The 115343-nt window shown below is 45.1% G+C and carries 129 protein-coding genes, 1 tRNA gene, 1 riboswitch and 1 other annotated feature (1 of these 132 cut by a window edge); of the genes, 15 read left to right on the forward strand and 115 right to left on the reverse strand.

The genetic code is table 11. From position 1 onward, the window contains the following. From BP97_RS0108155 to BP97_RS0108385, 46 genes are all read right to left on the reverse strand, one after another. Positions 1–222, reverse strand: partial view of a phosphoribosylanthranilate isomerase gene (locus tag BP97_RS0108155; protein ID WP_028548657.1) — the beginning only. 486 nt of this gene lie to the left of the window's left edge; 222 of the gene's 708 nt are visible here — the first part of the coding sequence; it begins with the start codon at positions 220–222; its stop codon lies off the left edge, out of view. Between the two features lie 7 nt (positions 223–229). Next, the gene (gene trpC, locus BP97_RS0108160; RefSeq protein ID WP_028548658.1) at positions 230–1027 is read right to left on the reverse strand and encodes an indole-3-glycerol phosphate synthase TrpC; all 798 of its coding nucleotides are present in this window, start codon (positions 1025–1027) and stop codon (positions 230–232) included. Next, complete coding sequence (gene trpD / locus BP97_RS0108165) at positions 1017–2057, reverse strand: anthranilate phosphoribosyltransferase (protein ID WP_028548659.1); 1041 nt, start codon at positions 2055–2057, stop codon at positions 1017–1019. Before trpD ends, trpC begins: the two co-directional genes overlap by 11 nt. 74 nt (positions 2058–2131) lie before the next feature. Beyond that, positions 2132–3670 carry an anthranilate synthase component I gene (trpE, locus tag BP97_RS0108170; protein ID WP_028548660.1) on the reverse strand — a complete coding sequence of 513 codons (1539 nt, stop codon included), beginning with the start codon at positions 3668–3670 and terminating at the stop codon, positions 2132–2134. Positions 3671–3927: 257 nt separating this feature from the next. After that, positions 3928–4305: a chorismate mutase gene (gene aroH / locus BP97_RS0108175; protein WP_028548661.1), complete on the reverse strand. Its 378-nt coding sequence runs from the start codon at positions 4303–4305 to the stop codon at positions 3928–3930. 3 nt (positions 4306–4308) lie between these two features. Further along, positions 4309–5403: a 3-dehydroquinate synthase gene (aroB, locus tag BP97_RS0108180; RefSeq protein WP_028548662.1), complete on the reverse strand. Its 1095-nt coding sequence runs from the start codon at positions 5401–5403 to the stop codon at positions 4309–4311. 18 nt (positions 5404–5421) lie between these two features. Further along, on the reverse strand, positions 5422–6585 hold the full coding sequence (gene aroC, locus BP97_RS0108185; protein WP_028548663.1) for a chorismate synthase: 1164 nt from the start codon (positions 6583–6585) through the stop codon (positions 5422–5424). Between the two features lie 254 nt (positions 6586–6839). Beyond that, the gene (locus tag BP97_RS40650; protein ID WP_197035428.1) at positions 6840–7004 is read right to left on the reverse strand and encodes a hypothetical protein; all 165 of its coding nucleotides are present in this window, start codon (positions 7002–7004) and stop codon (positions 6840–6842) included. 78 nt (positions 7005–7082) lie between these two features. Next, a complete protein-coding gene (locus BP97_RS0108195; RefSeq protein WP_028548664.1) occupies positions 7083–7862 on the reverse strand; it encodes a CheR family methyltransferase in 780 nt (259 codons plus the stop codon). Between the two features lie 15 nt (positions 7863–7877). After that, the gene (ndk, locus tag BP97_RS0108200) at positions 7878–8321 is read right to left on the reverse strand and encodes a nucleoside-diphosphate kinase (protein WP_028548665.1); all 444 of its coding nucleotides are present in this window, start codon (positions 8319–8321) and stop codon (positions 7878–7880) included. 58 nt (positions 8322–8379) lie between these two features. Next, positions 8380–9354, reverse strand: a complete 975-nt coding sequence (gene hepT, locus BP97_RS0108205; protein ID WP_028548666.1) for a heptaprenyl diphosphate synthase component II — start codon at positions 9352–9354, stop codon at positions 8380–8382. After that, complete coding sequence (locus BP97_RS0108210) at positions 9351–10214, reverse strand: menaquinone biosynthesis protein (protein WP_028548667.1); 864 nt, start codon at positions 10212–10214, stop codon at positions 9351–9353. The genes hepT and BP97_RS0108210 overlap by 4 nt, the downstream gene beginning before the upstream one ends. Then, the gene (locus tag BP97_RS0108215) at positions 10174–10806 is read right to left on the reverse strand and encodes a UbiX family flavin prenyltransferase (RefSeq protein WP_028548668.1); all 633 of its coding nucleotides are present in this window, start codon (positions 10804–10806) and stop codon (positions 10174–10176) included. Before BP97_RS0108215 ends, BP97_RS0108210 begins: the two co-directional genes overlap by 41 nt. Beyond that, a complete protein-coding gene (locus tag BP97_RS0108220; protein ID WP_028548669.1) occupies positions 10803–11675 on the reverse strand; it encodes a UbiA-like polyprenyltransferase in 873 nt (290 codons plus the stop codon). The genes BP97_RS0108215 and BP97_RS0108220 overlap by 4 nt, the downstream gene beginning before the upstream one ends. Positions 11676–11699: 24 nt before the next feature. Then, positions 11700–12422: a demethylmenaquinone methyltransferase gene (locus tag BP97_RS0108225; RefSeq protein ID WP_028548670.1), complete on the reverse strand. Its 723-nt coding sequence runs from the start codon at positions 12420–12422 to the stop codon at positions 11700–11702. Positions 12423–12432: 10 nt separating this feature from the next. Continuing rightward, positions 12433–13296, reverse strand: a complete 864-nt coding sequence (locus BP97_RS0108230; protein WP_028548671.1) for a heptaprenyl diphosphate synthase component 1 — start codon at positions 13294–13296, stop codon at positions 12433–12435. 89 nt (positions 13297–13385) lie between these two features. After that, complete coding sequence (locus tag BP97_RS0108235; protein WP_028548672.1) at positions 13386–13913, reverse strand: hypothetical protein; 528 nt, start codon at positions 13911–13913, stop codon at positions 13386–13388. A 103-nt stretch (positions 13914–14016) separates the two neighbouring features. Then, positions 14017–14244, reverse strand: a complete 228-nt coding sequence (mtrB, locus tag BP97_RS0108240) for a trp RNA-binding attenuation protein MtrB (protein WP_028548673.1) — start codon at positions 14242–14244, stop codon at positions 14017–14019. A 102-nt stretch (positions 14245–14346) separates the two neighbouring features. Next, a complete protein-coding gene (locus BP97_RS38745; protein WP_051620453.1) occupies positions 14347–15273 on the reverse strand; it encodes a phosphatase PAP2 family protein in 927 nt (308 codons plus the stop codon). Positions 15274–15442: 169 nt separating this feature from the next. Continuing rightward, positions 15443–15519: transfer RNA gene (locus BP97_RS0108250), tRNA-Pro, on the reverse strand. Between the two features lie 166 nt (positions 15520–15685). After that, positions 15686–15958 (reverse strand): HU family DNA-binding protein, encoded by a 273-nt coding sequence (locus BP97_RS0108255; RefSeq protein ID WP_036745644.1) that lies wholly within the window; start codon positions 15956–15958, stop codon positions 15686–15688. Between the two features lie 287 nt (positions 15959–16245). Then, complete coding sequence (gene spoIVA, locus BP97_RS0108260; protein ID WP_028548675.1) at positions 16246–17724, reverse strand: stage IV sporulation protein A; 1479 nt, start codon at positions 17722–17724, stop codon at positions 16246–16248. Between the two features lie 256 nt (positions 17725–17980). Next, positions 17981–18721, reverse strand: a complete 741-nt coding sequence (locus tag BP97_RS0108265) for a hypothetical protein (RefSeq protein WP_231506250.1) — start codon at positions 18719–18721, stop codon at positions 17981–17983. Beyond that, positions 18722–19057, reverse strand: a complete 336-nt coding sequence (locus BP97_RS0108270; RefSeq protein ID WP_028548677.1) for a 2Fe-2S iron-sulfur cluster-binding protein — start codon at positions 19055–19057, stop codon at positions 18722–18724. Between the two features lie 35 nt (positions 19058–19092). Next, positions 19093–19683, reverse strand: a complete 591-nt coding sequence (locus tag BP97_RS35670) for a nucleotidyltransferase domain-containing protein (RefSeq protein ID WP_036745646.1) — start codon at positions 19681–19683, stop codon at positions 19093–19095. Positions 19684–19718: 35 nt separating this feature from the next. Beyond that, positions 19719–20012, reverse strand: a complete 294-nt coding sequence (locus tag BP97_RS0108280) for a 2Fe-2S iron-sulfur cluster-binding protein (RefSeq protein ID WP_028548678.1) — start codon at positions 20010–20012, stop codon at positions 19719–19721. 64 nt (positions 20013–20076) lie between these two features. Next, positions 20077–20256, reverse strand: coding sequence for a DUF2768 family protein (locus BP97_RS0108285; protein WP_028548679.1), 180 nt, complete (start codon positions 20254–20256; stop codon positions 20077–20079). A 123-nt stretch (positions 20257–20379) separates the two neighbouring features. Beyond that, the gene (locus BP97_RS0108290) at positions 20380–20679 is read right to left on the reverse strand and encodes a stage VI sporulation protein F (protein ID WP_036745647.1); all 300 of its coding nucleotides are present in this window, start codon (positions 20677–20679) and stop codon (positions 20380–20382) included. Between the two features lie 71 nt (positions 20680–20750). Next, positions 20751–21794, reverse strand: coding sequence for an NAD(P)H-dependent glycerol-3-phosphate dehydrogenase (locus BP97_RS0108295; protein ID WP_028548681.1), 1044 nt, complete (start codon positions 21792–21794; stop codon positions 20751–20753). Positions 21795–21812: 18 nt separating this feature from the next. Next, positions 21813–22406, reverse strand: coding sequence for a glycerol-3-phosphate 1-O-acyltransferase PlsY (gene plsY, locus BP97_RS0108300; protein WP_028548682.1), 594 nt, complete (start codon positions 22404–22406; stop codon positions 21813–21815). A 13-nt stretch (positions 22407–22419) separates the two neighbouring features. Then, positions 22420–23742: a ribosome biogenesis GTPase Der gene (der, locus tag BP97_RS0108305; protein WP_028548683.1), complete on the reverse strand. Its 1323-nt coding sequence runs from the start codon at positions 23740–23742 to the stop codon at positions 22420–22422. 108 nt (positions 23743–23850) lie between these two features. Further along, entirely contained in the window at positions 23851–24042 is a 192-nt protein-coding gene (locus BP97_RS0108310) for a capping complex subunit for YIEGIA (protein ID WP_028548684.1), read from the reverse strand. Beyond that, complete coding sequence (locus BP97_RS0108315; RefSeq protein WP_028548685.1) at positions 24043–24957, reverse strand: YIEGIA family protein; 915 nt, start codon at positions 24955–24957, stop codon at positions 24043–24045. A gap of 19 nt (positions 24958–24976) precedes the next feature. After that, positions 24977–25615 carry a hypothetical protein gene (locus tag BP97_RS0108320; RefSeq protein WP_028548686.1) on the reverse strand — a complete coding sequence of 213 codons (639 nt, stop codon included), beginning with the start codon at positions 25613–25615 and terminating at the stop codon, positions 24977–24979. Positions 25616–25699: 84 nt separating this feature from the next. Next, entirely contained in the window at positions 25700–26755 is a 1056-nt protein-coding gene (fni, locus tag BP97_RS0108325; protein ID WP_197035435.1) for a type 2 isopentenyl-diphosphate Delta-isomerase, read from the reverse strand. Between the two features lie 99 nt (positions 26756–26854). Continuing rightward, positions 26855–28096 (reverse strand): 30S ribosomal protein S1, encoded by a 1242-nt coding sequence (gene rpsA, locus BP97_RS0108330; RefSeq protein ID WP_028548688.1) that lies wholly within the window; start codon positions 28094–28096, stop codon positions 26855–26857. Between the two features lie 127 nt (positions 28097–28223). After that, the gene (locus BP97_RS0108335; RefSeq protein WP_028548689.1) at positions 28224–28808 is read right to left on the reverse strand and encodes a lysophospholipid acyltransferase family protein; all 585 of its coding nucleotides are present in this window, start codon (positions 28806–28808) and stop codon (positions 28224–28226) included. A 1-nt stretch (position 28809) separates the two neighbouring features. Then, the gene (gene cmk / locus BP97_RS0108340; protein ID WP_028548690.1) at positions 28810–29490 is read right to left on the reverse strand and encodes a (d)CMP kinase; all 681 of its coding nucleotides are present in this window, start codon (positions 29488–29490) and stop codon (positions 28810–28812) included. A 145-nt stretch (positions 29491–29635) separates the two neighbouring features. Then, on the reverse strand, positions 29636–29848 hold the full coding sequence (locus tag BP97_RS0108345) for a hypothetical protein (RefSeq protein WP_028548691.1): 213 nt from the start codon (positions 29846–29848) through the stop codon (positions 29636–29638). Positions 29849–29909: 61 nt separating this feature from the next. Next, positions 29910–30563 (reverse strand): flagellar brake protein, encoded by a 654-nt coding sequence (locus BP97_RS0108350; RefSeq protein ID WP_028548692.1) that lies wholly within the window; start codon positions 30561–30563, stop codon positions 29910–29912. A 134-nt stretch (positions 30564–30697) separates the two neighbouring features. After that, positions 30698–32056, reverse strand: coding sequence for a germination protein YpeB (ypeB, locus tag BP97_RS0108355; RefSeq protein WP_028548693.1), 1359 nt, complete (start codon positions 32054–32056; stop codon positions 30698–30700). Positions 32057–32181: 125 nt separating this feature from the next. Continuing rightward, a complete protein-coding gene (locus BP97_RS40655) occupies positions 32182–32343 on the reverse strand; it encodes a hypothetical protein (RefSeq protein ID WP_197035429.1) in 162 nt (53 codons plus the stop codon). Positions 32344–32393: 50 nt separating this feature from the next. After that, positions 32394–33086 carry a glutamic-type intramembrane protease PrsW gene (gene prsW / locus BP97_RS0108365; protein ID WP_028548694.1) on the reverse strand — a complete coding sequence of 231 codons (693 nt, stop codon included), beginning with the start codon at positions 33084–33086 and terminating at the stop codon, positions 32394–32396. A 24-nt stretch (positions 33087–33110) separates the two neighbouring features. Next, the gene (locus BP97_RS0108370) at positions 33111–34355 is read right to left on the reverse strand and encodes a Glu/Leu/Phe/Val family dehydrogenase (RefSeq protein ID WP_028548695.1); all 1245 of its coding nucleotides are present in this window, start codon (positions 34353–34355) and stop codon (positions 33111–33113) included. Positions 34356–34582: 227 nt separating this feature from the next. After that, a complete protein-coding gene (locus tag BP97_RS0108380; protein WP_028548696.1) occupies positions 34583–35185 on the reverse strand; it encodes a genetic competence negative regulator in 603 nt (200 codons plus the stop codon). A gap of 199 nt (positions 35186–35384) precedes the next feature. Beyond that, positions 35385–35723 carry a hypothetical protein gene (locus BP97_RS0108385; RefSeq protein WP_028548697.1) on the reverse strand — a complete coding sequence of 113 codons (339 nt, stop codon included), beginning with the start codon at positions 35721–35723 and terminating at the stop codon, positions 35385–35387. 105 nt (positions 35724–35828) lie between these two features. On the opposite strand from BP97_RS0108385, the gene BP97_RS0108390 reads away from it, so the two are divergent. Continuing rightward, a complete protein-coding gene (locus BP97_RS0108390; RefSeq protein ID WP_028548698.1) occupies positions 35829–36728 on the forward strand; it encodes a polysaccharide deacetylase family protein in 900 nt (299 codons plus the stop codon). 53 nt (positions 36729–36781) lie between these two features. On the opposite strand, the gene BP97_RS0108395 is transcribed toward BP97_RS0108390, so the two are convergent. Together BP97_RS0108395 and BP97_RS0108400 are read right to left on the reverse strand one after the other, a co-directional pair. Further along, the gene (locus tag BP97_RS0108395; protein WP_028548699.1) at positions 36782–36997 is read right to left on the reverse strand and encodes a hypothetical protein; all 216 of its coding nucleotides are present in this window, start codon (positions 36995–36997) and stop codon (positions 36782–36784) included. Next, entirely contained in the window at positions 36998–37591 is a 594-nt protein-coding gene (locus tag BP97_RS0108400; RefSeq protein ID WP_028548700.1) for a CPBP family intramembrane glutamic endopeptidase, read from the reverse strand. It lies immediately after the preceding gene. Positions 37592–37656: 65 nt separating this feature from the next. Here BP97_RS0108400 and BP97_RS0108405 point away from each other — a divergent pair, with 65 nt between their 5' ends. Beyond that, positions 37657–38574 (forward strand): hypothetical protein, encoded by a 918-nt coding sequence (locus tag BP97_RS0108405; RefSeq protein ID WP_028548701.1) that lies wholly within the window; start codon positions 37657–37659, stop codon positions 38572–38574. A gap of 69 nt (positions 38575–38643) precedes the next feature. Here BP97_RS0108405 and BP97_RS0108410 read toward each other — a convergent pair whose 3' ends face one another. After that, the gene (locus tag BP97_RS0108410) at positions 38644–38970 is read right to left on the reverse strand and encodes a rhodanese-like domain-containing protein (protein WP_028548702.1); all 327 of its coding nucleotides are present in this window, start codon (positions 38968–38970) and stop codon (positions 38644–38646) included. Between the two features lie 267 nt (positions 38971–39237). Beyond that, positions 39238–39491 (forward strand) — a binding site (T-box leader). Between the two features lie 135 nt (positions 39492–39626). Here BP97_RS0108410 and serA point away from each other — a divergent pair. After that, on the forward strand, positions 39627–41213 hold the full coding sequence (serA, locus tag BP97_RS0108415; RefSeq protein WP_028548703.1) for a phosphoglycerate dehydrogenase: 1587 nt from the start codon (positions 39627–39629) through the stop codon (positions 41211–41213). A gap of 129 nt (positions 41214–41342) precedes the next feature. On the opposite strand, the gene BP97_RS0108420 is transcribed toward serA, so the two are convergent. The 26 genes from BP97_RS0108420 to BP97_RS0108545 all read right to left on the reverse strand — a co-directional run bounded on the left by BP97_RS0108420 (position 41343) and on the right by BP97_RS0108545 (position 66536). After that, positions 41343–43190, reverse strand: a complete 1848-nt coding sequence (locus tag BP97_RS0108420) for a HAMP domain-containing sensor histidine kinase (protein ID WP_028548704.1) — start codon at positions 43188–43190, stop codon at positions 41343–41345. 1 nt (position 43191) lies between these two features. Next, positions 43192–43908 (reverse strand): response regulator transcription factor, encoded by a 717-nt coding sequence (locus BP97_RS0108425; protein ID WP_028548705.1) that lies wholly within the window; start codon positions 43906–43908, stop codon positions 43192–43194. A 35-nt stretch (positions 43909–43943) separates the two neighbouring features. Next, positions 43944–45119 carry a cytochrome c biogenesis protein CcsA gene (gene ccsA, locus BP97_RS0108430; protein WP_081823995.1) on the reverse strand — a complete coding sequence of 392 codons (1176 nt, stop codon included), beginning with the start codon at positions 45117–45119 and terminating at the stop codon, positions 43944–43946. A gap of 56 nt (positions 45120–45175) precedes the next feature. Further along, complete coding sequence (resB, locus tag BP97_RS0108435; RefSeq protein ID WP_028548707.1) at positions 45176–46849, reverse strand: cytochrome c biogenesis protein ResB; 1674 nt, start codon at positions 46847–46849, stop codon at positions 45176–45178. 222 nt (positions 46850–47071) lie between these two features. Continuing rightward, positions 47072–47602, reverse strand: coding sequence for a thiol-disulfide oxidoreductase ResA (gene resA, locus BP97_RS0108440; protein WP_028548708.1), 531 nt, complete (start codon positions 47600–47602; stop codon positions 47072–47074). Between the two features lie 64 nt (positions 47603–47666). Next, on the reverse strand, positions 47667–48413 hold the full coding sequence (locus BP97_RS0108445; RefSeq protein WP_028548709.1) for a pseudouridine synthase: 747 nt from the start codon (positions 48411–48413) through the stop codon (positions 47667–47669). A gap of 21 nt (positions 48414–48434) precedes the next feature. Beyond that, a complete protein-coding gene (locus BP97_RS39595) occupies positions 48435–48776 on the reverse strand; it encodes a hypothetical protein (RefSeq protein WP_081823982.1) in 342 nt (113 codons plus the stop codon). Positions 48777–48835: 59 nt separating this feature from the next. Continuing rightward, positions 48836–49369 carry a spore maturation protein gene (locus tag BP97_RS0108455; protein WP_028548710.1) on the reverse strand — a complete coding sequence of 178 codons (534 nt, stop codon included), beginning with the start codon at positions 49367–49369 and terminating at the stop codon, positions 48836–48838. Positions 49370–49375: 6 nt separating this feature from the next. Further along, entirely contained in the window at positions 49376–49996 is a 621-nt protein-coding gene (locus BP97_RS0108460; RefSeq protein WP_028548711.1) for a nucleoside recognition domain-containing protein, read from the reverse strand. Between the two features lie 26 nt (positions 49997–50022). Then, positions 50023–51195 carry a D-alanyl-D-alanine carboxypeptidase family protein gene (locus BP97_RS0108465; protein ID WP_028548712.1) on the reverse strand — a complete coding sequence of 391 codons (1173 nt, stop codon included), beginning with the start codon at positions 51193–51195 and terminating at the stop codon, positions 50023–50025. Between the two features lie 209 nt (positions 51196–51404). After that, complete coding sequence (locus tag BP97_RS0108470; RefSeq protein WP_028548713.1) at positions 51405–52094, reverse strand: SOS response-associated peptidase; 690 nt, start codon at positions 52092–52094, stop codon at positions 51405–51407. Further along, positions 52094–53188 (reverse strand): HD-GYP domain-containing protein, encoded by a 1095-nt coding sequence (locus BP97_RS0108475; protein ID WP_028548714.1) that lies wholly within the window; start codon positions 53186–53188, stop codon positions 52094–52096. Before BP97_RS0108475 ends, BP97_RS0108470 begins: the two co-directional genes overlap by 1 nt. A gap of 154 nt (positions 53189–53342) precedes the next feature. Then, positions 53343–53819, reverse strand: coding sequence for a GerW family sporulation protein (gene ytfJ, locus BP97_RS0108480; RefSeq protein ID WP_028548715.1), 477 nt, complete (start codon positions 53817–53819; stop codon positions 53343–53345). 117 nt (positions 53820–53936) lie between these two features. After that, positions 53937–54614 (reverse strand): DUF2953 domain-containing protein, encoded by a 678-nt coding sequence (locus BP97_RS0108485; protein ID WP_028548716.1) that lies wholly within the window; start codon positions 54612–54614, stop codon positions 53937–53939. 178 nt (positions 54615–54792) lie between these two features. Further along, positions 54793–55401, reverse strand: coding sequence for an SMC-Scp complex subunit ScpB (gene scpB, locus BP97_RS0108490; protein WP_028548717.1), 609 nt, complete (start codon positions 55399–55401; stop codon positions 54793–54795). Then, entirely contained in the window at positions 55370–56209 is an 840-nt protein-coding gene (locus tag BP97_RS0108495; RefSeq protein WP_051620455.1) for a segregation and condensation protein A, read from the reverse strand. Before BP97_RS0108495 ends, scpB begins: the two co-directional genes overlap by 32 nt. Positions 56210–56326: 117 nt before the next feature. Beyond that, positions 56327–56794 carry a 6,7-dimethyl-8-ribityllumazine synthase gene (gene ribH / locus BP97_RS0108500; RefSeq protein WP_028548719.1) on the reverse strand — a complete coding sequence of 156 codons (468 nt, stop codon included), beginning with the start codon at positions 56792–56794 and terminating at the stop codon, positions 56327–56329. A gap of 66 nt (positions 56795–56860) precedes the next feature. Next, the gene (locus tag BP97_RS0108505) at positions 56861–58069 is read right to left on the reverse strand and encodes a bifunctional 3,4-dihydroxy-2-butanone-4-phosphate synthase/GTP cyclohydrolase II (RefSeq protein WP_028548720.1); all 1209 of its coding nucleotides are present in this window, start codon (positions 58067–58069) and stop codon (positions 56861–56863) included. Positions 58070–58094: 25 nt separating this feature from the next. Then, the gene (ribE, locus tag BP97_RS0108510; RefSeq protein ID WP_028548721.1) at positions 58095–58763 is read right to left on the reverse strand and encodes a riboflavin synthase; all 669 of its coding nucleotides are present in this window, start codon (positions 58761–58763) and stop codon (positions 58095–58097) included. After that, complete coding sequence (gene ribD, locus BP97_RS0108515; protein ID WP_028548722.1) at positions 58744–59883, reverse strand: bifunctional diaminohydroxyphosphoribosylaminopyrimidine deaminase/5-amino-6-(5-phosphoribosylamino)uracil reductase RibD; 1140 nt, start codon at positions 59881–59883, stop codon at positions 58744–58746. The genes ribE and ribD overlap by 20 nt, the downstream gene beginning before the upstream one ends. A 284-nt stretch (positions 59884–60167) precedes the next feature. After that, a riboswitch (FMN riboswitch) is annotated at positions 60168–60325 on the reverse strand. A gap of 114 nt (positions 60326–60439) precedes the next feature. After that, positions 60440–61555 carry a phosphodiester glycosidase family protein gene (locus BP97_RS0108520; RefSeq protein ID WP_442952357.1) on the reverse strand — a complete coding sequence of 372 codons (1116 nt, stop codon included), beginning with the start codon at positions 61553–61555 and terminating at the stop codon, positions 60440–60442. A 157-nt stretch (positions 61556–61712) separates the two neighbouring features. After that, positions 61713–62144, reverse strand: a complete 432-nt coding sequence (locus BP97_RS0108525; RefSeq protein ID WP_028548724.1) for a peptidylprolyl isomerase — start codon at positions 62142–62144, stop codon at positions 61713–61715. Positions 62145–62274: 130 nt separating this feature from the next. Further along, entirely contained in the window at positions 62275–63606 is a 1332-nt protein-coding gene (gene lysA, locus BP97_RS0108530; protein WP_028548725.1) for a diaminopimelate decarboxylase, read from the reverse strand. A 125-nt stretch (positions 63607–63731) separates the two neighbouring features. Further along, entirely contained in the window at positions 63732–65423 is a 1692-nt protein-coding gene (locus tag BP97_RS0108535) for a spore germination protein (RefSeq protein WP_051620475.1), read from the reverse strand. 58 nt (positions 65424–65481) lie between these two features. Further along, positions 65482–65907 (reverse strand): stage V sporulation protein AB, encoded by a 426-nt coding sequence (locus BP97_RS0108540; RefSeq protein ID WP_028548727.1) that lies wholly within the window; start codon positions 65905–65907, stop codon positions 65482–65484. Beyond that, positions 65904–66536 (reverse strand): stage V sporulation protein AA, encoded by a 633-nt coding sequence (locus BP97_RS0108545; protein WP_028548728.1) that lies wholly within the window; start codon positions 66534–66536, stop codon positions 65904–65906. The genes BP97_RS0108540 and BP97_RS0108545 overlap by 4 nt, the downstream gene beginning before the upstream one ends. Positions 66537–66703: 167 nt before the next feature. Between BP97_RS0108545 and BP97_RS0108550 the strand changes: the two genes are divergently transcribed. After that, positions 66704–66913 carry a DUF378 domain-containing protein gene (locus BP97_RS0108550; RefSeq protein WP_028548729.1) on the forward strand — a complete coding sequence of 70 codons (210 nt, stop codon included), beginning with the start codon at positions 66704–66706 and terminating at the stop codon, positions 66911–66913. Positions 66914–67016: 103 nt separating this feature from the next. On the opposite strand, the gene sigF is transcribed toward BP97_RS0108550, so the two are convergent. The 9 genes from sigF to BP97_RS0108600 form a co-directional block, all read right to left on the reverse strand. Continuing rightward, positions 67017–67772, reverse strand: coding sequence for an RNA polymerase sporulation sigma factor SigF (sigF, locus tag BP97_RS0108555; protein WP_028548730.1), 756 nt, complete (start codon positions 67770–67772; stop codon positions 67017–67019). Between the two features lie 12 nt (positions 67773–67784). After that, positions 67785–68231 (reverse strand): anti-sigma F factor, encoded by a 447-nt coding sequence (gene spoIIAB, locus BP97_RS0108560; RefSeq protein WP_028548731.1) that lies wholly within the window; start codon positions 68229–68231, stop codon positions 67785–67787. Further along, a complete protein-coding gene (spoIIAA, locus tag BP97_RS0108565; protein WP_028548732.1) occupies positions 68228–68581 on the reverse strand; it encodes an anti-sigma F factor antagonist in 354 nt (117 codons plus the stop codon). The genes spoIIAB and spoIIAA overlap by 4 nt, the downstream gene beginning before the upstream one ends. Positions 68582–68730: 149 nt before the next feature. After that, entirely contained in the window at positions 68731–69912 is a 1182-nt protein-coding gene (locus BP97_RS0108570) for a D-alanyl-D-alanine carboxypeptidase family protein (RefSeq protein WP_028548733.1), read from the reverse strand. A 144-nt stretch (positions 69913–70056) separates the two neighbouring features. Next, a complete protein-coding gene (locus BP97_RS0108575) occupies positions 70057–71388 on the reverse strand; it encodes a pyrimidine-nucleoside phosphorylase (RefSeq protein WP_028548734.1) in 1332 nt (443 codons plus the stop codon). Positions 71389–71495: 107 nt separating this feature from the next. After that, positions 71496–71873 carry a cupredoxin domain-containing protein gene (locus BP97_RS0108580; protein WP_028548735.1) on the reverse strand — a complete coding sequence of 126 codons (378 nt, stop codon included), beginning with the start codon at positions 71871–71873 and terminating at the stop codon, positions 71496–71498. Between the two features lie 214 nt (positions 71874–72087). After that, on the reverse strand, positions 72088–72492 hold the full coding sequence (locus BP97_RS39600) for a flagellar protein (RefSeq protein ID WP_081823983.1): 405 nt from the start codon (positions 72490–72492) through the stop codon (positions 72088–72090). Between the two features lie 425 nt (positions 72493–72917). Next, positions 72918–74414, reverse strand: a complete 1497-nt coding sequence (locus tag BP97_RS0108595) for a sensor histidine kinase (protein ID WP_028548737.1) — start codon at positions 74412–74414, stop codon at positions 72918–72920. Then, a complete protein-coding gene (locus BP97_RS0108600; protein WP_028548738.1) occupies positions 74411–75094 on the reverse strand; it encodes a response regulator transcription factor in 684 nt (227 codons plus the stop codon). The genes BP97_RS0108595 and BP97_RS0108600 overlap by 4 nt, the downstream gene beginning before the upstream one ends. A 256-nt stretch (positions 75095–75350) precedes the next feature. Between BP97_RS0108600 and BP97_RS0108605 the strand changes: the two genes are divergently transcribed. From BP97_RS0108605 to galU, 4 genes are read left to right on the forward strand one after another with little or no spacing between them, the layout of a single operon-like run. After that, entirely contained in the window at positions 75351–77555 is a 2205-nt protein-coding gene (locus BP97_RS0108605) for an ArnT family glycosyltransferase (RefSeq protein ID WP_231506251.1), read from the forward strand. Between the two features lie 37 nt (positions 77556–77592). Then, positions 77593–78576, forward strand: coding sequence for a glycosyltransferase family 2 protein (locus BP97_RS0108610; protein ID WP_028548740.1), 984 nt, complete (start codon positions 77593–77595; stop codon positions 78574–78576). Next, complete coding sequence (locus BP97_RS0108615) at positions 78569–78976, forward strand: GtrA family protein (protein WP_028548741.1); 408 nt, start codon at positions 78569–78571, stop codon at positions 78974–78976. Before BP97_RS0108610 ends, BP97_RS0108615 begins: the two co-directional genes overlap by 8 nt. Beyond that, positions 78973–79896, forward strand: coding sequence for a UTP--glucose-1-phosphate uridylyltransferase GalU (gene galU, locus BP97_RS0108620; protein ID WP_028548742.1), 924 nt, complete (start codon positions 78973–78975; stop codon positions 79894–79896). The genes BP97_RS0108615 and galU overlap by 4 nt, the downstream gene beginning before the upstream one ends. 149 nt (positions 79897–80045) lie before the next feature. On the opposite strand, the gene BP97_RS0108625 is transcribed toward galU, so the two are convergent. The 5 genes from BP97_RS0108625 to ald form a co-directional block, all read right to left on the reverse strand. After that, on the reverse strand, positions 80046–80876 hold the full coding sequence (locus BP97_RS0108625; RefSeq protein WP_028548743.1) for a purine-nucleoside phosphorylase: 831 nt from the start codon (positions 80874–80876) through the stop codon (positions 80046–80048). 23 nt (positions 80877–80899) lie between these two features. Continuing rightward, a complete protein-coding gene (deoB, locus tag BP97_RS0108630) occupies positions 80900–82075 on the reverse strand; it encodes a phosphopentomutase (protein WP_028548744.1) in 1176 nt (391 codons plus the stop codon). Between the two features lie 102 nt (positions 82076–82177). Then, entirely contained in the window at positions 82178–83092 is a 915-nt protein-coding gene (gene xerD, locus BP97_RS0108635) for a site-specific tyrosine recombinase XerD (protein ID WP_028548745.1), read from the reverse strand. 102 nt (positions 83093–83194) lie between these two features. Continuing rightward, a complete protein-coding gene (locus tag BP97_RS0108640) occupies positions 83195–83425 on the reverse strand; it encodes a DUF4227 family protein (protein WP_028548746.1) in 231 nt (76 codons plus the stop codon). 47 nt (positions 83426–83472) lie between these two features. Then, positions 83473–84624, reverse strand: a complete 1152-nt coding sequence (gene ald / locus BP97_RS0108645; RefSeq protein ID WP_036745649.1) for an alanine dehydrogenase — start codon at positions 84622–84624, stop codon at positions 83473–83475. A 200-nt stretch (positions 84625–84824) separates the two neighbouring features. Between ald and lepB the strand changes: the two genes are divergently transcribed. Next, positions 84825–85376, forward strand: coding sequence for a signal peptidase I (gene lepB / locus BP97_RS0108650; protein WP_028548748.1), 552 nt, complete (start codon positions 84825–84827; stop codon positions 85374–85376). Between the two features lie 97 nt (positions 85377–85473). On the opposite strand, the gene fur is transcribed toward lepB, so the two are convergent. From fur to BP97_RS0108670, 4 genes are all read right to left on the reverse strand, one after another. Next, positions 85474–85932 carry a ferric iron uptake transcriptional regulator gene (gene fur / locus BP97_RS0108655; RefSeq protein WP_028548749.1) on the reverse strand — a complete coding sequence of 153 codons (459 nt, stop codon included), beginning with the start codon at positions 85930–85932 and terminating at the stop codon, positions 85474–85476. Positions 85933–86069: 137 nt separating this feature from the next. Then, positions 86070–86711, reverse strand: a complete 642-nt coding sequence (gene spoIIM, locus BP97_RS0108660) for a stage II sporulation protein M (RefSeq protein ID WP_028548750.1) — start codon at positions 86709–86711, stop codon at positions 86070–86072. Positions 86712–86820: 109 nt separating this feature from the next. Next, the gene (locus BP97_RS0108665) at positions 86821–88011 is read right to left on the reverse strand and encodes an endonuclease Q family protein (protein ID WP_028548751.1); all 1191 of its coding nucleotides are present in this window, start codon (positions 88009–88011) and stop codon (positions 86821–86823) included. After that, entirely contained in the window at positions 88011–88574 is a 564-nt protein-coding gene (locus tag BP97_RS0108670; protein WP_028548752.1) for an NUDIX hydrolase, read from the reverse strand. The genes BP97_RS0108665 and BP97_RS0108670 overlap by 1 nt, the downstream gene beginning before the upstream one ends. Positions 88575–88770: 196 nt before the next feature. On the opposite strand from BP97_RS0108670, the gene mciZ reads away from it, so the two are divergent. Then, a complete protein-coding gene (gene mciZ, locus BP97_RS41690; RefSeq protein ID WP_197035430.1) occupies positions 88771–89055 on the forward strand; it encodes a Z-ring formation inhibitor MciZ in 285 nt (94 codons plus the stop codon). Here mciZ and BP97_RS0108675 read toward each other — a convergent pair. After that, complete coding sequence (locus tag BP97_RS0108675) at positions 88958–90115, reverse strand: DUF3866 family protein (protein WP_028548753.1); 1158 nt, start codon at positions 90113–90115, stop codon at positions 88958–88960. The genes mciZ and BP97_RS0108675 overlap by 98 nt on opposite strands. Positions 90116–90259: 144 nt before the next feature. Then, positions 90260–91393, reverse strand: a complete 1134-nt coding sequence (locus tag BP97_RS0108680) for a M20/M25/M40 family metallo-hydrolase (protein ID WP_028548754.1) — start codon at positions 91391–91393, stop codon at positions 90260–90262. A 70-nt stretch (positions 91394–91463) separates the two neighbouring features. On the opposite strand from BP97_RS0108680, the gene prli42 reads away from it, so the two are divergent. Beyond that, entirely contained in the window at positions 91464–91559 is a 96-nt protein-coding gene (gene prli42 / locus BP97_RS41395) for a stressosome-associated protein Prli42 (RefSeq protein WP_156043176.1), read from the forward strand. A 33-nt stretch (positions 91560–91592) separates the two neighbouring features. On the opposite strand, the gene BP97_RS0108690 is transcribed toward prli42, so the two are convergent. From BP97_RS0108690 to lpdA, 4 genes are all read right to left on the reverse strand, one after another. Continuing rightward, positions 91593–92969 (reverse strand): dihydrolipoamide acetyltransferase family protein, encoded by a 1377-nt coding sequence (locus tag BP97_RS0108690; RefSeq protein ID WP_028548755.1) that lies wholly within the window; start codon positions 92967–92969, stop codon positions 91593–91595. A 253-nt stretch (positions 92970–93222) separates the two neighbouring features. After that, entirely contained in the window at positions 93223–94203 is a 981-nt protein-coding gene (locus tag BP97_RS0108695) for an alpha-ketoacid dehydrogenase subunit beta (protein ID WP_028548756.1), read from the reverse strand. 3 nt (positions 94204–94206) lie between these two features. After that, positions 94207–95217 carry a thiamine pyrophosphate-dependent dehydrogenase E1 component subunit alpha gene (locus BP97_RS0108700; protein WP_028548757.1) on the reverse strand — a complete coding sequence of 337 codons (1011 nt, stop codon included), beginning with the start codon at positions 95215–95217 and terminating at the stop codon, positions 94207–94209. A 147-nt stretch (positions 95218–95364) separates the two neighbouring features. Next, positions 95365–96786, reverse strand: coding sequence for a dihydrolipoyl dehydrogenase (gene lpdA, locus BP97_RS0108705; protein WP_028548758.1), 1422 nt, complete (start codon positions 96784–96786; stop codon positions 95365–95367). Positions 96787–96949: 163 nt separating this feature from the next. Here lpdA and BP97_RS0108710 point away from each other — a divergent pair, with 163 nt between their 5' ends. Then, entirely contained in the window at positions 96950–97219 is a 270-nt protein-coding gene (locus tag BP97_RS0108710; protein WP_028548759.1) for a DUF2627 domain-containing protein, read from the forward strand. Positions 97220–97249: 30 nt separating this feature from the next. Here the strand turns inward: BP97_RS0108710 and BP97_RS0108715 are convergent, their stop codons facing one another. From BP97_RS0108715 to BP97_RS35675, 4 genes are all read right to left on the reverse strand, one after another. Beyond that, entirely contained in the window at positions 97250–98221 is a 972-nt protein-coding gene (locus BP97_RS0108715; protein ID WP_197035431.1) for an MraY family glycosyltransferase, read from the reverse strand. Next, complete coding sequence (locus BP97_RS0108720) at positions 98146–98847, reverse strand: glycosyltransferase family 2 protein (RefSeq protein WP_028548761.1); 702 nt, start codon at positions 98845–98847, stop codon at positions 98146–98148. Before BP97_RS0108720 ends, BP97_RS0108715 begins: the two co-directional genes overlap by 76 nt. A 14-nt stretch (positions 98848–98861) precedes the next feature. Beyond that, positions 98862–99956, reverse strand: coding sequence for a putative cytokinetic ring protein SteA (steA, locus tag BP97_RS0108725; protein ID WP_197035432.1), 1095 nt, complete (start codon positions 99954–99956; stop codon positions 98862–98864). Between the two features lie 267 nt (positions 99957–100223). Further along, a complete protein-coding gene (locus tag BP97_RS35675) occupies positions 100224–100502 on the reverse strand; it encodes a hypothetical protein (protein WP_051620456.1) in 279 nt (92 codons plus the stop codon). Positions 100503–100613: 111 nt separating this feature from the next. Here BP97_RS35675 and BP97_RS35680 point away from each other — a divergent pair, with 111 nt between their 5' ends. From BP97_RS35680 to BP97_RS0108745, 3 genes are all read left to right on the forward strand, one after another. Beyond that, positions 100614–100958, forward strand: a complete 345-nt coding sequence (locus BP97_RS35680) for a hypothetical protein (RefSeq protein WP_051620457.1) — start codon at positions 100614–100616, stop codon at positions 100956–100958. A gap of 71 nt (positions 100959–101029) precedes the next feature. Continuing rightward, positions 101030–101212 carry a DUF2524 family protein gene (locus BP97_RS0108740; protein WP_028548763.1) on the forward strand — a complete coding sequence of 61 codons (183 nt, stop codon included), beginning with the start codon at positions 101030–101032 and terminating at the stop codon, positions 101210–101212. 296 nt (positions 101213–101508) lie between these two features. After that, entirely contained in the window at positions 101509–102876 is a 1368-nt protein-coding gene (locus tag BP97_RS0108745) for an MFS transporter (protein WP_028548764.1), read from the forward strand. A 190-nt stretch (positions 102877–103066) separates the two neighbouring features. Here the strand turns inward: BP97_RS0108745 and spo0A are convergent, their stop codons facing one another. The 12 genes from spo0A to nusB form a co-directional block, all read right to left on the reverse strand. After that, positions 103067–103867 (reverse strand): sporulation transcription factor Spo0A, encoded by an 801-nt coding sequence (gene spo0A / locus BP97_RS0108750; protein WP_028548765.1) that lies wholly within the window; start codon positions 103865–103867, stop codon positions 103067–103069. Positions 103868–104076: 209 nt separating this feature from the next. Beyond that, positions 104077–105405 carry a SpoIVB peptidase gene (gene spoIVB, locus BP97_RS0108755; RefSeq protein WP_028548766.1) on the reverse strand — a complete coding sequence of 443 codons (1329 nt, stop codon included), beginning with the start codon at positions 105403–105405 and terminating at the stop codon, positions 104077–104079. Positions 105406–105522: 117 nt separating this feature from the next. Next, a complete protein-coding gene (recN, locus tag BP97_RS0108760) occupies positions 105523–107217 on the reverse strand; it encodes a DNA repair protein RecN (protein ID WP_028548767.1) in 1695 nt (564 codons plus the stop codon). Between the two features lie 14 nt (positions 107218–107231). Then, positions 107232–107681: a transcriptional regulator AhrC/ArgR gene (gene ahrC / locus BP97_RS0108765; protein ID WP_028548768.1), complete on the reverse strand. Its 450-nt coding sequence runs from the start codon at positions 107679–107681 to the stop codon at positions 107232–107234. A 117-nt stretch (positions 107682–107798) separates the two neighbouring features. Next, the gene (locus BP97_RS0108770) at positions 107799–108278 is read right to left on the reverse strand and encodes a hypothetical protein (protein ID WP_028548769.1); all 480 of its coding nucleotides are present in this window, start codon (positions 108276–108278) and stop codon (positions 107799–107801) included. A 73-nt stretch (positions 108279–108351) separates the two neighbouring features. After that, positions 108352–109185 (reverse strand): TlyA family RNA methyltransferase, encoded by an 834-nt coding sequence (locus BP97_RS0108775; protein WP_028548770.1) that lies wholly within the window; start codon positions 109183–109185, stop codon positions 108352–108354. Positions 109186–109214: 29 nt separating this feature from the next. Beyond that, positions 109215–111101, reverse strand: a complete 1887-nt coding sequence (gene dxs / locus BP97_RS0108780) for a 1-deoxy-D-xylulose-5-phosphate synthase (protein ID WP_028548771.1) — start codon at positions 111099–111101, stop codon at positions 109215–109217. A 178-nt stretch (positions 111102–111279) separates the two neighbouring features. Next, positions 111280–112185, reverse strand: a complete 906-nt coding sequence (locus tag BP97_RS0108785) for a polyprenyl synthetase family protein (RefSeq protein WP_028548772.1) — start codon at positions 112183–112185, stop codon at positions 111280–111282. Continuing rightward, positions 112182–112439 (reverse strand): exodeoxyribonuclease VII small subunit, encoded by a 258-nt coding sequence (gene xseB / locus BP97_RS0108790; RefSeq protein ID WP_028548773.1) that lies wholly within the window; start codon positions 112437–112439, stop codon positions 112182–112184. The genes BP97_RS0108785 and xseB overlap by 4 nt, the downstream gene beginning before the upstream one ends. Beyond that, the gene (xseA, locus tag BP97_RS0108795) at positions 112414–113790 is read right to left on the reverse strand and encodes an exodeoxyribonuclease VII large subunit (RefSeq protein ID WP_028548774.1); all 1377 of its coding nucleotides are present in this window, start codon (positions 113788–113790) and stop codon (positions 112414–112416) included. The genes xseB and xseA overlap by 26 nt, the downstream gene beginning before the upstream one ends. Before the next feature lie 3 nt (positions 113791–113793). Beyond that, entirely contained in the window at positions 113794–114663 is an 870-nt protein-coding gene (folD, locus tag BP97_RS0108800) for a bifunctional methylenetetrahydrofolate dehydrogenase/methenyltetrahydrofolate cyclohydrolase FolD (protein WP_028548775.1), read from the reverse strand. A 47-nt stretch (positions 114664–114710) separates the two neighbouring features. Then, complete coding sequence (gene nusB, locus BP97_RS0108805) at positions 114711–115163, reverse strand: transcription antitermination factor NusB (RefSeq protein ID WP_028548776.1); 453 nt, start codon at positions 115161–115163, stop codon at positions 114711–114713. Positions 115164–115343: the final 180 nt, after the last annotated feature.

Raw genomic sequence — 115343 nt, forward strand, 5'->3', positions numbered from 1 at the left:
CAGCTCTTCCCGAGACGGGTTAACTAAAACTCCAACAGTTAATGGAGCAGCATTTCCCGCTGTTTTCCAGTCCCTAATAACACGAATCAACTCGCCCGCCTGCTGCGGTGTTACCTGACGCTTGCTTTTGGCAAATACAAAACCAATGTGATCGATAGGAAGGTGCAGAATGGATTGTACCGTTTCAGCATCCTTCAAACCGCATATCTTTACGCTGGTCATAGCTGACTTACCCCTTTACCGCAAGAGTTCCCATTAAATCTTGAACCGCTTGTTCAACAATCGGTTGACGCATGAAGTGTTCTCCGATAAGAACTGCTTTTGCTCCTATCGACTGCAAATAATCAATTTCTGAAGGCTGGGAAATCCCGCTTTCACTTACGATAGTAACCTCTTTAGGTATATAGGAGATCAACTCTTCCGTTGTCTTAAGATCAGTAACGAATGTTTTCAGATTGCGGTTATTGATCCCGATCAACGTTGCATCCAATGTCAAGACACGATCCAGCTCTTCTTTGTCATGTACTTCTACCAACACATCAAGACCGATGCTTTTCGCAACTTCCGAAAATTGTTTTAACTGTTCCGTAGTTAAGATAGCTGCAATTAACAGTATAGCATCTGCACCAATACAACGGGCTTCATAAATTTGATGAAGATCGATTGTAAAATCTTTTCGGAGCAGTGGAAGCTGAACCGACTGTCTTACTTGACTCAAATAATCATTTGCGCCTTGAAAATAATCTACATCGGTTAACACCGATAGGCAATCAGCCCCTGCTCTCTCATAGGCTTGAGCCAGCTGTACAGGCTCAAAATCATCACGAATTAGCCCTTTGGAGGGGGAAGCCTTCTTTACTTCAGCAATGAGCCCCATAGGGCGTTTACGACCCTTAGATAATGCTTGTTCAAAACCAAGACAAGGAGGCAGCGTCGCAATACGCTGCTCCATCTGGGCTATGGTCATAGTTTGCTTCAAAGCTGCAACTTCTTGCACTTTGGTTGCTACAATTTTATCAAGAAACATGTCTGATTTCTCCCGTGAATTGGACTAGTTCTTGCAATTTATTCAAGGCTTGTCGCGAATCGATCACATGCGCGGCGTACTTAACACCTTCTTGCAGCGTAGCACATTTGCCTGTCACATAGAAGCATGCACCGGCATTAGCAAGTACGATGTCGCGGCAAGCTCCGGTTTCACCATGGAATACGTTGCGGATGATTTCGGCATTCACTACTGCATCTCCACCAACTACTTCTTTAATGTTGTAGCTTCTTAAACCGAGTAAATCCGGTGTTACCTCATAAGTAACTATTTCTTCATCCTTTAACTCCGTTACTTGCGTAGCATCAGAGATACTAATTTCATCCAATCCGTCCAAACTGGCAACCACCAAAGAGCGCTTTACACCCAATGCGCGCATGACATGAGCCATTGTCTCTGTTTTTCCGCGGTCGAAAATACCTAACACTTGGCGGTCAGCACCAGCTGGATTCGTTAATGGCCCCAGCAGATTAAATACCGTACGGAAGCCCAGTTCTTTTCGAGGAAGCGCTGCGTGCTTCATGGATTGATGGTACTTCTGTGCGAACATAAAGCAGATGCCTACTTGCTCCAAACATTTTGCCGCAAAGTCTTGATCGAGATCAATATTCACACCCAATGCTTCCAGTACGTCTGCGCTTCCGCTTTTACTGGACATCGCACGATTGCCATGCTTGGCTACGCGTATTCCACCCGCAGCAGCAACGATTGCTGCTGTAGTTGAAATATTGAACGTATCAGCGCCATCCCCACCGGTGCCACAAGTATCGAGCAATTGATTCCGTTCGGTTTGCACAAGATTGGCCTTCATCCGCATGGCTTCAGCAAAACCGGTAATTTCCTCAATCGTCTCACCCTTCATCCGAAGCGAGGTGAGAAACCCTCCGATTTGTGCCGGAGTGGCCAAACCATCCATAATATCTGACATAACGTCTCTTGCTTCTGCGCGAGTCAGATGCTGAGCACCGATAATTTGTTGTATAGCTTGTTGAACCGTAACCTTTTTTTCCATGTAAACTGCCTCCCCATGATTTCATTAGCAGCCGACAATGAGCCCTAAGCCGCAGCGGCTGATAGAGTTATTGATTAATAATAGTCGTGGTTAATAACCGAGTGCGCATACGATTTTTGGGAGAAAACAACCTCCGCTGTACGAATGGATTTAAGCATCCCTTTGGCTTTGTTCACGGTCTCTTGGTACTCGCTTTCAGCAACGGAATCCCAAACGATACCCGCTCCAGCCTGAACGTAAGCTTTACCGTTTTTGAAAATAATCGTACGAATCGTGATGCAAGTGTCCATATTGCCGGAAAAGCCCAAATATCCTATGGCTCCGGCATAAGCGCCTCTCGCTTCATTTTCCACTTCTGCAATAATCTCCATCGCTCTTAGCTTAGGAGCTCCGGATACGGTTCCCGCGGGTAAACAAGAAATAAAAGCATCGAAGAAATCTTTATCCTTCGCGATCTTTCCAGTTACATTCGATACAATGTGCATAACGTGAGAATAGCGCTCTACCTGCATGAGAGTGTCGCAGTGTACGCTTCCGAACTCGGATACACGTCCGATATCGTTGCGTCCCAAATCAACCAGCATCAAGTGCTCGGCACGTTCCTTCTCATCTGCAAGCAGCTCGATTTCGTAGGCTTGGTCCTGCTCCGGCGTTGTTCCGCGCGGACGGGTTCCTGCGATAGGTCGTGTTTCCACCTTCTCATCTTCCACGCGAACCAGCAGTTCAGGAGAAGTACCTACGATGACCTCGTCATCCATTTTGAGACAGTACATGTAAGGTGAAGGATTCATTGTTCTCAAAATGCGATATACATGAAGTGGAGAAACGTCGGTCTCAATCTCAAACCGCTGTGAAAGTACCACTTGGAATATGTCTCCTGCCCGGATATATTCCTTAGCCTTCTCAACGTTGTCAATAAACTGTTCTTTCGTCAGGTTTGACTTCAGATCACCAAGTTCCACATCATCCGGAATTTGTTGTTGAGCCATTGACAGTACGGGCAGCGGGCGCTTCAAACGTTCGATCGTCTCATCGATTTTAGCGCAAGTTTTTTCATATTCAGCAACAATCTCCGCATCCGAACCATGCTGGGGTACATGAACATTAGCGATGACTTTGATCTGCTGCTTGAAATGATCGAACACGATCACTTGGTCACAAAACATAAACTGGATATCATTCATTTGCAAATCGTCAACTCGATGTGCAGGCAGTTTTTCATAGTATTGCAGTAAATCATATCCGAAAAATCCTACTGCACCGCCGGTAAACCGAGGTAATTCAGGAAGTGATGGACTCGAGTAAGCTCTTAGATATCCTTTTAATACATCAATAGGCTTTTCCGTCGAATGCTTCGTTTCCTTATGTCCTTCAATCTTCGTTACACCATTTTTTGCAGTAATCATAAGGAAAGGATCCGTCCCGATAAAAGAATATCGAGCCCATTTGACTCCGCCCTCTACACTTTCGAGCAGAAACGCGCGTTTTTCTTGATAAAATTGTTGAAATACGCGAATCGGTGTTTCTGTATCCGCCATTAGTGAACGGACGACAGGGATCAAATTATACTGCTTGGATAAACGGATAACTTCCTTAGCTTCTGGTGTATACATCCTTATCTCTCCTCTTCTCAACTCAAAATCAACTAAAGTCTATTAAAAACAAAAAAACCTCTACGTCAAAGTAGAGGTGGTCTTCGCAGATGATCATAACCGTAGTCCTGTGCCCTAAAAAGGCAACATTAAATAAGTGCAGTACAATGCACGGGACTAAGTATTACACTCGGCTCTTCTCAACTCTGCTCTCACTAAACTCGTCTCTACTCTTCTCACTGATCTTACAAATCACTACTGTAACTATACTATGCTCATTATGCTTTTGTCAATTTCGATAAATCAGGGCGAAGGCGCATAGCTTCTTTCAGGTATACATGGATGATTTCATCCTGCTTTTTCTCTGTATTAGCCATGACCATCAAACGAATACATTTTGGCAAGCTACCTTCAACAGGCACTTCCAAAGAGCACATCAAGGGAACAAGCTCCCAACCAGGATACTGACGAATAGCAACCGCTGGAAATGTCGTAGTCAAATCGTTGGTTACCGTTACAAACACACAAGCGATTTCCTCAGGGAGTATTCCGTTCTCTTGAATAATTTGATGCAGCAGTTCTCTAGTAGCTGTCAATACTTCATTCTTTTCATCATGTTCAACTGTAGTCGCACCGCGAATTCCCCGAACCAACATGGATTAAGCCTCCTGTTTCAATTGCTCTACGACTTCTCTTACTGCAGCCGCAGACACTGATTTATTGATCTCGACCTTACCGATCTCAGTAGGAATGATAAAGACCATCGTTCCTTCTTGAAATTTTTTATCATGCATCATAGCATTCATAATCTCATCTGTATCCAAATGCTCTGGGAGACGAGTCGGAAGCCCGAATTTTTGTAAAATACGTTTGGTCACTGTATAGATGTGCTCTGGATTACCCATCTTAACCGCAAGCTTTGCTGCTCCTACCATACCGATGGAAATGGCTTCTCCATGATGGAGCTCATTATAGCTTGCAACGGCTTCAAGTGCATGTCCGATTGTATGACCTAGATTGAGAATAGCCCGAAGACCGTTTTCCGTCTCATCTCTGGATACGACGTAGGATTTCACTTTGCAGCCCTCGTACAAGCCGTACTGCAGTGCCTCTTGGTCCAAGGAGACCAGCTTCTCGCTATTGTCTTCCAGCCAAGCCGTGAAGCCCGCATCCCAAATGAGACCATGCTTAATCATTTCCGACAAACCTTCTCTTACATCACGATCCGGTAAAGTCTTGAGTGTGGCCGTATCATAGATAACCATTTCAGGTTGATGGAATGCGCCAATAATGTTCTTTGCCAGCGGATGGTTGACGGCAACCTTCCCACCGACACTGCTGTCGTGAGCCAGTATTGTTGTAGGAATTTGTACGAAGCGCACACCGCGCATATAGCTTGCAGCTACGAATCCCGCAAGATCGCCAACAACTCCTCCGCCCAGGGCGATAACGGTCGACTTGCGGTCCAAGCCTGCTTCTAAAGCCGTTTGCACGACTTCTTCCAAAACCCTCAGGGACTTGGACTTTTCTCCAGCCGCTACAATATGGTTAGCAACCGTGTAGCCCGCTTCTTGAATCTTACTTACAACACTATCGAGATGAAACTTGGCCACATTCGTATCCGTAACGAGCAGCAGAGGAGAAACTTTACTGATTTGATGCTTGGTAAAAAAATGGCCTACTTGCTCCAATATCCCTTCCCCGATATAAATCGGGTACGAACGTTCCCCTAAGTCAACCGTAAGCTCCTTCACCGGTTCCACGCCCCACTTCTAATAACTTTTTACTTGCGCCAAAAAGCTATTGTAGTTATTACGAATCTCTTCAAGCGAGTCTCCGCCGAATTTATCCAAGAATGCGTTGGCAACTTCCCAAGCGACAATGTTCTCCATGATGACGCCCGCGGCTGCAACAGCACAAGTATCTGAGCGCTCCACCTGTGCAGTAAACGCTTCTTTGGTATCAATATCAACGCTTTGCAATGCTTTGTAAAGTGTCGAAATCGGCTTCATAACGCCACGAACTACGATAGGTTCACCCGTTGTCATACCACCTTCGAAGCCGCCTGCGCGGTTGGATGCACGATAAAAGCCATGCTCTTCATTATACATGATCTCGTCATGGACTTTGGACCCTCTTAGTTTAGCAGCCTCGAATCCGATACCGATTTCACAACCTTTGAAGGCTTGAATCGACAACACAGCTTGCGCGATGCGTCCATCCAACTTACGATCCCATTGAACGTGGCTTCCCAAGCCTACAGGTACACCCTCAATCACACATTCCACGATACCACCGAGCGTATCGCCTTCCTCTTTAGCCGCGTCAATAGCAGCGATCATAAGAGCTTCTGCCTCTTTGTCAACTACACGCAATGGCGATTCTTCCGTTATGCGAATCAACTCATCGATCGGTAGCTCTTGACGGTTTACTTCTACTTCACCGATTCTGATGACTTGGCTCGCTACTTTAATCCCGAATGCGGACAACAGCTGACGAGCAACAGCGCCTGTAGCAACACGCATCGTAGTTTCTCTAGCACTCGAACGCTCCAGAATATTGCGCAGATCCTTCTGGTTATATTTCAATCCGCCGTTCAAATCCGCATGACCAGGACGAGGACGATTAACACGGCGTTTCGTTTCGTCGTTTCCTTCGATAGGCTCAATATTCATAACAGAGGTCCAATGCTTCCAGTCGTTGTTTTCAACCACTAAAGCGATAGGTGCTCCTGTAGTTTTGCCATGTCTTACACCACCGACGATGTTGGCGGTATCCTTCTCAATTTGCATGCGACGTCCGCGTCCGTAACCCTTTTGACGTCGAGCCAGCTGAAAATTCACCTCTTCAAAGTCTATGGTCACATTGCTTGGAAATCCTTCAATAATCGCAGTAAGCTGCGGGCCATGGGTTTCCCCTGCCGTTAAATATCTCACACTCGTTTTCCCCTTTCATCCTATACCCCAAAAAAGCACCATAGTACCATTCAGCACGCTTTAGCGCTTTTATGTACTCCATTCATGTGCTAATTATAGTATAGGTGTCACCGTTTGACAAGAAAACGGCGTCAAAACGCCATATATCGCGTGCTTGGCATGTTCTGTATACATAAAAAGAAGCACTGCAGCAGCTTGTAAGCTGTGACAGTGCCTCCTTGACCATCTTAGACTCTAATAACTAAGGTAAAAGCCTAGCCGTTAACCGGCTGCCTTTTTAACGGGCTTGGCATCTCGTTTAGCTCAGGATCATCCACCATGCCCATGACCTGCAAAGAATCAATACCCAGGATTTGAGCGCATTCCTGCATGGTAATAAATCCTCTTCGGTATGCCATGATTACTTTTCTTTTGTCCATCGGGTCCCTCCTGCAAGTAGTTGTCCATGTTTCTCAGTATTGGAAGGGATGGAAAAAGATATACATCAGCCACAAGGTTTACCCCTTTTTCCGATAAAAAAACGTTTCTGCCGATTCCAGCTCATATTGGCCTGGAGAAAAAATTTGTTCCGTACTGCCGACGAACAAAATACCGCCAGGCTTCAGAGCATTTGCGAATTTTTGGTACAATAAGTGCTTGGCTTCCTCGGTAAAATAGATCATAACATTACGGCATATAATCAGATCGAACTGCGTATCGAACGTATCAATCAATAAATTTTGCTTTTGATAACGGATTTCACGCTTGAGCTCTTCCGATACGGAAAACGTTAAATTTTCCTGTTTATAATATTTTTTCAAATAGTGACTTGGAACATCTCGGATCGATCGATCCGAGTAGATCCCTTTTTTTGCTTTGGCCAACGCCCCATCATCGATGTCCGTTGCCAATAAATGTGCATCCTTCAATGCATTTAATTCAGCTAAAATCATCGCCAACGTATACGGCTCCTCGCCGGTCGAGCATGCAGCGCTCCAGCATTTTAGCTTGCGGCTTTTGCGCAGCATGTCCGGAAGGAAGGTTTTCTCAAGTACTTCCCATCGGTTCGGATTTCGCCAAAACTCCGAGACGTTTATCGTCATCCGGTCCAGGAACTCGTAAAAGAGTTCTTTATCCTTTGTCATCGCCTCAAAGAATGAAGCGAAGGTATTGTAGCCTTTTTTCGTTCTTAAGGTCGTCAAACGCCGCTTCATCTGGGCTTCTTTATACTGCGACAAATCTATGGATGTATAATCTTTAACCTTTTTTATAAATAAAAGAAAATCTTGATCCTCCATGCCGCTATCCCCATCCTAGATCCACTGTTGTATCACTTTGGTGTAATTCACCAATTCCTGATCTCCAAAGAAATTTGCAATTTCTCTCTTAGCGCTCTCTGGGGAATCAGAACCATGAATCAAATTATAGTTCGTATGTACCGCGTAGTCACTCCGAATCGTTCCAGGAGCCGCATCCAGCGCACTGGTCTTGCCAATCATAGCTCTGGACAAGGCAACGACTTGATCACCCTCCCACACCATGGCAAATACAGGACCAGATGTTATGAAGGTAACCAATCTATCATAAAAATCTTTACCCTTATGCTCTTCGTAATGAAGCTCCGCCAGGTCTACAGAAACTTGCATCAGCTTCGCACCTACCAATTGAAATCCCTTTTGTTCAAAACGTTTTACAATTTCTCCAATAAGTCCGCGTTGAATGCCATCAGGCTTTACCATCAAAAAGGTACGTTCCATCATCAAATTCCTCCTTTAAACCCAATATATCACAAATTTCGATATCTGATAAACTTTCCTAATAAGATCGGTTACCTATGAAGTGCGCTACACTGATTAGATCCTTTTTAGCTTGAATGTCCGGAAGATCCTTCAACTGCGCTATGGCTTTATCAATATAACGATTCGCAAGCTGTTCCGCCTGCTTGATTCCTTTGCTGTCCCGGATCATTTGGATAAAGTAACGGATATCCGTTTGACCGTCCGCTTCTTGTATTCGTTTCAGCTCGCTTAGTAGTGGCCCACGAAGCTCCGGCTCCTGCAAAGCGAAAATGACAGGAATCGTGATGTTCCCCTGCCGTATATCGCTGCCCGGGGGTTTGCCGATTTCCTTCTCCGTACCGATCAAATCAAGCAAATCATCTCGCACTTGAAATGCCATTCCCACATTATAACCGAATGAATACAAGCGATTGGACAGCTTTTCGCTCGCCCCCGCTGCAATAGCTCCCAACTGACAGCTAATTGCGATTAACAGCGCTGTTTTCCTGCGAATTCTCAGCATATAATCACGGACGGTCTGATCAGGATTGAAGAAAAAGCGAATTTGCTCCATTTCCCCAATACTCATCTCGAGAATCGCCTTAGACAATATTTGATGAATCCTTGGATTCTCAAGCTTAGTAGCTACTTCCAACGCTTTTGCAAATATGTAATCACCGGTATACATCGCTACCCGATTATCCCATTTGGACCTTACAGTTAACTGCCCCCGGCGAGTCAATGCATCGTCAATAACATCATCGTGAACGAGCGATGCCATATGTATTAGTTCTAGTGGAACCGCAACATGCTTTATGCGCTCCATATCGTATGTACCGAATTTCGCACCCAACAGAACAAAAATAGGCCGGATTCGTTTGCCGCCTGCCTTTAATAAATGTACCGATGCTTCCCTCAACAAAGCGTGGTCGGTATCAATATTTCGCTCGAGTTCTTTCTCTATGTACGAAATATCTCTTTTCATTTTTGCGTATAAATCTATCAGCTTCATTCCGTCACCTGTGTCAATAAATTATCGTTCCACAATTGAATCTGCACCTCTTTGTTCAGAAAGCCGAGTTCCCAAGCATAACGATAGTATAATTGCAGACCAGTCTGCTGCTCTGGGCCGAACTCATAGGTTAGTGTAGAGAAATATTGGTGCCAATACGCTTCCGTACCGCCGATTTGCTGTCGTGCCTCTTGAACCAGCGCAGTCAAATCATTCAATGACTTTCGTTTGCTCTCCATAAATGCTTGATAAATACTGCCTACCAGCTCCGGCTGCTCATCAACGACTTGCTTGCGAATCGCACAGACCGCGAATGACATCCATTGACCTGTCCACTTCATCCATTCCTCAGCCAAATCGGTTACCATCCAACCGTGTTCTTTCCAGCTTTCCCGAATCGCATGGTCTCCAATCAATAGAGCGGCATCAGCAGACTGCATCATCTCATCCAGTAAGGGAGGAGCATAATGATAATCAGGCTCAACCTCATAAAACCGTCGCAAAATAATCTTCAATAAATTGACAGACGATGCAGAAGTCGTAGGCAAGGCGACGGAAGACCCGCCAAGGTCGCTTAGCGGTTTGCGGTGGAACAGAAGAATCGATTTTACTTGTCCATAAGCACTTACAGACATATCAGGTAAAAGCATGTATTGTTCAAAGTTTTCACCGTAGGCGAATGACGAGATTGGACCGATATCAATAACACCTGCTGCCATAGCTGCATTTAGCTGAGTCGGTACCTGAGTGACAAACTCCACTTCTTTCTGGAGCCGCTCATAAGGGAAATAATAAAACAATGGCCACACATTCGTAAAATCAATCCGGCCGATGCGGATCATTTTGTTCACGCTGCTCATCCGTCATCCCCCATCTTCTATACAATTCATGCTCAATGTCCATGGTGTCCAGAACTTTCCCAACCATAAAGTCAACCATATCGTCCAAAGTCTGAGGCCCTTGATAAAAAGCAGGCATGGCCGGGATAATACGAACTCCCATACGAGAAAGCTTGAGCATATTCTCAAGGTGAATGGTATGCAGTGGCGTTTCCCTCGGAACGATGATCAGCTGTCTGCCTTCTTTCAGCATGACATCCGCCGTTCTTTCCAGCAAGTTATCGGATGCTCCGTGCGCAATTCCTGATAGAGTACCCATTGAACAGGGAATGATTACCATCCCGCTTGTCCTGAAAGAGCCGCTGGCGGTACTTGCCCCGATATCTTGGATGGGATTATAAGTACATTTACCCGGATAGTCACCGAAATAAGCTTCCAGCGTTTCCTTGCGCTTCGATGCATCCCATCCCAATTCCTCTTTAAGCACGCGCCACCCGGCATCCGTTATCAGCAGATGCAAATCATAGCCTCGTTCTAGTAAGAATCGGCAGATGCGTACTCCGTATGCAGCCCCGCTAGCCCCTGTGATACCTATAACCCAAGGCTTGCTCATCCGTGCAGCACCACCAAGTCAATTAGGGTGAATACGAATAACGACACGCTCAAGACACTGTTCAACGTAAAGAACGCCGTATTCAACCGGCTTAAATTTTGAGGGGTAACAATTTTATGTTCATAAAAGAGAAGTCCGTTGGCGATGATAAGCCCTGTTAAGTATACCCAGCTAAGATCGGTCAAAATAAACAAAGCTAACAATCCAAGAGCGGTAACAACGTGGAACCAGCGTGCAATTTTCAGTGCTTTGGCAACACCAAACCGGCTAGGGATCGAGTGAAGACCTTCTTCTTTGTCAAATTCGGAATCCTGACAAGCATATATAATATCAAATCCGGCAACCCAGAACGCGATTGCAATATAAAATATAAATGCCGATAGTGTTACTCCATTCGTTACTGCTACCCAACCGCCAAGAGGCGCCAAAGCAATCGTAAAGCCCAAAAACAGATGGCAAGCCCAAGTAAACCGTTTAGTATAAGAATAAAAAACCAGAAAAAAAACGGCAATGGGAAGCAGCTTCATTGATAAAGTACTCAAATTGGAAGTAGCCCAAAATAATAATGTGAATGAAATCACAATGAACAATATAGCTTCTTTGGATGATATGAGTCCAGCAGGAATGGCTCTTGCAGCGGTTCGAGGATTACGACCATCAAATACTTTGTCTATAACCCTATTCAACCCCATTGCCGCGCTTCGTGCGCCTACCATCGCTAGTATAATCCACCCGATCTGTCCCCAGTTGGGTAGTTTTTGAAAAATAACAATCGAACCGACCAAAGCCCCCATAAACGCAAAAGGCAACGCAAAAAGCGTATGCTCAATTTTAATCATTTCCATAAAAATCTTTGCTTTTTTCAACAACATCTTCGCCCCACTCCCATTTCCTTAGTCCGCTTCCTTCTTGATGCCGATATGAAGTGCCGCAATGCCTCCGGTAAGCGGATAAGCCTGTACATGGGTCAACCCTGTTTTTCTGAAAATATCAGCCAACTGTTTATGATCAGGAAAATGAATCAATGATTCCGGCAGCCACTTGTACTGCTCATAACGCTTTGCAATCAACTTACCGAGCATCGGTAAAATATTTTGAAAATAAAAATAATAAAGACCTTTGAAAGGCTGCCATGTCGGTTTGGAAAGCTCCAGGGATACAACCATTCCCCCAGGTTTAACGACTCTTTGCATTTCCTCAATGACTTTAACCAGATCAGGTACGTTCCTCAAAGCAAAGCCAATCGTGGCGTAATCGAATGAATTATCCTCGAACGGAAGCTGCATCGCGTTTCCTTGAACCAATGTAATCTGCTTATCCAAGCCTGCTTCACGTACTTTCATGCCGCCGTAATCGAGCATATTTTGACTGAAGTCAAGCCCCACCATATCGCCGGTACCGCTTGCTTGAGCAAGACTAATTGTCCAGTCACATGTACCGCAGCAAAGGTCTATAGCTTTGCTCCCTGGCTTTACGTTCATTTTCTTCATCGTAAAGTTCCTCCAGGCCTTGTGCCTGCGGAAACTTAGTATGTCGTTCATCAAATCATATTTGGGAGCTATGCTTTCAAATACGGAATGAACAAACTCCTCTTTGGATTGTGTTTTGGATTGCACAAATCTCACCTCATATTTCTTCCAGCGCTTTAGGCGTCGATAGGTATCGTATAAACGGTTCTCCAATAGACAGGAGCTCCTTGCCCAATTCCTTCGATTCCAGCGTCTGCAGCTTATCTTGCAGTTGTTTCATACACACGTTGAGCATTTGGTACAGCTGAGGTGTTACTTTATATTTTAACCATATGGATCGGAGCTTGGAATAATCCGGCTCATCCGCTTGAATATGCCTGCATTCTTCCTTCGTCGCCTGTTGAAGAATATGCCAAAACCCCCAGCTGTCACGGTATTGCTGCGCCGTTTCCGATCGGGAAATTTCCTGCAATATTACTTCACATTGAGTAAACAGCCTTAAAATCTCGGGCCATGCACTATGCAGCGATTCCTCCATAAAACCGGCAAAAGCCATGTATAACCTGGTTCTGACTTCAACCGTTTGTTTTATGTAATCATCCGCCGTCATCTTAAACTGCTTCATCAGTTGATATAAATTAATTTTTAACCGGTTTACCTCACAAATCGCATGTGAGAGTATTCCGATCAAGTCCACTTGTCCTGCATGGGAGAGCAAATAATAAAAACGGCTGCTGAAATAGTCTCCAGCCAGCACTTTAAGCTGCCTCGACCTTGCCGCTTTCATTTCCTTCACGTTATTCGTAATACTCACCAAATCGTGCGTATCCATCCCAATTTGAACTAATGATGTTACTAAGCTAAAAAGCTCACTATAACCCGACAAAGTACTGTGCCTGCTTAAAAACGCATACAACAAACGCGTACGAAATTCTGGAAAATGCGGCAAGTCCGTGTGGGCCTGGATCATGTCGTACTCCATATATTTTCGGGCCATTTCCGGGATCCGATAAGAATTCATAATTAGCCTCCGAACCAATGCAAAGAATCACAACAAAACAATCTAAATTATTATAGCACAATACGCATATTCACGCACAATATCCTGTCTCAACTTTTTACGTTGAAACGGTCCTGCCATTTGGTCGTGTACGTCACACGAAAGTGGGACTGCAAGTACTGCTCCATCTCCTCCGCACTTTGGGTGCTGAGAGAAGTTTCACTTGGAAGCCACTTCTCTCTTCGAGCTTCCTCTGCAATCAATAACGATGTACTTTGCTTACCGTCGTTTGATCCATCCAGTACGCGAACCAATACTTGATTAAGATTTGTGGAACTGCGGAACAAATGCCGCGGCAGCTCGTATAAATCCTGCACGATTTCTTTTTTATCAGTAGCCGGAGAAGCGAACAGGTCAATAGACACGATGGCATGCGTGACCTCGACTTTACGGATCCGTAGATGAAGCTGTGCCTTACTCAACACATCGACAATATTCAGTTCAGAGACGGGCTGCGCTTTAACCGTGTGAAACATAGGCAGGCTCCACTTGCTCTCCAGCTGCGGAAGAATAGACAGACCAGCCGCTAGGCCGACTGAAAGTACAATAGTGATTAGAAGTCGGGTAAACCATTTCATCGGACAATATCCTCCTTCGCATAATTGCGATTGCTTGGCCGAAATCCCTCTTCTATCATTGTACAACGAAAAAAAGCAGGCTATGCCTGCGGAAATTGAAAAATTATTCCTCCGTATCCATCACGCCATGTTTAGTCATTACAACGGCCTTACCCCGGATCTTAACTGCAGAGGTATGTGCTGTAAATTGAGCTATCATCACTTCACCTTTATCCAGCTTTTCCGTATGATGAAATTTAGTGTCTTGTCCACGGGTTAAACCAATGACCTGAACCCCGTTTTCCTTTGCTTTTATAATAAAATAATCCGCTTGATTCTGATTGGCTTCCATAATAATCTTCCTTCCTGTCCTATCTATCTTAATAGTATGATGCAAAAAAATGTGAACGATGTCAACTGCCTAGTGCTTAAACGCAAAAAAAGAGCCACCTTATTAGGCGGCAATAGTCTCTTTATTGTATGCTTTGTCTTTCTTGCCACTATAGAAGCTTTTGAAGCTGCTCGGTATCCACTTGCTTCCCAGATGGATCACAAGATCAGCCAGCTTGACAATCCCGTAAGCGAATGCCATCCCAGCAATAACATCCAGTACCCAGTGGATTTGCAAATACATTGTGGAGAAAATAATCGATGCGCAGTACGCAACCATCATATATTTGAAAATGCGGTCCTTCTCCCGAAGAGCCAGAAGCAACATCGCAAATGAAATCGACGTATGCATACTCGGGAAACAGTTCATGACATTGACAAGAAGATCGTTCTCGGTCGCAAAATTGCGTCCCAAAAGATCGGGCTGACCTTTAACCCACCACACTTCACGAAGCAGAATTAAGTTGTAGAACGGCAAAATAAGCGGGAACTGCATCAAGTGTCCCGACAACGCATAGGATAGCATTTTCTTGATGCTCCGGGTCCAGAAGCTGCGTACGATACAGATCCACAAGGAGAGCACGAAGCCATAGTTATAAATCCATACCATCATGTTATCGAGCTTCACTCGATGAAACGTTCTCGCCCAAGCGGCGTCATTATATGGAATACTTTTCATCATTTGATCCCAGTTCCAGGGATGACGATTATTCTCAAACATCCAGTTCGCAATTTTCCACCAGATGCCATTTCCTGAACCGTAAAAATAATAAAAAATGCCGAGTAAGGGCAAACCGAATATAAAAAAACGTTTCCAATCCACATCAATCTGGTCTTTACGGACGCCTAATAAGCATACGAGCAGTAGGACCCAACACGCCGTGCTCCAACCACCTTCAATTCCAATTCGCCAAATCAAAAAAATGGAAACGATAATACCGTACATTGTCCAGTCATTGGCTGCAAGCCAACTTTGTGCTCTTACCTTCACTCTAGCAATCCCCCTCTTGCAGTTTAAAGCTGCTAAATCAACATTTACTCAGTATAGCAAATCCATCGCCATATTGCTTCATGTAATTTTACCACAACTGCATAAAATAACGTGAATGGCTCAACGCTGCGCAAAAGAAAAAGACACCGATTTGACGATGTCTCTTTCATGGTCGGAGTAACACGATTCGAACGTGCGACCTCACCCACCCCAAGGGTGCGCGCTACCAGGCTGCGCCATACCCCGATTGTCGTTTAAACAATTCATATTATATGATGGGAAACCATTCCTGTAAAGTAGTTAAACACTAAAAAAACTAAGTTTCCTGCACCTATGAAAAAACACCTGAATCTCATCGATTCAGATGTTTGTATTTTCACCGAATGAAAGCTTATGTACTAGAACGCCATTCTTATTGAATACCGTCTTTCAAGGCTTTGCCCGGTTTGAAAGCTGGAATTTTGCTGGATGGAATTTCGATTTCTTCGCCAGTTTGTGGGTTACGTCCTTTACGAGCGGAACGTTCACGAACTTCGAAGTTTCCGAATCCTACCAGCTGCACTTTATCCCCGCTTTGCAAAGCTTCAGAGATTGCTTCAAAAACAGCCTCAACCGCTTTTGTTGCGTCTTTCTTGGAAAGCTCGCTGGTTTCTGCTACCTTGTTAATCAATTCAGATTTATTCATGCCATTCACCTCCCCCCAAATCATTGTTCAAAACGTACTTCACAAGAAGAACCAGTACCGTAAAAGATAACGGCAATTTCTGTCTTGGAGCCGCTAATCTCGAATTTACGCCATTAGCCGTTTGTCTTATTACTTCCTTTGTTAACCGAAAAGTCAGAAAATATACATAAAACAAGCGAAAACCTTGTAAATCAAGACTATAGTAATACACCCATGACACTTTTTCAAGTGAAAACAAAAAAATGCACCCATTGGAGTGCATTTTCGCCCCGCTTCTGTAATCTATATCACAATATGATGGCGATAAGTCCACCGGAGCCCTCGTTAATAATGCGTCCGAGTGTTTCCTGCAATTTATATCTTGCGTTGTCTGGCATCATAGACAGCTTGCCTTGAATCCCTTCGCGGACGATGGAGTGAAGGGATCTGCCGAAGATATCGGACTCCCACATTTTGAGCGGATTGTCCTCAAAGTCCTGCATCAGGTAGCGTACGAGCTCCTCGCTTTGCTTTTCCGTTCCGATGATTGGTGAAAATTCCGATTCTACATCTACTCGAATCATATGAATCGACGGAGCTGTTGCTTTCAAGCGTACACCGAACCGGGAGCCCTGACGGATAAGCTCGGGCTCTTCCAGAGCCATGTCAGCAAGCGTAGGAGGAGCGATGCCGTAACCCGTTGTCTTCACCATCTCCAATGCCTCTGCGAAGTGGTCGTATTCTCGCTTCGCATGGCTGAAATCCTGCATGAGCTGGAGCAGATGATCTTTGCCGCGGATCTCAACGCCCACCACTTCCATCAAGATTCGATCATACAGTTCATCAGGAGCATACAAGTCAATTTCGGCCACACCTTGACCCATATTCATTCCTGCCAAAGCGGCTTTATCGATGAATTCATATTCTTCAAAGTGGCTGACTACCCTGTCGACATCACGAAGTCTACGAATATCCTGTACGGTCTCCCTAACGGAATTTTCAAAGTGGGAGCGCAGCCAGTGGTTTTCTTCCAACACCATAACCCAGCTAGGCAGGTTGACATTGACTTCGTGTACGGGGAATTCATACAGCACTTCGCGGAGAACGGATATCATGTCATCTTCGTTCATATTCGCCACACTCATAGCTACGACAGGGATGTCGTGCTGCGTCTGCAGCTCGTTTCTTAACTCCTGGGCAATTTCGCCGTTCGGCTTGGTGGAGTTCACAATAACGATGAACGGCTTGCCGACTTCCTTAAGCTCGGAAATGATTCTTGCTTCTGCATCGACATATGACGACCGTGGGATTTCTGCTATGGTGCCGTCCGTCGTGATGACCACTCCTAATGTCGCATGCTCTTGAATGACTTTTCGGGTACCGATTTCAGCTGCTTCCTGGAACGGAATCGCTTCGTCGAACCAAGGTGTATTAATCATGCGAGGGCCATTTTCATCCTCATAGCCTTTGGCACCCTCGACCACATAACCGACGCAATCCACTAGACGAATATTAACATTCAGCCCTTCAGCAACGTGCAGCTGTACCGCATTATTCGGTACGAATTTCGGCTCCGTCGTCATAATGGTTCGGCCCGCTGCGCTTTGCGGTAATTCATCGGTCGCACGTATCCGATCGGCTTCATTTTGAATGTTCGGCAGTACGATCGATTCCATAAAGCGCTTGATGAACGTTGATTTTCCCGTACGGACCGCTCCAACGACCCCCAGGTAAATATCCCCGCCAGTACGCTCTGCAATGTCCTTAAAGATATCCACTTTTTCCAATGAGAATCCCTCCTACAGGTTGTTTAAGACGAAACTCGTACACATGCTTTTTGGACTATTAAAAATATATGTACTAGCTAACAAAATATGATGATTCAAAATCATATTTTATTTTGATCACTCCTTGTTAACCAACGGCGTTCTTACCGCAGCTTAATCTCTATGAGAATATATGAACGCATGGTTCGGGTTATTCTTTGGAAAACAAAAAAACCTCTATTTCCCTTTGAAGAGGTTAATAGAGGCTTACCGAATTTTATTCAAGCACAGGAACAGGACTTCCGTTCACCCAATGGTACGGACCACTGCGTGCCGGGACATAGAAAGACTCCTTTACTAGCAGCTCACGTAAATCCTGATCTGCTGTTAAGCTGCTTTGAAGCGTTTTTTTGTCGATAAGACGCATCATTTCCTCCGAATAATCGATGGAGACTCTTCCTGCGTCATCAAGCAAGAATGGAAGCATGACTTGACGGGTATACACACTGTTTACCTGCTCTGGTTTTTTGTTCATTTTGGCAAAATCGATTCGATAAAAGGAAGATGCCACCGCTTCACCTTTGGGAAGCTGCCCTTTATTCTTGGATTTATAATCATCCACGAGCTTCTGCACTTCTACCGTTTGCTGAAACGAGGATAAATCCATCATCTTGACCGTTGGCTTAGTCTCTACATCAACCAGAACGTAAATTGCCGAGCCCCCGTTCTCAAAAGCATTGGCCGGAATATTGCTAATCAGACCTCTTTCTTTCAGCTTTTTAAAATCAATGGGGTATTTCTCGTATAACGGCGTCATCTGATCGCTATTTTTAATGGGGAGCACACCGGTCTTCGTATGAAACTGATCGATTGCATTCTGTACAACTACCACGAATTCCCCAGACGCAATTTGATTCTCTTTACGCATCTCCTTCGGGTACATACATCCCGACAAAACCGTACATAAGATTACAATGCTAAGCATCATACTTATTTTTCGTATATTCAAAGATTTCATCTAATCTTCCTCCTGCTGCCGCTCCATCTGTTTCCTTATCGCTGCTTTTAACGGGTCTTCAGGGAGTGAAACGGTAACATCACCTGTAACCTTGGTTTGACATGCTAGTCGATAACCCTGTTCCAGCAAGCTGCCCAGCTTTAACCGCTCATTCTGATTTGGCGCCGCTAGACCTGAGCCGTCATCAGCAAGGACTTTACACATCAAACAGGCGGCTTTTCCGCCACAACGAGTACGAATACGGACTCTGGCTCTGCGTGAGGCGTCCAACAAGGTCGATCCTGGGCGAACGTCGATTGATTTGCCATCCGGTATAAACGTCACACGAGCTGTCATCCTCTTGTACTCCTTTAATGTCTTCTTTTGTTAGCTTACCGTTGAAGTAACTTACGCAGTTGCACTATAACGGCTTCATCAATACTATTTTGCTGAATAAGTTCTTCAAGGGCTTGATTTGTCCCTATATTTCGAATTGAAATCACTTTAGCAATGGCTTCATAACGGTCCGGTCGATTCCGAAGCAAGTTAAAAATAAGCTCATGCTCAAGTGGCATCAATTTGATCGGAGCAAGCTGCCCACCACTGTTCAAAGAATATTTCATCGCGAAACGGTCATTAAGGAGCGCCGCATTCACAATATAAACGCTGTTTCGCATCGTTACTTGGAATCCTCCAACCAATTCAACCTGGATTCCGTCTAGATTATAGTGACTTAACAAAGAATAGTAGATGGAAGAACGATCCTCTACTTGCTCGTCGATGGAATATTCCGATAACCGCGCATGGATAATCCTCGCACCTTCCGGGTCTGCATAGATGTCAAGATCCTTTGGCGCCTCTGCTATGGATACTCCTTGCATAAGCAATCCGCAGCTACCTCCGACTAACCAAGGCTGCTCTACGTCATGAAGCTGTGCTTGAAGTGTTCTGAGCGCATCCCCCAGTTTGTCAATATAAACCACTTATAATCCCCTTTTCACAAGCAATTGTTAATTCATTAAAAATAGGGTTTATAAACGATGGTTATCGGCCCGTCCTGCTTAACCATAGCTTGACATCCCAACCTAAACCCAGCTTCAATTTCCTCTGGCTCCAGTCGGTCCAGTTCTGCATCGTTCGGCTCGTTCATAAACTCTCTTCCTTCTTTAACCAAGCATCTGCATCGGGCACAGGTACCACGAGTGCAGGAGAAGGACCAGTCCACTTCATGCTTCATTGCCAAATCCAGTATAGTCAGGCCACTATCATACTCAACCTGTTTTTGTACTTTCCTTCCCAATAAAGAAATCATCCTGCGGAACCCCCTGTTATGTTATCTATGTAGGCTGACTTTCAATCTTTGTAATAATAAGAACTTAAAGCATCGAAACAAGCACATACAATAAAATGGGAATAAACAGCAAAAAGGCTATGACGGAAAGTACTCCTCGTACAACTCCCTTAGTTCTCGTTCTTGCAAATGAAATCAGTAATGATGCAAGCACCATCAACCCAATGGCAATGAAGGATGCCCACATTTTATCCATGGATGACATACAATACAACGACCCCTATCGTAACTAAAATATGTAAACACTTATGTATCCAAAATATTCTTTGGCTATTATAACATAAAAAAAGCACAAGCGCGCCGGACGGCCGCTCATGCCACGAAACTGTTATTTTTTCGATATTAATTTCATAAGCTGCTCCAACGTATTGCCGTTCTTGCTTCCTTGTACCGATTGAATGATTTCATTGATAGTTGACTCGGAAACCGGTACATTCACAAGACTAGAAACTTGCTTGATCAACTGTCTTAATTGGGCTTCACTCTGCATCGTAGACGGTTTTACGCCGCTGGCTAGCTTATATATATCTTTTTCATTTATATTTTTGCCAGTTTTCTTCTTTACAGCGTTTAACACATCTTTAGGCATATTTTTATCGGCCACTGTCCTGTCCCTCCTTAACCTCATAACTCCCTAAGGATCGGAGCATGATCTAAGGTATTGTATGAACGAATGACCCTAACCGTGTAGGCGGTAATCTAGCCGAACCATTTTGTTTGCACAGGCTTGGCTACTTCCTCTAGCTCGTGTGTTCTTCCTCTGCCCATCAAATCCTCTACAGCCGCTTCCGGGGACTTCCCTTCAAAGAGAACCGCGTACAGCTCATCGGCTATCGGCATTGTAACATCGAACTCACGAGAAAGCTTGTAAGCCGCTTGGGTCGTTTTGACCCCCTCAACCACCATACCCATTTGACGAAGAACATCTTCAAGGGGGTGGCCTTGTGCAAGTAAATATCCGGCACGCCAATTGCGGCTGTGCTTGCTTGTGCAAGTAACAACCAAATCGCCAACTCCAGCCAACCCGGCAAAGGTTAGTGGATTGCCGCCCATTGCCGTTCCAAGACGCGATATCTCTGCTAGGCCTCGGGTAAGCAAAGCTGCTTTGGCATTATCCCCATAACCGAGACCATCTGTGAGTCCCGCCCCCAAAGCAATAATGTTCTTGAGAGCTCCAGCAACCTCTACGCCTACAACATCGGGATTCGTATAGACACGGAAGCTGTTATTAATTAATAAATCTTGTGCGGCATCCGCAGCCGCAGAATCCTCCGAAGCTACCACAACGGTTGTCGGGCTCTGTTTGATCACTTCTTCTGCGTGGCTTGGACCCGACAGAACAACGATTTTCGACGCATCATAGTGAGGCAGCTCGTCAGCTAGCACGTTCGACATCCTTTTTAATGTAGAAGCTTCAAAGCCTTTGGTCGCATGCACAAGAACGGTTTCTTTATTTAAAAACGGACGCATCTGCGACGCCACATCACGCATACCCGCTGAAGGTGCAACGACGATAACGGCATCGGAGCCGGTTATCGCTTGCTCCATAGAAGATGTTGCACGAATACGCGGCGACAAAGCTGCATCATCCAAAAAACGTCGATTGCGGTGCTCCGTATTAATTTCTGCCGCTTGCTGCTCATTACGAGTCCACAGCATGACATCCATTTCGTTTTCCGCCAAAACAGAAGCAATCGCCGTACCCCAGCTTCCTGCGACCAACACGGATACTTTTTTGGGCATGAGCCCACACCTCCGAAATTATTTTTTGGAGCCGAGCTTATTTTCCTGTCCTTTAATTAATTTTACAATATTGGAGCGATGACGCACCCAAGCGAACACAAACACGAACAAGCTTAACCAGAAAATTTCAATCGGTCCCCGCATAAACCAAATAAATAAAGGTAAGAGGGCTGTAAACAACAGAGAACCGAGAGAAACGTACCTTGTTAGTGCTATAGCTAATATACAAACAATTCCCGCATAGACTACAGCCATGGGCGCTAGAGTAATCATCACGCCGATGGTAGTCGCTATCCCTTTACCGCCTCGAAAACCAAAGTATATCGGCCAATTGTGTCCGGATATGGCAGCTAGGCCACACAGCACTTCAATAAGTACGTCACCCTGACCCAGCCATCGTCCTACCAGAACGGCCGCCACACCTTTCAACGCATCGAGAATGAGTACCGTAACTGCGGGTCCTACGCCAAGTACACGAAGTGTGTTCGTCGCTCCTGCATTTCCGCTTCCGTGATTGCGAATGTCAATTCCCTTGAGCATTTTCCCCGCCAAATAACTAAAACTGATAGAACCCAGCAAATAAGCAATAATAATGGAAATGACAGATAACACTGCTTATCTCTCCCTATTCATCATCCGATTTTTTACGAGTAAACAATCTGAGCGGAGTTCCTTCAAATCCGAAAGCGGCACGGATTTTGTTTTCCAAGTAGCGCTCGTAGGAGAAGTGCATCAGTTCCGGATCATTAACAAATAAAACGATAGTCGGCGGTTTAACCGATACTTGTGTCGCATAATTAATACGAAGTCTTCTTCCTTTATCCGTCGGCGGCGGATTAATAGCAACAGCATCAGAAATTACATCATTAAGAACATGCGTTGCTATACGCAGCGCATGCTGCTCAGCTACTTGAATGACAACTGGCAACAGCTTGTGAAGCCGTTGTTTTGTTTTGGCAGACAAGAAAATAATCGGAGCATAGGTCATGAACAGGAAGTGATCGCGAATCTTTTGCGAAAACTGCTGCATGGTTTTATCATCTTTTTCCACGACATCCCATTTGTTCACGACAAAGATAGCCGCTTTGCCGGCTTCATGTGCATAACCTGCAACATGCTTATCCTGCTCTATGATGCCCTCTTCCCCGTTGATAAGAACCAGCACCACATCTGCGCGTTCAATCGCTTTCATAGCACGCATGACACTATATTTTTCCGTGTTCTCATAAACTTTACCGCGTTTCCTCATTCCGGCCGTATCGATTATTACATATTTTTGCCCCTCTCTCTCAAAAGGGGTATCGATGGAGTCACGTGTAGTACCGGCCACATCGCTTACAATGACTCGATCCTCACCCAGAATAGCATTCGTCAATGAGGATTTTCCGACATTCGGACGACCGATCAAAGCAACACGAATAACTTCCTCACCATACTCTTCCTCTGTCGTATCAGGGAAATTTTGAATAACCTCATCAAGCAGGTCGCCAATTCCCGTACCGTGAGAACCTGAAATACCGTATGGCGTACCGAATCCAAGGCTATAAAACTCATAAATATCATCCTGACGCTTGATGTTATCTACCTTATTCACGGCTAGTATAACTGGCTTCTTCGCACGGAAAAGCAGCTCGGCAACCTCAGAATCGTTAGGCGTTACCCCTGCCTTGGCATCAACCATAAAAATGATGACATCAGCTTCTTCAATGGCTAATTCTGCTTGCACACGTACCGATTTTAAAATTTCATTTTCTCCGTCGATTTCAATACCGCCGGTATCAATAACACTGAACTCTTTGTCCAGCCATTCGCCGACTCCATATAATCGATCCCGGGTTACCCCCGGCATATCTTCTACAATTGCAAGTCTGTCCCCTATAATGCGGTTAAAAATAGTAGACTTCCCGACATTGGGACGGCCAACGATGGCCACTATGGGTCTTGCCACTCAACTTCATTCCTTTCCTAGCTGCACACCTACGGCAACATGAAAAATTTCACAATCTACATCATAGCATTTGCCTTCCTACAAAGCAATGAATTCCGTATGTTTCCATTATTCGGAAGAGCTTTTATGGTCGACAAGAATCATCGTACCATTCTCCAAGTCGTGGGCTGCCGCATCTAATATTTTTTCCAATTTAAACGCAATTTTTTGCTGATCAGCCGCATCCTTCACCCAAAAAATAGGAGAACCGCCTGCCACCTTATCCCTGTCTGCAGTAACTATCGCCACGATTCTACCCATTTAGGCGCCTTCCTTTCCGCTTGGACTTAAATCCGCCTCGGACGGCATTCGCACTGCGCTTTCCAGTACTGGAGATTGCATGATAACCTTTCTGGCTTGGTCTGCATTTAGAATTTGAGGGAGCAGAAATATGCCTAATCGTCCATCACTCATATCCAATTTAGCAAGTGGCAGCAGTGATGGCTCTCCCTCATCACGATAAACGCCCATGATGGTTGAGATGTCGTGAAGAAGGGCTTGTCGCTGGCCTATATTAGCCAAGGTCACTCGGCAGTTCTGATTTTTGGGAACCAAAATCAGTCCTAAGCCCCTTTCACGGATCGTATTACGCGTATCATCCAGTCCTACGTTCATCATATAGATGTCGTTTACGAATAGATTGGGACCATCCATCCGCACCTCCGCCTTTTGTACATCAGCTATATGGGAAATACTCTTACCGCTTTTAAAATGATTCGTTACGAGTATAGCAACAATTCCTGCGACAATCCCCCAGTACCAAGTCAAAATAATACTGAACAATGCAGCAACAAACGATGTGAAAATCACCATGTAGTTACGACCCTCAAATACCATAGCAATCCCCTCGATATAAGTGGCTCCACGGGGTACAAGCTCCATACTGTCAATTTTGGAAAGTGTTTGTCGCTCCATATTCCGTACATCTCTAAACTGCTGAGCAGCTACCGTAAGAAAGGTTACCGCAGTATAATTCTTGTCCAGTAAAGATGGCACAGCGACAGAGCCCAGCCCAGCAGCGATGACGCCGAGAGCAACATGAATGATTTTACCGTGAGGATATGTCGGGTATTGGCGATAATCCGTCTGAAGCATACTTATTCTTGCTCCCAATCCGAACAGTACACCTAAAATAATGCCTACGGTATACTTTTGTTCAGCCATCCAATGCAGCATTCATTTCTCATTCCTCTCTCTATTCACTATCGCCGCTGTGCCTCCGCCTTATACCATCAGAAAGCCAAAGAACGCTTTTTTTACAAGCTTGCATTGAAAATAACAACACTAAGGAAAAAGTCCTTGTGATAAAAAGCGTCAGCCACCATCGATCTTGAAACGTTTGGAATCCAAGCTGAAACCCCAAATAATTACGGTGAAGATAGCCATGGTACACTTCAGCCAGCATAAGTCCTATAGATAGTGAAGCTATTTGTACAGCAGGCTGCCGGGTCAACAGGCTGACCAATAAACCGATGGTAAGTCCCATAGATATTTCCGAGCTGCCCAATATGAGCTTTGGCACAAGGTGAATAGTCTCAAGCATAAAAAAACTGATCGATCCAAGCAAAGCCCCTACAGAGAGAAGATGAACTCTGTACACGGTTCCATGGACACGCCAAAGAACATAAAGAATGGTAATGAGAAGAACTCCAAAACAAAGACTTATACGTCCTCCCCCCACGGGAACGGACAGATTCATGCAAATAAGCCACGAAATAAAAAAAAGAAGTATGACCTTTGAAGTTATACCTCTCATAACAATGTCTTTCCAGCCACTAGCGAACAGGATCAACGTAACGACCATAAGCAACAAAGATAAGTATCCTGGATTCATCGCAACCACCTTAGAACTGTAAATAGTAAAGTTAGCTTTGTACTATCAAAGCCGCTTCCCATTCCCGTTCTTAGTATGGCTAGGTTATGTAATTTTTATAAAACCTGTTCGATTCGCGAAGCTTTGGATATCAATGCCTCTTGCATAACACCAATGAGACGTCTCACCAGTGATAACAACTGGGACACGATGCAAGTCCTCAACAGTAGGCGCACCTAATGCCGTCATAACGAGCTTCATTTCGTTCAGCATCTCATCGATTTGCGCGACTAAGGCTGATGTACCTTCACTGCGCAGCGTCTTCAGAAACGCACCTGCAATGCCTACTGCCGAGGCACCTAGAATCAGTGCTTTACATGCTTCCAAGCTGCTTCTGATTCCACCTGAGCCGATCAGAGAGACATGTGTACGATTAGACGTCGTAGCTACAGCTTCAACTAATGCCGTCGCCGTCGTACAACCCCATTCATTCAACCACTCCATAGGCAGCGACCGGCGCATATTCTCGATAGCAGCAAAATTAGTGCCACCATAACCCCCTACATCAATAACCGATACACCTGCACCGCACAAAGCATCTATACTTTCTCTTGCCATGCCGAAACCCACTTCTTTTACGATTACCGGAACACCAACATGAGCCACGATCGTAGAAATGCGTTCCAGCATACCTTGGAAATCCCGGTCTCCTTCCGGCATAATAAGCTCCTGCATGACATTCAAATGAATTTGAAGTGCATCAGCACGAAGCATTTCTACCGCTCTCAAGGCTTGTTCGAGCGTTGCCTCGCTACCTAAATTCCCAAATACGATGCCATCTGGATTCATTTCTCGTACAATTCGATAGCTGGAAGCTACCTCCGGATTTTTAAGCGCTGACATTTGGGAGCCCACTGCCATTGCCAATCCCGATTCTCTGGCGGCAATCGCTAATTCTCGGTTGATCTCTTCTGTCTCCTGAGCTCCGCCAGTCATCGCATTAATAATAATCGGCGAGCTCAAATTGAGTTCGCCGATTATCGTTTGCAATGAGATAAGCGAAGTGGATGTTTCCGGTAAACAATTATGGATCAGCTTAATATCCGCAAATCCTTGATTACCGCTTTGCCCAAGCTGTAGAGCATGGTGGACATGCTCCATCTTTCTTGGTATCCGCACCTTGCTTCCCCCTTAAAACCCATAAGAGTGAATAAGCATTGAGCCTATTCACTCTAACGGGGTCCAATATTCAAATCAAACTTATTTGAATTTGCTTAATTTGTCGCCAAACCGTTCACCCAATGTCAAATTAAGACCTTGGTTTTGATATTCTTCCGCAATGACGGTTTTGGTTTCCTTTTGGTTTCTAGCAGGTCTGTCTGCTTTAGGAGCAGGAGCTTCAGGAGCTTCTTCCGTCTCCTTAATGCTCAAGCTGATACGTTTCTCGTCAACGTTCAGGTCCAGAACCTTAGCTTTGACTTCTTGACCTTCCTTCAAAACTTCGAAAGGAGTTGCAATGTGACGGTGAGCGATTTGAGAAATATGAACCAAACCTTCAACACCTGGAGCTACTTCAACGAAAGCACCGAATTGTGCAAGACGCTTCACAGTACCAGTGACAATCTCACCGATTTGGAACTGTTCAGCCACTTTTTGCCATGGGCCTGGTTGAGTCGCTTTAATGCTTAGGCTGATACGCTCATTAGCTGGATCAAGCTTCAAGATCTGTACTTGAACTTGGTCGCCTTCTTTAACAACTTCAGACGGAGTTTCAACGTGGTGCCATGCCATTTCGGAAATATGCACTAAACCATCGATACCGCCGATATCAACGAAAGCACCGAACTGAGTCAAGCGTTGAACCGTACCTGTCAGCTGTTGACCAACCGACAATTGGGCAATCATATCTTTTTTCTTTGCTTCGAACTCTTCGTCCAAAACATCTTTTTGGGAAAGGATAACTTTATTTTTCTCGCGATCCATTTCTTTGACGCGCAATCTTAATGTGCGTCCCTTGTAGTCGCTGAAATCTTCAACAAAAGTACGCTCTACCATCGAAGCAGGCACGAAACCTCTCAAACCTACATCAACTACCAATCCGCCTTTAACGACTTCAGCAACCTTTGCTTCAAGAATCGTTTTGCTCTCCATATCGGATTGAAGCTGATCCCAAGCTTTTTCACTATCCACTACACGTTTGGAAAGTACTAATTTCTCTTTGTTATCGTCAATGGTCAATACTTTCAATTCAACTTCTTGACCTACTTGTACACTCTCACCAGCGCTGCCTAAAGTAACGGAAGACAACTCACGGACAGGAATAACGCCGTCATACTTATAGCCAACGTCAACGATTGCCTGCTCGTCATCCACTTTAATGATACTGCCTTTTACGGTATCTCCCTTTTTCAGTACAGATACATTACCCATGGATTCCTCTTGGGATACTTCTTGTTGCGCTTGTTCCTCTTGTACGTTTTCCACTTTTGTCTCTTCTGACATGGTCCAATACCCTCCTTGGTTAGCAACCTAACTCAATAAATAGTAGTTACAATTGCTGCTATCAATATAATTTACCGGCGCATAAAGAATACGCGGTTAATTGTTTTTCTAAGTATTCCACATTTTATCATTTCGATTCGTATTCTTTGATTAACGAACGAATGGCAGCCATGATCTTGTCTGTTGCCTGCTCCAAGCCTTCCGAGCCTGCATCAGCGAATTCACTGATATCAACAGGCTGGCCGTAAACCAGCGTCATTCTTCTAAACAATTTATAATTGCCAACGATGGCCGCAGGAACGACGATAGCACCGGACTTCAACGCCAAGCTCGCTGCCCCTTTTTTCCCCATACCTCCCGCATTGTGACGAGAGCCTTCCGGGAAAATACCAATAATATTATTCTCCTTGAGCAGCTTCAGCGAGAGTCGAATCGACTCTTTGCTAACGCCTCCACGCTTAACTGGGAACGCGCAGATTCTAGGAAGAACCCATCCTAGCACAGGTACATCGAACAGCTCTGCTTTTGCCATATAATGAACACGTCGGTCCACCAAAGGACTTCCCAATAACGGCGGATCGAAATTACTTATGTGATTCGCACACAAAACAACGGGAACTCCTCTTGGAATATGTTGAATCCCTACAACTTTCAGTCGATACAATGTCCGGAATAAAAAATGAAAAATGGCGCGTAGCGTCGAGTAAAGCATATTACTTCCCCCCGCCGACTTTGGATCTGCAAAGCTCCAAAATACGTTCCACTACTTCAGAAATCGTCATTTCCGTCGTATCTAGCAGAATAGCATCCTCTGCTTGAACTAAAGGAGAAGTTTCTCTCTGCTCGTCCATCTTATCCCGTGAAGCTATCTCCTGTTCCAGTTGTTCCAGAGTGATATCCGGGCGGCTGTCTTGAATTTCCTTATACCGCCTTTCAGCTCGAATCCTTACGCTGGCAGTTAAAAATATTTTCAATTCCGCGTCGGGCAGCACATGACTTCCAATATCTCTACCGTCCATCACAACGCCTTTATCCGAAGCAAGCTGCTTTTGCTTCTCGGTCAAGATGCGCCGCACTTCAACAATTTGCGAGGTACGAGATACATTGCCTGTCACGGCAGCGGAACGAATCTCGGCAGTTACATCCTGCCCGTCCACATACACCTGCTGTCCTTCTTCTCCTGGAACGAGACGAATATGAAGTCCTTGAGCAATGGAAATCACTTCGTCTTCCTGCTCGGGTCGAAGATTCGCTTGCAAAATGCTCCATGTGACGGCTCTATACATGGCCCCGGTATCTACATAAACGAAACCTAGTTCATTGGCGACTAACCGGGCTATTGTGCTCTTCCCCGCTCCCGCCGGGCCATCTATAGCAATGTTGATTTTTTCCAAAACGCGGGCCTCCCAGCAATAAAAATAAACAATGATGCAAATAAATAATTGAACAGGCCCAGCCTGCGATCGAAGAAAATTATACCATAGGTATAAGAAGGATTGCAAAACTCTTCGAGACCATTCGCCTTTTAACGACGGTACGTTATTTGGTATGAACGTATGGAATCCCTTCCAGCTGCTCTACTTTTACCAAATAATAGCGAAGCGAGGGTATTTGAAGCAGCAGCTGAGTGACAACGAGCATGGCAAGCAGGATAAGCAATGTTCTTTTCATCCACTTTTCAACAAATGCCGAAAGGGCAACAAACAAATCCTCATACCTCGGTTCCTTCGTTTCTCTCTCATCGCGCCTCATCGATACCACTCCAGCATTCACTCATTTTGTGGTATTTTAACCAATATTCCTCATTTTATGCTCATCGTTTTCGAAATTCCAGCTGACGCTCAAAGCAAAAGCGGATGATCTTTTGCCTGTCATGATCCGTAATCTCTGCAAATCTCATCATGACCTGCTGCTTTCCTGTTTCCAGCGGTTTGATACGAACCAGCTCACCCTTGAAAGGAACATGTTCAATTTGATTATTCTTAAATTGGATTAAAAGCCAACAGTTAACCGTTTGCTGATTGGCGAGCGGGATATATCCGTCACACAGAAATGAAATCCCTCCGCCTCCGACATCATCGGTAACAGCAACAAATTTCAGCTGCTCCGAATAAGCAACAGCGATTTCAAGCTCAGCCGGCACCCGCAAAAAGTTACGTCGCTGTACCTTCGTAATGGTTTCAGGCATTGGCTTTTTAATAGTCACCGTACGGATAACATCATCTGAGAAGCCGAGCACCGTTGTTGTAAAAAAATTTTTCACGCCTCCGTCAGTAATAAAATAAGCTGACAGCTCATCTCCGACATACAGCCTTTTTAATCGCCCGGTACGCTCGTTCATCGGAACCTCCATATTAATCTGGCGGTCCGTAATATCGGCAATTCTTGACTTGAACTCTTGTTTGGCCTCGTCTTCATCGATCGAGTTGATTTGTATATGTAGAATCTCATTCACTTTCGGCAGCAAAGAAGTGGCACCTCCCCTAGAAGTTAGCAAAAAAGCAGTACCTAAGCACTACATTCACCTATTATTATAACATGAAGGCAACATATGGGAAGTAAAAAAAAGAAGAAGCTGCGATCAGCTTCTTCCTCTGCATGTTAAGATTGTGTTACCTGCTGCTCATCTTTTCCAAGGCGCTCGATCTTCTCTTCGGTTCCGGTCTCTCCATTAATATAGATACGATACACACCGCCGTTGATACGTCCAGTATATTCATAGCACATTACATCTTCTTGCACATCGTTGCGTATTAAAGCTAAAACCTCATTGTCGACTTTTAAATTCGGGTTCAGCGACTTTCGTGCCTCTTCTGCTGTAATCTTTGGTGCTTTGATCTCGCGATCCTTGTGATCGAATACATAGTCACTAGCCTGCAGTCCCAAAATTTCGCCATTATCCATCGCAACTTTAACCGATACTTTGTCCAAGTAGTTAACAATATCGTTTTTGCGACTTGCAAATGTAATATTGGCATTGTTGTTGTACTCATCATAGGAAACAGCCGTCATATTCTTATAGTCATGAGAGTCCAAAAACTCAGCTGCCGTGTCACGAGCTTGGCGGACTTCCATTTTTTTCTCAGGCACATCCCGAGGAGCCGAGAACCAGAGCAGCTGCCCTCCTTTAGTACTGTAATCCAAATGAACCCCATCCGACGATTGATTGCGAGGAGCTGTTACGCTAAAGGAATGAAACTCCGTTCCAGCTCCATTCTCTACTACTTGTAATGCGGACGAGTCCTGCATGTTCAAGAACTGGGCAGCCTTTGCTTTAATCTCTTCTGCCGTCACATCATTTCCTGAGAGCATATTCATATCTCGTTTTTGGTAGATATTCATAACCGAAGGACTCCATTTCACATCGGAGTATTCGGATACTTTTTTATCTACAGTCTGAAACCCGTCGATGATGGCATTATCTAACGGCTCTTTTTCCGTCGCCAACGCGGTTTCAACGTCCATCCAGCGTAAATTGCTAGCTAGCACTTGGGACTGCATATCGCGAAGACTGGTAGATATTTCGGAAGCATGCTGGTACAGCGCGCTCAAGGTCCCCATCTCTTCTTGACTCAGCGGCTGCTTGTTAAGATCTCTCAAAGCAGCTCTGTAGGAGAAGTTAGACATATTGGATAAAAATTCTTCCGTCTTATTGAATGGCAGCAATGTTAGTGGAAGCTGATTGATCTCGCTCTGTGCTTGACTCGTGATGCGCCAAACATTGATAAGACCTTTTTTGTAGCTGTCTTGGGAAGCCGTATTGACGGCTAACGTATTCCCCAGCTCGTTATGCAGCTTGTCTACGTGAAAGGACAAGTCGTGAAAAGCCCTCTGGTATTGGTTTTCGGCTTTAATAAGTATTGAGTTTTTTTCTTGATGTTCTAAGTACCCCCATACTCCGGCTCCAATCAAAGCAACTAATAAAATCGGAAACATAACAATACTTAATCTACTGTACATGGTTGTGAAATCTCCCTTCTTCAGCCAAACTTGGCTTTAGTTTTCGCTCAAGGAAGAAGTCTTATGCACAAAAAAAGAAGCTTTAGAAGGTACGAACCTCGTGCCCCTCCATAGCTTCCTTCTCTTTAAAAATCATGAGCCTCAATGTCAAAATCATTCACATTGTTACAAATGCATTGCTTAAACCCGGTGTCGATCTTGCCTTTTTCTTTACGGCCTCTTAAGATAAATCTTTCTCCGCAGCTGTTGCAGCGAATAGTCACCTTCACTCGTTCATTTAAAGACATGCATTCCCTCCGACTTATATTGTTCAATATGTCAATTATTGACAAGCCGGCTAAATTTTAACCTGTTCCTCTGTTTGTACGACGCGAAGCGGAGAGGTCTCATTGGCTCTTTCCACTTTACGCAAGCTCCGAATCCATAGAAAGACCATCAACGGGATCATGAACCAGATCCAATATGTTTTGGTTGTGGCAAGTACATAGTCGAATACGCCATGCCAAAAAATCGGTAATAAGAGGGAAAACGCCAGATGCCTCGTAGAACGATGCGTGATAAATTTGGCTTTACCCAGATGATAGCCCATGATGACGCCGAACATCGCATGACCCGATACGGGAAGCAGCGCCCTAAACAACAGGGTTGATATCGAAGATGAGTTAAGAAGAGCGTAAAACACGTTTTCCAACGTTGCAAACCCTAGTGAAGCGGCCACTGCATATACAATGCCATCATAAGGCTCGTCGAACGAAGTGTGCTTATAAATAATGAAATAAACGAGGAACCATTTCAGGAATTCCTCAATTCCCGCGGAAATAACAAAACTGAACACGAACGGATTTTCTCCGAGTGCGTGAACAAAAGCACGCTGAAGCACCATAACAGGAAACACTAGCAGCACACCGAACAAAAATACTTTCATGACCAGATGAATCGGTTCTGTATCATAACGATCTTTCAGATAAAAGTATGCAAGTAGAGCGACACCGGGCGCTATCGCCGCCGCTAAGACCGAGAAGACGCTCACGTGTCCCCCTCCATTTCTATATGATCAGACCCACCCTCTGAACCGGGCAGCTTCTGCCATTTTGCGAACACCTACCATATAAGCGGCCAGACGCATATCGACATTTCTTGTAATATGAATATTATAGACATTTTCAAAGCCTTTTTCCATCACTTCTTGCAGTCTGGCATGCACTTCCGCTTCCGTCCAGTAATATCCTTGGTTGTTCTGCACCCACTCAAAATAAGATACCACCACGCCACCAGCACTTGCCAATACATCGGGAACGATCAATATTCCTCGATCTGTGAGCAGCTTGGTAGCTTCCAAAGTAGTCGGGCCATTCGCCGCCTCAACGACAATCTTCGCTTTTATGCGGTCCGCATTTTCAGAAGTAATCTGATTTTCAATGGCAGCTGGAACCAGAATATCACATTCTTGCTCGAGTAACTCCTTATTGGTCAGGGTATTTTCGAACAATTTGGTAACAGTACCGAACGAATCCCTTCGATCTAGCAAATAGTCGATATCCAGCCCATCTTTATTATAAAGACCTCCGTATACATCCGATATCCCGACGACTTTAGCTCCCGCTTCATGTAGAAATTTCGCCAGAAAGCTCCCCGCGTTACCGAAGCCCTGAATAACGACCTTGGCATTCTGGATTTGAATTCCTTTCTTCCTCAAGGCCAGATCGATCATAATGGTCACTCCCTTTGCCGTAGCAGTTTCTCTGCCATGAGAGCCGCCAAGTACAATCGGTTTGCCGGTAATAAAATTAGGCGCGTCAAACTCTCGAATGCGGCTGTATTCATCCATCATCCAAGCCATGATTTGCGAATTCGTCATGACATCTGGCGCCGGAATATCCTTAGTTGGGCCTACAATCTGACTTATTGCCCGGACATATCCACGACTTAATCTTTCAAGCTCGCGAAACGACATTTTTCTCGGATCGCAAATAATCCCACCCTTTCCTCCACCATAAGGGAGATCTACGATCCCACATTTTAAACTCATCCATATAGAGAGTGCCTTGACTTCATCCTCCGTTACTTCGGGGTGGAACCGGACGCCCCCTTTGGTAGGGCCAACCGCATCATTATGCTGAGCTCGATAACCAGTAAAAATCTGAATTGAATCATCATCCATCCGTATCGGAATTCTAACAGTTAATACACGCATAGGCTCGCGAAGCAATTCAACCATGCTCTGGGAATAACCCAGCTTTTTCAAGGCTTCCTCGATAATGATTTGAGTGGAGTGTAGAACATTCAAATTCTCAGTCATCTACATTCATCCTTTTCGGAGTTTTTTCCATGCGAAAGAATGTAATCATGCCAATATTCTTACACGCTCATTACAACCTCATGCATCCCCAAAAAAACGCATTTATGCTTCGCTTACATAATGAGCTCCAACAATTTCAGGATGCAAAAAAAAGCATTCCTCAAAAACAACAATGTTTTTGTTGAACGCTTTTGCCGGCTTATTCATAACTATGTGTAGAGCTTATTTTACTTAAAATGAGTACACAGCACCTTAACGGCATCAGAGGCAATAACCGTCTTGCCATATTCCTCAAGAACCGCGCGAGTTACAGTAGCCGCATCACCAAATTCCGATAGAACCGCAATGACAGCCTGGTATCCGCTCTCATCCAATTCATCGGCGTTTAATTGCAGAAACCATTTGTTCTTATACGAAAATAAAATTCCGCCATCCGTAACCAATGGATTCAGCACTTTTGCCATACGCAGTAAGTCTTCAAAATCATGAAACACATAAGAGATTTGATCCGTTTGCTCTAATGTTACCTCAAGCTCATACATTTCTTCGACTTCCTCGTCGTAAGACTCAACGGAATGATGGAAATCGACCTTACCGCGCGTAACGATAACGACCATGCCTTGTGCTGGAAGCTGCAGCACCTCTACAGCTAACGGTCCGGATGGCTCAAAGCCAAGCTCGGAATATGCCTGATCCATCATATCGCTGAACAGCTCGTGTACTTTAGGGATTTCTCTCCACATGTCATCCTTTTGAATGCCTCGCTCCGTCAAGTCGTCGAATGTGAGGAAAATCCGTATCTTGTCCTGACTTAAACGCTCCATTTTCATACAGGATTCCTCCTTGCCGACGCATATATTTATAGCTTATGAAGTAAGGTTAAAAAGGTGAGTAAGCATTTATGGCTTGTATTCAATTATATGACTATTATATCACAACATAACAATAAATGTACGAATGACCTGAAAAAAAGAAAAGACACGAGCAGTGTTCTGCCCGTGTCTGGTACTTCTGATCCATCTACATGCCTCATTGAGTCTGGTATACTTCTTTTTGGTGATTCTCCGCCAGGATTTCATCTACCACCGCTTTGATCTCGGGCTCTTTATTAATAATTGCTTCTACCCTGCTAAGCCCATCGGATGCTGAAGATTCTTCTTTCTTCATATTTGAAACCGGCTCGGATGAATGCTGAGCATTTCCATTCATATGCTCTGAGGACCGTTCCTTTGATTTATCCGATACGTTTCCAAGCGATTGCTTATTGCTGCTAATAGCGGAGAACAGCATAGATTTACTTTTATTATTAAAATAAATAACAGCGGCTGCGCCAACCAATCCGCCAAGTAAGAAAGTTCCGACTTTCATAGCTATCCCTCCATCCGTTTGATTACATATGTATTTTCCGCTATGAAGAGGTGAACCATGCATGATAAAATTAGGAAACAACCACAGAATAGGAGAACATTGAATATGAATAAAAAGCTGCTCTGGGGATTAACCGCCTTCCTGCTTCTTACTGCATCTGCTTGTCAAAATCCGGCAAAACCAACGGATGCGTCCAAGTCGACAGCAGCAGGAAGTACAGGCTCTGCAACAGGAACTGCTAACGGTAATACCCAACAGAACAAACCAGATGCCGGCACTACCACCCAACAACAAGAGAATACGGCCAAATCGGCAGAAGCTACACCCCAGCCTATACCAACCGCTGCGCCAGAAGCAGCTCCCAAAAAATATAAATTGAATCCAAAAAGCTATGACATACAGCCCATCGATCCTTCCGTGACGGAAAAGAAGATGGTTTTGCTTACTTTTGACGATGGACCGAAAGATAAGGATATGCTGGATTCTATGCTGAATACATTAGACAAGCATCATGCCAAAGCGATTTTCTTCGTTAATGGATACCGTGTCAAGCAAAAGCCGGAGCTTTTGAAGCTTATTCATGATCGGGGGCAAACGATTGGCAATCACTCTTGGGATCATATTGATTTGAAAAAGGAAGGCCAAGAAAAGGTTAATCAACAAATCGGAGACGTGCAAACGATTGTAAAGGATGTTATTGGGGAAGTCCCTCGTTTCTTCCGCCCGCCATTTGGTTCAGGTGGGGATCTGGTTAAAGCCAAGGTGAAAGAGGAGAACATGCTCTTCATGACTTGGTCTAATGGATCGAAGGACTGGGAAATGAGCAATAAAAGCAATAATCCGGATCAAGTTGTAGCAAACGTACTGGAACAGCTTCGGCCTGGCAGCAACATCTTGATGCACGAGCTCCCATGGACTGATAAAGCATTGGATAAGCTGCTTACGGAACTGGAGCAAAAGCAGTATGGCTTCGTTGATCCGTCAACGATCGAATTAACGCCTTGAGGTTACCCGGACTTAAGGTAGAAGCTAGAGCGCCGCTGTTGGCAAGCGGACATCTAACCATGCTTCTGAAGATATCGCCAACCCCAGATTAGCAAGCCCACTACAAGCAGGATGAACAACCATAACAAGGTCCGGTAAAAGACTGGGAGCCATCTTTCTTTCTCCGTAGGATGTACTGTTTTGCGCGGGGGGAGAAAGTGCTCGTCCTCCCATTCTTCCTCAGGGCCTTGTTTGTTTTGTAAGTCCATATCTTGTTGTCTCGAGCGCATTTAATTCTCTCTCCTGTAACGTATAATACAACCCATAATAAAATCGATCACGAAATGAGCGGCGATAGGAGTCCATAATGACCCTGTCTGGATATAAATCCATCCAAGACCGTAGCTGATACTGAACACAAGACCTGTCATGAGCCAATGCTGCAAATAGCGGATATGTATGGCCGCAAATAAAATACTGGTCCAATAAGGCCCCCAAGAGGCTTGAATGGCTCCTCGGAACAATACCTCTTCACAAATAGCAACCACAAGCGACATAACGGTAATATGCCATAAAGGTCGGTTTTTGAACAGCAGCTCATTGATACCGCCGTCATCGGTAACTTCAGGAGGTACCCATCTTGAAATGATCACATCTACTATTAATACGGCTAATGCAAATGCGACACCCCATATTGGAATGGAGATCCCTTGCTTCCATGAAAACATTTGAGCTAGCGATGGTTTTTGGAATAACATAATAATGACGCCTAAAAGAACCACCAACAGCTGGGTAAAATACAAATTCATGATCAGAAACCGATCATCGACTTCGTCCACGTTAACTTGTCTGAATTTGAACTGTTTAAAATTAAATTTTTTCATGCAAATTATTCCTTTTTTCGACAGGATCACCTATACTATCAATAAAAACATCGAGGAGTTTGCACATGGAGAAAAGGTTGACCCGTACAGATTACTTATTTGTCCTCATCTTCATTTTTATGCTCGTACTCGCTCTCGGCACCTTTTTCTTTGGAGTCAAACTGGGTCAGGAACGTTCCGCAGCGAAGTATGAAAATCATGTCTCCCAGCAGCAAGAAGCTGCTAAAGTTTATTCTGCTTATCATCAACAGTATCTGGTGTCTTACTATCATACCATTTATCAACCGTACAGGGAATTTCAATCGAGCTGGTTTGATAAATTAAACGAGCTGGAGCTTAATCGTTCCGCGGATGCCTCATTAATAATAAAAGGCTTGTCCAAGCTTGCAAAAGACAAATACGATGAAATCACTACTAAATCGATGCCTGATTCCTCGCCGCTGCTACAAGAAGGACAGCAAAACTACGCCAAAAGTCTCAAGCTCTTTAATGAAGCTCTTGGTAACGCACAAGCCAAAGCCAACTCCATTCCGGGAGCCGAGCTGCTTAAGGTAATGGATAGCGATGCTTACATAATAGAAGCCAAGAAATTCGCGTTAAGCGCGCAACAAAATTATTATGATTCCATCGTCAAATGGCAGGAATCTGTGACTCCTCAGTTTAAACACGTGGATGTCAGCAAGCCGCTGGCCATTCAAGATTGGAGTACCCTTCCTTTAAACGTTAAGAACGATTATATTGCAAACCTTTTAGCCAGCAGCAAATTATATAAACCATTCACGCCACAAGACTTGACCATCCGGGTTGACGAGATGATAGCTACCGGACAAGCTGCCAAATACAACTTGAACCAAATTCAGCCTGTAATTGATGTACTTCTGGCCACCGATGCTGTTCGTACAGGTGACTTTATTCGCAATAAGAGCAAATGGTATCCAAATGAAACACTCCCTCAACTGCCGTTCTTTATCAATCAGAACTAAGAAAAAGCCGTTTCTGACAGAGTTTTTCTGCTCCGAAACGGCTTTCTTTCTTACTTTCCTGCCTAAGTCTCAATCGTATTGGAAGCCTCTTAGTGAGCTTACGGCAGCCATGCCGCCTTCTACATTGATGACGTCCTCGTATCCTTGCTCCCGCAAATAATAGCATACGTTTGCACTGCGGACACCATGTGCACACACAATGTAGAGTGTACGATCTCTTGGCAGTTCTGCCAAGCGTCCCGGTATCGTATTCATCGGGATTAAACTAGCCTCATCCAAGTGGTAATAATCCCATTCCATAGGTTCTCTCACATCGATAATAAGAGAATCCCCCAAATCCTTTCGATTCAGTTTATCCACAAATGATCTCGGATCGATCGTTTCAAAAGGTTCCATCCAACCCAGCTCCTTTTTTACATTGCCTTGTAAAGAACAATAACGAAAAATTCACAATTGATCAAGTAAAAACCATTGCAATCCTGACGAAATTGCCATAAAATATGGTTTGTGATGAGATAAAGGCGAACAATAACAGCCTTATTCGTCTCAAGCGTACGTAGATCTTGATGCCTAGCATTATTTTCTATTTGGGTCTGAGCATCCGTTTCGACACCTATTGACATGACTCAAGGGTCATGGTACGCTAATGAAAATTCATTTTAGTAATCGACTTTGACGGAGACAGTATGAACCGGTAATGCGCAGAGAGCCGATGATTGGTGCGAGTCGGACATTATCCTTTATACAGAGCACTCCAGAGTTGCTGTATTGAACTGCTTTCGATTTTATCGGAAAAGATTAGTAGGTACAGCCGGGTAGAAACCGTTACATTTCTGAGTCATATGACTCACGAGGCTGCTCGTGTGAACGCGCAGCGAACTAGGGTGGTACCACGAAAGTAACTCTTCGTCCCTTTTATACGGGCAATCGTATGGGGATGAGGAGTTTTTTTATGCCCATTTATAAGTGAATTGCTTTAGAATCTGAGCGTCACTTGATCACCTTATTGAATTTGGGCTGGTTGAAATTATACTAATTTGGAGGTCTGAACAATGTTTAAAGTGTTAGTAATGGATGGCATCAGCGACATGGGGATTCAAATGCTGTATGATGCGGGAGATGTTACCGTAGAGAAGAAAAACGGTTTGTCCGAGGACGAGCTGATTGCTATTATTGCAGATTACGATGCTTTAATGGTCCGCAGCCAAACTAAAGTAACCGACAAAATCATGAATGCCGCAGCAAATCTTAAAGTAGTTGGCCGCGCAGGTGTCGGTGTGGATAATATCGACCTCGAAGCTGCCACTAAACGCGGTATTGTTGTCATTAACGCTCCAGATGGTAATACCATTGCTACCTGCGAGCTGACTTTTGCCATGATGATGTCGGTTGCACGTTCCATTCCTCAAGCTTATAAAAAAACAGTCGGCGGCGAATGGGACCGCAAAACCTTTGTCGGCGTAGAGCTTCGCAATAAAACATTAGGTATCCTTGGTATGGGACGTATCGGCAGCGAGGTTGCCAAACGTGCAAAAGTATTCGGAATGAACGTAATCGGCTACGATCCTTTCCTGACGGAAGAGCGTGCAGAAAAAATCGGCGTGAAGCTCGGCACTGTAAATGAGATTGCAGCACAAGCCGACTTTATCACCGTACACACTCCGCTAACTAACGAAACTCGTCATATCATTTCGCGCCCTCAATTTGAGCTTATGAGAAAAGGCGTTCGCATCATTAACTGTGCACGCGGCGGCATTATTGACGAAATGGCATTGGTTGAAGCCATCGATGCAGGCATCGTAGCAGGTGCAGCATTTGACGTATTTGAACAAGAGCCTCCTAAAGCGGATCACCCTTTCTTGAATAACCCTAAAATTATCGTTACTCCTCACTTGGGCGCTTCGACTGTAGAAGCTCAAGAGAACGTAGCGATCGATGTTTCCGAAGAAGTACTTCATATCTTGCGTGACCAACCATTTAAAAATGCCGTTAACATGCCTCCTGTACCACCAACCGTACTGAATAAGCTTCAGCCTTACTTCAACCTAGGTGAGCAGCTTGGACAGTTTGCAGGTCAAATGACTGAGGGTGCAGTGAACGAAATCGTAGTAAACTACTCCGGAGATCTAAGTGATGTAGACCCTACTCCACTCACTCGCTATATCGTAAAAGGCATTTTGGCAAATCAGCTTGAAGGCGTTAATATCGTCAATGCAATGCACTTAGCAAAAACACGCGACGTAAATATTGTTACTCAAAAATCGACGGCTACTAAAACGTTCACCAACCTGGTATCCGTTACTTTAAAAACAAAAAATGAAGAGCGTACACTGGCTGGAACACTGCTTTCCGGTTACGGAGAAAGAATCGTACAAATCGATCAATATCCAGTTGATATTGCTCCTCATGGTCATTTGTTGCTCATCTCCCACAACGATAAACCGGGTATCATCGGTAAAGTGGGTACATTGCTTGGAAGCAATGACGTTAACATTGCTTCGATGCAGGTTGGACGTAAGGTATTCGGTGGCTCTGCTATCATGGTTCTCACCACAGATAAAGCTACTCCGAAGGAAGTATTGGATCAATTGGAACAACTGCCTGAAATCGAGAATGTAAACGAGCTTACTCTACAATAATTGTACTTGTTTCACGGACAACAAGATTAAATTCCTTATTTCTACAAAAAGAAAGAGCTTCTGATATGTTTATCGGAAGCTCTCTTTTTATATTGTCGAGAAATCATGCGAATGTTGTAGAAAAAGACGTTATTGTGGATTGCAAGGCAGAATGACAGAGAATGTCGTTCCTTGACCAACAGCGCTTTTAGCTTGTACGGACCCTTTGTGGGCTTCCACTATACTCTTCACGATGGAAAGACCAAGACCGGTACCTCCAGAAGTACCTCTCGTCCTTGCTTTATCCGCCTTATAAAATCTTTCAAATATATACGGCAGGTCGCCAGCAGGTATTCCCTGCCCTTGATCTGTAATCTCCATCAGAACCGCATCACGTCCTTCGTACAAATGCTTGGATGCACGTATTTGGATTTGAGCCTGTGGAGGCGTATGACGAATGGCATTATCGAGAAGATTGGTCATGACCTGCTCCAGACGATCCTCATCAGCGTGAGCCAACAGCAGTTCCTCTTCAGGAAGCACTGCCGTCATTGTAATCCCTCGTTCCTTGGAAAGTACGGCAAATTTCCTGTGTATTCGTCTAATAAAACTGTTCAGGTCCACTTCACGGAAATGCATCTCCATATTGCCCGTTTCCATTCTGGCCAGATCTAGTAGATCACGAACCAGTCTGCCCATACGAAGTGACTCGTCATGAATAACCTGAGCCAGTTCCTTACGCTCTTCCGGAGAAGAAGCGATATCATCAACTAACGCTTCACTGTACCCTTGAAGCATAGATAAAGGAGTGCGGAGCTCGTGCGATACGTTAGCGACAAAATCTTTCCTCAGCTTATCCAGCATGAACTCTTCTGAAACATCCCTCATAACCGCTACAACGCCGCGGACGACCTCACGTGAATACAACGGTGCCATTACGATGGACCATACCTCATTACGTACATGAAGCTTTGATGTAATTTCGTTCGCGCCATTAATCACTTCCTCAAACAAAGGTCGTACGGGCGGCGGTATCATATCAATATGCATATTTTGCTCTGTCTCTGCATCCTTTTCCGAGTCAAAGTCTTTCCATTGAATCTGACCCCAATCCCTAACAATCTTGTAACCTTGCGGGTTGGTAAGAATCACTTGTCCGTCCGCATCAAACGTTATTACAGCGTCCGCCATACTTCTCAACACGCTGGATAAATGTTCTTTTTCATGGTTAAGCGCCTTGATCGTATCGGATAGCTCTTCACCCATACGGTTAAACGTTTTGGACAGCTCCCCGATTTCATCGTCTGAAGAGATCGGTACCCGCGTACCGTATTCTCCATGCGATATCAAATCGGCAGCTTTTTTCAACTGCTGCAGGGGCTGCGTTATTTTGGTCAACAGGAAGAAAGCGAAGAACGTCGTCATAAGGAACCCAGCAAGTGAAACGTAGGCGAACAATCGCATTACATATGCTTGCGTTTCTTCAACCGATTGAGTCGATTGGAACAATACCGCAGCTCCAATGATGGTTTGCTGCGACGCATCTTTTAGAGGGACAGCAACAGCCGAATACAGGTTGTTGGTACGCTGCTTAATACCACCCTTGCCGACAACTTGATTATCGATGATTTGTCCAGCAAAAACCTTTTGCATATCCTGCTTGCTAAAAAAGTCATCATAATGAAGGTCAGCCATACTTCCAGCCTCAGCAAAAAAGCCGGATTGCTTAAATTGCTTATCGACAATAAACACCGTAGCTTCCTGAGCGCTTAGTAAGTCGTTAACCATCGTAATATAATGGTTATCTTCACTGTGAACCGAAATACCGTCAGCAACCTTCGAGCCCAATTTATGCAAACTTTCAATCTGGTCCTGTGATTTAGGAAAAGAGGTTTGCAAATATTGAAAAAGAAACAAACCTAATACCATCAATATGACAGCGACCAGTCCGATGATCGTTAGCCAAAGCTTCCCGACAATACTTTTTAGAATAAACACCTTATTTAGGCACCTCGAGCTTGTAGCCTACTCCCCATACCGTTGTAATCATGGCAGCGGCATCCGGAGATACTTTATTCAGCTTCTCACGAAGCCTCTTCACATGAGTATCTACAGTGCGAAGATCACCGAAAAACTCATAGTTCCAAACGTCTTTCAAAAGTTCTTCTCTGGAAAATACTTTGTCTGGCGATACAGCCAGATAATGAAGCAACTCGTATTCTTTAGGAGTCAGCGCTACCTCTTGTCCCCCTGCCGTAACACGATGAGCATCATGCTCAATAACAAGATTCGGGAATACGATATTATTGCTTGTATTCACCTCTTTGGACAAGTAAGCTGTAACGGAAGAGCGACGCAAGATCGCCTTAACACGATAAATAACCTCACGCGGGCTAAACGGCTTAACGACATAATCATCGGCACCCATTTCAAAACCTTGCACCCGATTCGTCTCTTCGCCCTTGGCCGTCAGCATAATAACAGGAGTTGATTTCACCTGACGCAATCTGGAACATACCTCGTTACCATCAATTCCGGGAAGCATAATATCGAGCAATATCAAATCGTAATCAGTCTCCAACGCCTTCTTCAAGGCAGTCTCTCCATCTTCCGCTTCTTCTATTGTAAAGTTTTCTTTCTCCAAGTACATGCGAAGCAAACGGCGAATACGCTCTTCATCGTCGACAACCAATATGGTCATTTTTCTTTCTGTCATTCGATATCATCCCTTTCCTCTTCAATAATCCATGATTAAACACCTGCGTATGAATGCAAACCTGCAATGACTAGATTTACGCCGATCAAGGTGAACATTACGACGATAAACCCGATGACGGCCAACCAAGCGGATTTTTTCCCCTGCCAGCCTCTCGAAAGACGGAAATGCAAATATGCCGCATAGTAGAGCCAAGTAATGAGCGCCCAAACCTCTTTGGGATCCCATCCCCAGAAACGTCCCCATGCTTCAGCTGCCCAAATCATTGCAAAAATAAGTGCACCTAAAGTAAAGATGGGATAGCCGATTGCGATGGCACGGTAACTGATTTCATCGATATCCTCAGGATCGATTCCTTTCATCAGAGGGCTAATGGCTGCAGACAATGGTTTTCTTGCGATCAAACGAAGAACAGCATATAGAATGATACCGCCGATTAATGACCAGATCACTGTATTCAGCTTTCTAGCCGCACCACTACCTTTAAACCAGGAAGGGGATTCGAATAATGGCTCCGTCATTCCAATGAATGGCTTCATTTCGATAACTTGCGAGTCTTTAGGCATAACAATTGGTGGAAGTACGTATTCTGCTGTTTGTTGTATCGCAGAGCCTTCTGTTGCCGGCAATGCAAACTTAGCGTTGTATCCTGCTGCGTTGAAGCTGAATATGGTAACAACGAAAGCAACAATGGTTACTAGAAAGAACATCGTTATTTCCACACCGAATCTTTCTTTTTTACCGGCCGGATCCTTAGTGTTGAAGTTAATCGTTCTAATCAAATACATCAAGCCTGCAGCAAAGCCTACTGCAAAGAACGCTTCACCTGCCGCTGCCGTAGTCACGTGGATTTTAAGCCAATAGCTTTGCAGAGCTGGTATTAACGGTTGAACCTCTTTAGGAAACACCGATGCATAAGCAATAATAATAATCCCTACTGGAAGAGCGAACACCCCTAGTACTTGGGAGCGATAGATAAAGTACACGATGATAAAGGCAAGCATAACCATCATAGCAAGGAATGTCATGAATTCAAACATGTTACTTGTTGGAATATGTCCCGCTTCTGCCCACCGTGTAAAAAAGAATGCTGCGTGACAGAGGAAACCTATGATGGAAAAAATTATCCCGGCTTTCCCCCACTTTTCACTTTTGGCTTCCGAATCTTCGCGATTCAGTTTCTTGCCCGTAATTCCGATGACAAAGATCATAAATGCCACGCTGTACACGATGAAAGCAAGAAACAACAACGTACTGCTGTCCACTACTACAACACCCCTGCCTCTAATGTCTTGGGATCTACTTGAATCCCGGATTTCTTGAGAACTTGTGCCACTTCATTACGAATGCCGAACCAATTTTTATTGGTGTGTGCTCCTAGTGACAGCTTCCCTTCGTCAATTCTTACCCAGACTCGGCGGTGATGCCAATAAAAGCCCATTACCAAACCAATCATGGATATGCCTGCTCCAACCCAAATGAATGGAAGCGCGCGATCCACCCGAATATTCAAGTAACTAGTATAAGAAGAGAAATTAACATCAGCCATCGAATTAACAGAAAGCTCCAACTTATTGGCAATATCACCGTTAATCTGATCCTGGGCAAACGTCTCCTTATCTACTTGTCTAGGAAAATAGATGAATGGCTGACCACCCGAAGAGAGCCCTGGCCCGGTTATATAAAATATAAACGCAGGTGCCTTTGCATCATTTGATTTCGTCATCGGAGCCCCTTTATCGTCCAAACCGAATTCAGGGAAATACCCCTTAAGCTTAAATTGATAAGGACCTACCTTGTACTCTTCAGCTGGACGGGTCATTGAAAGATCCATGCTGCCGTACACTTCTCCGGTCTGTTTATTTTTCAGAGAAGGTTTGACGGATATCAACAAGGGGTCTTCTTTGAAATCATATTGATAGGCAAGCAGTCCTTTATAATTAAGCGGCTTGTTTACGACAATATCTTGGCGGTGAACCTCTTCAAGCGTAGGCTCTTTAAGGGGATCATCGCAATTGGCCGTACATTTGTACAAGACTGCCTTGGTTTCGTAAATTTTGGCGACCGATTGCTGTTTGGCCCGAAAATCATCCGACATCTCGGCTTCCGAGTAATAGTCTACGGTGAATTTTTCGTTCTTCAAGTAGTAAGACGTTGAAGGAATTTTCACAGGTGTTCCTTCTGGGAAAGCTACGTATTGATCCATATTCCACCCGGGCAGGCTGCGCATAAGAACGGCTAGCAAGAAAATGATCAGCCCGATATGATTAATATAAGGTCCCCACCGGCTGAATCTATTTTTTTCCGCCAAAAGTGCTGTTCCATCCGTATGTACGCGGTAGCGCTGTTTCTTTAACAGAACGGCCGCATGATCAATCCATTCTTTCGATTTCTGTTCTACATCATCATTCTGAGTGAGTATGGGGCTATTGTAAGAAATCTTTTGCCTTAAAATAAAGCTGTTATGCTTACGAATTTGCTGTTTGTTCAGTGCGCGATACAGCGGAAGCACCCGATCCAGGCTGCAGACAACAAGCGAGGTACCTAGCATAAAGAGCAGTGTTATAAACCACCATGATTCGTATGTATGTGATAAGCCAAGCATATAGTAGATTTCACCGATCGTTCCGTATGTTTCTTTGTAGTAAGTAGAAGGATCGAAGTTAATAAAGTTGCTTTCTTGCGTAAAAATAGTACCCAGGGCGGCTCCTAACAGCGTGATAATGATAATATAGATGGCAATCTTCACGGATGAGAAAAAGTTCCATACCTTGTCAAGCAAACCCGGGTTTGCTTTCTGCGAACGTCTTGCCACACCGTCATAACGCATTTCGAGCGGTTCTGTGCTCTCATCATCATACAGCGGTTTGCCGCATGACTCACAAAGTACGGTTCCGACTAAATTTTGATGGCCGCATTCGCATTTTGTATTTTGAATCATGGTGTCCTCCTGAGGGCTTTTCGTAAAAAGCCTACGTCATAAGCTTAAGCTGCGTTTCCCTAAGAAACCAGCCTCGTTTTAATGCAATCTTTTAATGTTTCGTTTGTAAGCATTCCCATGTTTATGAATGAGTACATGCATCATTACGTAAAGGAGGTATCTCAAGGATAGCACTGCCTTTACGTAATTAATGCACATTTATTGAAGCTCGTAACACATTTTTTATTTACCGGATACCGAGATGGAAGCTAAAGTTTGCTCAATATAAGCTTCGTCCATTTCACCAATTTTAATCTTAGCGATCTTACCATCAGGAGAAATAAAAAAAGTAGTTGGATACTGCATAACCCCGTATCGTTTACGAGTCTCTTCGTTATCATCCAGTAAAACAGGAAAATTAATTTTGTATTGCTCCATGAAGCTTTGAACCGTTATCTTGCTTTCGCCCAAATTAAGACCGAGAATCGCCGTCGTATCCTTGTTCATCTTATCATACTGATGCTGAATTGCCGGCATTTCACTTTTACAGGGTGGGCAAAATGTACCCCAAAAGTTGACCATAACGGACTTACCCTTGTAATCGGAAAGCTTGTGCTGCTTGCCATCCAAATCTACCAATGAAAAATCGGGAGCTTTGGAGCCTTCGACAGGTTTCTTGTCCTTTGCGTATAAATTGTTATACAGCGTTAATGCGCCGATCACAATAACAACAGCAAATATGGCTATTTGAACCCAACGTTTATTTTGTCCCATTGTTTCACACCTCAAACGATCTAGTCGAGTCTATCCCCATTATATCGAAATTTGGCGTCAGCGCTTATTTCCCTTTTTGAATTTTATGTGTCTTGAGAGCGCTATCGATCAGTTCTTTCACTTCTTGAGGCCTCAAATGGCGGAATTTCCCCCTCGCTACCCCCAATAGAGGAATCGGACCGAATTGAACGCGTTTCAGCTTAATGACAGGAAACTGGATGGCTTCGAACATCCGGCGCACCTGACGGTTGCGTCCTTCATATATGGTCATAGATACTATAGTTTCATTTTTTTCCGGATTGACGTCGTAATATTCAACCTCGGCTGGAGCTGTCATTCCATCTTCAAGCTGAATGCCCGCTCTAAGCTTGTCCAACAAGGAGCCGTGCGGCACTCCCTTAACTGTAGCATGATATGTACGAGGTACGTGGTGCTTAGGATGTGTGAGCAAGTTAGCAAATTCACCGTCATTGGTGAGAAGCAGCAAACCTTCGGTATCATAATCCAGCCGGCCTACCGGGTAAATTCGCTCCTTAATTTCTTTCAAGAAATCTGTAACAATTTTACGACCGCCCGGATCGGATGCACTAGTGATTACGCCTTTCGGCTTATTGAACAGCACATAAACTTTCTTTTGCTGCCGGATAGCTCGTCCATCTACATGAATCACATCTTTTTGGGGATCAACCTTTACCCCTAAAGTTGTGACTACACTATCATTCACCTGCACGCGGCCTGCAGTGATCAATTCCTCACATTTTCTCCGGGAGGCCACTCCCGCTTCTGCCAATACTTTTTGTAATCGTTCCATTGGACTCTCTTCACCTCAAACCTAATGATACCTATCATCAGGTGAAATCACAAGCTGAGACCATGGGAAAAAAGCACCTGGGCACGAAATACTGTGCGGAAATATGTCGTCCGGTTGAAATCGGCATGTTTCTGCCAGTCGGATGATCAGTTTATTTAGAATAAATAGTTGTTCCCTCTCTTCTACTGTGAAGCTGTGACGGGGCTCAGAAAAATCACCTTCTACACAAATGTGGATGTAGAGGGGATCGGTTTGTTCGGAGGCGGGAATGATGGAGCCATCGCGGGATATAAAGAAATCGTAGCCTTTACCGTTAATGGAGGGACATACCGAATGATGGATAATAATACCGTAATACTGCACTCAGCTCACCTCTTAATCTGTTCGCTGGTACAGTATATGTGCGGAGAATTTAGGGGGTTCTAGGCGAAGACTAAATAACAGATCACAACAGAAGCAATGAATCCTACAGCATCGGAAATCAAACCGACCTTGAGGGCATAGCTTGCCTTGCGTATACCAATAGCACCAAAATAAACCGTAATGACATACAGAGTCGTGTCCGTGCTTCCTTGTATAGTTGAAGCAATGCGACCGATCATGGAGTCCGGCCCGAACTGCTGAACCAAGTCCGTTGTAAAAGCCAGCGAGCCAGCCCCTGTAAGTGGACGCAAAATAGCAAGAGGCAGCACTTCGCTTGGAATGCCTATTATCGCACATAAAGGCCTGACCCAACCGATTAGCAGCTCCATGGCTCCTGATGCCCTGAATACACTAATTGCCACCATCATACCAACCAGATGCGGAATAATCCGAATGGCCGTATCAAAGCCTTCTTTAGCCCCGTCCACGAACGATTCGTAGACGGGAATTTTGCGGTATGCAGCAAACAATGGGATAAACACAATAATGACTGGGATCGCCCAAGCGGAGATCATATTAACAAATGAGTACAACTTCGATCATCCTTTCCCTCGGGGATTAGCTGGGGGAGTTCGGAACAAAGGCGTATTGCGACGGCGGTACCACTTATCTACCGCAATGGCAGCTAAAGTCGAAATAAAAGTGGCTACTAAAGTTGTACCGACTATATCTGTAGGATTCACGGATTGATAATTCATACGAATAGCGATGAGAGTCGTAGGGATTAATGTAATACTCGCTGTATTGAGTGCCAGGAGCGTACACATTGCTGGACTAGCCATCTCTTTGTTCGGATTAAGCGACTGAAGCTCCTGCATCGCTTTAATTCCCATCGGAGTCGCCGCATTGCCTAATCCTAATATGTTCGCACTCATATTAGACATAATGTAACCGATAGCAGGATGGTCCTTTGGAACACTAGGAAATAGGAAGCGGACGAACGGTCTTAACAAAACCGCTAACTTTTGAAGCAATCCTGCATCCTCCGCAATTCGCATCATACCTAACCAAAATACCATAACACTGATGAGTCCAAAGCAGACGGTAACTCCGCTTTTAGCTCCTTCAAACGCTGCTTGTGTGACCAGTTCAATGTTCCCTTTGACCGCAGCAACAATAAAACCGGCAACAATGAAGAACAACCAAATGAAATTCACCATAGTCCCGTGTCTCCTTTCCGCTATCGTTATACAGCGCGCCCAGTGAATAAAACACGGACCAGAAATTGTACGATATACAGCCACTTTTGAGTATAGGTTGCGGTTCCTTGCTCAGATGCCTGGAAGGAAAATGCGGAATGTTCTTGCTGCTTTAATCTAGGGCTGTCTTTATCGTACAGCGGCACACTGCCGATCGATTGGCCATTAAGGCTGTATGTGAGAGAGCCTCTTTCACCAAGGCGATAGCTCGTTGAGGTTGGATCTATCAGTTGTATTTTAGAAGTAAATTGACCTTTCTCCGAATCGAGCACCGGATAAGCAAAGCTGGTTCCTGCCGCAAATTCCGTTCCTTGTACAACGTCTCCCTTGCCGATAAACTGCTGTAATGGGAAATTTTTAAATCCGTAATCCAATAATTTGGCATGATCGGCCCAATCATCGCCATCATTCAGCGTCACAACAGCCAGCTGCTGTCCGTTGCGGGTAGCTGATGAAACGAGGCATCGTTTCGCCGTTTTCGTATACCCTGTCTTCACACCGTCAGCCCCTTCATACAAGCTGAGCATTTTGTTCTTGTTTAACCAGGAATAATCCCAAGCTTCGTTCGGATTAGGCGCTTTCTTGACCTTGGTCTTAACGATGTCCTGGAAGACTGGGTTGTGAAGCGCATGTGCGGCCAGCTTGGCCATGTCATTAGCTGTGGAATAATGACCGTCGGCATCGAGGCCGCTCGGATTCTTAAAGCTTGACCGGCTCATTCCTATCAGCTTCGCCTCTTCGTTCATCATATAGGCAAACCCTTCCACAGTCCCTCCCACGTGCTCTGCTATAGCCGTTGCCGCATCATTACCAGAACGAAGCATCATGCCATAAAGCAAATGATTCATACTCATTTCTTCGCCCAGCTTTAAATAAATGGAGGAGCCCTCTTTACCGGCTGCATTCTTGCTTACTTGTACCATATCCGATAGCTTGCTGTTCTCTATAGCGACAATGGCGGTCATTATCTTGGTCAGACTGGCTATCCGCATTTGTTTGTCCCCTTGCTGGCTGTACAATATCCGTCCTGAGGTGACATCAATCAATGCTGCCGCTTCCGCATGCGTAGAAACAGGAGGAGCGGCTTGTACAGCAGCAGGCCAGCCTGCCGAGATAAAAAGGTATATACCTAGAATCAACAACGAACCCAATCTTTTCATGTGGCTCCGATCCTCCTAAACATAATGCTACTCCTCGCATTGAGCGTTCACCTCCGCCTTAGATTACGCTGAGGAGGAACGATAATACTTTGCTTCGTTAACGGGACATCTTGTACATATATATGCTTATCCACCTTGGTTATGAGTTACAAAACAAATAAAAAAGCTCTGCATGAACGATCCTTCGTTCATACAGAGCAAACTTCGTGCTACCACAGTGCGTGTAGAGGTGCAATACAATCAGGCTCATCATAACGCACATTCCCCACCTTAGGATCGACCTCGTAAGAGGTCATAAGCTCAGCAGGATATGGGGCCAGAAGAGGCTTTAGTCTTTGCACATCCGTAATGGTTCGGTCGAGCCATATTGATTCCGATTCACTATTTAAAATTACAGGCATTCTTTCATGAATACTGGCAACAAGTCGATTAGGCGTCGTTGTAATGATGGTACAGGTATGCAGCCGTCCACCGTCGGCTTGAATCCATGTATCGTATAAACCCGCCATTCCAAAGAGTGCACCGTCTTTTAGCGTAAACCGAATTGGCTGCTTACTGCTCTTCCCTGTCTTATTCCACTCGTAGAACCCATCGGACGGGATGAGACATCTTTTCCTAGTCAGCAGTCGTTGAAATGACGGCTTCTCCGTCACTGTCTCTGCGCGCAAATTGATCGGATTAGCTCCGCTCTTCTCATCCTTCGACCAATTCGGAACGAGCCCCCATCGCAGCTCGCCTAAACGTCGTTCCTGTACCGTTTCCCCACCTATTATCGAAGGGATCCACTGTCCCGGAGCAATATTATATCGCGGGGCATACTTAGCTGCTATGCTGTCTCCCAGCATGAAACGGAGCATCAGCTCCTCCAGCGTTACGGTAACCGTGTACCGTCCGCACATTAATGTCCACCCCAATCATCCACACTGCTCACAAAGACGGTTAGCTTCTCTGACAAATCGACCTCATAAGGCTGTGTTTTTTGCCCATCAGCATTCTCAAACACGCGAATGATTGGGCGTTGCGGTACAGCAGGATTTATGTTGACAACGACTCCTTTTTCTCCTGTGCTCAATACAACCGAAAGACCTAATGGATAAATGGCTACATTGTCTCTGAATAGTGCGACTTTTTTATGCTCATACAAAGTACCAACGCCTGCAAACAATATTTCCATAGCTTGATGTGGAAGCATAGCTAATCTATAGGGCCGGTGCGTAGTCATTGCATCATAGCTGTCTACAATGGCAATCCATTTGGCATATTCGTGAATCTCTTTATCTTTTATCCCTCGAGGGTAACCGCTCCCATCAAGCCGTTCATGATGCTGAAATGCACAATGTGCTGCGATAAGAGGAATGTTCGGCTCGTCCTTCAATAATTTAAATCCTATCTCCGCATGAGTCTGGAGCTCGGCACGCTCGGCATCCGTCAATGGCCCTGGCTTTTTCAGCATATCCTGATTGATTTTCGTCTTTCCAATGTCGTGTAATAGAGCTCCGATACCTAGAGTTAAGATATCATCCTGCTTGTATCCGGAAGCCATGCCGAGCATGGTAGCATAAATACAAACATTAAGTGAATGCTGGTACAGGTAGGTATTCATTACGTTCATATTCATCAACATAATCAATGCATCTTCTCTGGAGTCCAGATCCTCTATAATCATTTTCATGACATTTCCAAATGCTTTTCCCATGAAATGATTTTTAGAAAATTTTTGTCTACTGTTGCCTTCAATCATCAATCTGAATTGAGTGCGGATTTCGGTAAGAGCCCTGATTTTCGTTTCATCCGAGATAGGATCTTCAATATGTACATCGCTTGTTGCTTCATCTTCAATGTATAAAAAATCGATGCCAAGCTGCTGAAGACGATTAAGTACCGTCTGTGTAAGCTCAACATGCTCTTTAAGTAAAATGACACCTTCCTCGTTAAAAATGCATTTCCCTAGTTTCATGCCGGGAATACAGGATCGCGTAGGAATTAAACGCACGAAAAAAACCTCTTTCATTATTGACTCATAACTTAAATATAAAAGAAAGCCCCTCAAAGAGCAACCATCATTAGAAGTAACGAAAGCAAAGCTGCCCAAATAATTTGAGCAGCCGGCAATAATTTCACTCCATACATATACTGATAAAATGCCGCTAAACAATAAAATTTTGGTTCTCAATATTGTTCGTCACATGGGAACCATTTTCGGTCATACCGGGCTTATTCCCCTTCATCATGCTTTGAATGCGATCCACAACCGTTGGTGCAGAATCAATGAGGCGTTCAAGCAAATGCGTTTGGTTATCCAACGGTACAATTTTTACACCATGCTTCCCTACGACCAGAAATGCAATCGGTGTGATGGATACCCCGCCGCCGCTACCTCCACCAAAAGGAAGAGCCACTTGCGCATTCATCGAATCGTTCCGATGGCTTCCAGTATTATTGCTGTCATCCGTTGAAAATTCGCTGCCGCCCGCCGCGAAGCCGAATCCCACTTTGGAAATTGGCATAATCACGCTGCCGTCCGGCGTTTCAACAGGATCGCCAACAATGGTGTTGACATCAACCATTTCTTTTATATTTTCCATTGCAACCTTCATTAAGCCTTCAATCGGATGTGTTGTCATTTAGTCTCCTCCTCTTCGTCTCAACACTTGATACTCAGGGAATCCTGTCGCATCATTAGCATCTCCCGAAGACGATGGGCCTATGTAATGGTAAATAATTTAGCCATCCGCGACTTGTCATGAAGCTTTAAATAATACCTTGCGCCACATTCGTAAACCGCCCTTTATTTTCATGATGCGACCCAGCAAGCGGCAACCAGCAAGCATTACTTCATATACGCGGATTTTGGCCAGTACCTGAACTTCCGATGAAAAAGTAACTACGTTATATTGCGGAATCACTTGAAGGACTGGTCTTGTTTCCAACTGCACGAATCGAAACAGATAACCAAGAAGAGATGATTTAAGCCCCCACACCATTCCAGCTGTCATTGCTGTTTCTGGAGCATCTCCAACACCTACGTTTGTTTTCCAATAAAATTCGGTGCAGCGCACCTGATGTAACGTCTCTCTAAACCAACTGTTAAATTGAAAGCAATGGGCTAACAGTAATTGAAAATTCTCAATAGCTTGTTTAATTTTCTCATTTGTGAGATTGTTTTTTGTTCCTTGCTCCAGCTGGTTATTCGCTTTATTAACAATTTCCGTTTTATAATCCACGCCTTCGGTTACATTTAAAAATTTGACAACTGGGATAGCTATTCGCTGCTTCACCAAACCATACATCGTATGTACATCGACAACAATCTCATCATCCTGCCTTTTACGCACAATAGTGAACCTGCACTGCATGCTGCTGCAAGCAAGAAGAGCCAGAAGGACAATTACCGCTCCCAAGATCCAAGGCCAAATCATGTTCTACCTCCCGCACGCAATTACCTTCCCCAGGGACGGGGAGACCTATCAGAACCACATGCTTTGCATGATTATACAAAGCAAAATAACTCCTTATTCGAGAAGCTCCGCTTCCGTTCATTCAGGAGTTAGTATAGCCCTGCGATGGTAAAACATGCGTTGAAATATAACTACTTTGCTACTCGGATTGGGATACGTCCTCGAATGTGATCTGCTGACCATCCAGCTTATCAAAAAGTAATCTTGTCTCTTCCTCCAGATTGTCGTCATTTTGGAATAACGAGGTTTCGGGCAGCTCCTCAATAGAGGCTAGAGCAAAATAATCCAAGAACGCTTTCGTTGTACCGTACAATATCGGACGACCAGGCGCATCCGCCCGATCGACCTCTTGAATCAAATCTTTTGCAACTAATGTCTGAAGCGCACGTTCTGCCTTAACTCCACGAATATCTTCAATTTCTACCCGAGTAATCGGTTGCTTGTAGGCCACTATAGCTAAGGTCTCCAAAGCAGCTTGAGATAAGGAAGAACGAGAAGGTGAGTAGGCCAAACGTTCAAAGTAAGGAGCATGCGCAGGAAGTGTTGTTAATTGATAGGCGCCCGCTAATTCAACAATTTGCAAGCCGCGGCCGCTTCTATGGAAGTCAGCCTGAAGGTCCAGCACAAGCTCTCTGACAAAATCAGCATTTTGCTCTAACACTTCAGCCAACTGTTTGGCATCCAGACCCTCGTCTCCTGCCACAAACAGCAAGCCCTCAATAACTGATTTCATCTGTTGAAAATCCATGTGCCGTTCCTTCCTCTCTTGCCTGAATCACAATATCCTCAAATAATTTATGTTGATAGCAGACGACAACCTTAACTTTCATTAATTCCAGCAGTGCCAAAAAAGTCGTTACAATCCCTTCTTTGGTCGTGTCGCTACCCACTAACTTGGAAAACAACACTTTCCCTCCGGCTTCCTCCAAGTACTGGACAACCTCTCTCATCCGGTCCTTAACCGATATTTCATCCTTGCGGATTTTGGCAACCATGTTACGGCTGGACATCCGGCTCAACGCTCTTTGGAACGCACGTACCAAGTCGGCTATATGCAGACCTTTTACAGGGTTCTCAACAACCGCTGGGACATATGGAGTCAGGTCCTCGGGTTCCCTCGTGTAGATCAGACTCCGCTCCAGCTCCTTGTCTCTTAGATGATCGGCAATCGCTTTATACTTGCGGTATTCGATCAGCTTGGCGACCAGCTCGGCACGGGGGTCGTAATCCTCATCCATCATATAATCATCGTAATCCATCTCTATAACCGGAGGCTTAGGCAGGAGCATCTGGCTTTTGATCGACAGAAGCGTCGCCGCCATAACTAGAAATTCGCTTGTAACCTCCAGTTCCAGCTCCTGCATAGCATCCAAATACTCCATGTATTGATCTGTTATTTCTTTGATCGGGATGTTATAGATATCAATTTCTGATTTATCAATTAAATGTAATAGTAAATCGAGGGGGCCTTCAAACGTATCCAGCTTGTATGTAACCTTTTCCAAGTAGAATTTCCCCCTAAGGGTTTTGCGTAGCAAAACCTTCTTCGTAAGCATAGACTAAGATTTTCCGAAGAAAATCATCTTCGAAAGCATTTCATATTCATGGGATAACCGAGCATTTCCGCGCTTTAATGACAGCATTTGCGCATCGCCCTAATTATCCATTGTAATTTAGGAAAGCTGTTTGGTCAAATTCGCCATTTCAATTGCTGTCGTAGCTGCTTCCCATCCTTTATTACCAGCTTTCGTCCCTGCACGCTCAACAGCCTGCTCAATGGAATCTGTAGTCAATACGCCGAAAATAGTCGGAACGCCGGTTTTCAGACTGATTGCCGCAACCCCTTTGGCAGCTTCATTGCACACGTAGTCAAAATGCGGAGTGGATCCGCGGATTACCGCACCCAAAGTAATAACTGCATCGTACTTACCGCTTTCCGCCATTTTTTGCGCAATCAGAGCAATTTCAAAAGCACCGGGAACCCAAGCAATCTCAATTTCCTCTTCCTCAACACCGTGTCGTTTCAAAGCATCCAAGGCACCGCCAAGCAGCTTGCTTGTAATAAATTCATTAAAACGACCAACTACAATACCATATTTCAAACCTTTTGAAATCAAATGTCCTTCGTATATTTTCGCCATGTTTTTACAACATCCTTCCAACGGATTATATTTTTATTAAGAAAATGTGTATTTTTCGACAAAAGTTTAAAACCGCAGCATATGGCCGAGCTTTTCCTGCTTCGTGTGTAAGTAGTTTGTGTTCGACTCGTTCTCTTCCATTTGAATCGGCACTCTCTCTACAACAGTCAAGCCATACCCCTCAAGACCTTTAATTTTACGCGGGTTATTCGTTAACAGCCGAATTTGGTTTACACCAAGATCCTTTAATATTTGTGCACCGATACCATAGTCACGTAGATCTGCAGCAAAGCCTAACTGTAAATTGGCATCTACGGTATCCAGGCCCTGCTCCTGCAGGACATAGGCTTTGAGCTTGTTGATTAGACCAATCCCGCGGCCTTCCTGCCTCATATACAGCAGCACGCCAGCGCCTTCCTCGTCAATCTGTTTAAGGGCTGCTTCCAACTGAGGTCCGCAATCGCATCTGTGAGAATGGAATACATCGCCGGTCAAGCATTCGGAGTGAACTCTGACCAGTGTAGGTACATTGCTGTCGATTTTCCCTTTAACTAATGCTACATGCTCTTTCTGATCCACCATATTGGAATAAGCGATGGCTGTGTAGACACCAAAGTCCGTAGGAAGCTTAGCTTCCACCTCCCGCTTCACCAGCTTTTCCTTATGATTCCGATATTGGATCAAAGCTTGAATGGTAATGATTTTCATATCATGCTTACGGCTGAATTCCATTAGCTCGGGGACACGGGCCATTTCCCCATCCTCTTTAATAATCTCGCAAATAACCGCTGCCGGATACGAGCCGCACATCCGAGCTAAATCAACGGCCGCTTCCGTATGGCCTGCCCGACGAAGCACCCCGCCTTTTTTTGCGATTAACGGGAATATATGTCCGGGACGCCGGAAACTGTGCGCTTTCGTCTTAGGATCGATAAGCGACTTCACCGTAAGAGACCGCTCTGAGGCGGAAATACCCGTTGTAGTATCCATATGATCGACAGACACCGTGAAAGCTGTACCGTGATAATCGGTGTTCTGAGTTACCATCGGAGGGAGTTCCAGCTCTTGCGCACGCTCTTCCGTAATAGGTGCGCATACAAGACCCCGGCCTTCCTTGATCATGAAATTTATGACCTCAGGGGTCGCTTTTTCGGCAAGAGCGATAAAGTCTCCTTCATTTTCGCGGTCCTCGTCATCGACGACGATAACGATTTTCCCTAGCATCAAATCATAAATGGCTTCCTCTATCGTATGAAATTGAAATGAAGTATCCATGTTCACACCCCGCCTTTCTAGTTAGTTAAATAAATCCGTTCTCCGCTAAAAATGCTTCCGTCAAGGCCCCCTGCTTACGTGCCGTTTCGCCGCTGCCGCTTGTGCGATGAGTCAGCAGCTTCTCCATATATTTGCCCAAAACATCAGCCTCAAGATTCACTTCATCGCCTGCTTTCTTATGTTGAAGGACTGTCTGGGCCAATGTATGCGGTATGATAGATACCGTAAATCGCTGCTCCGTTACTTGAACCAATGTAAGGCTTATGCCGTCGATGGTAATAGAGCCATGAGGAATCATATATCTCAGGATCGATGGCTCGGCTGGCTCCACTTGGAACACTACAGCGTTCTCTTCAGGATGCCTCTCGGTAATGACGCCGGTAGAATCCACATGACCTTGTACGATATGCCCTCCAAATCGTCCACCAGCAAGCATGGCACGCTCCAAATTGACCGGGTCACCCACATGCAGCTTTTGCAGAGAGGTTCTGCGGAACGTCTCCGGCATAACATCGACAGTAATCGAAGATTCATCGTATTGAACTACCGTTAAACAAACACCGTTAACGGATATACTGTCGCCCAAATGAACATCTTCCAATATCTTTTTAGCGCCGATGGTTAGAATCATCGCTTGCCCCTGCCTCGATATTCTTCTCATCGCGCCCATTTCTTCAATGATGCCCGTGAACATCCGCAACATTCACCTCGCTTCCATAAGTAGGATACCCGACTATACAAACATCCTTCTGAAATTGTTGAACAGAAATACGCTCTAACTCAATTGCCTCTTTCATCAACTCGAAACCGGCAAACTCGAAATTCGATGGTGCATCGGCCCCGCCCCCGACAATCTTGGGAGCATAGAAAAGCAGCATTTTATCGATTAATTGCTGCTCCAGCATCGCACCGTTCAGTTGACCTCCGCCTTCGAGCAGGATCGTAGCGATTTCCCTTTCACCCAACAGCTCCATCGCTTTCGGCAAATCAACACGAGGACCTTCTCCGCAAATTAGAATCGTCACACCAGCTGTTTCCAAAGCTCGACGTTTAACCTCGTCTGATTGTGCCGTTGTTAGGATTATTGTCTCTGTAGAGCGGTCAATAACGACATTGGCCGTAAGCGGCACTCGCAGCTTCGAATCCACAATAATGCGGATTGGGCTTAGTGCTGGAACGTCCAATCGGGTCGTTAAAAGAGGATTGTCGCTAAGCACCGTACCTACACCGACCATGATCGCTTGATTTCGATGGCGAAGAGTATGAACAAAGGCACGGGATTCAGGGTTCGTTATCCACTTGCTATCCCCTGTTCTCGATGCGATCTTTCCATCCAATGTGCTTGCTGTCTTCAATGTCACAAAAGGTCTTTTCGATACGATATACTTGTTGAATGCTTCGTTTAACGACACGGCCTGTTCTTGCATTAAGCCGACTTTCACCTCAATGCCGTGCTTCCTTAAACGCTCGATGCCGGTCCCGGCCACTAAGGGATTGGGATCTGTGCATCCGACGACAACCCGCTTCACCTTCTCTTTAATGAGCCTATCGCTGCAAGGCGGCGTCTTGCCATGATGAGAGCAAGGCTCTAAAGTAACATAGGCGGTCGCACCTTCCGCCTCAGATCCTGCCATTTGTAAAGCATGAATCTCCGCATGCGGCGTTCCGCGCTTCAGATGAGCCCCCATCCCGACGATACGGCCTTCCTTCACAAGTACACAGCCTACGGCAGGATTGATTCCTGTCTGACCAGAAGCTCCCTCGGCAAGCTGAATAGCCAGCTTCATATAGAACTCGTCGTTAATCAGCTCCACCGCTGCATCTCCTCCCCACTTGTGGCGTGCAATTTCCTTCAGATAACAACAGAAAAGGCCCTCTCTTCTACATGGAGAAAAGGGGCCTGGCTTTGATAGGCATATGCAAAAAACGCATAACTAAAGCTACATACGGCACGGCTAAATAAAGTTAAAGAAACAACTGTCACCATCTAATAAGGCAGCATATTCCCGATTTTTTCAAACGAAAATAAGCATTTCCCTCATGTGAAAATGACCCGTCCAGTTTCATGAACAGCCGTGACGAAATATCGCCGTTTGCATTTTTCCTTCTCCCATCCAGACTATACTGTCGGTCTCGGAGTTACACCGAGTCAGCCGGCCGCGGCTTAAAGCCACTGCGCGGGTCACGGACTAAGCAATGCGAAGATCGCAATGCATCACCGCCGGTGGGGAATTGCACCCCGCCCCGAAGGAAATTCTTATGAAAAACAAATCGTCAGTCATGACAACCAACGTTTGTCAGAAATAATAACACCCTGAAATGAAAAATGCAAGATGTTTCTGCTACCGTGCATTCTTCTCCCTCTAGGTCTTATTGATTAAAAGGCTTATAGGACGAGTTGAAATGGTCCATATCGATATTTTCCCAAATATTTTTGACATCCACCTGGTTGGGTTTGCTAAAAACCAGAAAAGCAGTAGGCAGATATCGCATTCCATAGCTGCTGGAAGGCTTATTCACAACTGCATTGTCTTTTACAAGCACGGAGGATGAACCCCCATCCAGGTTCGCTGCAGTAACAGCTCCTCTTTCCAACAAAATATTTTGAACGTCATATAAAGTCGCTCCAATTGAATAGCCAGGTTGGCGCCCATCAATAACGACGAACATGATTGTGCCGTCCTGCTTCTGGGCCATACAAGTTCTTGGAGCTATGCCCCATCCATCTGCTTGGTTTTTAATAAGCCCTTTGCCATTAACAATAAATTTAGGCTGAAAGGTTACAGCATCTCTCACGCCCATATCCAGCAGCTCGGATGGCTTGTACCGCCCTGCCACCATTAACCCGTTGCTATCTATCCCTACGACATTTACGGGATCTTCCATGCCTACATCGCTGTACAGCAGCTTGCCTCCCGACATGACAATCCCTGCCGGCTTAAATCCGTTACCATCCCAGTTTGGATCGTCGAAAGCCCCTCCGTTCACACCCGCTATGGCATTAGTTCTCTGAACCATGCTTAATATTTGCTCTCCTTGTCCAACAATGCTTGTTGTTACAACACGGATCATTTTGGGATCGTGGACGTACATAATGTGTCCTTTAAAATTCTTTCCCTCTATATCTTCAATTTCCACATTTTTGTTAGCCTTATTCTCCAGATCAATGTTGTGCTGGTCTTTAATTTGAGCCATTTCATCAAATTGCTTTTCATAGTCCAAGACTCTGCGGTTCAGTTCTTCTTCACCGATCAAATATTTCGCCCAGTGGCGATGCTGCGTTGTAATCAGTGTATCGGCCATCATATAACGAATCGTAGAGCCCAATGTCGTGCCATAAAACCATATGAGTGCAGCAAGTCCGAGTACGATCAGCAGAAGTAATGAATAGGCCAATTTGCGCTTTCTACGCTGCTTACGAGCGTTCTTACCGGTAGTCGTTCGAGTTGGTTGCAAGGACAAGCCTTGATTGCTATCCAAAATGATAACCTACTTTCATTCTAGTAATCTAAGATGTCTATTAAACAATACCATGAAAAAAAGATGAAAATGAACTGGGAATGAAATGAAATACGGAAATAACATGCAAAAAAAGACCGAAAACCCTTATCGAAAGGGAATTCGGTCTTTATCTTCGAGTCGATTATGCTTCGACTACTTTTACTGTTTCCATACGATCTCTGCCTTGGAATGCGTCTACATGCTCCATACCAGAAACAACTTTTCCAAATACAGTATGTTGGCCGTCCAAATGCGGTTGCGGTTGGTAGCAAATATAGAATTGGCTTCCACCTGTGTTGCGTCCGGCATGCGCCATAGCGAGCGAACCGCGCTCATGCTTGTTAGGGTTGATTTCGCAGTTGATTTTATAACCAGGACCGCCAGTGCCAGTACCAGTAGGGCAACCGCCTTGGGCTACGAAGCCAGGAATGACACGGTGAAATACCAACCCGTTGTAAAAGCCGTCGTTTGCCAGTTTCTCGAAGTTAGCAACCGTGTTAGGTGCGTCTTTTTCAAACAAATCGATAACGACTTCGCCACCGTTTGCTAATGTAATATGAGCTTGTTTTGCCATTATATGTACACTCCTTTATTATTCAATGTGTCCTATTGTACTATAACCGGAACGCGTTCACAAATCAGTTTTTTCGCTCAAGCAAAAAAGCCGGATCTCCGGTAACTTACCAGAGCCGGCTCTGAGAAAATCACACTGTTTTGGTTACTTGCTTCATGCGGGCAGGGATTACATCATTGCCTACAATATTGTCGTAAGTTTCACGCTGAACTACAACATCTGACTGACCATCCTTTACAAATACAACAGCTGGCCTGCGGATGCGGTTATAGTTGCTGGCCATAGCGTAATTGTACGCTCCTGTGCAGGAAACAGCCAAGACATCGCCGCTGTTAACTTTGGGAAGATTCACATCCCATATAAGCATATCTCCGCTCTCGCAGCATTTGCCGGCAACGGAGACCAGCTCATCTTCCGCTTCCGTAGCGCGGTTAGCCAGCATTGCTTCATATCGGGACTCATACAGCGCTTGACGCGGATTGTCTGTCATTCCGCCGTCTACAGCAACGTATTTACGAACGCCAGGAATATCCTTATAAGTACCGACCGTATAGAGAGTCGTACCGGCTTCGCCGACAATACTGCGGCCCGGCTCTACCCAAATTTCCGGCGTAGGGTAACTGTATTTACTGAAGTTTGTCTTGATCGATTGCGTAATAGCTTCAACATACTTGCTGACCGGCAATGGAGTGTCCCCGTCGACATAGCGAATTCCGAAGCCACCGCCCAAGTTGACAACACTGAAAACAACGTCTAACTCTTCTCTGACTTTAGCTGCAAAAGCGATTACTTTGTCAACTGCAAGTTGGAAGCCTTCCACTTCAAAAATTTGTGAGCCGATATGAGAATGCACTCCGAGCAGCTCAATATTTGGAAGCTGAATTGCTTCCTGGATCGCTCTATAAGCAGAACCGTTATCCAGATCCAGACCGAACTTGGAATCGATTTGCCCAGTCGAAATGTACTCGTGGGTATGTGCTTCTACACCAGGTGTAAGACGGAACAAAATTTTGACCTTCTGGCGCTTCTCGCCTGCAATTGCATTCAACAAATGGAGTTCCACCATGTTGTCGACAACAAAGCAGCCGATTTTGGCATCGATAGCCATCTCGATTTCTTGCGGTGATTTGTTGTTGCCGTGGAAATGAATTCTATCGGCCGGGAATCCTGCTTGCAGGGCTGTATACAGCTCACCGTCGGATACGACGTCAAGCGACATCCCTTCTTCCTCAACAATACGGCACATGGCCATTACACAAAACGCTTTGCTTGCATAAGCGACTTGAAATTTTAAGCCGGAAGCGCGGAATGCTTCTACGTATTCACGGCATCTTTGGCGAATTAATGCTTCGTCCATCACATACAGCGGTGTTCCGAAGCTTGCAACGAGATCCGTTGTATCGCAGCCGCCGATTTGGAGGTGCCCTTTATCATTAATTTTACTGGTTCCATGTAAGTACATAATCGGTTTCCCTCTTCCCCCTGAACATTACTTCTAAGGTACCATAATCGAATGCAGGCTGACAATAAGAGAAACGACGTAATTAATCAATAGCGAATCTTGAATATGCAAGTTAACCCTCGAGCTTACGACTTGGGCTGCCGTGTGTTATCCGTCGTTTGCGTTAAGCTCATGCGGTTTTTGCGGGCCATAAACGGACGGCGTACGATGATTTCATTCAGTGCCTTGAAATTAAACGGGATGAACGGCCACATATAAGGTGCGTTGTACGACCTTCTCGTTGCCAAATACACCAGCAATAAAGTAAAGCCTGCGACTACACCTGGCACTTTAAACACTGCGGCCAAAATCAGCAGACCGAGTCTGGCGAGACGATTCGCAAGACTAAGCTCATAGCTTGGTGTCGCAAACGTCCCGACAGCCGCTATAGCTAAATACAAAATGACCTCATTCACGAACAATCCGCTCTTTACAGCTACATCTCCAACCAATATAGCGGCAACCAACCCCATAGCCGTTGCCAACGGGGAAGGCGTATGTACAGCCGCCATCCTCATTAAATCAATCCCTAATTCAGCTATCAAAAATTGGGCAAGCAGCGGAAGCCTTCCTGTTTTTTGTGGACCCAGGAACTCTAATCCTGCCGGTTTAAGCTCAGGTGACGTAACAAGCAGGAACCAAAGCGGAAGCAAGAAGATAGATGCTGCAATACCTATGAACCTGACCCATCTCAGATAAGTACCAACAGCGGGGGTCTGCCTGTACTCTTCAGCATGCTGAACATGGTGAAAGAACGTTGTCGGCAATATGATAACGCTTGGCGACGTATCGACGAATACGGCGACATGTCCTTCAAGCAGGTGAACGGATACGATATCCGGTCTTTCCGAGTAACGAACACTCGGATAAGGGTTCCAGCTCTTGCCAACAATAGCTTCCTCAAGCTGCTTCTCCGCCAAGGGAAGTCCGTCGACTTCAACCTTCTGTATCTTATCTCGGATAGATTCCACCAGGGCAGGATCACAAATATCATCAATATAAGCCAAGCAAATATCCGTATGTGTCCTTCTCCCTGCTCTCAGCATCTCCAATTTTAGTTTAGGATCACGTATACGTCGACGCACTAAAGTAACGTTGGTTAGCAGTGTCTCGACAAAGCCGTCTCTTGCACCGCGAACTACCCGTTCCAGATCGGGTTCTTCTGTGGAACGGACGGGGAAGGTTTTGGCATCTACGATAATTGCAGAGGTTGCCCCTTCGAAGAAGAAGCCGCTCGCTCCCATCGAAACGTTGTCGATTACTTCGCTAAGCTTGTTAGTTTCCTTCACCTGGATGTGTGGAATAATTGCGTCCATGAACAGCTGTACCGCGTCCTGCCCTTTTCCGCCTTGGACTTGATGGGCCACCGGAGATTCGGTAATTTGACCTTCCAACGTTCGATTGGAAATTTCGGCGGCTGACATCCGGTCAAGTATCATGGTGAGAACAGTATCCTTGGCGAACCCGTTGTAATAGAATATTCCTGTCTTATGCCCTCCGAACACCATCTCTCTGAAGACAACGTCAAAGCTCTGATTCAAGCCAACTTCTTTCTCCAGTAGCTTGCTTAACTGTTTAAAATCTACTGGGATATGATCTTCCTTAGGTTGATTGCTGCTCTTCCCTTCAGATTGATCCGATCGATCTGAGGGCTCCTCTTCGACCTTATCGGCTTCCTCTTTAAACTCCGGCGGCTGCCAGTCATAAGACGAAATAATATTACCCTCGCTGTCAATTTCCAGCTTCCTTTCTTCTCCCGCCTCTTCACGTCCAGACATTTGTTTTGGCTTTATAGGTATCTTCTTCAATTCTGTCAGTCTCCCTTCACCCTCTGTACTATCCCAAAAAATTCAGCCAGTCCAGCAAGGAACCTAGTACTTTCCCAAAAATCATTGCCATGAGAAGCCAAATCATATATGAACCCATTCCGATTCGTTTGGTTAAAATGGGCAGCACATTCACAACCTCTGTGAGCGCTCCTGCAAGCATCCCGACAAAACCGCCGGCAAACAATCCGAACAGGCCAGCAGCCATCGGAAGAAAGGAATAGGACCAATTAAAAAAATCAGACAATGTAAAAAATAATGAGCCTGCAATGACGGATGCTTCATACCAGCGGATCAGATGGTAGGTCCGGGATATTTGAGCTAGTCGAGGGATGACGTCGAGAACGACGAGAAAAGCTACCATCCCGCTGCCTACTGCGATACCGCCTGCCAAACCAATGAACATTTGAAGCGGTATCGTCCACCACCCGTTCATTGCCGATCCCTCGCTTCATGAATTTTGATGTATTCCTCCGTCACTACGTAAGTGTTGACATTCTCTTGATACAAAAACATCTCGACTTCGAGAGGGCTCGGCTCCTCATTGAACTTCTTTTTGAAAAGGTGATTAAAAAAGACGATCATTCCAACACCAATCCCGATGGAGTAAGGTATTTGCAATATCAAAGGATGCTGTACCCATTTCCCTGTTAACAGCTGGTATATCCTCTGGTGTACTTCTGCCATACTGACATCGGCATGGAAGTTCATGATGGCAAGTCCCGAGCCTATAAACAAAAGAAACCAGACCACAATAATCTGGATGATGTTCGGAGGCTTGCGTGATTCATGAATGTCGACCAAGCAATGAGGCTCGCCAAAATGTTCTATTTGCAAAAACGGGTACTGTCGCTTCACACATTCGACGATCAGCATCATATCGATCAATATTTTATTGCCCTCTTTTTCCTTGGGCTGGTGGAGCAGCAAGTTTTTCAATGGTTCTTCATAATCAGAATCAACCAACAATTGTGCTATCCTGCCCAGGTAGATCGCCTCACCCCGGCGTACGCAAACCCGTTTGCGCAATCGGATATACAAGGTTGGATTGGAAGCAGTTCTCATCCCATTCACTCCCTTGTGCATTTATCCCATAGTATGAATAACAAACGGCGCTCATAGTCATTTGCTTCCTTGCCAAAAATTCACTTGAGGTGCTGCATAAACTTTTGCTTTTTATGAAAGATTAACAATATGACACAGACTCTCAATCCCAAGAAAGGGTGTTTCTAATGGGTAAAGTAGCTTTAACGCTGGTTATCATCGGAGCTTTGAACTGGCTGCTTGTCGGTCTATTCCAGTGGGACCTTGTAACGGCTATCTTCGGCGGGGATATCCATCGCACTTCCTCCGGACTCAGCCGGATTGTGTATACGTTGGTAGGTTTGTCCGGACTGTATTGCCTGAAGTATTTATTCATGGATGAATCCAGGGCACGTTAGTTAAATCACAATATAAAGCCGGACGACTTGTGACATGCGGATTCACAGGTTATCCGGTTTTTGTATTAAGTAAGAGTGCTTTCCACCAAAAAAACCAAACAGCCTATTGGGCTATTTGGTCTTTAATAGATTGCAATATTTTTTTCTCGAGTCTCGAAACCTGAACTTGAGAAATACCTAGGCGGCTCGCCACCTCGGACTGCGTCTGATCCCTGAAATATCGCAGGTATACAATCAGCCGCTCTCGCTCTGATAAACTTCCGATGGCTTCATTCAACGCAAGCTTCTCGAACCATTTATCCTGCGCATCATCTGCAATTTGATCCATAAGAGTAATCGGATCACCATCATTTTCAAATACGGTCTCGTGAATGGAGGACAACGGCTTATTTGCTTCCTGCGCGAAAACAACATCCTCCGGAGAAATCTGCAGTTCTTCCGCTACTTCAGAAATCGTCGGCAGGCGACCGTTGCGTTTGGAAAGCTCATCCTTCGTTTTGCGAATTTTATTCGCGAGCTCCTTCAAAGAGCGGCTCACCTTCAGTGTTCCATCATCCCGAAGAAAGCGCTGAATCTCACCAATAATCATAGGGACAGCATATGTAGAAAATTTGACATCATAGGATAAATCAAACTTGTCTACGGATTTCAGCAATCCGATGCAGCCAATTTGAAACAGATCCTCGGCTTCATATCCGCGGTTCAAAAAGCGCTGCACAACGGACCAAACCAAACGGATATTGCAGTTTACCAGGGTTTCCCTGGCAAGCGCGTCTCCGGATTGACTCAAAGCAATTAACCTTTTGACTTCGGCATCATCCAAATAGCTGTGGGAAGCATGTTTCAAATCGACATCCATAAGATCAGACCCCTAATTGAATAAAGCTTTTTTAGATTCAATTCGCTTTTTCATTTTAATTTTTGTTCCGATCCCGACTTCGGTAGTCACTTCAATTTCATCCATAAAGTTTTCCATAATCGTAAAGCCCATTCCTGAGCGCTCGAGCTCTGGTTTGGAAGTAAATAGAGGCTGTTTAGCCAGCTCTAAATCCTCGATACCAGCTCCTTGATCCTCGACGGTCAAATAGACCGTATCGTCTTGCATCTCAGCATGAATGGTAACGATACCATCAGGCCGATTGTTATAACCATGAATAATCGCGTTGGTTACCGCTTCGGAAACAACAGTCTTCAAATCGGTCAACTCATCTAACGTTGGATCAAGCTGAGAGACGAAGGAAGCGACTGTGACACGGGCAAAAGATTCATTCTCAGAGCGGCTAGCAAACTGCAGTGTCATAAAATTTCGTTCACTCATGATACGACCTCCAAACTGGTGAGAGCTTGTCTTTCGTTATCCTGAATAGACAAAATTTTAAATAAACCGGACATTTCAAACAAACGGTATACGGACGGGTTGACGTCACAAACAACCATTTTGCCGCCCTTGGCCGTAACTTGCTTGTAGCGTCCAAGGATGACTCCGAGCCCTGAGCTGTCCATGAAGGATAAGTCCTTCAAGCTCAAAACCATATGGCTCGTATTGCCTTTGTTGAGAGCTTCCTCCATACGCGTTTTAACGGAATCCGCGGTATGATGGTCCAACTCACCCTTTAGCCTGACGATCAGCGTTTTACGGTTATGCTCCAGTTCAATATGCAGACTCAAGCTGCTCACTCCTTCCCTTTCATGCACACTCATTTCTACATTGATTTTGCCTTTTCCTGCCCTCCGACAAAACTAGAAGAAATGCGCTAGAAATAGAAGAAATGTGACATTTTGTGCTTGAGCCGCACAATCGAACCGACTTCTATCATTTAATCAATAAAGAACAAACGTTTGACAGACCGTTTTGTTAGAACCCACAATCCTGCTTTTTTAACATCTTCAGGAGCAATAAGCGGGAACTCCGATAATACTTGATCGCCTTTATATACAACGATTTTACCTACTTGTTGGCCCTTCGTAATCGGAGCCTTCAAGTCTTGATCGAGCTGTACTTCATGACGGATGCCTTCGGCGGCTTCACCCTTTTTCAACAGCAGGCTGTAGCGCTGCGTTGCAGTCAAAGGTACCTGTGGCTTCTCACCTTTACTTATTCGGACCTGTCCAAGATCATCACCTTTGTTGACAATCGACAAGTTTGTATATTGAGAGAAGGCGTAATCGAACAAGCTCGATACTTCCGCATTGCGGGTTTTCGTGTTTGGCTCACCCATTACGACGCTGATGACGCGCAAATTATCTCTTTTGGCTGTCGCCGACAAGCAAAATTTCGCTTCACCCGTGTAACCTGTCTTTAGGCCGTCGGCACCGCTGTAAAAACGAACTAGCTTGTTCGTATTCACGAGCCAGAACGGCTTAGGTGTTTCTTTACGCAAATAGTCCTGATATGCCCCTGTAAACTGTGTAATTTCTTCATGCTTCAGCAGCTCTCGGGACATGATAGCAATATCTTGAGCAGAGGAATAATGATTATCCGCAGGGAGGCCGTTACAGTTCGCAAAATGAGTATTCTTCATTCCTAACTGTTGAGCGCGATCGTTCATCATCTGAACAAATGCTTGCTCGGAGCCGGCGATCTTCTCCGCCATAGCAACGGAAGCATCGTTTCCTGACGCCATGGCAATCCCCTTCAGCATGTCCTGAACTGTCATTTCTTCTCCTGGCTCAAGAAAGATTTGCGAGCCTCCCATGGATGCTGCATACTCACTGGTGCGTACTTTGTCATCCATCTTAAGCTTTCCTTGATCAATCGTTTCCATGATGAGCAGCATTGTCATGATTTTCGTGATACTAGCCGGAGGTAATTTCGCATCTTTATTTTTCTCGAAAATGACCGTCCCTGTATCCGCATCGACTGTTACTGCAGACATCGCATTTGGTGCCAAATCAACAGCTTGGTTCGGAGGCTTTTTCTCCTCCGCAAACGCCGCAGGCCATGCTAATGACGCTAGCAGCGAGATAGAAACGAACAGTTTAAGTACCTTGTTGAGCATACCTTTCTACCCCTCCAAAAAAAGTTATATTGCTGCTAATCAGTGTTGACTACTTTGCCTTTAAATATTCCAATCCGTGGAAAAAGAAAAAGCCGGGACACCGTCGTCCCGACTTTCGGTTATATTATTTATGGATTATACCTGTTAAATCATCTGAACCCCAAACTTAGTTACTACAGCATAAACAAGCGGAGGCCTTGCAACCTCACCATGGCTTATAGTGAACGAAGAACGGGTTCGACTGATCATTTCCCTCATAAAATTCTTGTCATTCTTGTTCATATGCAGCACCGCAAGAGGCTCATTGACCGCTACGTGGTCTCCCACTTTCTTACGCAGCACCATACCTACGGCCAAATCAATACGGTCGTCCTTGGTCGCTCTCCCAGCACCCAATAGCATAGCTGTAACCCCTAACTCTTCCGCATCGATATGGGAGACGGTACCTTCCTCTTCTGCTAGTACCTCAACTTGAAATTCCGCGTTAGGAAGCAGTGATGGGTCATCCGCCACATGGCTATCACCGCCTTGGGCATCAATTAGCTCTTTAAGCTTTTCTAACGCTATACGGCTATGTAGCAATTGATCTATCTTCTCTCTGGCTTCTTCATACGTGGCAGCTTTGCCGCCTAATCGTATCATATGTGCCCCAAGAATGAGACAAAGCTCGGTCAAATCATCCGGTCCCTCTCCCCTTAGCGTTTCAATAGCTTCCCGAACTTCTAACGCGTTGCCTATAGCAAGACCTAAGGGCTCATCCATATTCGTAATGACTGCTACGGTTTCCCGGCCCACCTGTTCTCCTATCTCTACCATGGCTTTGGCCAACTCGATGGAACCTTCCAGTGATTTCATGAATGCTCCGCTTCCGGTCTTCACATCAAGCACAATCGCGTCAGCACCTGAGGCAATTTTCTTACTCATGATGGAGCTGGCTATGAGTGGAATCGATTCCACCGTTGCCGTCACATCCCTGAGCCCGTACAGCTTCTTGTCAGCTGGAGTCATATTGCCCGATTGTCCTATGACGGCAACCCCTATACGTTGCACCTGCGTCAGAAATTGCTCTTTGGTAAGCTCGACCTTGTAACCGCTTATCGCTTCAAGCTTATCAATTGTGCCCCCCGTATGTCCTAGACCCCTACCTGACATCTTGGCAACCGGTACGCCTGCAGCAGCCACTAAAGGTCCCAGAATTAATGTGGTCGTATCTCCAACCCCTCCCGTACTGTGCTTATCGACCTTAATGCCTGGAATCGACGTTAAGTCAGCTTGATCCCCTGAAGCAGCCATAGCCAGAGTCAAATCGGCCGTTTCTTTTGCCGTCATCCCATTAAAAAAGACTGCCATTGCGAAAGCAGACATTTGATAATCCGGTATTTCTCCATTGCAGTACCCTTGAATTAAAAATTGTATTTCTTCCGTCGACAGCACTTCGCCATCACGCTTCTTCTGAATAAGATCTACAGTTCTCAATACGATTCACCTCACACCAGGAAATTTACAACTATTTCCGTTTATTATAAGGGGCTTAAGACAAAAAGAAAAGGAAGCCGGTCTCGGCTTCCTTTGGGCTGTTCAACTTATTGAACAACAAGTTTAGTTTTCATTTCGGCATGTCCAGGACCACAAGGAAGCACGCAGTGCACTTCATATGTACCTGGTTTGTCAAAGGTTACTTCAGCAGATTTCGTGTTGTTGTCGAGCTTCACGTTCAATCCTACGATTTCCATCGCATGAAGGCCTTCTTTGTTCATAAGAGAAACGGTAACTTTTTCGCCAGCTTTCACTGTATATTCAGGCTTATCGAACTGATAGTTCGACGCCACGAATTTCAACTGGGGTCCGGCTTTCGCTTCCGATGCCATTTGCGCTTGGCGCTCAGAAATATTTTGGAACAACACCCCTGCACCTAAAAGACAGGCTACGATAAACAAAGTAAACATGATCCACTTTTGCATTTGGAAATATCCCCCTTACAGTTTTACCATCAGACGTATAGCCTTATTGTACATAATGAAACGCGGTTTACCTATTCCTTTTCGAGGGAATCCGGTGAAAAATTTGTGACAATTTATCACAATTCGTTTCTCCAAATATTCTACCATAACTTTATTCAAAAACAAAAAGCCCCCGAATTTAGAATCGATGAGCTTTTCAGAAAGGTCTTGAGTGTTATCGTCGACCTCGGTCAAGGCTGTAAAAACCAACACCCATTGCTGATTTCTTGGCCTCTTTGGCTTGAAGTTCCCGAATGTCTTGTGACAATCTGCTGCTGCAAGGAAAACATAAATTATGTTGATGGATCGGGCTGCCACAGCTGTTGCACGGATAAGTTAAAGAAGGAAAATCGGCGACCGATAATCGCTTATCCTTAATCCATTCCGTTAAGCGCTGCTTACTCACTCCGGTCGCGTTTCTTAATTGTTCTGTCGAAGCTTTACGATTGTGCAGCATGAAGCGGTAACAAGCATCGAATTCATGGTCTATTGATTTGATACAGTCCATACACAAATTGCGCAAGTTTCTTTGAAACACTTTACCGCATCCCGGACAATTGGCCACCGCCAAAATACTCATCGCCGCCACTTCCCAACCTTGTATGTAAGTACTTTGTGCCTAGATTATAGCATGAAAGAACTATCCTTCATAGGTCCAATATCACAATTTCGTTATTATTTATTAAGATACCCCGACGAACAGTTTCCTGAACCGCACATGGAATTTATAGCTTGGAATTCTGCAAGAAACGATTGCTTTGCTTATGTATATGCGAGACAGCAGCTTGTCATACTATAAAAGCTTGTTTAATCAAGATTCCATAAGCTCGGAGGTGACGAGGATGTCTGACAAACAACAAGGCCATGCAAATCAAAATACTACGACCCGCACAAGCGATAAAAGCTCCAAAAAATCCAATAAACGTTAGTAAGATGCCTTAGATAAAAAGGAAGACTGCCACCCAACGGTCTGCTTTGTTTAAGCAGCTCCGAGGGATGGCAGTCTTATTCGTTTGTATCTATGACAAGTTCAGCAGGCTGATGCTCAGGGATCCATACTTGGAATGCACTCCCCCGTCCATCCTCACTATTCACAGTAATAGTACCGCCATGAAGGTCTACGATTGTTTTAGTGATAGAGAGGCCAAGTCCCGCTCCACCGTATTTGCGTGCACGGGAAGTGTCGATACGGTAAAAGCGGTCAAATAAATGCGGGATATGCTCCTCAGGAATACCTGAACCATTATCCCGAACCGTTAACTTAACTCCTTTGGAATAAGAACCTACTCCAATTTCAATGTGTCCGGTCGTCGCATTAGTGTGCTGAACGGCATTATGGAACAAGTTCAAGATGACCTGTTTCATTTTATCTTGATCGAAAACGCATTTCGATTGAGGCTCAAGCTCAAAGCTGACTTTCCGTTCACCCGCCAAGAGACGAAGCTGCGTCTCCATGCTATGAACAACCTCATCAAGTAGTCCCTCCTGCATTTCGGATGTCGGAGTACGGTCGAGCCGCGCCAGCATAAGAAGATCCTGCACCAGCTTATTGATTCTCTCCGATTCGGAATACATGCTGGTCAGCGCTTTATGAAGCTGTTCCGGCTGATTGACAGCACCACGCAGCAGTATTTCCAAAAAGCCGTGAATCGAAGTTAACGGCGTACGAAGCTCATGTGATGCATCCGCGATAAATCTTCGCATCCTCTCTCTCGCTTCCTTCTCGGCCTCGAAAGATGCCTCCAATCTCTCAAGCATCCGGTTGAAGGAAATCGACAATCTGTCAATTTCCAATTGCTTCTGCCTGCCTGGCAATCTTTCGTCGAGATTACCCGCATCAATCTTTTCAACGGTTCCCACCATCTTGGACAGTGGAACTAAAGTACGTTTCAGCACCGGAATAAAGGTTAGCAGCCCGAAGACAAGAGCAAGTAAAGAAAGACCTATAAAGGTAACCAACAGGAGCAGCAGTACGTCTTTAAGGGGTGCCGTGCCTGTGTTAACTTGAGCAAGCCCCAACACTTTCCCACGATTGACAATCGGCTGAAGAACGACGAGCTGCTCCACTCCATTGTCGTCTTGAACAATCTTATAGTTAAGCCCAGGCTTCATGTTCATAGCATCCAGATATTCTTGCTGAGACAGCTTTATTGTCGTTCCTGTCTCTGGAGGATCTACAATCAACTTGTAATTGCCGTCGGTATCTACAAAAGCAACCGATGAATCCTGTGAGAAAAACAACAGCCGCATCGGCGGGTCCCTTCTGGGCCCTAGCTGTTCTTTATTCATGTTTGGCCATGCTTCTCGGGGAATAGACATAATCTGGCTTTGAATGCTCTCTGCCTTATTCTTAAAAACGAATTGCTGCATAAACAAGTATTGAAAAATACCGATAAGCAGCAGCAATCCGGCAAGTATCAACAAAGAGCGGGACAAAAGCTGATATCGTAAAGAACGGGGCGCAAATAAGCGAGCGAACCGTTTCAATACACCACGTTTCATGGCAGATCGACCCTATACCCGGCACCGCGCAGCGTACGGATCAGCCGATGTTCCTTATCGTTCAATTTATCCCTTAAAGATCGGATATACACTTCGACTATATTTTCTTCCCCGCCAAAATCATAGCCCCAAACTTTGTCCAAAATTTTGCTTTTACTGAGCACAAGCCCATGATTAATAACTAGGAATGATAGCAGCTCGTACTCCGTTGGAGATAGCTCCAGCACCCGGTTATCATAGCTGATTTCTTTACGTCTGTCATCGATTCGAAAGGGTCCGATGGCAACCTCCCCTAATAAATTAGGGAAATGGTTACGGATTCTTGCGTGGATGCGTGCAAGCAGCTCTTCAAAGCTAAAAGGCTTTGACATATAGTCGTCCGCCCCAAGCGTGAGCCCTTTTACCCGATCCTCTACCTCCTCTTTAGCCGTCAGCATGATGACCGCGATGTTTTCCGTTTTTTTTAGCATTCGGCACACCTCAAAGCCGTCCATACCAGGCATCATGACATCGAGTATCGCAATATGCGGTTGAAATTGTCTTGCGGCTGTAATAGCTGCAAAGCCGTCCTGAGCCGTCTCCACATCAAAGCCTTCATTTTGCAAACCTAACTCCAAAAATTGCAATATATTAGGCTCGTCGTCCACGAGTAAAATTTTGATTCCTTTTAACTGATTCATCCTATAATCCCCCCGAAATCCATTGTACACCATTTTATCCTAGATGCACTCTTATTATCCAACTTTGAACTGAAACCGATCTGAACGAAAGCTGAACGTACGCTGAAAATAAAATCCGTTCGAATATAGGGTTGTACGTAGTGTTACCTCTCAGCAAATATTCAGCGGGCACTCACCTACAGTTAAGGTTGCAGGTACATAATGATGCCATGAAAGTCAACCAATAAAACTGCAATTATGGAGCGGGAGTGAATACATGATTATGAATCAACATCGAAGTCGAATCCCAAGAGTGGACATCGCTCTTATCTTTATAGCTGTATTGTCCGCATTTCTGAATTTGTTCAATATTTGGAAAGAAAACTATGTCAATGCCTATTACACCTCAGCTGTGCAGAGTATGCTGCAAAGCTTTCATAATTTTTTCTATGCTTCCTTCGACCCAGCTGGGTACGTTACGGTTGATAAACCGCCAGTCACCTTCTGGTTCCAGACCATTAGCGCAGCAATATTCGGCCTGCACGGCTGGAGTGTAATCCTACCTCAGGCGTTAGCAGGAATCGGATCGGTATTATTTATTTACTTTTTAGTGAAACCGTCGTTTGGAACAACTGCTGCACGAATAGGTGCCTTAGTAATGGCATGTACTCCTATTGCCACAGCGGTTGCCAGAACGAATAACGTCGATAGCTTGCTCGTATTTACTCTGCTCGTAGCTGCTTGGATGTTGTTCAGAGCATTAAGACGTCAGCAAGCATGGTGGATATTGGGTGCCTTTGCCGTCATCGGTGTCGGCTTTAACATGAAAATGATGCAAGCTTACATGGTCGTACCGGCCTTCGGTTTATTTTATCTGCTGGCCTTTAAAGCGAACTGGAAAAAAAAGTCAAGCCTATTAGCTGGAGCTGCCGCCGTCTTACTCCTAGTCTCCATGTCATGGCCTGTCATTGTCGATTCCATTCCTAAGGAAAATCGGCCTTACATCGGCAGCAGCCAAACCAATTCTGTTCTGGAGCTTGCTTTTGGCTACAATGGGATTCAACGATTGACAGGAAAAAATGGCGGAGGTGCCGGTAAAAGCGACGGAGCTCAAAATCGAAGCTTCTCTGAACGCCCACAAGGGCAGTTTGAAGGCGGAGCAGGAATGAATCAAGCCCAAGGACAAGGAGATGACAGCAGCCGCTCTGGGCTATCACCAAGAGAGTCGGGAGGCTCATACGGCATTTCGCAATCATTCAACCCATCTGATACTGCTTACAGCTCTTCCCCGCCTCAAAGAATGTCTGAAGGAATGACGCAGGATAAAACCGAGTTCGACGGTCAGATGCCTAACCAGGGAGACGGAGGAAACGGTCGGGTCAGCGGTGGCGGTCCGATGGACGGAGGAGGAGCTATGGGTGGCGGAGGCATGTTTGGAACAGGCAATCCAGGACCGCTCCGATTGTTTCAATCTGGACTATCGGGACAAATAAGCTGGCTCATTCCCTTTGCAGCATTCGGATGCGTTGGTCTGCTTGCAGGTATCCGCAGAAAAACAGGTCTGACCTCCCAACACAAAGAAACGTTTTTCTGGTTGGCATGGCTTATTCCAGGCATGATTTTTTTCAGTATCGCTGGATTTTTCCATCAATATTATCTTATTATGCTTGCCCCTCCTATCGCTGCCTTAATGGGCGCAGGTTGGGTAGCCCTATGGAAATCGTATAAAGCAAGCGCAGGCTGGACTTCGTGGCTTCTGCCTATCGCAGTTCTTGCTACAACCGCCTTTGAAGTCGTTGTTTTGTATGAAAACATTACAACCATCCATGCCGCATGGCTCTATGGAGTCGGTGCAGCAGGATTAGCCGTAACGGTAGTCCTTGTACTGATCAGACAAAAAGAAAAGCCCTACACTTATTACGCGGCACTGGCCAGCCTTTTCATTTTGTTGGCTGCTCCATTGTACTGGACGGCTACTCCAATTATATATGGTCAAAATAGCAAGCTTCCGCAAGCAGTACCTCAAGTTAGCGGTAGTGATCGCGGTGGAATGCAGTTAGGAGGTAACGATCAAGTGAATACCGCTCTGCTGTCTTATATAACCAGTCATAACACTGGCGAGACCTATTTATTCGGAACTACCAATGCGACAACAGCAGCACCTTATATTATTGAATCGGGCAAAGCTGTAATGGCGATGGGCGGCTATAGCGGCTCAGATCCTATCATGACGCTGGACAGATTGAAACAACTGGTCGCCGATAAACAAATCAAATATTTCTTATTCCCCTCGAGCGGTGGATTTGGCGGAGGGCCTGGAGGCCAAGGTGGCAGCTCGGAAGTGCAGCAGTGGATTAAGAGCAACAGCGAGATCGTTCCTCAATCTGAGTGGCAATCTACTACCGCGAGCAATTCCGAGAATAATCGTTCATTCGACAGAAACAGCAATTTAACACTATATGAAATAAAGACATCAAATTAAATGGATATTAAGCCATTCAAAAGGAGGTAGACGAGAAATGGATACACCCATTCGTTATTCCATCGTCATCCCTGTCTATAATGAAGAAGCCGTCATCCATGAGACATACCGTCGGCTCAAAACCGTAATGAACAAAACAGGCGAAACGTACGAGCTTCTGTTTGTAAATGATGGCAGCCGTGATAATACGTCCACGATTCTTATGGAATACAGTCAATTGGACAACACGGTTAAACTGATCGATTTCTCTAGAAACTTCGGTCATCAGATAGCCATTACAGCAGGAATGGACTATGCATTAGGAAATGCAGTCATTGTTATTGACGCCGATCTTCAGGACCCACCGGAGCTTATTTTAGAATTGATCTCCAAATGGAAAGAAGGGTTCGACGTTGTTTATGCCAAACGGACTAAGCGTAAGGGAGAAACCTTTTTCAAAAAGCAGACGGCCCGTCTCTTCTATAGGCTCCTTAGTGCTTCAACCGACATTGCTATCCCTATCGACACTGGCGATTTTCGGCTGCTAGACCGTAGAGTTTGCGACGAGCTGAAGCGAATTCCTGAAAGCAACCGATTCGTCCGGGGGCTGGTCAGCTGGGTAGGCTTTCGGCAAACTGCGGTTGAGTATGAACGGGATGAACGCCTTGCAGGGGAAACCCATTATCCGCTCAAAAAAATGCTAAAGCTTAGCTTGGACGGAATCACATCGTTTTCTTACAAGCCTTTGAAATTAGCCAGTTATTTAGGTTTTATCCTATCTATTTCCGGATTCATTTATATGCTGTACGTCTTGTACGCCAAGCTTTTTACCGATGCTGCAATACCCGGTTGGACATCCATCACGATCATTCAGCTCTTCTTCAATGGGTTTATTCTCATTATGCTTGGGGTAGTTGGTGAATATATCGGACGTATCTATGATGAAACAAAGGGCCGCCCTTTATATATCGTCCGCAAAAGTTATGGAACTGAAAAGAAAAATGATGAGATGAACAAACCGGCTGGTGCACGTTATGAGTAAGCCTTTGGTCCGCTTAGTCAAATTCAGTATTGTCGGTGTGATGAATTCCGGAATTGATATATTTATTTTTGCAATGCTTAGCTACTTCGGTACCCATTATCTAGTGGCCCAGTGCATTTCATTCTTCTGTGGTGTGCTGAACAGCTATGCCTTCAACCGTTCATGGACGTTTCAGCAGAAAGGCAGAGTCGACAAACGCGAATTCACCAAATTTTTCATGCTCAACTTGGTCGTGCTGCTCTTTACTTCATGGGTACTGTCTCTTTTATATACGGGGGCAAGCTTACCGCTTTCGGTTAGTAAACTGGTGTCAGCAGCGTCTGGTGCATTCCTTAATTTTGCCGGCAGCCGCTTGTGGGTCTTTCGATTATCCAGTGAAAAAAAGGAGGGAACGTTATGAAAATTAGAAAAGCTGTTATTCCTGCCGCCGGTTTAGGCACCCGCTTTCTCCCAGCTACTAAAGCACAGCCCAAAGAGATGCTCCCCATTGTAGATAAACCGGCTATTCAATATATTGTGGAGGAAGCGGTCCAATCCGGTATTGAAAGCATCATTATCGTGACTGGGCGCAATAAGAAATCAATCGAGGATCACTTCGATAAATCCTTCGAGCTGGAGCAAACCTTGCTTGAGAAAGGCAAGATGGACATGCTAGACGAAGTACAGCGCATTTCCGATATGGCCTCCATTCACTATATCCGGCAAAAAGAGCCTTTAGGTCTAGGTCATGCTATATTATGTGCGCAGCAATTTATAGGCGATGAGCCATTCGCCGTCCTCTTAGGCGATGATATTATGGTATCTGATACTCCTGCGCTGCAGCAGATGATTCATGTCTATGAGGCTTTCGATGCTCAAGTCATTGGCGTCCAGCATGTCGAAGCAGCTGAGGTCAATAAATACGGCATAATCGCACCGGCTAGACAGCATCGTCAAGTGTATGAAGTCAAGGATTTAGTAGAGAAGCCTGATCCCGCAGTTGCTCCCTCTACTATCGCAATCATGGGAAGGTATGTTTTGAAACCGTCGATCTTCTCCCATCTCGAAAAGATTGACAGAGGAGCCGGGAACGAATTTCAGCTGACAGATGCGCTTCGAGAAGCATGCCGGCATGAGCAGCTTTTGGCCTTGGATTTGCTAGCAAATCGCTATGATATCGGGGATAAGTTAGGCTACATGAAAGCTATTGCTGAAATTGGCTTGCAGAGAGAAGAACTGCGCCCACAACTGCTCTCTTACCTTCAGCAGCTAGTGAAACTGGAGTCGCAAAAGGAAGGCTTGAAGCTGAGTTACCGTAATGGTTCGATTGAGGTTTATTGAGGGTGGAAGCGAAGTATAACCTCCGCAATTTGATCCTGATGGAGCGTCTGCAGGGGGTTGCCTTCATTCTCCATATCTTGGATAAGTGAGCATGAAGGCAATCCTGCACGCGCATTGCTGAAGTCTGATTTATTTAGAAGATTTACTTGCTAATCTAGCTTACCTACGATTCCAAGAATTAATTTAAGGAACTTAGGTTTGACCCGCTCTGTCGTCTCCATAACCTCTTCATGAGATAAAGGTTGATCGAGAATCCCCGCAGCCATATTACTTATGCAGGAAAATCCCAGCACTTCGATGCCCGCATGACGAGCCACGATGACTTCTGCAACGGTAGACATACCTACAGCATCGGCTCCGAGGGTCCGCATCATACGAATTTCCGCCGGTGTCTCATAAGTAGGACCGAGCAAACCGATATATACGCCTTCCTGCAGCTTAATGCCTTGCTCTGCAGCAACCTCTTTGGCCGTTTGGCGTAAAGCTCGGTTGTAAGCTTCCGACATATCCTGGAAGCGCACTCCCAGCTCCTTCAAGTTAGGCCCGATAAGAGGATTGCGGAAGGTAAAGTTGATATGATCTTTAATCAGCATCAAATCGCCAACTTCATAGGACGTATTGATCCCGCCAGCCGCATTGGTTACAAGCAGTGTCTTAACGCCGAGTTCTTTCATAACACGCACAGGGAAGGAAACAACCTCCACACCGTACCCTTCATACATGTGAAACCGGCCCTTCATCAGCAGCACGTGTTTACCTTGAATCGTACCTAGAAGCAGTTCCCCAGCATGACCTTCAACAGTGGACACTGGAAAATGCGGAATGTCTCCATAGGAAATAACCGTAGCGTTCTCAACCAAATCGGCAATAACGCCAAGGCCGGAGCCGAGAATAAGTCCGATTTGTGGAGCAGACGAATACTTGCTTTGTATGTAAGCTGCCGCCTCTTTAATCTTACTAATTAATGATTTATCTTCCATCGTTTTGACCCCTCTCCCTCATTTTAGGATAACTGCTGCAAAAAGCTGCTGCCGTTGCCAGTGGATTTAACGCCGAAATTATCGGCAATCGTTGCTCCTACATCGGCAAAAGTAGTTCTCACACCTAAAGAGCTTTGGTCATTCAGGCTTGGACTGTACACAAGTAATGGCACATATTCACGAGTATGGTCCGTTCCATGATGAATCGGGTCATTACCATGATCCGCCGTCAAGATGAGAAGATCATCCTGGCCGATGCACTGCTGCAGCTTAGGAAGCCATTCATCGAATTCCTCCAAAGCTTTGGCATATCCTTGCGGATCACGCCGGTGGCCGTACAAGGAATCGAAATCAACGAGATTCGTAAACAATAATCCTTTGAACGTCTTCTGCATATGCTCAATCGTAGCCTGGATCCCATCCAAATTACTTTTAGTCGAACGTGCTTCCGTAATCCCTTCACCGGAATATATATCATTGATTTTTCCGATTGCTATACAGTCGAGTCCCGCTTCCTTCAAGTGATTCATCACGGTTGGCTCCGGCGGGCTAACCGCATAATCATGTCGGTTCGGCGTCCTTTTGAATGTCCCCGGCTGCCCTACATAAGGACGCGCAATGACCCGCCCTACCGCATAAGGCTCATCCAAGGTAAGCTTCCGGGCGATTTCACAAGCGCGGTACAGCTCTTCAAGCGGGATAATGTCTTCATGAGCAGCCAATTGAAACACGCTGTCCGCGGAAGTGTAAACAATCCAGGAGCCTGTTTTCATCTGCTCTTCACCAAGCTCGTCCAAAATCTCGGTTCCCGACGCTGGCTTATTGCCTAATACTTTACGTCCGGTCTCTTGTTCGAAGCGATCGATTAACTCCTTTGGAAAGCCCTCTGGAAATACGTTGAATGGGATGCTTACCTTTAGCCCCATAATCTCCCAATGGCCTGTCATCGTATCTTTACCGACGGATACTTCCGCCATTTTCCCATAGGAGGCAAGAGGTCTCTCTGCAGGCTCGATACCTTGTAATGGAGCTATATTGCCTAGACCGTACTGCTGTAAATGCGGCAGCGCAAAAGAGGGATTTCTCTCCGCGATATGTCCCAGCGTGTTGGATCCGGAATCGCCGAACGAAGGCGCATCCGGCAGCTCGCCGATTCCAACACTATCCAAAACAATTAAACATATACGTTGAAATTTCATTCAGCACACCTCCAGTTCATCCTCAGTCTGATGCTATTATCGCAAATCAAACGTCCGTTTGCAAAAAAATAGCCTGCTTATATTCAAGCAAGCATCTGCGCATCAAGACCTATCTGCCGTCTCCTTCTTGGCTCTTGGATGGGCTTTATCATAGACTTCCTTCATTTTACCGCGGGCCACTTGAGTGTAAATTTGCGTTGTAGAAATATCGGCATGTCCCAACATTTCCTGAACCGAACGAAGATCCGCCCCGTTCTCCAACAGATGAGCGGCGAATGAATGTCGCAGCGTATGAGGCGTAATTTCCTTCAAAATCTGCGTCTCCGCGGCATATCTCTTAATAATTTTCCAGAAGCCTTGACGCGTCATCCTTGTACCAAGATGATTTACGAATAAAGCCTGCTCCGATTGAGCCTGCTTCAGCATTTTTGAACGCATCGTTGTAATGTATAAGCCTACGAACTCGGAAGCGATGGCCCCTAGCGGGATGATACGCTCTTTAGATGCTTTCCCGATACAACGCAGGAATCCCATCTCCAGGTTCACATTCTCCACATCAATTGAAATCAATTCTGTTACACGGATTCCCGTAGCGTATAGAATCTCCAGCATTGCTTTGTCCCTCAAACCGTTAGGCACTGTGATTTGAGGTGCGTCTAGGAGGGACTCTACTTCACCGATAGTCAAAACCATCGGTATCCGTTTCTCCAGTTTCGGCATTTCCATATGTAAGGTCGGATCATGCTCCATCTTATGTTCTCGTACTAAAAAATGATAAAACGCTCTAATAGAGACCAAGCTTCGGGATTGCGTCGCAACCGCCCGTCCCCTTTTCTTCAATTGCTGCATATAATTCGATACTTGTATTTTTTTTGTATCGGCAAGCGAATTAATTTCCTGACTCTCTAAAAAATCGAGATACTGCATGATATCTCTCTCATAGGAGTCCAGCGTGTTCTTCGCCAATTGCCGCTCCACGGACAAATATTGAATAAACGAGTCCAGTTCCTTTTTCATGCTGATTTCCCTTTCTATGTCAGTCCCCGCGATTGAACCTGTTGCCCAATCCGTTACTAAATTCAACACGGAAAAGGATAATCCTGCTTTTTACCCAAATCGTTATTCTCCAATCCAATAAAAGAGCTTCAACCGTTCGCTCATCGGCCCTTGATCCGTCATAACATGATTCTGAAATACTTTGACCGCTTTGCCTGTTGGTTCCTTATATCTATGAGTAGGTTCAATCCATTGAGTGAGCGCCAACAGCATATGATAAAGAGCATAGGAGAATACCATAAACACCAGCAGAAACTTGAAACGCCCCATCCATTTACGAAAAGAAAAGATCATAGCCTGTACCTCCCCTCTAAGGATAGACTATGATCTGCATCCATTATTTATGTTGGATCGTTCAACGCGGATTCCAGCAGAGAATCCAATTCGACATAAGGTCTTCCTGCCGCTGAAGCTACTGCCGGATGCGTAATATGCCCTTGATACGTATTTACGCCGAGCTTTAGCTCCCGGTGATCTTTAGAAGCCTGATGAAGCCCTTTGCCAGCTAGTTCTGCGGCGTAAGAAAGCGTCACATTAGTCAGAGCCAGAGTAGATGTCCGTGGTACTGCCCCCGGCATATTAGCCACCGCATAATGAATCACACCGTGCTTCACGTAGACAGGATCGCTATGCGTCGTCACCCGGTCCACTGTTGATATAGTTCCCCCTTGATCGACAGCCACGTCCACAATCACGGAACCAGGCTTCATTTGCTGTACCATTTCCTCGGTTACAAGTTTAGGTGCTTTGGCACCTGGAATCAGCACTGCGCCTATCAGCAGATCTGCCTTCTGAACAGCACTAGCAATATGATATGGATTGGACATTAATGTACGTATTCTCCCCTGGAATACATCGTCCAAGTAACGGAGACGTTCAGCGCTCCGGTCAATGATCACTACGTTGGCGCCAAGTCCTAAAGCCATCTTAGCTGCATTGGTACCAACAATCCCCCCACCCAGGATAATAACATCCGCAGGCGGCACGCCTGGAACCCCTCCGAGCAATATCCCTCTGCCGCCATAAAACTTCTCCAAAAATTGTGCTCCTACCTGCACGGACATACGTCCGGCTACCTCACTCATAGGTGTTAGCAAAGGAAGGCTGCCGTTCGCCAGCTGAATCGTCTCATAAGCGATGCCCGTCACTTTACTTTCCAATAAGGCTTCCGTCAACCTAGTCTCTGCAGCTAAATGGAGATACGTAAACAAAATTAGACCCTCGCGAAAATAACCGTACTCCTCCGGCAGCGGCTCTTTGACCTTCATAATCATATCCGCCTGATCCCATACTTCAGCTGCTTGGTCAAGCAGAACAGCGCCTTCCCTAGCATAATCCTGATCTGCAAATCCACTCCCTGCCCCTGCTCCGCTTTCCACAAGGACTTTGTGTCCTAAGTGATGCAGCAATCCGGCTCCACCCGGTGTTAAAGCAACACGGTTCTCATTGTTTTTGATTTCTTTTGGTACCCCTATCACCCTTGAATGACTCATGATGGCCTCTCCTTTCAGTCACATGCGTAATCTATAACATTAATTTCCCCGTTATTCTTACACCTTAACCACTTCTTACAATCTGGAATAAGCAATCACCTTTACATAGATAGGATTCTCCACAATTTTCAGCTTTGGAACTTACAGCTTTCTCATGATATACTTTATTCAGCAAATGATATTGGGGAAGGGGAACCTTAATGAAAAAATTAGGAGCTGAGATTCGAAGCTGGGTAGGTTCCATCGGGGCTGCCATCGGCTGCGCTTTATTAATTGGGATTTTTATTATCCAGCCGACCAAAGTTATGGGACATTCTATGGATCCCACGCTTCATGATCAGCAGCGCATTTTTATATCGAAATTATCGCATACGTTTCATCTTGAGCCTCAATACGGAGACATTGTGATTCTGGACAGCCGCGTAGATCGTGAGAGAACCTTTGCTGACGACTTGTTTGAGCATCCGTTAATTTCGTTGTTTACTCACGGAGAAGACAGTCAAACGATCTATGTCAAGCGAGTCATCGGTAAACCGGGAGATGTTCTGGAATTCAAAAATCATCAGGTATATCGTAACGGCGAAGCTCTAAACGAGCCTTATCTTAATGAAACGATGAACTATTCAAGCAATGAAAAGCTTACCGTCCCTGCCGATCACATTTTCGTCATGGGCGACAACCGCAATAACAGCAAAGATAGCAGAAATATCGGCTTTATTCCTCTTGATCATGTTTTAGGGAAAAAGATTTAATATTTAGATGACCGGCGCCTTTAAGCGTCGGTTTTTTTATTCATCCTACGTAAAAAACCTTCTGGCCTGTAAAAACAAGCAGAAGGTTTCGTTCGATTTAATTTTTAGTTTTATCTGTCTTGTCAATACAGCGGTGACAAATCCCCTGAAAATCAAGACGATGATCCAACACTTTAAAACGGTACTCCTTCTCGAGCCGTTCTTCGAGTGGACCAAGCCAATCTTCCATAATCTCATCGACGGCGCCACATTGCACGCAGATTAAATGATGATGATGATGATGAGTGCTGTCATTGCGCAGATCGTAACGGGCAACGCCGTCACCGAAATTCATCTTCTCAACGACATGAAGCTCGGTTAACAATTCAAGCGTCCGATAAACCGTTGCAAGTCCGATTTCCGGAGCTTTATCCTTTACGAGCATAAATACGTCTTCCGCGCTTAAATGGTCTTCTTCGTTTTCAAGCAGCACACGGACTGTAGCTTCCCGTTGAGGAGTTAGTTTGTAGCCCTGTGACTGCAGCTGTTGTTTAATTTTATCAATGCGAGATTCCATGCTACTCCCCCTACGGGTTTTGCGAAAAGCAAAACCTGCTGCGTAAGTCTGCGCCCAGAATGGTGCGGCAAGAGCTTCAGCTTTTGCTGGGCTTCATTCTTTCATTATAGGTTGAGGGTGGCCGGAAAGTCAAACATTTAAAACGACATTGTAATCAGCATGGGGGTTACCCACTTCATCATTACCGGTGAAACGTATGCTTCGAACATCGCTACTCCCGCGAGCAGCACCCCGGATAACAAAATCGTCGCTGAATATCTCATGAACGGTTCGTAAAATGCACCCTTCCGGGTCATGAACCGGTGTTTGACCATATGAATGGAAAAAGCCATAGCCGTAACACTGCAAACGATAAGAGCTGGAATAACGATCAAATTTTGCGGTGCTACGGATACCAGCGCAAACAGCAATCCTTTCCAGGATAGCTGCCCAACCAAATAACCTACAGTGAAGCCCACCAACACACCTTTTAAGAAATCAAGAATCAAAATTAACGGAAGTCCGATAACGGACATCCCAAGTATCCAAATAATGAGAATCCATTTGATATGAAGGCTGAACGACTGCTGGAATGATTGCTTGACATCGTCAAATTCGCCTTGGTCCACTGTGGAGAAAAAATGGCTCAAATATCGCATAATCTCTTGCTTTTGCTCCAGAGATAGCGCATTGACCATGACCGTGCCGAACACTACACCTATGACGAAAATGATTCCAACGAAAACATATAGCGACAGATGCTCCTTCATATAAACCTGTAGCGAACGATTACGGTTCATGCTGCATAATCCCCCCTTGCACTGTTAGTACAAGCATATGATCTGGGATATGCGGTTATGACCATTATCTGTAAATCAGTAATAATTCAATAGTTTTAGAGAATCCAAGCTATTTTCTTGCAACTTTACCATACTTGCCTCCGCCGCCTACTTGGAGCTTCAGCTTGTCTTGACGTGCTTGCACGATGAATTGAGCAATCTCCTCTCCGGCAGCACGCTCCAGTTCTTCAGCCGTTGCTTGGTGGAGAATGTTCATCTCAGTACCAAACTGTGCGAGTAAAGCATTGAGCTTCTTCGGCCCCAAACCCGGGATATACTCCAGCGGAACCTGGTAATAATAGGGCGGTCGGTCATCTGGAACATAAGGTGCTCCTTCTTCGCGATCTGCCAGTTCAAGGATACGGTCCATAACACCGCGAACGATTTTCTTGCTGCCGCAATACAAGCAGCGTTCGACGCTCACTTCTCGCTCATCTGCTATTGTACCGCAGCTGGCACAATAAGTCCTATGATATTTGCCCAAACGTGGATTTAATCCGTAGTTGGCCGCAACACCCCGACCATTCTCCTTAGCTAATGCTTGACGCAGCTCCTCAAAGCTCGGCCCTGCCAAAAGAAGCTTATTATACTCCCGGCCGATCTTGGCTAACGAATGGGCATCCGAATTCGTAAGAAACGTGTAGCGATCCAACTCATAGATATACCCCGCCATTTCTGAATCCGCACTTAATCCAAGCTCTACAGCGGCAATACCATCCATATCGAGGAGATGCTCCATCCTTGTGGAACAGCTGCCATAGACACTTTTATGCGGTGTGAAAATGTGAGCAGGCACTAGGATGCCCCCCCTGCCAAGCACTTGCTGCTGAAGCTCTCTGGCGGTTACGTAAATACGCTGCGAGCTCAGTCCTACATTTTTCATATGCTTGCCAAGCCAGCTTGTGAACTCTTCCATCACCGACACGGTAGGCATGTAGGCGAGCAAATGTGCAGTCCCCATTCCCGGATCCCGCACTTCGATTTCGCTGCCAAGAATAATGGTTGTCTGATGGTAGCGGATGCCTCCCCCGGCAGCCTCCTCCATCTCACCTTTATCGAGATACTTGAACATTTCACGCTGAACAGCTGGAGATTGACAGTCTATAATGCCGACGATATCCATGCCTTTGCGCTCTGAGGCTTCACGAGCAATATTATAAAAGGTCAAATTGTTCGCTGCGCTTATTTTTACGGCCTGTCCTTCTTCTGTCCGCCCAATATGAATATGCAGGTCTGCGTAAAAAGGACGCACATCCGTCATTAGAACGCCCCCGTTAGTTTATATGATTGCCATGCGTATACGGCTGTAATCGTCTTGGCGTCGCTGATACGCTGCTCCTTAATGTACTCCTTTGCTTGCTCTAACGTAATGCTCTCGCATTCCAAAAATTCATCCTCATCGAGATGCACTTCACCTTTGACCAAATCATCTGCAACATACAGATGCAGGATTTCATCCGCAAACCCAGGTGACGTGTAAAATGACGCAATATGCTTAATAGAACCTGCCTTGAACCCGGTTTCTTCCTCCAGCTCGCGTTTGGCAGCTTCAAGAGGCTCCTCGCCCGGATCCAGCTTGCCTGCAGGGATCTCTATCTGACTTTTCTCTAACGGCTTACGATACTGCTCCACAACCAGCATGCGATCGTCTTTCAAAGCCAGAACCGCTACAGCTCCCGGATGCTTAACGATCTCTCTCTTTGCCATTTCCCCATTGGGAAGCCTGACCGTATCGACTTGTAAGGAAATCACCTGGCCTTGAAAAATGGGCTCAGATGAAACAGTAACTTCTTCAAACTTTTTATCGTTAAGCGGTTTGCTCATCGGTAGTATCCTCCAGGTTCAACTAAAATTAGAAGCTCTGAATATTGCCCTCTCCTTTGTTTGATTCTCAAACTTTCGGATCGTTTTCTATTATATCACACCATGCATATTCATAGTTTTAGATAAGGCATAACTCGTCCTTAGAACGCATAGTGTGTATCAGATGGAACATTATCGGAAAAGAGGGATTTTCTCTATGAAAACTTATTTGTCAGAGCAGCAAATTCGTTTGGTAGGACGTGTCTGGGAAATTAGACGTTATTTGAAACAAGCTCAGGCAAGAATGACTACAGATGTCAGCCTGCTAGCTTTTTTATCCGAGCAGACAGGATATAAGCATGAAGGCAGGAGCAGCCTGATGCTGGATAGCGGACAGACTCAACCTATGGAATTGTCGCATAATGCCACGCCAAGTCAGCTGCCGCACTCATCGCAGACCAAAAAGCAGGATCCTCAAGTAATCCCCTTCCCATCGAAGTAATCGGAAGTCTGTATTCCGAAAGAGCACGCTGCCACTGTTCGTCAGAAACAGGTACATGCCAGGTCAGCGCGTGCTTGGAAGCAAGCTCAAAATAACCCGCCTGCAGTTGCACTCGTGCCCCGTCATCCCCTGTCAACAAGGGCAGCGGAACATTAGCGCGAATCAGCGTTAAATCACGCAATACCGTTAATGTATGATGGCTAATTCCGCGGTGACGCTCACGTTCGTCAGCGAAGCTGATCCGCGGTATGGCTATGGGAAGCCCTTGAAGAACTCCTACTGCATTCAACAATTCACTCGCTTCCGTACCGCTGAACCCCATCAGCGTCTCTGTGCCTACACTTCCTGGGCCCGGCAGCACTATAGCCAGATCGGCTTGGAGGACATGCTTGGCAGCGAGCAGGGCAGTATACTTGTTAACAGCTTCTAAATCCCCCCCATAGGCTTGCCCATAAGTTATGCACCCAATCAACCATCCTAACTGTTTCAAATGCCTTACGTGCTTGCTAAAAGCTAACGGAAGCGCCGCGCTGTCCGTCATGATATAAGCTATGCGCAGCGGTATTCCTTCCTCTCCCATCCTCTGTCGCAATCTGCATAAAAGCATGGGCAGCATGCTGTGCAGTTCTCCGACAAGCACCGGCATTCCCTCTAGAGTAAGCTCTTGGGTAAACAGCTCGTGAAATGGGCTTGACTGCTCCTCCACAGCAAGCACTGGCCGCTGAAGCGAAGTATATCTTAACTTCATTATATGCCCCGCAGCCGTATTCGCCTCATAAGCTGAATTATGTGAATCTGAAGAAGACAATTCCGAGGTTGTCCCTCCAACACCTCTCGACAAGACTTTATGAACGAAATGCACTCCTCCTGTACCCAATCCCAAGGCCACGGCCGTTGTGTTAAGCAGCACCTCATCGTCCACTTTCAAAGAGATTGCATGATCATCACCATAATAAACGGCTATACCCTTAGTTCCATCGTTGAATCTGACTGTTATTTCGTAGAGATCAAAATCCTTTGTACTTATTTCTGTAACGACTGCCGTTCTCCACTTGATCAAGCATGCCCCCTCCTAACGACTTCATCTAGTAATAAATATGTATGTAGGAACGTCGTCTCTCATGTTCACCACTCCAAGCAAACCCTTAGTAATAAAAAAACCGTCAATCCGAAGATTGACGGCAAGTCCGTTATCTGAACAAAATTAAGCTTGAGCCGCTTCTTTAATAATTTGCACTACTGCTTCCGTTACTTTAACCATATCGCTAATGGCAATGTGCTCTTCAGTCGTATGAATATTTTGATATCCTACAGCTAAGTTTACCGTTGGTACTCCGAAGCCATTAAATACATTGGCATCGCTGCCGCCTCCGGAATGGAAAGTACTCGGCGTACAACCAATTTTTCTAAGAGCTTCCATAGCAAGCTTTACGACAGGGGCGTTCTCGTCGAACATAAAGGCAGGATAAATGACGTCGCTTTTAAAGTCGACTTTCGCGTTCATTTCAGCAGCTACATCCTCGCAAGCTTTGCGCATGGCTTCAATCTGGCGATCAAGCTTATCCTGCACAATACTGCGTGCCTCTCCCTCCAGCTCGACCCGATCCACGACAATGTTCGTTGCGCCATTCACACCGCCTGCGAAGCGGCCGATATTAGCTGTAGTCTCTTTATCGATGCGTCCGAGCGGCATTCTTGCGACAGCTCTACTTGCCACTGTAATGGCGCTGATCCCTGCTTCTGGATTCACACCTGCATGTGCAGAGCGACCGGAGAAAGAAATAAATATTTTGGCCTGTGTTGGCGCCGCAACAGCGATAGCTCCTACTTCTCCATTGGAATCCAGTGCATACCCATAGTCAGCTTGCAGCCATTTGGAATCCATTTCACGTGCACCTTTTAGCCCCGATTCCTCACCAGCTGTAATCACAAATTGAATTTGTCCGTGCTTAATGTTTTGTTCTTTCAGTACCCGGATTGCCTCGAGCATTGCAGCCAAGCCCGCTTTATCATCGCTGCCCAGGATTGTTGTACCGTCACTGCGAATGATACCGTCTTCGCCAATTTGCGGTTTAATGCCTTTACCCGGAGTTACTGTGTCCATATGGGAGGTAAAAAAAAGCCGTGGCAGTTGTGTTTCAGAAGTCGGTGCCAGCGTAAAAAACAGATTGTTCGAACCATGTCCGCTGCGCGAGGCCGAATCGTCCTCTTCCACAGTCAGTCCCAATGCAGAGAATTTCTGTTTAAGCACTTGGCTGATTTCTTGTTCATAACGAGTCTCGCTATCCACCTTGACCAGCTCGATAAATTCATCGACCAAACGTTTTTCCTGAATCATCTCTTTCCTCCTATGTACACTTTAAGTTAAAATATGAATATCTCGATTGCATGAAGAGGAGTTGAATAGGATGCGCAACAAGATCGTATTTAAAGTTATTATTTACGTTATGCTGATTTGTATGGTTTTATCAACCGTATTATTTACTGTCAATATGTTCCTCTAGTACGCGAAGTCCTTTGCTTTATCCTAAGCAAATTTAATATAACTTCGTCTCTTGATTGTACGACTCCATGTTTTCTTTTACGCGCTGCAGGAAGCGTCCGCAGATTACGCCGTCCAAGATACGGTGATCGAGGGACAAGCATAGATTGGCCATGGAGCGTACCGCAATCATATCTTGAATAACGACAGGCTTTTTCACAATCGATTCGAAAGTGATGATGGCTGCCTGAGGATAATTGATAATCGGCTGTGTCAAAATCGATCCGAACGAGCCTGTGTTATTTACTGTAAAGGTACCACCCTGCATATCGTTAAGCGACAGCTTGCCGGCTCTTGTTTTCCGGGACAATTCTTCGATTTCCCGTGCGAGTCCGGCAATATTTTTTTGATCGGCGCGCTTAATTACTGGCGTTAGCACCGAATCCTCTGTACCTACCGCAAGCGAAATATTGATATCCCGCTTAACAATTATTTTATCTACCGCCCATACCGAGTTCATAATAGGGTAGTCCTTGATGGCACTTACGACAGCTTTCATCATGAAGGAAAGGTAAGTTAAATTAACGCCTTCCTGCCGTTTAAATTCGTCCTTCAGCTTATTGCGAAGAAGAACCATATTCGTGACGTCAACCTCAATCATCATCCAGCCATGAGGGATTTCGGTTACACTTTGACGCATATTGCGCGCAATAGCGCTGCGAATCGGCGTCACGTCAACCAAGTACTCTCCTCTGCCTTCCAGTTGTTGACCTTCCACCTCAATACGTGGAAGCGGAGGATTTTCGGACAAGTGGATACCGGTCGAACGAAGGGGTCCCTTCGGTGGACTTGAGAGGAATACATCTTCCGCAGTACGTGCTTCTGAGCGCTGCTCCGCTCTAGGAGCTGCGGCTTGTGGTTGGGCTGCCGTGTTTGCGGCTGACGCCGACTTCATCCCCGATGCAACAAACGCTTCAATATCTTTGCGCGTAATGCGTCCGCCAAGACCCGTACCTTGAACATCCTCCAAGCGAATACCATGCTCGCTTGCCAGCTTCAATACGGAGGGAGAAAAGCGATTGCGCATTCCTTCATCGTAACCAGCAGCAGCGGACTGTCCAATAGAGCCTCCAACAGGAGATGTACCCTGAGACGCAGTACCTTGGCCTTGTGTCGACAATTGTTCCTCAATAACACAAATAGCCTCTCCAACGGCAGCGGTCTGCCCTTCGGCTACCAGCAGTTTGGTCAGTTTACCGGCTACTGGTGACGGCATCTCGGTATTTACCTTATCCGTAATTAACTCGCATAAAACGTCGTATTGCTCTATGTAATCGCCCGGCTGCTTCAGCCATTTGCCAATCGTTGCTGAAACGAGACTTTCCGCGAGATGCGGAACGGTCACTTCGGTTTCCTTTACATTTAAGTTCATTAGGTGGTTTCCTCCTAAGACTTTTGCCATAGGCAAAAGTTACTTCGTAAGCATTCACTGAGTTTTGCCGTAGGCAAAAGTTACTTCGTAAGCATTCACTGAGTTTTGCCGTAGGCAAAACTTACTTCGTAAGCATTCACAATGTTTACCCTTACGCCAACTTGATTGCTTATTAATATTGTACATCCATTTCTGTAGGATGAGCTGAGCCTTGCGTCAAGCCAAGCTCAGCACATTCATTATGGTGAGCTTGCTAAAATGCAGCCAGCTCAGAAATAGCAGCCTTAATCTTGTCCACGCTAAGCAGGTAAAACTTTTCCATGCTCGGGTTCATTCCTACCGCCGGAACATCAGGCGCGCACAGTCTCATAATCGGAGCATCCAGTTCAAACAACAGCTCTTCAGCTATAATAGCCGATACCTCAGCACCAACTCCGCCGGATTTATTATCCTCATGAATAATAAGCACTTTACCTGTTTTGGAGGCTGCTTCAAGAATAGCCGCTTTGTCCAAAGGCTGAATCGTGCGTAAATCAAGAATATGAGCACTGATCCCTTCCTTAGCCAGCTGTTCAGCTGCCTGAATTGCGTATTGAACCGTTATTCCGTAGGAAATGACGGTAACGTCCGAGCCTTGGCGTTTCACGTCCGCTTTGCCGATTTCAACGATATAATCACCGTCCGGCACTTCACCCGTTATGCCAAGATAACATTTCTTATGTTCAAAATACATTACTGGGTCTGCATCGCGAATCGCTGCTTTCATCAAGCCCTTGGCATCATACGGATTGGATGGAGCTACCATTTTCAACCCTGGCGTTCCGAAAAATACGGATTCCGGACATTGGGAATGGTACAAGGCACCACCGCTAGTTGCTCCGTAAGGCGCACGAATAACGATCGGGCAGCTCCAATCGTTGTTGGAACGATAGCGAATCTTTGCTGCCTCGCTAATAATTTGATTCGTTGCCGGAAAAATAAAATCGGCAAACTGCATCTCTGCAATCGGCTTCATGCCGTACATCGCCGCACCAATAGCGGCACCGACAATAACGGACTCAGCCAGTGGAGTATCCAGCACGCGTTCTTCACCAAACTGCTCACGCAGTCCCTTGGTGGCGTTCAATACGCCGCCTTTACCGACATCCTCGCCGAGAACAAACACATTTTCGTCCCGCTCCATCTCTTCCTTCATTGCGGAACGAATAGCTTCCAAATAAGTGATAACCGCCATAGCCTAGACCTCCCCTTCTTCCGCATACACGTGCTTCAATGTATCTTCCGGCAGCGGGTATGGTGCTTGATCGGCATATTGAGTCGCTTCATTGATCTCCTGCTTAAGCTGCTCCAGCAGTTCTTCTTCCTGCTCGTCACTCCACAAGCCGCAATCAACCAAATATTGTCTATATTTAGGAATTCCATCTTTAGCACGGTTTTCTTCCACTTCTTCCTTCGTACGATACAGCATATCGTCATCGGAAGTGGAATGAGGAGATATCCGGTACATAACGGACTCGATTAAAGTAGGTCCTTCACCACGAACAGCACGTTCACGCGCTTCTTTTACGACACGGTATACTTCCAATGCATCGTTACCATCGACTTTAATCCCTGGGAATCCGTATCCGATTGCTCGTTCGGCAATGCTCCCTGAAATTTGTTTATGTAAAGGCACAGAGATCGCATACTGGTTATTTTGGCATAAAAAGATAACAGGCAGCTTATGAACTCCCGCAAAGTTACATCCCTCGTGGAAATCACCCTGATTGCTGGATCCTTCGCCGAAAGTAGCGTAGGCTACGAAATCCTGCTTCTTCATCTTACCTGCAAGGGCTATTCCTACCGCGTGGGGAACCTGTGTTGTTACCGGACTGGAACCCGTAACGATATTCAGCTTTTTATGACTGAAATGCCCAGGCATTTGGCGTCCGCCGCTGTTAGGATCTTCTGCCTTAGCAAACACAGACAGCATTAATTCCTTCATCGTCATCCCTACTGCAAGTACAAAGCCATAATCGCGATAATAAGGTAAAAAGTAGTCCTTGCCTTTCTCCAATGCAAATGCAGTCGCAACTTGAGAAACCTCTTGCCCGATCCCTGAAACGTGAAAGCCGATCTTTCCAGCTCTTTGCAGGAGATAAGACCGCTCGTCAAATTTTCTTGCCTTCTGCATGTATTTATACATTTCAACTGCCTGCTCGTCAGACAATCCAAGCTTACGGTGCCTCATAAGTTGGCCGATGGACATGGGTGTAACCCCCTTCATTCAACTAAAATTATTACTAGGTACTAATACTTGCCCCTATAAGTATATTATAATCGGTTTCCCTTATGAATACAATTTCCGTTTTGTTGCAAAATGTTACAAGATTTCAGAGAAAAGGGCTCGGAACGTTTAAATCCCGAAAGCCCCTCCGTCTACAGCCAGCATCGCTTCTCCCAAAGCCTCCGATAATGTCGGGTGAGCATGGATCGTCTGCCCGACTTCCCATGGAGTCGCATCCAATAGTTGGGCAAGTGCTGCTTCTGAAATATAGTCAGTTACATGAGGCCCAATCATATGGACACCGAGAATATCATTCGTTTTCTTATCTGCAATAACCTTTACAAACCCATCCGAATCGCCAAACAATACAGCCTTGCCGACCGCCGAAAAAGGAAAACGGCCAATCTTGACTTCATGTCCGCGTTCGACTGCCTGCTGCTCCGTCCAGCCAATTGAAGCTACTTCAGGTCTCGTATATACGCAGCGCGGTACCTGATGTGCTCCAAAGGTATGTGTGCTTTGTCCTGAACAATGCTCCACAGCTACGATTCCTTCATGTCCAGCCACATGGGCAAGCTGAAGCCCGCCGTTCACATCACCGATCGCATAGATATGGGCTTCCACGGTTTGCATGTTCTCGTTAACTTCAATGAATCCGTTGGTCACCTTCACATCCGTGTTCTGAAGCCCGATATCTTCAACATTAGCTTGACGTCCGACACAGACCATTACCTTCTCTGCTTGAAGCTGCTCAGCTTGTCCTTTGCGTTCAATCTGAAGTTGTACGGCCCCGTCCTGCTTGTTGACGGTCTCACCAAGTACTTTGGCACCTGTCAAAATTTGAACGCCTCTTTTTTTCAACAGCCGTTCGAGTTCACGAGATATATCGCTATCTTCGGTAGGAAGCAATCGATCTGCATATTCCACTACCGTGACTTGCACGCCAAAATCATTTAACATTGAAGCCCACTCGACTCCAATAACGCCCCCACCAACGATAAGAATCGATTGCGGCAGCTCCTCCAGCTGAAGTGCTTGATCGCTGTTAATGATCATTTGTCCGTCTATATCCAATCCCGGCAAGCTTCTTGGTCTTGATCCGGTTGCAATAATCAGCTTTTCTGGTACAAGTGTTAAAATCTCGCCATCAGCCTGCTCAACGGAAACAGAACCTGATCGCGGAGAAAAAATAGATGGAGAAAGAAGTCTCCCGTTACCATAGAACACCTGAATATTGTGCTTTTTCATCAAAAATTGAATGCCTTTATGCATCTGATCAACGACGCTTTGTTTACGGGCTTGTACCCGGGAAAAGTTCAATCGGACGGAATCAGTCTCTATGCCAAATCGCTCACTCTCAAGCATCGTTGCATACACCTCGGCGCTGCGCAGGAGCGCTTTGCTTGGAATGCATCCGCGATGCAGACAAGTACCTCCAAGCTTATCGCGTTCTACGATCGCTACCGTTTTCCCTAATTGAGCGGCTCGAATGGCGGCAATATAACCTCCCGTGCCTCCTCCAAGAACAACGATATCAAAAGCTTGCGTCATATGTATAAACCTCCTGAAATCTATGATTCTTTTATTGTAACTCTAATCGATGTGAGAAATATAGTACAATTTAAGAAAGATGCATGAAATGTTAACGAATATATGGTACTTTAGTAGGTAGGATTTTCATAACGGTTTTAATTGATCAATAAAGGAGAACATCATGAGAGCAACGTTTTATCGGTTTATTGCCGTCCTGATGCTGGTCATCCCGGGCGTTATGGCCACCTATGGATTTTTGGCGATGAAGGATGCTTTCTTCGCCCAATTTGGAGCAGCCGAACTGAATCCTCATGTTCAATGGGGTAAATTTTCATTAGGATTTGTATTATTTCTAGCGGGAGTAGCCTTCATCGGCGGTTGGACTTTCTTCAGGGACCGCAAGCGCAATTATGTCGCACCCCGTTTTAAAAAGAAGCGTAAAAAGCAATAGGAGCCAGCCCTTGGAGACGGGAGCGGCTCCTTATATTTTGTTCGGCCTTGAACCCCGGCCTAGCCCGTCAAACCACGAAAGCACACGATTGCTATCGATTATCTTTGATAAAGATAGACGCCACGTAATGCCGTGCAAAACGACGAATACCAACAGCAGAAGCAGCTGCAGCTTCCAACCGGTTACCTGGACGATCCAGCAGCCCATAGCAAATCCGAGCAGATTGGCACCTGTATCGCCTAGCATGATCCTCCCTCGAAGATCCGGAACAAGAAGAACAGCGGCTGCTACGAGGATTGGCAGTGCCATAATCATTAACTCCTGCCATTTAGCTGACTCCCCGGAAGGCAAGGCTGCTGCCAGCACCACAACCAAAATACCAAAACCCTTCAAAGCTCTTCCAGGCCTAGTATCGAGCAAATTGATGCTATTCGATGCGAGTACTATCAATAAGCATTGAACTGCGATCCAGTAAATAGGCTGCCGTAAGACAGCACTATCGTGGAAAATGAACAGCAGCGCAGCCATCGATACTCCAGTTGCTTTTAATACACCTGTACTGACCACCCTATGCTCTTTCCAGAGCCTCCAATGTCCCGCAAAGCCTTTAAACGATTTGTGGCCCACAGCGTCATCTAAAAATCCGAGAAAGACGACCACAATTGCAGCCAATGTAAATTCATTTAATAAAGATTGCTTTGCGAACAAGCTAGGAATAAAAGTATTTCCTCCTAGATAAGCAGCTCCTTTTATAATAACCGAGTGAATAAGGAGCAGTAGGCAAATTACAATTCCTCCCGCCGTCGGTATTCGTTCTCCCGCATAATTGCAGTCCGTCAACTTGTGGTTGATCATAAAGCGCATCCATCCCGGTAGGAGTGTCCACCCAAGACCAAACATAATAACCGTATAAAGCAGCCAAACCATTAGCATATCGGCTGTCTCCAGCGATTCCATAGTGTGCCGCTCACTGCATACAGCTGTTTCCCACGATGCAGCCACCCACCAATATCTCTCCCTGATACCCGGTGTGAAAAGGGAATTGGCAGCTCGTCTACTCGGTAGCCTAACTTTACGGCATCAATAGTTAGACCCACCTCGACACCGAAGCCCCCGGAAAGTCTACCTATTTTCTCCAAAACTTCACGATGAATTGCACGTTGACCTGAGAGCGGTGCAGAAGGCTCAAAGCCTGACAATCGGTATACACCTTGCTTGGCAAGCTTTTTCACTAAACCAAATCCACTCTTTTGGGATACTGCGGGCAAGTGGGCAATAACCATATCGGATCGTCCTGATGTCAAGGGCTCAATGAGCGATGGGAACCACTCAGCTGTGTGTCCAAGGTCTGCGTCTAAGAAAACAAGTACATGCCCTCTAGACATCTTGTAGCCCGTTTGAAGTGCAGTTCCCTTACCGTAAGGCCGTGGGTGCTGTACTATCAAATCAGCCCATGGCACTGCCAGCTCGAACGTGCTGTCACGACTTCCGTCATCAATGACAATAACTTCTACACGTTTCCCTTGACTGACAATCTGCTTACATGCTTTTCGAATAGCGCTCAATGTTTCCTGGATGTACAGCTCCTCATTGAGTGCGGGTACGACGACTGAGATGATTGGCTGCATTGACGCAACCCCTTTCATTTAAAGCGTAATAAAAGCTTTCTTATCCCATTTTTCAAAGCATAGCTCCATTGAGAGATAAGAGAATAGTGCTGAGTCGGGCCATACAGCAATGCGATTCCTTTAGCGTCAGTCAGCTTACTTCCTATTTTCATCCGAACTAGAACTGTGCTGCCCATCCCTTTTCTGCCTTTTTCTAAAAAATCAAACATATGACTATGAGCTCCAACAGTAACAATGCGTTCACACTGATGGTCGTAGGCTAACAATAGGGCAATATCCTCACTAGTCCCGCTAGCAGACAATTGTTTCGCATTCAATCCTAAATGTTCAAGTCGTTTTAGCCCAGGTGCATAACCGTTCGAGTAAGCATGAACCAACAGCTCAGCACCACATTGCAGGGCTTGATCCGTCGCGCTATCCATATCTCCTATTATAAGATCCGGTTTATGCCCTTGCTCTAATAATGCGTCAGCTCCTCCGTCCACACCTATTAACACCGGCTTATAACGACGAATATAATCCTTCAAAGCCGCCAAGTCCTGCTTATAACCTTTACCGCGAATAACGACGAGAGCATGACGGCCTTCTAGACTCGCTTCTAAATCGGGGCAATACAGCGGTTTTAGAACCAAGTCCTTTTCTCTATTCGCGTAGTCCAACGTATTATTAATAAAATTAAGAAGCCTCTCGTGATAACTATCGTGAGCATGACTATACAGATCTAACCACTTATCTTTTGTAAAAGGGGTGCATGGAACGGTCAATTTCCCGACCACAACACCTTCACAGGTTATTTTTATAGGGGTATTGTCTTTTATGGCTGATGCCCAGACAGCCTCCATCTCGTAGATCGGAATATTGTTTTCTATTAGCATAAGCGGTCCAGTTACAGGAACTGTTCCCGTCATTATCTGACCAATATTGATTACGGCCTGAGCTTTTGCCGCGATTAATCCTTCAGCTGCAAGCTCGTCAAGGTCTTGATGGTAAATAACAGCAATACAGAATGGTTCAATATCAGACAACAGTTGTTTGGTGCTATGATGTACGCGTGCTAAACCATGAATCGTCTGCATAGAGGATATCTGAATTGTTTTGCTAGCTTCCATCTCTTTGCACATCGCTTTCCGGTTGCTTTGGACTTACAGACAGCCTGATTACTTCTAGTTTTTATCTTTCGTTAGCAACCGGGATCTCATACATTCATTTACAAATAAAAAGAGCCCGGACAAATCATTGTCCGGACTTTAACTGTTTCTCTCCATTTACTTGGATTCATGTAAAATGATGGTATGCTTCCCTTGTTATCGGCATAAGCTTTTTCATGTGGCTGATAACGATAATAACGACAGGGAACAACCCCCCATATGCAAAACTTAATAATGAAGACCTCCTTGAAACCATTCTGAGTAATCCGTGGATTTCAACATATCTCGTACATAATTCAGCAGAGCCGCGAGCTCGTCCTCCTTGAAACTGTATTTGCAATCCATCATATTAAATAAAAGCCGGACTTCCTTTAAAGCTCCGCTAGGCTCGCCTTTTAATTGAATAACGTAGAGCTCATCCGGCTCATCCTGAAACTTGCAACCCACATCCAGAAGCAGCTGTTGGTTCGTCTCGTCATGGTCTACATTACAATAATCGAACTCCATCTTATCCCTCCAAAAAAAGTGCCAATTCTCTTTATAGGCAACAGTATTCTACATTTTGTGCAAAATTTCAATGTTATAATGAACCTTATCTTAGCGCAAGGAGTAGGGTCAATGCAAAGAATATGTCAAAAAATTGTTCGTGTTCAGAACGGTCTGATTACGGAAATTTATGATGGCTTACGATACCGCAGCTTTCAAGACAACGATCGTGCATTGAAGGAATTATTAATGGATGATGTAGGGCTAGATTTTGAATCCATACTCAACACCTATGAAAGTCTTATTCATGACCTAGCGAATTCTTTCCCGCATCTTCGCGACTATATTAGTCAGAAGCTCCCTGATGGGTGGCTGCAATGGTCTCAACAAAACTACGAGGAGGAATCGCTACAGCCCACCACGGCTTCAAAAGCTGCGGCAAGAATAAGCGATACTAATTCTCCTTGTATCCCCTAGAGTTTTACAAGCATAATCCTGCGCGGACGATCCATACTATGTGTGACAAATCCGCGAGGAGGCAGTGCTATATGACCGACAATTTAGAAAGCAACTATAACTGTGCTCAAGCAGGAAACGATCTTCATGAACTACAGCAGCAGTTGAACTCCATGCAAAGCAGCTCCAACGGCAGCAAAGAACAACAAGAAGAAATCAACAGGCTGGAAAATCAAATTCGCTTCATCAAAAACAAATGTGATATTAATCCTTAGAAATCTTAGTTAGAAAGTAGGCACAGCGCTTAGTCGTTGTGCTTTTTTAGCATGATTATTATTGTTGTTTATAATAATACTCGTCCAAGAGGACTTCGCCTAAAGATGATATAATGATGCTCATTAGTAACTAGGAGGCGTTAATATGAAGTGCACAAAATCAGCTAGGGTCCAATACGACGGGGTAACGCATCACTAACCCTATAAACTGCGTGAACCCCGTATAATTTGGGGGAGTTGTCCTGGTGAGTCAAGAAGATCGTACAAATAATAATATTGAAGAATCTACTTTAGAGGTGAATATATCCCATCAAACCTTTAGAACTTCGAATCAAGCTATTGCCTGGCTATGTGTTCTCGCGTTTTTTAGCGTATTGAATGAAACTGTATTCAATGTTGCGTTACCGGATATTGCAAAACAGTTCGGTGTGCTTCCTGCTGCAGCTAATTGGGTTAATACAAGCTTTATTCTATCTTTCAGTATAGGCTCGGTTGTGTACGGTAAAATCTCTGACCTATTTGGTGTCAAAAAATTGCTGCTTTTCGGGATTTTGATTTACAGTGGTGGATCTCTATTTGGATTACTTGCCCATACTTTTTTACCTGCAATGATTGCAGCCCGGTTTATACAAGGGGTAGGCGCTTCTGCCGTCCCAGCCCTTATTATGGTGATGATTGCCCGTTTTGTCGATTCTAGAGGGCGCGGCAAAGCATTCGGAATGGTTGGTTCCCTAGTAGCCACGGGTGAAGGAATAGGGCCTGCTTTGGGTGGTCTTATTACGCAATATGTGCATTGGTCCTTATTATTTTTAATTCCCATCATAACGCTAGTCGTTTTGCCGTTTCTTTATAAAAGATTGCCATATGAGCCACCTGTATCCAAAGGTAAAATTGACCTGTTGGGTATTTCAATCCTTAGCATTGGAATAAGCTTATTTTCCCTTTATATGACGAATTTTCATTGGAGCAGTCTCCTAACAGGTGTTGGCTTTATAGGATGGTTTGCCTTTCATATTAAGCGTTCCAAGAACCCGTTTATTGAGCCCCATTTATTTAAAAAGCGAAACTTTATTCTTTGCGTATTATCGGGATGCATTTTATTAGGAACAACCGCTGGCTTCTTATCCATGGTTCCTTATATGATGAAAGACGTGCATCATCTAGCGGCAGGAATAATCGGAAGCGGTATTATATTTCCTGGAACGACCAGTGTTATCCTGTTCGGAATGATCGGGGGAATACTGGTTGATAAATGGGGGAATCGCTTCATTTTATGCATTGGTTTGACCATGATTCTTGTTAGTTTTCTGATACTCTCACTGTTGTTAGATCAGTCTCCATGGATTACAACAGGGATGCTGATTCTAACCCTTGGCGGACTATCGTTTATTAAAACCGTTATTTCAAACACGGTAGCAGGTAGTCTAGATCCGGAAAATGTAGGTGCAGGTATGGGTTTGCTGAATTTTGCATGCTTCCTGTCAGAAGGCTTCGGGATTGCCTTTGTGGGCGGAATGCTTAGCCAAGAGCTATTTAATTCCCAACTGTTGATAAATTTCAAGAATCAAGCTGCTTATTTATACAGCAATATGTTATTAGTCTTTATCTTGATTATGTTGATTGGCGGTGCTGTTTATCTACTGAACGACCGTCGTATTCGATAATGTGTTTCAAAGTTAGATCCCTGGTATTAACCACGGGATCTTTTATTTTATACTTTTGAACATTCACAATTTTGAGCATAAAAATACCACTTCTTCATTGGTTTTTTTACTACCAATAAAAAGTGGTATTAGTTTTACGGAAAATTATTTCGAATCGGAAAGAATCGATCCTTTAATCTTCCCTATCCTTTCAAGAAACCTTATGCTCGATTCTCAGCTTATCCGCCACCATTGCAATGAATTCGCTATTGGTGGGTTTTGCTTTCGATATATTAATCGTATATCCGAACAAGTGGCTGATGCTGTCGATGTTGCCGCGCGTCCAAGCGACTTCAATCGCATGACGGATCGCACGTTCGACGCGGGAAGGCGTCGTTTTGTATTTTTCGGCAATCGCCGGATAAAGCGTCTTGGTGATGGCTCCAAGAATTTCGATGTTATTGTAAACCATTGTAATGGCTTCCCGTAAATATTGATAACCCTTGATATGAGCGGGAACGCCGATTTCATGTATGATAGTCGTGATGTTAGCATCGAGGTTTTTCGTTTTTGGCAGTTGAACGACATTTGCTTTTACAGGGCTGTGAGACATTACAGAGCTTGTTTGATTATTGGAGACCAATTGGCGGATGCGGTTCGTCAAAATCTCCATGTCAAAAGGTTTCAATATGTAATACGAAGCTCCGAGCTGCACTGCTTTTTGTGTAATGTTTTCTTGACCAAACGCCGTTAACATGATGATTTTCGGTTGAGGATGCAAGTCCATTTCACGCAGCTTTTCCAATACGCCAAGTCCGTCCAAATGCGGCATAATGATATCTAGTATCAACACGTCCGGCAAACGATTGCCTTGCTCGATTAATCGAAGAACGTCGTTACCATTATACGCAACCCCGGTTACTTGCATATCGTCTTGTTCATCGATAAATTCGGAAAGTAAATTTGTAAATTCACGATTATCATCAGCCAACAATACTTCAATCATTTGCAACGTAACATCCTCCTTCAAATGGCAACCAATAAGATTAGCAATATTTACCTAAGTATACTTTCGACAACAGCAATAAAATTCCTCCTGTCGAAAATTATTTTTCTAGATTTTTTTTAATTTTTAATTTATAATATAAAATTTGCACCAAATAAGTACATTATTCGACAAAACTAAATAGAAGTCAACATAAAAGAAAAACTAAAGGCTTTTTAACCGGCCTTTAGTTCTTGTTTTGCATTTCTAAGCATAATTCCTGCATCCTGCAGCATCCATTCGATAAAGCAACCATACCCGCTTGTAGGATCATTGACAAAAACATGAGTGACGGCGCCAATGACTTTTCCGTTTTGAATAATAGGGCTGCCGCTCATACCTTGAACGATACCTCCGGTCTTCTCTAATAGCCGTGAATCTGTAATTTTTATAACCATCCCTTTGGTTGCCGGAAAATCCTGCTTAGCTACATGAACGACTTCAATATCGAATTTCTCCACCTTTTGACCATTGACTACAGTGTAGATTTGAGCGGATCCTTCTTTCACTTCTTCAGCAAAAGCAACAGGTAGCGCTTCTTTCGTTAGTCCGTGATCCGGCAGCTCCTCCATTTTACCAAATATTCCGAATGGAGTATTTTTCTCAATGTTGCCTAGGATTTTGCTTTCCTTAGAAAACTGAGCTCTTTTCTCACCTGGCTCGCCATTTTGGCTTTTTGAAATAGAAGTCACATTTGAATGAACAATTTCTCCTGAGCCCACAGCAATAGGGGTTTGAGTATCCATGTCTGTAATGACATGCCCTAAAGCTCCGTACACTCCTTGATCCGGAGCATAAAAGGTTAAGGTCCCCACACCAGCCGCTGAATCACGAATGTACAACCCTAATCGATAAGCTTTGTCCACGATGTCATATGCAGGGTGAATTTGAACATCGATTAATTCATTGTTCCGCTTCAAGGTTAAAGTCAGCGGCTTTTTGTTATTACCTGCTTCAGCTGTCAGCTCGGCCACCTTCGATATTTCTTTCAACGGCTTCCCATTGATTTTGACGATAAGGTCCCCCAGCTGAACTTTAGCGTCTTCCCCTGGCGATATTTTCTTATCTTCTGCAATAGCCACCAAATGATGTCCCACAATAAGAACGCCTGCAGATTTTAGCTTAACACCAATGGTTTGCCCGCCAGGGATCACTTTAAGATCTGGAACAACACTTACTTTTACCGTTTTAAGTGGAATCTTTCCGAAGAGCTTCAGCTTCATTTCGGCTTGGCCTGCTTTGTATGATTCCAATGAAATAGGGTGATGGAGGTCCACTTGAAATGAGTGCTTGGTTGATCCATTGACCTTTAAAATCTCAGGATCGTTCACAGTAACCTGTGCACTAACTGGCATGGCCAATTGTAGATGTGCCTGCTGGCCAGTGAAGAGCCTAAGCTCTTCAGGAAATGATGCAAAACTTTGGAAGGGCGTGGATAAACTACCCAGACAAACGAAGAAGACGAGCATTAATCCAATCATTCTTTTTCTGTGGTTGGAACTCACGGTGTCACGCTCCCTTGCTTCCTTCGCTTGCGGCGTTGTAAGTTTGCCGCTTGTGTACAATTAAGTTAACCCCACGCCTACCCTTTTATAAGTGAAAATGATGCCACGCTTGACTCTTTACATCCTTGATTTCTTTTCATCAGCCAAAGACAACATTTCTTGTGCATGTTCCAATGTTTTTCCCGTCACTTCGACTCCGCCCAGCATACGTGCCAATTCATGAATACGGCCATCCAGATTTAGGTCATCTACTTGGGTATAAGTTCGTTCGTTATCGGAATTTTTATGAATGCGGTAATGAGCATCCGCCATACAAGCAACCTGCGGCAAATGTGTAATGGAGAACACTTGACAGCTTCGGGACAGCTTGGACATTTTCTCGGCAATCGCCTGTGCCGCTCGTCCGCTAACTCCCGTATCCACTTCATCAAATACAAGAACAGGAATGCGGTCAACCCTTGCAAAAATGGATTTTAAAGCGAGCATGACCCGTGAGATTTCTCCACCTGAGGCAATTTTACTCAAGCTGCGCAGTGGCTCGCCCGGATTCGCCGAAATAAGGAACTCAACCTCATCGGCTCCCTCGATAGTTAGTAAGTCTTCACGATATATAATTTGGACTTTGAACTGAGTTCTTTCCATATGTAAGTCACGCAGCTCCGCAACTATTTCTTGCGCAAGCCTTTCAGCAATAACTTGACGTTTTTCTGAAAGCTGCTGCGCAATCTCACGCGTTTTTTGTAAAGCAACCAGTTCTTCTTTCTGCAGCTCCTGCAGCTTTTCATCCTTATTTTCAATCATATCTAATTCTGCTTTTACTTTTTCAAGGTACTTCAATATTTCGTCTACGTTTTCACCGTATTTTCTTCTTAATGATGCGATGGTATCCAGTCTTTGCTCAATGTACTCCAAACGAGACGGATTGAACTCAATATCATCTCTGTAATCCCGAACTTGATAAGCCGCATCCTCTAATTGATAATAAGCGCTTTGTGCTTGCTCGACTAACGGTTTTAGCTTGTCAGGATCTAGGCCCGTGATATCCTCCATCTTTTGAATCGCCTTGTTGATTGCATCCAAGCCTTTGTTGCCTGCATACAAAAGATCATAGGCGTCCGCGGCATGCTGATATAATTTTTCCGCATTTGCTAGTTTGCGTTTTTCTTCGAATAATAATTCATCTTCGCCGCGTTTTAATTGTGCGGATGTAATTTCTTCAACCTGAAAGCGATACAAGTCAAGCATTTGCAGTGACCGCTTACTGGTTTCCTCTAATTCTTTTAAGCTTTTTCGAATGTTGGAGTAAGCTTGATAAGCTTGCTGATATTGCCGTTTCACTGGACCGATTTCATTCTCACCAAACATATCAAGCCATCGAATATGCTCTTCCACATGGAATAAAGATTGATGCTCGTGTTGACCATGTATGTTGACAAGCCATTCTCCGACTTCCTTAAGACCGGATAAGTTGACGAGCTGTCCATTAATTCGGCTCGTGCTTTTGCCTTGAGATGTAATTTCTCTACGTATAATTAAATGGTTCTCCGAATCGGCTTCAATTCCAAGCTCAGATAATGTATTCCATACCGGATGTCCGCTTTCAATCTGGAATAAAGCTTCGATGGATGCTTTATCGCTACCATAACGAACCAGATCGGCAGAACTTCTTCCCCCGGCAACTAAAGTCAAAGCGTCAATAATAATGGACTTCCCAGCTCCAGTCTCCCCTGTCAGAACATGAAAACCTTTACGGAAATGCAAATGTACGGCCTCAATAACCGCTAAATTACGTATCGACATTTCAAGCAGCATCGTTATCTCTCCCGTTAACTCAACATGGATAAAATTTGATTAACTACCATTCCGCTCTGCTCTTTAGTTCGGCATATTATAAGAATGGTGTCATCCCCGCAAATCGTTCCCATGATTTCATTCCATTCCAGACTGTCTATAAGGGCTCCAATGGCGTTTGCCGTACCAGGCAAGCTCTTCATTACTACCAAATTTTCTGTGTAATCAATATGTACGAAATGATCGTTCAAGGCTCTTTTTAATCTATGCATGGGATTGTAGCGTTGGTCTGCAGGAACCGAATATTTGTAGCGGCCGTCATCCAATGGTACTTTAATGAGATGCAGCTCTTTAATATCTCTTGATATTGTAGCTTGAGTAACGGGAAATCCTGCCGTTCTAAGCTGTTCTACCAGCTCATCCTGCGTCTCGATTTCGTTGTTCGTGATGATTTCCCGAATCTTAATATGCCTTTGGCCTTTCATTATTTACCTCCTAAGGGCTTTCGATAGAAAGCCATCTTCGTAAGCGTTCGCTGAGCTTTTCTAAAGGAAAAGCCGTCATCGTAAGCATTTTCTGAGTTTTTAAAGCGTTGGTCCGGTTTACCCGGTTACTTCCTCGTCTGAATCGATATTCATGTTAAATACAATTAATTTCACTTTGCTTTGTTGAAGCTCGAGGTATAGAACTCCTGATGTCTGCGGATACAGCAGCTGATAAACGAGCAAATGGTCACGTACGGAACTTCCTGTCCACTCCATGTGCTTACGGTCTTTGGCTATTTTCACCGCATAATAATGACCGTCTCGTTCTGCAAAATAGTCAATAAACAATCGGCTTTGCAGCTGTTCATCATCGTTGATAGTGATTTGCATGGGGATACGCTGTTTGCCGCTTACAACAGTATAACCTGTACTTTTTAGAAGAAGTGTAGCTTCATCCTCTGGTACTTCCTGAGTTTCCGGAACAGGATACAGCTCTTGTTCTACCGTTTCCTTCATCCTCACCCGAACGTACCAAAAAAGCCAGGTTCCCAACACCAGTAAAATGAGAAAGATAACAAATCCATCCCCGCTCTGCATGGCATCACTTCACCTCAAGCCTTAGTATTCGAGAAAACAAGAGCAATATCCTCCAAAAACGGAAAAAAACTCATCAAACTGATGAGTTTTGAAGCTTTTGCGCATCGCTAACCACTTGCTTAATTTCTTCGTCCATGGCTTCTGGAAAAATCGGTGATTCATCGCTATTGCAGCGGAAATAGGCAAGAAACTCTACGTTCCCTTCTCCGCCTTTGATTGGGGAAAACGTCAGCCCTTTCAGCACAAATCCATTGTCTGCCGCGAAGCTTAGAATCGTTTCGAGTACTTCTGTATGTACCGCAGGCTCACGCACGACACCGGTTTTGGGAACCTTCTCCCGTCCCGCTTCGAATTGTGGCTTGATTAAAGCAACCACTTCACCATTCTCAACAAGGAGCGTTTTGAGTGGCGGCAATATCAGCTTCAACGAAATGAATGATACATCAATTGAGGCGAACGAAGGGCTAGGACCTTGCAAATCTGCAGGCTGCATAAAACGAAAGTTAGTACGTTCCATGACGTTAACTCGCGAATCACTGCGTAGTGACCAATCTAACTGGTTATAGCCCACATCAATGGCATAAACATAGGATGCCCCGTTTTGTAATGCGCAGTCCGTAAATCCCCCTGTTGAAGCCCCTATATCCAGCATAGTTACTCCGTTGAGATCAATTTGGAACAGCTTTAGAGCCTTTTCCAATTTCAGACCTCCACGGCTGACGTAAGGATGAATGGCACCCTTTACCACAATTTTGGAGCTGCGGGCAATTTTCGTACCCGCTTTATCCAACGGCTCATCATCGACTAATACAAGTCCTGCCATGATAGATGCCTTAGCTTTTTCCCGTGATTCGAAAAAACCTTGCTCCACGAGGAGTATATCCAACCGTTCTTTATCTGCTGCCATCTATTGTTGCTCCTACTTTCTCGGGCATGTTAGGCTCGCTGCCGTTTGCGCGGCATAAGCGCTTGAACATCGGATACAAGGCGATCCACTGTAAGTCCGACTTCTCTACGCTGCTCAGGTACAGACCCATGCTCTACAAAATAGTCGGGAACTCCGATAATTTTAATTTGCAATCCGTATATGCTTTGACTGGAATAGAATTCAAGCACTGCGCTACCGAAGCCGCCCGGTTGTGCACCTTCCTCCAGTGTAATAATCGGAATATGCTCTTTAGCCAGTTGGAGCAGCATTGCTTCGTCCAGCGGTTTAATAAATCTTGCGTTGATAACCCGAAGCTGAACGCCTTCTTTGCTTAACTGCTCAGCAGCTTCCATAGCTATAGGAATCATTGGTCCAACCGCAAGCACTACTGCGCTATCTCCTGGTCTTAGCACTTCCCAGCTGCCGATTGGGATCGTACGTAGCGGCTCATCCATAGACACACCGAGACCTGAAATCCGAGGATATCGAACAGCGATAGGCCCGTCATTATACTCGACAGAAGTCTTGAGCATATGGCGAAGCTCATTCTCATCCTTAGGCATCATTAGGACCATGTTAGGAATGCTGCGCAAATAAGCGATGTCGTACACACCTTGATGAGTTTCCCCGTCAGGGCCTACGAAGCCGGCACGGTCAATGGCGAAAATAACGTTTAAATCGGCACGGCAAATGTCGTGCACCACTTGATCGTATGCACGTTGGAGGAAAGTGGAGTACACGGCAAAAACAGGCTTGATTCCTTCGCTTGCAAGGCCTGCACACAACGTGGCTGCATGCTGTTCAGCAATACCTACATCGATCATTCGGTCCGGAAATTGTTTGGCAAAGGATGTCAAACCCGACCCTCCCGGCATAGCCGGTGTCACTGCAACGATCCGCTTATCCTGTTGGGCCAGCTCAATCAGTGTGTTACCAAAGACGTCAGTATACATTGGAGGTCCTACCGATTTGAGCATTTTTCCTGACTCGATCTTGTATGGACTAGCTCCATGCCATGCATAGGAATCTTTTTCAGCCGGTGTATACCCTTTTCCTTTAAGAGTCAGAACATGGACCATAACCGGCCCTTCCACCTTCTCTGCCTGCTTCAGCGTTTCCAACAAAACAGGAAGATTGTTGCCGTCAACAGGCCCGAAGTATGTGAATCCTAGTTCTTCGAACAACACCCCGGAAACGACCATATATTTCAGCGAATCCTTGACCTTCTCTAAGGTTTTCGCCAGAGTGCCCCCGATTGCAGGTATTTTCTTAATTAAATACTCGACTTCTTCTTTTACTTTTACATAGTTGCGGTCGGAGCGAATTTTCCCCAAGTAATTATGAAGCGCACCTACGTTAGGAGCGATGGACATTTCATTGTCATTCAAAATAACCATCAGGTTCTTTTTCTCATGACCGATGTGGTTCATGGCTTCAAAAGCCATACCGCCTGTGAGGGCACCATCACCGATAATGGCGATAACCTTGTTATCTTCACCTTTTAAATCCCGTGCCATGGCCATTCCCATAGCTGCTGATAAGGAAGTACTGCTGTGTCCGGCTTCCCAGACATCATGTTCGCTCTCGGAGCGTTTTACAAACCCGCACATTCCTTTGTATTTACGCAAAGTATCAAACTTGTCCATACGTCCGGTAAACATTTTGTGTACATAGGATTGATGTCCCACATCAAAAATAAATTTGTCAACGGGACTGTTAAACAAGTAATGCAGCGCAATTGTTAGCTCAACGACTCCAAGGTTAGACGAGAGGTGTCCACCAGTGACTGAAAGCTTTTCAACAAGAAACTGTCTAGTTTCGGCAGCCAGTTGCTCCAGTTGCTCAATAGACAGCTTCTTTAAGTCTTCAGGCTGATTGATTTGTTCGAGCAGCACGCTTGTTCCCTCGCTTTCCTTGATTGAATTTTTATCTATATATCGAACTGTGGAATGCTTAAGCTTAATTTTGTACTGAGATTATGAAAATGGTTGAACTTATTATAACACACCGGTCAATAAGCCCTCAAATGAAACATCAATGAAAGCCGACTGATAAAAGCGCATCACTAATCTGTTAATGGTCCCGCTTCAGCAAATAATCAGCAAGCTGCAGCAGTCTATCCACATAAGGGAAATCAGCATCGATCAGAGCCTGCTTGCCTTGCTCGGTCAATTGACTGACCTTTTCTTTGGATGCATCGATTCCAACAAAATAAGGATAGGTCACCTTTTGCTGCTTCTCATCACTCTTTACGGGCTTGCCCAGCTTCTCTTCATCGCCGATCAAATCAAGAATATCATCTTGAATCTGGAACGCAAGTCCAACATGCTGTCCGAACTTCTCAAGCGCCTGCAGCTGTTTTGGAGTGGCTCCTCCAAGATGTCCGCCTGCTTTCAAGGAAAAGACGATTAAATCGCTTGTTTTGTGCAAGTGAATGTATTCTAACTGCTCCAATCCAGTGATTCCTTGCTCACCGAGCATATCTGCCGCTTGACCCCCGACCATTCCCGGAGCTCCTGCAAGCCTGGACAGATCTTCAACGATTTCCACGATCTTCTCTGCCGGTACATCATAAGCACGGTATGCTTGCACAATCGAATAAAATGCATGGGTAAGCAGTCCGTCTCCAGCTAAGATTGCCATAGCCTCGCCGTATACTTTATGATTGGTCAGCTTGCCTCTACGGTAATCGTCATTGTCCATAGCGGGTAAATCATCGTGGATAAGCGAATAGGTATGGATCATCTCAACAGCAAGCGCTACCGGAATCGCTTCTTCCGTACTTCCTCTCAGTGCTTCAACTGCCGCCAGCACAAGGATGGGACGCAATCGTTTGCCACCAGCCATAAGAGAGTACATCATCGATTCCCGCAAGCTGTCAGGAATATTCCAAATTTCGGGCAGTGACTCTGCCAATTCGGATTCAATCAATGCTGATTTTTGCTCTAAATAGTGTTGTATGGAAGAGTCCGTGCTCATTTAAGTTCACCTTTCTCATCGGATGATGGATTAAACGGCTTTTTCACTAGTCCGCCTTCCTGGTCCATCAAAATTTCGATTTTTCTTTCTACCTGCTCGAGCTTTTGCCCGCATAATTGGGATAGTTTCATCCCTTCCTGAAACAGTTCTATAGCTTGCTCTAGCGGAACATCTCCGCTTTCGAGCCTCGCTACGATCTCTTCAAGCTTGTCCATCGCTTCTTCGAAGCTAGGCGTCGTTTCCGGTTTTGTCATTTTGCTTCTCCTCCATTGACCACACATGACAATCCACTTGCCCGTCTACTAGTCGCAGCTTAAGTACATCCCCAAGTTGCACCTGCTGTATGGATCTTATTAATTGTTTCTCACTTTCATCATAGACGAGACTATATCCGCGCTGCATCACCTTCAATGGACTTAGTGCATCCAAGTGACGCATGATGGACACAAGCTGCTGCTGCTTTTGTTTCTTGGCCTGCTGCATGGCTTGCAAAAGCTGCTTGCCTGCCCCGTCAAGCCTTTTTCTAGCGTATATCGTTTGCTCCCTAGGGTTAAATGTGGATAAGTGTTTATCCAACTTCATATGCCGTTCTTGCAGCTTGGCGATTTTCCCACGCAATTGAAAAACTAGCTGCTCTTTAGTACGGTCCAGACGTTCCATCGGTTGCAACAATAGCTGACGTCTCGGATTCAGCAATACTGGCGAGCGCTGTAAACGCTGCAGCCTATCGCGGCCACGTTTCAATTGATTGGACAAGCCGCCATACAACTGCTGATTTAGGAAGCTCAGCTGCTGCTTGAGCTCCATGTGATGCGGAACAGCTAATTCGGCTGCAGCTGTAGGAGTCGCCGCACGTAGATCTGCTACGAAATCCGCAATCGTAAAATCGGTTTCATGACCAACCGCAGAAATAACTGGAATGGTCGATGCGAATATCGCTCGCGCAACCTTTTCCTCATTAAATGCCCACAGCTCTTCTAGCGAACCGCCGCCACGCCCCACGATCAAAACATCCACTTCGTTCATCGCGTTCATCGTCTCAATAGCCTTCACAATAGAAGGAGCTGCCTGAGTCCCCTGCACAAGCACAGGATACAACAACACGGGTACGTTAGGATAGCGACGCTGCAGCGTAATCATAATGTCACGTACTGCTGCACCGGTAGGTGAAGTAATAACACCTATAGCTTTGGGATAACGTGGGATTGCTTTCTTTTTGGAAACAGCAAACAGCCCTTCGTTCTCCAGCTTTTTTTTCAGCTGCTCAAAAGCCAAATATAAGCTTCCGATGCCGTCAGGCTGCATTTGTGTGACATAGAACTGATACTGTCCATCTCTCTCGTACACAGAAATATTTCCGCAAGCAAGCACCTTTGTACCTTCCCGCGGAATAAATCCAAGTCGTTGATTATGGGATGCGAACATAATGCTCTTCAATCGGCTGTCCGTATCCTTAAGCGTAAAATACATATGGCCGCTGGAATGGTGAGTGAAGTTCGAGATTTCTCCCCGAACCCACACATCCTGAATCACATTGTCGCTCTCCAGCTTCATCTTTATATAGCGATTAAGCTCTTTAATTGAAAATATCGGTTTTTGGCTCATCGTTTATCCGTTCACTTTGGACTGTGCCGCTGCACGTTTTGCCGCTTCCAACGTATTGCGAAGCAATACTGTAATCGTCATTGGACCTACGCAGCCAGGAACCGGTGTAATATAGCTTGCTGTATCAAGAACATCATCAAAATCAACATCCCCTGCGAGCTTACCAGTATCCAGTCGGTTAATGCCGACATCGACAACGACAGCGCCAGGTTTAATATGTTCTTTCTTGATCATTTTAGGCTTGCCTACCGCAGCGACTAATATGTCCGCTTGACGGGTAATCTCAGCCATATTAGGAGTTTTAGAATGCACAACGGTTACCGTTGCGTTTTCTCTGAGCAGCAAAATAGCCATTGGTTTCCCGACAATATTGCTTCTGCCTATAACAACAGCATGTTTACCTGCAATTTCGACTCCGACACGCTTGAGAATGTCGATAACCCCAGCCGGTGTACATGGAGCCGGGCCTTCCTTACCTATCATTAAATTACCCACATTGACAGGATGGAAACAGTCCGCATCCTTCTCAACAGCAATGGCTTCAACAATTTTCTCTTCCGAAATATGCTTAGGCAAGGGAGATTGAACAAGAATCCCGTGAATCTTTTCGTTTCCATTTAATTGCTCAATCAAAGCCAGCACTTCCGATTCAGGAGTGTTTTCTGGAAGACTGTGCACTTCGGAATAAATACCCGCTTCTTCGCAAGCTTTTGCTTTGTTACGTACATAAACATGGGAAGCCGGATCGTCTCCGACAATAACAACGGCAAGGCCAGGTTGACAACCCGCTTGCTTCAGTTGTTCCACTTCTTCCTTAATTTGCGTCCGATAAGCACCTACAATTTCTTTTCCGTTAATAACCTGCGCAGGCATGAAGAGATTCCCCTCTCAGCGATATATGGTAACGAATCCATCATTAATTACAGACTTTTCGTCTTAATGCTGTCTATTTCCTTGATCATCTTCCCGAGAACTCCGTTAACGAATTTACCAGACTCGTCCGAGCCAAAATGTTTCGCTAACTCAATCGCTTCATTGACGACAACCTTAGGCGGGACATCATCACGATATACCATCTCATAGGTGGCCAATCTCAAAATTTCACGGTCCACTTTGGATAGCCTGTCCATTTTGTACCCTTTCAAGTAGTCCATCAACAGTTCATCAATCCGTTCCTTGTGGGACACTGTTCCTTCAACCAGCTCCAAAATATCCTGGGCAGCGATATTATCCTGCTCCTTGGTCAGCTGTGCCTCGTCCTCCGTTTGCGCCTCTTCCACTACATGTGCAATAGCTTCATTTGCGCTAACTTCGTTCATTTCCATTTGGTACAAGCTTTGGAGCGCCAGTTCCCTTGCCAATCTGCGTCTCATTAAATAAGTTTCCTCCTAAGGGCTTTTCTTTAGAAAAGCCATCTTCGTAAGCGTTGCTGGGCTTCTCGTTAGAAAAGCCTTCTTCGCTAGCATGTGCTTGGGCTTTCAACAAGAAAGCCTTCTTATTAAGTATTAACTCAGCTTCCCGATGGGAAAGCTTGTTCTTCCTGAATCAAACAA

Origin of the sequence: Paenibacillus sp. UNC451MF (genome assembly GCF_000686845.1) — a bacterium.
Lineage (GTDB): Bacteria > Bacillota > Bacilli > Paenibacillales > NBRC-103111 > Paenibacillus_S.

Bases quoted from the DNA above. Each gene is read 5' to 3' on its own strand.
- trpC (WP_028548658.1), bottom strand. From the start codon at position 1,027: ATGTTTCTTGATAAAATTGTAGCAACCAAAGTGCAAGAAGTTGCAGCT.
- trpD (WP_028548659.1), bottom strand. From the start codon at position 2,057: ATGGAAAAAAAGGTTACGGTTCAACAAGCTATACAACAAATTATCGGT.
- trpE (WP_028548660.1), bottom strand. From the start codon at position 3,670: ATGTATACACCAGAAGCTAAGGAAGTTATCCGTTTATCCAAGCAGTAT.
- aroH (WP_028548661.1), bottom strand. From the start codon at position 4,305: ATGTTGGTTCGGGGAATTCGCGGTGCGACTACAGTTGAACATGATGAA.
- BP97_RS40650 (WP_197035428.1), bottom strand. From the start codon at position 7,004: ATGGACAAAAGAAAAGTAATCATGGCATACCGAAGAGGATTTATTACC.
- BP97_RS0108195 (WP_028548664.1), bottom strand. From the start codon at position 7,862: ATGGAGGATCAAGATTTTCTTTTATTTATAAAAAAGGTTAAAGATTAT.
- ndk (WP_028548665.1), bottom strand. From the start codon at position 8,321: ATGGAACGTACCTTTTTGATGGTAAAGCCTGATGGCATTCAACGCGGA.
- hepT (WP_028548666.1), bottom strand. From the start codon at position 9,354: ATGAAGCTGATAGATTTATACGCAAAAATGAAAAGAGATATTTCGTAC.
- BP97_RS0108210 (WP_028548667.1), bottom strand. From the start codon at position 10,214: ATGAGCAGCGTGAACAAAATGATCCGCATCGGCCGGATTGATTTTACG.
- BP97_RS0108215 (WP_028548668.1), bottom strand. From the start codon at position 10,806: ATGAGCAAGCCTTGGGTTATAGGTATCACAGGGGCTAGCGGGGCTGCA.
- BP97_RS0108230 (WP_028548671.1), bottom strand. From the start codon at position 13,296: ATGAATTCTTATCGGATCCCGGAAATGGCCCGAAAATATATGGAGTAC.
- BP97_RS0108235 (WP_028548672.1), bottom strand. From the start codon at position 13,913: ATGAAATGGTTTACCCGACTTCTAATCACTATTGTACTTTCAGTCGGC.
- mtrB (WP_028548673.1), bottom strand. From the start codon at position 14,244: ATGGAAGCCAATCAGAATCAAGCGGATTATTTTATTATAAAAGCAAAG.
- BP97_RS0108255 (WP_036745644.1), bottom strand. From the start codon at position 15,958: ATGAATAAATCTGAATTGATTAACAAGGTAGCAGAAACCAGCGAGCTT.
- BP97_RS0108265 (WP_231506250.1), bottom strand. From the start codon at position 18,721: ATGAAATCTTTGAATATACGAAAAATAAGTATGATGCTTAGCATTGTA.
- BP97_RS0108270 (WP_028548677.1), bottom strand. From the start codon at position 19,057: ATGACAGCTCGTGTGACGTTTATACCGGATGGCAAATCAATCGACGTT.
- BP97_RS0108280 (WP_028548678.1), bottom strand. From the start codon at position 20,012: ATGATTTCTTTATTGGGAAGGAAAGTACAAAAACAGGTTGAGTATGAT.
- BP97_RS0108285 (WP_028548679.1), bottom strand. From the start codon at position 20,256: ATGTCATCCATGGATAAAATGTGGGCATCCTTCATTGCCATTGGGTTG.
- BP97_RS0108290 (WP_036745647.1), bottom strand. From the start codon at position 20,679: ATGAGGTTAAGGAGGGACAGGACAGTGGCCGATAAAAATATGCCTAAA.
- BP97_RS0108295 (WP_028548681.1), bottom strand. From the start codon at position 21,794: ATGCCCAAAAAAGTATCCGTGTTGGTCGCAGGAAGCTGGGGTACGGCG.
- BP97_RS0108310 (WP_028548684.1), bottom strand. From the start codon at position 24,042: ATGGGTAGAATCGTGGCGATAGTTACTGCAGACAGGGATAAGGTGGCA.
- BP97_RS0108315 (WP_028548685.1), bottom strand. From the start codon at position 24,957: ATGCTGCATTGGATGGCTGAACAAAAGTATACCGTAGGCATTATTTTA.
- BP97_RS0108320 (WP_028548686.1), bottom strand. From the start codon at position 25,615: ATGAATCCAGGATACTTATCTTTGTTGCTTATGGTCGTTACGTTGATC.
- fni (WP_197035435.1), bottom strand. From the start codon at position 26,755: ATGGAGCATGTCCACCATGCTCTACAGCTTGGGCAAAGCGGTAATCAA.
- rpsA (WP_028548688.1), bottom strand. From the start codon at position 28,096: ATGTCAGAAGAGACAAAAGTGGAAAACGTACAAGAGGAACAAGCGCAA.
- BP97_RS0108335 (WP_028548689.1), bottom strand. From the start codon at position 28,808: ATGCTTTACTCGACGCTACGCGCCATTTTTCATTTTTTATTCCGGACA.
- BP97_RS0108345 (WP_028548691.1), bottom strand. From the start codon at position 29,848: ATGAGGCGCGATGAGAGAGAAACGAAGGAACCGAGGTATGAGGATTTG.
- ypeB (WP_028548693.1), bottom strand. From the start codon at position 32,056: ATGTACAGTAGATTAAGTATTGTTATGTTTCCGATTTTATTAGTTGCT.
- BP97_RS40655 (WP_197035429.1), bottom strand. From the start codon at position 32,343: ATGTCTTTAAATGAACGAGTGAAGGTGACTATTCGCTGCAACAGCTGC.
- BP97_RS0108370 (WP_028548695.1), bottom strand. From the start codon at position 34,355: ATGACTGAGAATTTGAATGTTCTACACTCCACTCAAATCATTATCGAG.
- BP97_RS0108380 (WP_028548696.1), bottom strand. From the start codon at position 35,185: ATGAAAATGGAGCGTTTAAGTCAGGACAAGATACGGATTTTCCTCACA.
- BP97_RS0108385 (WP_028548697.1), bottom strand. From the start codon at position 35,723: ATGAAAGTCGGAACTTTCTTACTTGGCGGATTGGTTGGCGCAGCCGCT.
- BP97_RS0108390 (WP_028548698.1), top strand. From the start codon at position 35,829: ATGAATAAAAAGCTGCTCTGGGGATTAACCGCCTTCCTGCTTCTTACT.
- BP97_RS0108395 (WP_028548699.1), bottom strand. From the start codon at position 36,997: ATGCGCTCGAGACAACAAGATATGGACTTACAAAACAAACAAGGCCCT.
- BP97_RS0108400 (WP_028548700.1), bottom strand. From the start codon at position 37,591: ATGAAAAAATTTAATTTTAAACAGTTCAAATTCAGACAAGTTAACGTG.
- BP97_RS0108405 (WP_028548701.1), top strand. From the start codon at position 37,657: ATGGAGAAAAGGTTGACCCGTACAGATTACTTATTTGTCCTCATCTTC.
- BP97_RS0108410 (WP_028548702.1), bottom strand. From the start codon at position 38,970: ATGGAACCTTTTGAAACGATCGATCCGAGATCATTTGTGGATAAACTG.
- serA (WP_028548703.1), top strand. From the start codon at position 39,627: ATGTTTAAAGTGTTAGTAATGGATGGCATCAGCGACATGGGGATTCAA.
- BP97_RS0108425 (WP_028548705.1), bottom strand. From the start codon at position 43,908: ATGACAGAAAGAAAAATGACCATATTGGTTGTCGACGATGAAGAGCGT.
- ccsA (WP_081823995.1), bottom strand. From the start codon at position 45,119: ATGATCTTTGTCATCGGAATTACGGGCAAGAAACTGAATCGCGAAGAT.
- resB (WP_028548707.1), bottom strand. From the start codon at position 46,849: ATGATTCAAAATACAAAATGCGAATGCGGCCATCAAAATTTAGTCGGA.
- resA (WP_028548708.1), bottom strand. From the start codon at position 47,602: ATGGGACAAAATAAACGTTGGGTTCAAATAGCCATATTTGCTGTTGTT.
- BP97_RS0108445 (WP_028548709.1), bottom strand. From the start codon at position 48,413: ATGGAACGATTACAAAAAGTATTGGCAGAAGCGGGAGTGGCCTCCCGG.
- BP97_RS0108460 (WP_028548711.1), bottom strand. From the start codon at position 49,996: ATGGTGAATTTCATTTGGTTGTTCTTCATTGTTGCCGGTTTTATTGTT.
- BP97_RS0108465 (WP_028548712.1), bottom strand. From the start codon at position 51,195: ATGAAAAGATTGGGTTCGTTGTTGATTCTAGGTATATACCTTTTTATC.
- BP97_RS0108470 (WP_028548713.1), bottom strand. From the start codon at position 52,094: ATGTGCGGACGGTACACGGTTACCGTAACGCTGGAGGAGCTGATGCTC.
- ytfJ (WP_028548715.1), bottom strand. From the start codon at position 53,819: ATGACAACACATCCGATTGAAGGCTTAATGAAGGTTGCAATGGAAAAT.
- BP97_RS0108485 (WP_028548716.1), bottom strand. From the start codon at position 54,614: ATGATTTGGCCTTGGATCTTGGGAGCGGTAATTGTCCTTCTGGCTCTT.
- scpB (WP_028548717.1), bottom strand. From the start codon at position 55,401: ATGGATTTTCAACAGATGAAATCAGTTATTGAGGGCTTGCTGTTTGTG.
- BP97_RS0108495 (WP_051620455.1), bottom strand. From the start codon at position 56,209: ATGCTTACGAAGAAGGTTTTGCTACGCAAAACCCTTAGGGGGAAATTC.
- ribH (WP_028548719.1), bottom strand. From the start codon at position 56,794: ATGGCGAAAATATACGAAGGACATTTGATTTCAAAAGGTTTGAAATAT.
- BP97_RS0108505 (WP_028548720.1), bottom strand. From the start codon at position 58,069: ATGGATACTTCATTTCAATTTCATACGATAGAGGAAGCCATTTATGAT.
- ribE (WP_028548721.1), bottom strand. From the start codon at position 58,763: ATGTTCACGGGCATCATTGAAGAAATGGGCGCGATGAGAAGAATATCG.
- BP97_RS0108525 (WP_028548724.1), bottom strand. From the start codon at position 62,144: ATGGCAAAACAAGCTCATATTACATTAGCAAACGGTGGCGAAGTCGTT.
- lysA (WP_028548725.1), bottom strand. From the start codon at position 63,606: ATGTACTTACATGGAACCAGTAAAATTAATGATAAAGGGCACCTCCAA.
- BP97_RS0108535 (WP_051620475.1), bottom strand. From the start codon at position 65,423: ATGTCTGGACGTGAAGAGGCGGGAGAAGAAAGGAAGCTGGAAATTGAC.
- BP97_RS0108540 (WP_028548727.1), bottom strand. From the start codon at position 65,907: ATGAACGGGTGGTGGACGATACCGCTTCAAATGTTCATTGGTTTGGCA.
- BP97_RS0108545 (WP_028548728.1), bottom strand. From the start codon at position 66,536: ATGAGAACTGCTTCCAATCCAACCTTGTATATCCGATTGCGCAAACGG.
- BP97_RS0108550 (WP_028548729.1), top strand. From the start codon at position 66,704: ATGGGTAAAGTAGCTTTAACGCTGGTTATCATCGGAGCTTTGAACTGG.
- sigF (WP_028548730.1), bottom strand. From the start codon at position 67,772: ATGGATGTCGATTTGAAACATGCTTCCCACAGCTATTTGGATGATGCC.
- spoIIAB (WP_028548731.1), bottom strand. From the start codon at position 68,231: ATGAGTGAACGAAATTTTATGACACTGCAGTTTGCTAGCCGCTCTGAG.
- BP97_RS0108570 (WP_028548733.1), bottom strand. From the start codon at position 69,912: ATGCTCAACAAGGTACTTAAACTGTTCGTTTCTATCTCGCTGCTAGCG.
- BP97_RS0108580 (WP_028548735.1), bottom strand. From the start codon at position 71,873: ATGCAAAAGTGGATCATGTTTACTTTGTTTATCGTAGCCTGTCTTTTA.
- BP97_RS39600 (WP_081823983.1), bottom strand. From the start codon at position 72,492: ATGAGTATTTTGGCGGTGGCCAATTGTCCGGGATGCGGTAAAGTGTTT.
- BP97_RS0108595 (WP_028548737.1), bottom strand. From the start codon at position 74,414: ATGAAACGTGGTGTATTGAAACGGTTCGCTCGCTTATTTGCGCCCCGT.
- BP97_RS0108600 (WP_028548738.1), bottom strand. From the start codon at position 75,094: ATGAATCAGTTAAAAGGAATCAAAATTTTACTCGTGGACGACGAGCCT.
- BP97_RS0108605 (WP_231506251.1), top strand. From the start codon at position 75,351: ATGATTATGAATCAACATCGAAGTCGAATCCCAAGAGTGGACATCGCT.
- BP97_RS0108610 (WP_028548740.1), top strand. From the start codon at position 77,593: ATGGATACACCCATTCGTTATTCCATCGTCATCCCTGTCTATAATGAA.
- BP97_RS0108615 (WP_028548741.1), top strand. From the start codon at position 78,569: ATGAGTAAGCCTTTGGTCCGCTTAGTCAAATTCAGTATTGTCGGTGTG.
- galU (WP_028548742.1), top strand. From the start codon at position 78,973: ATGAAAATTAGAAAAGCTGTTATTCCTGCCGCCGGTTTAGGCACCCGC.
- BP97_RS0108625 (WP_028548743.1), bottom strand. From the start codon at position 80,876: ATGGAAGATAAATCATTAATTAGTAAGATTAAAGAGGCGGCAGCTTAC.
- deoB (WP_028548744.1), bottom strand. From the start codon at position 82,075: ATGAAATTTCAACGTATATGTTTAATTGTTTTGGATAGTGTTGGAATC.
- xerD (WP_028548745.1), bottom strand. From the start codon at position 83,092: ATGAAAAAGGAACTGGACTCGTTTATTCAATATTTGTCCGTGGAGCGG.
- BP97_RS0108640 (WP_028548746.1), bottom strand. From the start codon at position 83,425: ATGATCTTTTCTTTTCGTAAATGGATGGGGCGTTTCAAGTTTCTGCTG.
- ald (WP_036745649.1), bottom strand. From the start codon at position 84,624: ATGAGTCATTCAAGGGTGATAGGGGTACCAAAAGAAATCAAAAACAAT.
- lepB (WP_028548748.1), top strand. From the start codon at position 84,825: ATGAAAAAATTAGGAGCTGAGATTCGAAGCTGGGTAGGTTCCATCGGG.
- fur (WP_028548749.1), bottom strand. From the start codon at position 85,932: ATGGAATCTCGCATTGATAAAATTAAACAACAGCTGCAGTCACAGGGC.
- spoIIM (WP_028548750.1), bottom strand. From the start codon at position 86,711: ATGAACCGTAATCGTTCGCTACAGGTTTATATGAAGGAGCATCTGTCG.
- BP97_RS0108665 (WP_028548751.1), bottom strand. From the start codon at position 88,011: ATGACGGATGTGCGTCCTTTTTACGCAGACCTGCATATTCATATTGGG.
- BP97_RS0108670 (WP_028548752.1), bottom strand. From the start codon at position 88,574: ATGAGCAAACCGCTTAACGATAAAAAGTTTGAAGAAGTTACTGTTTCA.
- mciZ (WP_197035430.1), top strand. From the start codon at position 88,771: ATGAAAACTTATTTGTCAGAGCAGCAAATTCGTTTGGTAGGACGTGTC.
- BP97_RS0108680 (WP_028548754.1), bottom strand. From the start codon at position 91,393: ATGATTCAGGAAAAACGTTTGGTCGATGAATTTATCGAGCTGGTCAAG.
- prli42 (WP_156043176.1), top strand. From the start codon at position 91,464: ATGCGCAACAAGATCGTATTTAAAGTTATTATTTACGTTATGCTGATT.
- BP97_RS0108690 (WP_028548755.1), bottom strand. From the start codon at position 92,969: ATGAACTTAAATGTAAAGGAAACCGAAGTGACCGTTCCGCATCTCGCG.
- BP97_RS0108695 (WP_028548756.1), bottom strand. From the start codon at position 94,203: ATGGCGGTTATCACTTATTTGGAAGCTATTCGTTCCGCAATGAAGGAA.
- BP97_RS0108700 (WP_028548757.1), bottom strand. From the start codon at position 95,217: ATGTCCATCGGCCAACTTATGAGGCACCGTAAGCTTGGATTGTCTGAC.
- lpdA (WP_028548758.1), bottom strand. From the start codon at position 96,786: ATGACGCAAGCTTTTGATATCGTTGTTCTTGGAGGAGGCACGGGAGGT.
- BP97_RS0108710 (WP_028548759.1), top strand. From the start codon at position 96,950: ATGAGAGCAACGTTTTATCGGTTTATTGCCGTCCTGATGCTGGTCATC.
- BP97_RS0108720 (WP_028548761.1), bottom strand. From the start codon at position 98,847: ATGCAGCCAATCATCTCAGTCGTCGTACCCGCACTCAATGAGGAGCTG.
- steA (WP_197035432.1), bottom strand. From the start codon at position 99,956: ATGGAAGCTAGCAAAACAATTCAGATATCCTCTATGCAGACGATTCAT.
- BP97_RS35675 (WP_051620456.1), bottom strand. From the start codon at position 100,502: ATGGAGTTCGATTATTGTAATGTAGACCATGACGAGACGAACCAACAG.
- BP97_RS35680 (WP_051620457.1), top strand. From the start codon at position 100,614: ATGCAAAGAATATGTCAAAAAATTGTTCGTGTTCAGAACGGTCTGATT.
- BP97_RS0108740 (WP_028548763.1), top strand. From the start codon at position 101,030: ATGACCGACAATTTAGAAAGCAACTATAACTGTGCTCAAGCAGGAAAC.
- recN (WP_028548767.1), bottom strand. From the start codon at position 107,217: ATGCTGCTTGAAATGTCGATACGTAATTTAGCGGTTATTGAGGCCGTA.
- ahrC (WP_028548768.1), bottom strand. From the start codon at position 107,681: ATGAAAGGCCAAAGGCATATTAAGATTCGGGAAATCATCACGAACAAC.
- BP97_RS0108770 (WP_028548769.1), bottom strand. From the start codon at position 108,278: ATGCAGAGCGGGGATGGATTTGTTATCTTTCTCATTTTACTGGTGTTG.
- BP97_RS0108775 (WP_028548770.1), bottom strand. From the start codon at position 109,185: ATGGCAGCAGATAAAGAACGGTTGGATATACTCCTCGTGGAGCAAGGT.
- BP97_RS0108785 (WP_028548772.1), bottom strand. From the start codon at position 112,185: ATGAGCACGGACTCTTCCATACAACACTATTTAGAGCAAAAATCAGCA.
- xseB (WP_028548773.1), bottom strand. From the start codon at position 112,439: ATGACAAAACCGGAAACGACGCCTAGCTTCGAAGAAGCGATGGACAAG.
- xseA (WP_028548774.1), bottom strand. From the start codon at position 113,790: ATGAGCCAAAAACCGATATTTTCAATTAAAGAGCTTAATCGCTATATA.
- folD (WP_028548775.1), bottom strand. From the start codon at position 114,663: ATGCCTGCGCAGGTTATTAACGGAAAAGAAATTGTAGGTGCTTATCGG.
- nusB (WP_028548776.1), bottom strand. From the start codon at position 115,163: ATGAGACGCAGATTGGCAAGGGAACTGGCGCTCCAAAGCTTGTACCAA.